The sequence below is a fragment of the Sphingomonas sp. Leaf30 genome, from assembly GCF_001422525.1.
Taxonomy (GTDB): Bacteria; Pseudomonadota; Alphaproteobacteria; order Sphingomonadales; family Sphingomonadaceae; genus Sphingomonas; species Sphingomonas aerolata.
This window is the reverse complement of the sequence record NZ_LMKZ01000018.1, coordinates 709,464-822,223: the sequence shown is the minus strand read 5'-3', so window position 1 is coordinate 822,223 and position 112,760 is coordinate 709,464. Positions and strand designations below refer to the sequence as shown.

Annotated in this window: 115 protein-coding genes, 1 tRNA gene and 1 pseudogene (1 of these 117 only partly in view); 28 read left to right on the top strand and 89 right to left on the bottom strand. The window is 67.4% G+C overall.

From position 1 onward, the window contains the following. The 5 genes from ASE89_RS17555 to leuA all read left to right on the top strand — a co-directional run. Positions 1-43: the 3' end of an acetolactate synthase 3 large subunit gene (locus tag ASE89_RS17555; protein WP_056680259.1), read on the top strand. 1,706 nt of this gene lie to the left of the window's left edge; the window shows 43 of its 1,749 coding nt (coding positions 1,707-1,749); its start codon lies off the left edge, out of view; its stop codon occupies positions 41-43. Continuing rightward, positions 43-558 (top strand): acetolactate synthase small subunit, encoded by a 516-nt coding sequence (ilvN, locus tag ASE89_RS17550; protein WP_031395186.1) that lies wholly within the window; start codon positions 43-45, stop codon positions 556-558. The genes ASE89_RS17555 and ilvN overlap by 1 nt, the downstream gene beginning before the upstream one ends. 107 nt (positions 559-665) lie before the next feature. Continuing rightward, positions 666-1,685: a ketol-acid reductoisomerase gene (gene ilvC, locus ASE89_RS17545; protein ID WP_056405453.1), complete on the top strand. Its 1,020-nt coding sequence runs from the start codon at positions 666-668 to the stop codon at positions 1,683-1,685. 498 nt (positions 1,686-2,183) lie between these two features. Further along, positions 2,184-2,789 (top strand): YceI family protein, encoded by a 606-nt coding sequence (locus ASE89_RS17540; RefSeq protein ID WP_056680256.1) that lies wholly within the window; start codon positions 2,184-2,186, stop codon positions 2,787-2,789. A 193-nt stretch (positions 2,790-2,982) separates the two neighbouring features. Next, on the top strand, positions 2,983-4,641 hold the full coding sequence (gene leuA, locus ASE89_RS17535) for a 2-isopropylmalate synthase (protein ID WP_056680253.1): 1,659 nt from the start codon (positions 2,983-2,985) through the stop codon (positions 4,639-4,641). 42 nt (positions 4,642-4,683) lie between these two features. Here the strand turns inward: leuA and ASE89_RS17530 are convergent, their stop codons facing one another. The 7 genes from ASE89_RS17530 to ASE89_RS17500 all read right to left on the bottom strand — a co-directional run bounded on the left by ASE89_RS17530 (position 4,684) and on the right by ASE89_RS17500 (position 9,725). Next, positions 4,684-5,361, bottom strand: a complete 678-nt coding sequence (locus tag ASE89_RS17530) for a type 1 glutamine amidotransferase domain-containing protein (protein ID WP_056680873.1) — start codon at positions 5,359-5,361, stop codon at positions 4,684-4,686. A gap of 105 nt (positions 5,362-5,466) precedes the next feature. Continuing rightward, positions 5,467-5,823 carry a dihydroneopterin aldolase gene (locus tag ASE89_RS17525; protein ID WP_056680249.1) on the bottom strand — a complete coding sequence of 119 codons (357 nt, stop codon included), beginning with the start codon at positions 5,821-5,823 and terminating at the stop codon, positions 5,467-5,469. Then, on the bottom strand, positions 5,816-6,589 hold the full coding sequence (locus ASE89_RS17520; RefSeq protein ID WP_056680246.1) for an SDR family NAD(P)-dependent oxidoreductase: 774 nt from the start codon (positions 6,587-6,589) through the stop codon (positions 5,816-5,818). The genes ASE89_RS17525 and ASE89_RS17520 overlap by 8 nt, the downstream gene beginning before the upstream one ends. Then, positions 6,586-7,212 (bottom strand): GTP cyclohydrolase I FolE, encoded by a 627-nt coding sequence (gene folE / locus ASE89_RS17515; protein ID WP_081877669.1) that lies wholly within the window; start codon positions 7,210-7,212, stop codon positions 6,586-6,588. The genes ASE89_RS17520 and folE overlap by 4 nt, the downstream gene beginning before the upstream one ends. A 173-nt stretch (positions 7,213-7,385) precedes the next feature. After that, on the bottom strand, positions 7,386-8,225 hold the full coding sequence (gene fghA / locus ASE89_RS17510) for an S-formylglutathione hydrolase (protein WP_056680243.1): 840 nt from the start codon (positions 8,223-8,225) through the stop codon (positions 7,386-7,388). Further along, entirely contained in the window at positions 8,225-8,608 is a 384-nt protein-coding gene (locus ASE89_RS17505) for a VOC family protein (RefSeq protein WP_056680240.1), read from the bottom strand. The genes fghA and ASE89_RS17505 overlap by 1 nt, the downstream gene beginning before the upstream one ends. A 10-nt stretch (positions 8,609-8,618) precedes the next feature. Next, positions 8,619-9,725, bottom strand: coding sequence for an S-(hydroxymethyl)glutathione dehydrogenase/class III alcohol dehydrogenase (locus ASE89_RS17500; protein ID WP_031439099.1), 1,107 nt, complete (start codon positions 9,723-9,725; stop codon positions 8,619-8,621). Between the two features lie 118 nt (positions 9,726-9,843). Between ASE89_RS17500 and ASE89_RS17495 the strand changes: the two genes are divergently transcribed. Both ASE89_RS17495 and ASE89_RS17490 read left to right on the top strand, forming a co-directional pair. Then, positions 9,844-10,047, top strand: coding sequence for a DUF2945 domain-containing protein (locus tag ASE89_RS17495; RefSeq protein ID WP_031394798.1), 204 nt, complete (start codon positions 9,844-9,846; stop codon positions 10,045-10,047). Positions 10,048-10,095: 48 nt separating this feature from the next. Beyond that, positions 10,096-10,356, top strand: coding sequence for an SWIB/MDM2 domain-containing protein (locus ASE89_RS17490; RefSeq protein WP_031394799.1), 261 nt, complete (start codon positions 10,096-10,098; stop codon positions 10,354-10,356). A gap of 181 nt (positions 10,357-10,537) precedes the next feature. Here the strand turns inward: ASE89_RS17490 and ASE89_RS17485 are convergent. The 5 genes from ASE89_RS17485 to ASE89_RS17465 form a co-directional block, all read right to left on the bottom strand. Then, positions 10,538-10,614: transfer RNA gene (locus tag ASE89_RS17485), tRNA-Arg, on the bottom strand. A gap of 179 nt (positions 10,615-10,793) precedes the next feature. Then, entirely contained in the window at positions 10,794-11,225 is a 432-nt protein-coding gene (locus tag ASE89_RS17480) for a DUF1178 family protein (protein WP_056680237.1), read from the bottom strand. Continuing rightward, positions 11,222-12,049: a carbon-nitrogen hydrolase family protein gene (locus ASE89_RS17475; RefSeq protein ID WP_056680234.1), complete on the bottom strand. Its 828-nt coding sequence runs from the start codon at positions 12,047-12,049 to the stop codon at positions 11,222-11,224. Before ASE89_RS17475 ends, ASE89_RS17480 begins: the two co-directional genes overlap by 4 nt. Then, a complete protein-coding gene (gene grxC / locus ASE89_RS17470; protein ID WP_031396302.1) occupies positions 12,049-12,303 on the bottom strand; it encodes a glutaredoxin 3 in 255 nt (84 codons plus the stop codon). The genes ASE89_RS17475 and grxC overlap by 1 nt, the downstream gene beginning before the upstream one ends. Positions 12,304-12,334: 31 nt before the next feature. Beyond that, entirely contained in the window at positions 12,335-13,063 is a 729-nt protein-coding gene (locus ASE89_RS17465) for a ComF family protein (protein ID WP_056680231.1), read from the bottom strand. A 41-nt stretch (positions 13,064-13,104) separates the two neighbouring features. On the opposite strand from ASE89_RS17465, the gene ASE89_RS17460 reads away from it, so the two are divergent. Beyond that, a complete protein-coding gene (locus tag ASE89_RS17460) occupies positions 13,105-13,977 on the top strand; it encodes a class I SAM-dependent methyltransferase (protein WP_056680228.1) in 873 nt (290 codons plus the stop codon). Between the two features lie 2 nt (positions 13,978-13,979). On the opposite strand, the gene ASE89_RS17455 is transcribed toward ASE89_RS17460, so the two are convergent. The 7 genes from ASE89_RS17455 to ASE89_RS17425 all read right to left on the bottom strand — a co-directional run bounded on the left by ASE89_RS17455 (position 13,980) and on the right by ASE89_RS17425 (position 20,955). After that, positions 13,980-14,318: a hypothetical protein gene (locus ASE89_RS17455; RefSeq protein WP_056680225.1), complete on the bottom strand. Its 339-nt coding sequence runs from the start codon at positions 14,316-14,318 to the stop codon at positions 13,980-13,982. Next, on the bottom strand, positions 14,319-15,140 hold the full coding sequence (locus ASE89_RS17450) for a transporter (protein WP_082451669.1): 822 nt from the start codon (positions 15,138-15,140) through the stop codon (positions 14,319-14,321). Beyond that, the gene (gene xth / locus ASE89_RS17445) at positions 15,137-15,907 is read right to left on the bottom strand and encodes an exodeoxyribonuclease III (RefSeq protein WP_056680222.1); all 771 of its coding nucleotides are present in this window, start codon (positions 15,905-15,907) and stop codon (positions 15,137-15,139) included. Before xth ends, ASE89_RS17450 begins: the two co-directional genes overlap by 4 nt. Positions 15,908-15,913: 6 nt before the next feature. Further along, the gene (erpA, locus tag ASE89_RS17440) at positions 15,914-16,252 is read right to left on the bottom strand and encodes an iron-sulfur cluster insertion protein ErpA (protein WP_056680219.1); all 339 of its coding nucleotides are present in this window, start codon (positions 16,250-16,252) and stop codon (positions 15,914-15,916) included. Between the two features lie 88 nt (positions 16,253-16,340). Further along, positions 16,341-17,564 carry a M23 family metallopeptidase gene (locus tag ASE89_RS17435; protein ID WP_056680217.1) on the bottom strand — a complete coding sequence of 408 codons (1,224 nt, stop codon included), beginning with the start codon at positions 17,562-17,564 and terminating at the stop codon, positions 16,341-16,343. A 249-nt stretch (positions 17,565-17,813) separates the two neighbouring features. Further along, the gene (locus ASE89_RS17430; protein WP_056680214.1) at positions 17,814-18,278 is read right to left on the bottom strand and encodes a peroxiredoxin; all 465 of its coding nucleotides are present in this window, start codon (positions 18,276-18,278) and stop codon (positions 17,814-17,816) included. Then, entirely contained in the window at positions 18,271-20,955 is a 2,685-nt protein-coding gene (locus ASE89_RS17425; protein ID WP_056680211.1) for a bifunctional [glutamine synthetase] adenylyltransferase/[glutamine synthetase]-adenylyl-L-tyrosine phosphorylase, read from the bottom strand. The genes ASE89_RS17430 and ASE89_RS17425 overlap by 8 nt, the downstream gene beginning before the upstream one ends. Before the next feature lie 73 nt (positions 20,956-21,028). Here ASE89_RS17425 and ASE89_RS17420 point away from each other — a divergent pair, with 73 nt between their 5' ends. Beyond that, positions 21,029-21,211: a hypothetical protein gene (locus ASE89_RS17420; RefSeq protein WP_031439349.1), complete on the top strand. Its 183-nt coding sequence runs from the start codon at positions 21,029-21,031 to the stop codon at positions 21,209-21,211. Between the two features lie 30 nt (positions 21,212-21,241). Here the strand turns inward: ASE89_RS17420 and ASE89_RS17415 are convergent, their stop codons facing one another. Beyond that, positions 21,242-21,895 (bottom strand): sigma-70 family RNA polymerase sigma factor, encoded by a 654-nt coding sequence (locus ASE89_RS17415; protein WP_031439350.1) that lies wholly within the window; start codon positions 21,893-21,895, stop codon positions 21,242-21,244. A gap of 344 nt (positions 21,896-22,239) precedes the next feature. Then, positions 22,240-23,043, bottom strand: coding sequence for a response regulator (locus ASE89_RS17405; RefSeq protein WP_031439351.1), 804 nt, complete (start codon positions 23,041-23,043; stop codon positions 22,240-22,242). 274 nt (positions 23,044-23,317) lie between these two features. Here ASE89_RS17405 and ASE89_RS21325 point away from each other — a divergent pair, with 274 nt between their 5' ends. From ASE89_RS21325 to ASE89_RS17390, 3 genes are all read left to right on the top strand, one after another. After that, positions 23,318-23,497 (top strand): NepR family anti-sigma factor, encoded by a 180-nt coding sequence (locus tag ASE89_RS21325; protein ID WP_037529649.1) that lies wholly within the window; start codon positions 23,318-23,320, stop codon positions 23,495-23,497. Positions 23,498-23,508: 11 nt separating this feature from the next. Beyond that, on the top strand, positions 23,509-25,179 hold the full coding sequence (locus tag ASE89_RS17395; RefSeq protein ID WP_082451667.1) for a sensor histidine kinase: 1,671 nt from the start codon (positions 23,509-23,511) through the stop codon (positions 25,177-25,179). 271 nt (positions 25,180-25,450) lie between these two features. Continuing rightward, the gene (locus ASE89_RS17390; protein WP_031394885.1) at positions 25,451-25,585 is read left to right on the top strand and encodes an entericidin A/B family lipoprotein; all 135 of its coding nucleotides are present in this window, start codon (positions 25,451-25,453) and stop codon (positions 25,583-25,585) included. A 77-nt stretch (positions 25,586-25,662) separates the two neighbouring features. Here ASE89_RS17390 and tatC read toward each other — a convergent pair whose 3' ends face one another. From tatC to ASE89_RS17340, 10 genes are all read right to left on the bottom strand, one after another. Further along, complete coding sequence (gene tatC, locus ASE89_RS17385; RefSeq protein ID WP_031394886.1) at positions 25,663-26,454, bottom strand: twin-arginine translocase subunit TatC; 792 nt, start codon at positions 26,452-26,454, stop codon at positions 25,663-25,665. 31 nt (positions 26,455-26,485) lie between these two features. Next, positions 26,486-26,998 (bottom strand): Sec-independent protein translocase protein TatB, encoded by a 513-nt coding sequence (tatB, locus tag ASE89_RS20045; RefSeq protein WP_082451665.1) that lies wholly within the window; start codon positions 26,996-26,998, stop codon positions 26,486-26,488. A 49-nt stretch (positions 26,999-27,047) separates the two neighbouring features. After that, positions 27,048-27,287 carry a twin-arginine translocase TatA/TatE family subunit gene (locus ASE89_RS17375; protein WP_031394888.1) on the bottom strand — a complete coding sequence of 80 codons (240 nt, stop codon included), beginning with the start codon at positions 27,285-27,287 and terminating at the stop codon, positions 27,048-27,050. A gap of 28 nt (positions 27,288-27,315) precedes the next feature. After that, positions 27,316-27,927 carry an SMC-Scp complex subunit ScpB gene (gene scpB / locus ASE89_RS17370; protein WP_056680208.1) on the bottom strand — a complete coding sequence of 204 codons (612 nt, stop codon included), beginning with the start codon at positions 27,925-27,927 and terminating at the stop codon, positions 27,316-27,318. Continuing rightward, the gene (locus ASE89_RS17365; protein WP_236701851.1) at positions 27,924-28,682 is read right to left on the bottom strand and encodes a segregation and condensation protein A; all 759 of its coding nucleotides are present in this window, start codon (positions 28,680-28,682) and stop codon (positions 27,924-27,926) included. Before ASE89_RS17365 ends, scpB begins: the two co-directional genes overlap by 4 nt. Before the next feature lie 33 nt (positions 28,683-28,715). After that, positions 28,716-29,738: a glycoside hydrolase family 3 N-terminal domain-containing protein gene (locus ASE89_RS17360; RefSeq protein ID WP_056680203.1), complete on the bottom strand. Its 1,023-nt coding sequence runs from the start codon at positions 29,736-29,738 to the stop codon at positions 28,716-28,718. Positions 29,739-29,797: 59 nt separating this feature from the next. Beyond that, positions 29,798-30,523, bottom strand: a complete 726-nt coding sequence (locus ASE89_RS17355; RefSeq protein ID WP_056680200.1) for an SPOR domain-containing protein — start codon at positions 30,521-30,523, stop codon at positions 29,798-29,800. Further along, positions 30,523-32,247, bottom strand: coding sequence for an arginine--tRNA ligase (gene argS, locus ASE89_RS17350; protein ID WP_056680197.1), 1,725 nt, complete (start codon positions 32,245-32,247; stop codon positions 30,523-30,525). The genes ASE89_RS17355 and argS overlap by 1 nt, the downstream gene beginning before the upstream one ends. A gap of 78 nt (positions 32,248-32,325) precedes the next feature. After that, complete coding sequence (locus ASE89_RS17345) at positions 32,326-33,480, bottom strand: DUF1501 domain-containing protein (RefSeq protein WP_056680194.1); 1,155 nt, start codon at positions 33,478-33,480, stop codon at positions 32,326-32,328. A gap of 3 nt (positions 33,481-33,483) precedes the next feature. Continuing rightward, the gene (locus ASE89_RS17340; protein WP_192003099.1) at positions 33,484-34,914 is read right to left on the bottom strand and encodes a DUF1800 domain-containing protein; all 1,431 of its coding nucleotides are present in this window, start codon (positions 34,912-34,914) and stop codon (positions 33,484-33,486) included. Between the two features lie 206 nt (positions 34,915-35,120). On the opposite strand from ASE89_RS17340, the gene ASE89_RS17335 reads away from it, so the two are divergent. Beyond that, complete coding sequence (locus ASE89_RS17335; RefSeq protein ID WP_037531548.1) at positions 35,121-35,414, top strand: hypothetical protein; 294 nt, start codon at positions 35,121-35,123, stop codon at positions 35,412-35,414. Between the two features lie 58 nt (positions 35,415-35,472). Here the strand turns inward: ASE89_RS17335 and ASE89_RS17330 are convergent, their stop codons facing one another. From ASE89_RS17330 to ASE89_RS20605, 21 genes are all read right to left on the bottom strand, one after another. Next, on the bottom strand, positions 35,473-36,639 hold the full coding sequence (locus ASE89_RS17330) for a deoxyguanosinetriphosphate triphosphohydrolase (protein ID WP_056680191.1): 1,167 nt from the start codon (positions 36,637-36,639) through the stop codon (positions 35,473-35,475). Further along, positions 36,636-38,828, bottom strand: a complete 2,193-nt coding sequence (locus ASE89_RS17325) for a tetratricopeptide repeat protein (protein ID WP_056680188.1) — start codon at positions 38,826-38,828, stop codon at positions 36,636-36,638. Before ASE89_RS17325 ends, ASE89_RS17330 begins: the two co-directional genes overlap by 4 nt. Before the next feature lie 112 nt (positions 38,829-38,940). Continuing rightward, entirely contained in the window at positions 38,941-40,539 is a 1,599-nt protein-coding gene (gene ftsZ, locus ASE89_RS17320; RefSeq protein ID WP_056680185.1) for a cell division protein FtsZ, read from the bottom strand. A 114-nt stretch (positions 40,540-40,653) separates the two neighbouring features. Next, positions 40,654-41,916, bottom strand: coding sequence for a cell division protein FtsA (gene ftsA, locus ASE89_RS17315; protein WP_031393123.1), 1,263 nt, complete (start codon positions 41,914-41,916; stop codon positions 40,654-40,656). A gap of 1 nt (position 41,917) precedes the next feature. After that, positions 41,918-42,865 carry a cell division protein FtsQ/DivIB gene (locus tag ASE89_RS17310; RefSeq protein ID WP_056405396.1) on the bottom strand — a complete coding sequence of 316 codons (948 nt, stop codon included), beginning with the start codon at positions 42,863-42,865 and terminating at the stop codon, positions 41,918-41,920. Then, the gene (locus ASE89_RS17305; RefSeq protein ID WP_056680182.1) at positions 42,862-43,815 is read right to left on the bottom strand and encodes a D-alanine--D-alanine ligase; all 954 of its coding nucleotides are present in this window, start codon (positions 43,813-43,815) and stop codon (positions 42,862-42,864) included. Before ASE89_RS17305 ends, ASE89_RS17310 begins: the two co-directional genes overlap by 4 nt. After that, on the bottom strand, positions 43,812-44,669 hold the full coding sequence (gene murB, locus ASE89_RS17300; RefSeq protein ID WP_236701850.1) for a UDP-N-acetylmuramate dehydrogenase: 858 nt from the start codon (positions 44,667-44,669) through the stop codon (positions 43,812-43,814). The genes ASE89_RS17305 and murB overlap by 4 nt, the downstream gene beginning before the upstream one ends. Positions 44,670-44,749: 80 nt before the next feature. Next, entirely contained in the window at positions 44,750-46,180 is a 1,431-nt protein-coding gene (gene murC, locus ASE89_RS17295; protein WP_056680180.1) for a UDP-N-acetylmuramate--L-alanine ligase, read from the bottom strand. Continuing rightward, on the bottom strand, positions 46,177-47,334 hold the full coding sequence (gene murG, locus ASE89_RS17290) for an undecaprenyldiphospho-muramoylpentapeptide beta-N-acetylglucosaminyltransferase (RefSeq protein ID WP_031395403.1): 1,158 nt from the start codon (positions 47,332-47,334) through the stop codon (positions 46,177-46,179). Before murG ends, murC begins: the two co-directional genes overlap by 4 nt. Then, positions 47,331-48,563, bottom strand: coding sequence for an FtsW/RodA/SpoVE family cell cycle protein (locus tag ASE89_RS17285; protein WP_234387761.1), 1,233 nt, complete (start codon positions 48,561-48,563; stop codon positions 47,331-47,333). Before ASE89_RS17285 ends, murG begins: the two co-directional genes overlap by 4 nt. Positions 48,564-48,568: 5 nt before the next feature. Further along, positions 48,569-49,882 (bottom strand): UDP-N-acetylmuramoyl-L-alanine--D-glutamate ligase, encoded by a 1,314-nt coding sequence (gene murD / locus ASE89_RS17280; RefSeq protein ID WP_056680177.1) that lies wholly within the window; start codon positions 49,880-49,882, stop codon positions 48,569-48,571. Then, positions 49,879-50,949, bottom strand: coding sequence for a phospho-N-acetylmuramoyl-pentapeptide-transferase (mraY, locus tag ASE89_RS17275; RefSeq protein WP_031395401.1), 1,071 nt, complete (start codon positions 50,947-50,949; stop codon positions 49,879-49,881). The genes murD and mraY overlap by 4 nt, the downstream gene beginning before the upstream one ends. Then, positions 50,950-52,320 (bottom strand): UDP-N-acetylmuramoyl-tripeptide--D-alanyl-D-alanine ligase, encoded by a 1,371-nt coding sequence (locus ASE89_RS17270; protein ID WP_443024356.1) that lies wholly within the window; start codon positions 52,318-52,320, stop codon positions 50,950-50,952. Positions 52,321-52,328: 8 nt separating this feature from the next. After that, the gene (locus ASE89_RS17265; protein WP_082451661.1) at positions 52,329-53,795 is read right to left on the bottom strand and encodes a UDP-N-acetylmuramoyl-L-alanyl-D-glutamate--2,6-diaminopimelate ligase; all 1,467 of its coding nucleotides are present in this window, start codon (positions 53,793-53,795) and stop codon (positions 52,329-52,331) included. Between the two features lie 24 nt (positions 53,796-53,819). Beyond that, on the bottom strand, positions 53,820-55,559 hold the full coding sequence (locus ASE89_RS17260; RefSeq protein WP_037528403.1) for a peptidoglycan D,D-transpeptidase FtsI family protein: 1,740 nt from the start codon (positions 55,557-55,559) through the stop codon (positions 53,820-53,822). Continuing rightward, positions 55,556-56,188 (bottom strand): hypothetical protein, encoded by a 633-nt coding sequence (locus ASE89_RS17255; protein ID WP_056405388.1) that lies wholly within the window; start codon positions 56,186-56,188, stop codon positions 55,556-55,558. Before ASE89_RS17255 ends, ASE89_RS17260 begins: the two co-directional genes overlap by 4 nt. Then, positions 56,185-57,141, bottom strand: a complete 957-nt coding sequence (gene rsmH / locus ASE89_RS17250; protein ID WP_031440796.1) for a 16S rRNA (cytosine(1402)-N(4))-methyltransferase RsmH — start codon at positions 57,139-57,141, stop codon at positions 56,185-56,187. The genes ASE89_RS17255 and rsmH overlap by 4 nt, the downstream gene beginning before the upstream one ends. Then, positions 57,138-57,548 (bottom strand): MraZ C-terminal domain-containing protein, encoded by a 411-nt coding sequence (locus ASE89_RS17245; RefSeq protein ID WP_320481608.1) that lies wholly within the window; start codon positions 57,546-57,548, stop codon positions 57,138-57,140. The genes rsmH and ASE89_RS17245 overlap by 4 nt, the downstream gene beginning before the upstream one ends. 413 nt (positions 57,549-57,961) lie before the next feature. After that, positions 57,962-58,318, bottom strand: coding sequence for a hypothetical protein (locus ASE89_RS17240; protein WP_236701849.1), 357 nt, complete (start codon positions 58,316-58,318; stop codon positions 57,962-57,964). Beyond that, a complete protein-coding gene (locus tag ASE89_RS17235; protein ID WP_056680852.1) occupies positions 58,315-59,295 on the bottom strand; it encodes a cysteine synthase A in 981 nt (326 codons plus the stop codon). The genes ASE89_RS17240 and ASE89_RS17235 overlap by 4 nt, the downstream gene beginning before the upstream one ends. Before the next feature lie 100 nt (positions 59,296-59,395). Then, on the bottom strand, positions 59,396-59,566 hold the full coding sequence (locus tag ASE89_RS20605) for a hypothetical protein (protein ID WP_156363533.1): 171 nt from the start codon (positions 59,564-59,566) through the stop codon (positions 59,396-59,398). 233 nt (positions 59,567-59,799) lie between these two features. Between ASE89_RS20605 and ASE89_RS17230 the strand changes: the two genes are divergently transcribed. From ASE89_RS17230 to aat, 3 genes are all read left to right on the top strand, one after another. Next, positions 59,800-60,186, top strand: a complete 387-nt coding sequence (locus ASE89_RS17230; RefSeq protein WP_031395590.1) for a hypothetical protein — start codon at positions 59,800-59,802, stop codon at positions 60,184-60,186. A 118-nt stretch (positions 60,187-60,304) separates the two neighbouring features. Continuing rightward, positions 60,305-61,030 carry a ParA family protein gene (locus ASE89_RS17225; RefSeq protein ID WP_031440793.1) on the top strand — a complete coding sequence of 242 codons (726 nt, stop codon included), beginning with the start codon at positions 60,305-60,307 and terminating at the stop codon, positions 61,028-61,030. A gap of 10 nt (positions 61,031-61,040) precedes the next feature. Next, entirely contained in the window at positions 61,041-61,775 is a 735-nt protein-coding gene (gene aat, locus ASE89_RS17220; protein ID WP_056680169.1) for a leucyl/phenylalanyl-tRNA--protein transferase, read from the top strand. 35 nt (positions 61,776-61,810) lie between these two features. Here the strand turns inward: aat and ASE89_RS21635 are convergent. The 5 genes and pseudogenes from ASE89_RS21635 to ASE89_RS17200 all read right to left on the bottom strand — a co-directional run. Further along, positions 61,811-61,981: pseudogene (locus ASE89_RS21635) on the bottom strand (DUF2155 domain-containing protein); the annotation flags it as partial. 263 nt (positions 61,982-62,244) lie between these two features. Then, a complete protein-coding gene (locus tag ASE89_RS17215; RefSeq protein ID WP_031395586.1) occupies positions 62,245-62,634 on the bottom strand; it encodes an NADH:ubiquinone oxidoreductase subunit NDUFA12 in 390 nt (129 codons plus the stop codon). A 92-nt stretch (positions 62,635-62,726) separates the two neighbouring features. Continuing rightward, positions 62,727-63,272 (bottom strand): DUF192 domain-containing protein, encoded by a 546-nt coding sequence (locus ASE89_RS17210; RefSeq protein WP_082451659.1) that lies wholly within the window; start codon positions 63,270-63,272, stop codon positions 62,727-62,729. A gap of 29 nt (positions 63,273-63,301) precedes the next feature. Next, complete coding sequence (locus ASE89_RS17205; protein WP_082451729.1) at positions 63,302-63,970, bottom strand: cold shock domain-containing protein; 669 nt, start codon at positions 63,968-63,970, stop codon at positions 63,302-63,304. Between the two features lie 64 nt (positions 63,971-64,034). After that, positions 64,035-64,556: a regulatory protein RecX gene (locus ASE89_RS17200; RefSeq protein ID WP_236701848.1), complete on the bottom strand. Its 522-nt coding sequence runs from the start codon at positions 64,554-64,556 to the stop codon at positions 64,035-64,037. Positions 64,557-64,827: 271 nt separating this feature from the next. Between ASE89_RS17200 and ASE89_RS17195 the strand changes: the two genes are divergently transcribed. Further along, positions 64,828-66,558, top strand: coding sequence for a fatty acyl-AMP ligase (locus ASE89_RS17195; RefSeq protein ID WP_037528158.1), 1,731 nt, complete (start codon positions 64,828-64,830; stop codon positions 66,556-66,558). 209 nt (positions 66,559-66,767) lie between these two features. Beyond that, on the top strand, positions 66,768-69,092 hold the full coding sequence (locus ASE89_RS17190; RefSeq protein WP_236701847.1) for a putative bifunctional diguanylate cyclase/phosphodiesterase: 2,325 nt from the start codon (positions 66,768-66,770) through the stop codon (positions 69,090-69,092). Positions 69,093-69,234: 142 nt separating this feature from the next. Here ASE89_RS17190 and ASE89_RS17185 read toward each other — a convergent pair whose 3' ends face one another. Both ASE89_RS17185 and ASE89_RS17180 read right to left on the bottom strand, forming a co-directional pair. After that, positions 69,235-70,698: a CYTH and CHAD domain-containing protein gene (locus ASE89_RS17185; protein WP_056680163.1), complete on the bottom strand. Its 1,464-nt coding sequence runs from the start codon at positions 70,696-70,698 to the stop codon at positions 69,235-69,237. Positions 70,699-70,774: 76 nt separating this feature from the next. Next, the gene (locus ASE89_RS17180; RefSeq protein ID WP_168427711.1) at positions 70,775-71,581 is read right to left on the bottom strand and encodes a helix-turn-helix domain-containing protein; all 807 of its coding nucleotides are present in this window, start codon (positions 71,579-71,581) and stop codon (positions 70,775-70,777) included. A gap of 485 nt (positions 71,582-72,066) precedes the next feature. Here ASE89_RS17180 and ASE89_RS17175 point away from each other — a divergent pair, with 485 nt between their 5' ends. The 5 genes from ASE89_RS17175 (at position 72,067) to ASE89_RS17155 (ending at position 77,271) form a co-directional block, all read left to right on the top strand. Beyond that, positions 72,067-73,065, top strand: a complete 999-nt coding sequence (locus tag ASE89_RS17175; RefSeq protein WP_037528139.1) for an NAD-dependent epimerase/dehydratase family protein — start codon at positions 72,067-72,069, stop codon at positions 73,063-73,065. Positions 73,066-73,123: 58 nt separating this feature from the next. Continuing rightward, on the top strand, positions 73,124-73,999 hold the full coding sequence (yghU, locus tag ASE89_RS17170) for a glutathione-dependent disulfide-bond oxidoreductase (RefSeq protein ID WP_056680160.1): 876 nt from the start codon (positions 73,124-73,126) through the stop codon (positions 73,997-73,999). Positions 74,000-74,205: 206 nt separating this feature from the next. Then, entirely contained in the window at positions 74,206-75,225 is a 1,020-nt protein-coding gene (locus tag ASE89_RS17165) for a ferritin-like domain-containing protein (protein WP_056680157.1), read from the top strand. A gap of 51 nt (positions 75,226-75,276) precedes the next feature. Continuing rightward, entirely contained in the window at positions 75,277-76,320 is a 1,044-nt protein-coding gene (locus ASE89_RS17160; RefSeq protein WP_056680154.1) for a ferritin-like domain-containing protein, read from the top strand. Between the two features lie 81 nt (positions 76,321-76,401). Further along, positions 76,402-77,271 (top strand): outer membrane protein, encoded by an 870-nt coding sequence (locus ASE89_RS17155; RefSeq protein ID WP_056680151.1) that lies wholly within the window; start codon positions 76,402-76,404, stop codon positions 77,269-77,271. Between the two features lie 54 nt (positions 77,272-77,325). Here the strand turns inward: ASE89_RS17155 and ASE89_RS17150 are convergent, their stop codons facing one another. After that, positions 77,326-78,699, bottom strand: a complete 1,374-nt coding sequence (locus tag ASE89_RS17150) for an FAD/NAD(P)-binding protein (protein WP_056680148.1) — start codon at positions 78,697-78,699, stop codon at positions 77,326-77,328. A 179-nt stretch (positions 78,700-78,878) separates the two neighbouring features. On the opposite strand from ASE89_RS17150, the gene ASE89_RS17145 reads away from it, so the two are divergent. Then, entirely contained in the window at positions 78,879-80,999 is a 2,121-nt protein-coding gene (locus ASE89_RS17145) for a M13 family metallopeptidase (RefSeq protein WP_056680145.1), read from the top strand. Between the two features lie 146 nt (positions 81,000-81,145). Here the strand turns inward: ASE89_RS17145 and ASE89_RS17140 are convergent, their stop codons facing one another. The 6 genes from ASE89_RS17140 to ASE89_RS17115 all read right to left on the bottom strand — a co-directional run bounded on the left by ASE89_RS17140 (position 81,146) and on the right by ASE89_RS17115 (position 85,256). Beyond that, positions 81,146-82,021, bottom strand: a complete 876-nt coding sequence (locus ASE89_RS17140; protein ID WP_056680142.1) for an alpha/beta hydrolase — start codon at positions 82,019-82,021, stop codon at positions 81,146-81,148. After that, on the bottom strand, positions 82,021-82,704 hold the full coding sequence (locus ASE89_RS17135; RefSeq protein WP_056680139.1) for a glutathione S-transferase family protein: 684 nt from the start codon (positions 82,702-82,704) through the stop codon (positions 82,021-82,023). The genes ASE89_RS17140 and ASE89_RS17135 overlap by 1 nt, the downstream gene beginning before the upstream one ends. After that, complete coding sequence (locus ASE89_RS17130) at positions 82,704-83,339, bottom strand: 3-oxoacid CoA-transferase subunit B (protein WP_056680136.1); 636 nt, start codon at positions 83,337-83,339, stop codon at positions 82,704-82,706. Before ASE89_RS17130 ends, ASE89_RS17135 begins: the two co-directional genes overlap by 1 nt. Further along, positions 83,339-83,650, bottom strand: a complete 312-nt coding sequence (locus tag ASE89_RS17125) for a DUF5076 domain-containing protein (RefSeq protein ID WP_042467134.1) — start codon at positions 83,648-83,650, stop codon at positions 83,339-83,341. Before ASE89_RS17125 ends, ASE89_RS17130 begins: the two co-directional genes overlap by 1 nt. Then, a complete protein-coding gene (locus ASE89_RS17120) occupies positions 83,650-84,456 on the bottom strand; it encodes an HAD family acid phosphatase (protein ID WP_434556512.1) in 807 nt (268 codons plus the stop codon). The genes ASE89_RS17125 and ASE89_RS17120 overlap by 1 nt, the downstream gene beginning before the upstream one ends. Positions 84,457-84,545: 89 nt before the next feature. Next, a complete protein-coding gene (locus ASE89_RS17115; RefSeq protein WP_031440773.1) occupies positions 84,546-85,256 on the bottom strand; it encodes a CoA transferase subunit A in 711 nt (236 codons plus the stop codon). A gap of 116 nt (positions 85,257-85,372) precedes the next feature. Between ASE89_RS17115 and ASE89_RS17110 the strand changes: the two genes are divergently transcribed. Beyond that, the gene (locus ASE89_RS17110; protein ID WP_056680130.1) at positions 85,373-87,016 is read left to right on the top strand and encodes a thiamine pyrophosphate-binding protein; all 1,644 of its coding nucleotides are present in this window, start codon (positions 85,373-85,375) and stop codon (positions 87,014-87,016) included. A gap of 272 nt (positions 87,017-87,288) precedes the next feature. Here ASE89_RS17110 and alaS read toward each other — a convergent pair whose 3' ends face one another. The 20 genes from alaS to ASE89_RS17015 all read right to left on the bottom strand — a co-directional run bounded on the left by alaS (position 87,289) and on the right by ASE89_RS17015 (position 107,287). Beyond that, on the bottom strand, positions 87,289-89,931 hold the full coding sequence (alaS, locus tag ASE89_RS17105) for an alanine--tRNA ligase (RefSeq protein WP_056680129.1): 2,643 nt from the start codon (positions 89,929-89,931) through the stop codon (positions 87,289-87,291). A gap of 44 nt (positions 89,932-89,975) precedes the next feature. After that, positions 89,976-90,539: a GNAT family N-acetyltransferase gene (locus tag ASE89_RS17100; protein WP_183935213.1), complete on the bottom strand. Its 564-nt coding sequence runs from the start codon at positions 90,537-90,539 to the stop codon at positions 89,976-89,978. Then, positions 90,536-91,342, bottom strand: coding sequence for a LysR family transcriptional regulator (locus ASE89_RS17095; protein ID WP_056680126.1), 807 nt, complete (start codon positions 91,340-91,342; stop codon positions 90,536-90,538). Before ASE89_RS17095 ends, ASE89_RS17100 begins: the two co-directional genes overlap by 4 nt. Further along, entirely contained in the window at positions 91,339-91,737 is a 399-nt protein-coding gene (apaG, locus tag ASE89_RS17090; protein WP_031393907.1) for a Co2+/Mg2+ efflux protein ApaG, read from the bottom strand. Before apaG ends, ASE89_RS17095 begins: the two co-directional genes overlap by 4 nt. Beyond that, complete coding sequence (locus tag ASE89_RS17085; protein WP_056680123.1) at positions 91,734-92,939, bottom strand: trans-sulfuration enzyme family protein; 1,206 nt, start codon at positions 92,937-92,939, stop codon at positions 91,734-91,736. The genes apaG and ASE89_RS17085 overlap by 4 nt, the downstream gene beginning before the upstream one ends. 57 nt (positions 92,940-92,996) lie before the next feature. After that, the gene (locus tag ASE89_RS17080; RefSeq protein ID WP_236701846.1) at positions 92,997-94,130 is read right to left on the bottom strand and encodes a glycosyltransferase family 2 protein; all 1,134 of its coding nucleotides are present in this window, start codon (positions 94,128-94,130) and stop codon (positions 92,997-92,999) included. Next, the gene (leuB, locus tag ASE89_RS17075; RefSeq protein ID WP_056680842.1) at positions 94,127-95,173 is read right to left on the bottom strand and encodes a 3-isopropylmalate dehydrogenase; all 1,047 of its coding nucleotides are present in this window, start codon (positions 95,171-95,173) and stop codon (positions 94,127-94,129) included. Before leuB ends, ASE89_RS17080 begins: the two co-directional genes overlap by 4 nt. A 40-nt stretch (positions 95,174-95,213) precedes the next feature. After that, the gene (recO, locus tag ASE89_RS17070; protein ID WP_056680120.1) at positions 95,214-95,945 is read right to left on the bottom strand and encodes a DNA repair protein RecO; all 732 of its coding nucleotides are present in this window, start codon (positions 95,943-95,945) and stop codon (positions 95,214-95,216) included. Between the two features lie 79 nt (positions 95,946-96,024). Then, positions 96,025-96,927 carry a GNAT family N-acetyltransferase gene (locus ASE89_RS17065; RefSeq protein WP_082451655.1) on the bottom strand — a complete coding sequence of 301 codons (903 nt, stop codon included), beginning with the start codon at positions 96,925-96,927 and terminating at the stop codon, positions 96,025-96,027. Beyond that, positions 96,927-97,880 carry a polysaccharide deacetylase gene (locus ASE89_RS17060; protein WP_056680118.1) on the bottom strand — a complete coding sequence of 318 codons (954 nt, stop codon included), beginning with the start codon at positions 97,878-97,880 and terminating at the stop codon, positions 96,927-96,929. Before ASE89_RS17060 ends, ASE89_RS17065 begins: the two co-directional genes overlap by 1 nt. A 116-nt stretch (positions 97,881-97,996) precedes the next feature. Then, positions 97,997-99,922 (bottom strand): excinuclease ABC subunit UvrC, encoded by a 1,926-nt coding sequence (gene uvrC, locus ASE89_RS17055; protein ID WP_056680115.1) that lies wholly within the window; start codon positions 99,920-99,922, stop codon positions 97,997-97,999. 273 nt (positions 99,923-100,195) lie between these two features. Continuing rightward, complete coding sequence (locus tag ASE89_RS17050; RefSeq protein WP_056680112.1) at positions 100,196-100,516, bottom strand: DMT family transporter; 321 nt, start codon at positions 100,514-100,516, stop codon at positions 100,196-100,198. A 182-nt stretch (positions 100,517-100,698) separates the two neighbouring features. Next, positions 100,699-101,331: a F0F1 ATP synthase subunit B family protein gene (locus ASE89_RS17045; RefSeq protein ID WP_037529993.1), complete on the bottom strand. Its 633-nt coding sequence runs from the start codon at positions 101,329-101,331 to the stop codon at positions 100,699-100,701. Beyond that, positions 101,324-101,818: a F0F1 ATP synthase subunit B family protein gene (locus tag ASE89_RS17040; RefSeq protein ID WP_056680109.1), complete on the bottom strand. Its 495-nt coding sequence runs from the start codon at positions 101,816-101,818 to the stop codon at positions 101,324-101,326. Before ASE89_RS17040 ends, ASE89_RS17045 begins: the two co-directional genes overlap by 8 nt. A gap of 55 nt (positions 101,819-101,873) precedes the next feature. Next, complete coding sequence (locus ASE89_RS17035) at positions 101,874-102,101, bottom strand: F0F1 ATP synthase subunit C (RefSeq protein ID WP_031394300.1); 228 nt, start codon at positions 102,099-102,101, stop codon at positions 101,874-101,876. A 43-nt stretch (positions 102,102-102,144) separates the two neighbouring features. Continuing rightward, on the bottom strand, positions 102,145-102,903 hold the full coding sequence (locus ASE89_RS17030) for a F0F1 ATP synthase subunit A (RefSeq protein ID WP_037529996.1): 759 nt from the start codon (positions 102,901-102,903) through the stop codon (positions 102,145-102,147). Between the two features lie 70 nt (positions 102,904-102,973). Further along, a complete protein-coding gene (locus tag ASE89_RS17025) occupies positions 102,974-103,294 on the bottom strand; it encodes an AtpZ/AtpI family protein (protein ID WP_031394298.1) in 321 nt (106 codons plus the stop codon). 264 nt (positions 103,295-103,558) lie between these two features. Next, positions 103,559-103,939, bottom strand: coding sequence for a YdbL family protein (locus ASE89_RS17020; RefSeq protein ID WP_031439562.1), 381 nt, complete (start codon positions 103,937-103,939; stop codon positions 103,559-103,561). A gap of 1 nt (position 103,940) precedes the next feature. Then, a complete protein-coding gene (locus ASE89_RS20035; protein WP_081874129.1) occupies positions 103,941-104,117 on the bottom strand; it encodes a YnbE family lipoprotein in 177 nt (58 codons plus the stop codon). A 47-nt stretch (positions 104,118-104,164) separates the two neighbouring features. Continuing rightward, positions 104,165-107,287 carry a YdbH domain-containing protein gene (locus ASE89_RS17015; RefSeq protein ID WP_236701845.1) on the bottom strand — a complete coding sequence of 1,041 codons (3,123 nt, stop codon included), beginning with the start codon at positions 107,285-107,287 and terminating at the stop codon, positions 104,165-104,167. Between the two features lie 173 nt (positions 107,288-107,460). Here ASE89_RS17015 and radC point away from each other — a divergent pair, with 173 nt between their 5' ends. Next, positions 107,461-108,153 (top strand): RadC family protein, encoded by a 693-nt coding sequence (gene radC, locus ASE89_RS17010; RefSeq protein ID WP_056680102.1) that lies wholly within the window; start codon positions 107,461-107,463, stop codon positions 108,151-108,153. 76 nt (positions 108,154-108,229) lie between these two features. On the opposite strand, the gene ASE89_RS17005 is transcribed toward radC, so the two are convergent. Then, entirely contained in the window at positions 108,230-108,667 is a 438-nt protein-coding gene (locus tag ASE89_RS17005) for an EF-hand domain-containing protein (RefSeq protein WP_156363529.1), read from the bottom strand. A 234-nt stretch (positions 108,668-108,901) separates the two neighbouring features. Here ASE89_RS17005 and purB point away from each other — a divergent pair, with 234 nt between their 5' ends. Both purB and ASE89_RS16995 read left to right on the top strand, forming a co-directional pair. Beyond that, positions 108,902-110,200 (top strand): adenylosuccinate lyase, encoded by a 1,299-nt coding sequence (purB, locus tag ASE89_RS17000; protein WP_031441496.1) that lies wholly within the window; start codon positions 108,902-108,904, stop codon positions 110,198-110,200. Positions 110,201-110,756: 556 nt separating this feature from the next. Continuing rightward, the gene (locus ASE89_RS16995; protein WP_056680096.1) at positions 110,757-111,023 is read left to right on the top strand and encodes a hypothetical protein; all 267 of its coding nucleotides are present in this window, start codon (positions 110,757-110,759) and stop codon (positions 111,021-111,023) included. 55 nt (positions 111,024-111,078) lie between these two features. On the opposite strand, the gene ASE89_RS16990 is transcribed toward ASE89_RS16995, so the two are convergent. Together ASE89_RS16990 and dnaJ are read right to left on the bottom strand one after the other, a co-directional pair. Continuing rightward, positions 111,079-111,546 (bottom strand): TM2 domain-containing protein, encoded by a 468-nt coding sequence (locus ASE89_RS16990; protein WP_056680093.1) that lies wholly within the window; start codon positions 111,544-111,546, stop codon positions 111,079-111,081. Between the two features lie 60 nt (positions 111,547-111,606). Beyond that, positions 111,607-112,743 (bottom strand): molecular chaperone DnaJ, encoded by a 1,137-nt coding sequence (gene dnaJ / locus ASE89_RS16985; RefSeq protein ID WP_056680090.1) that lies wholly within the window; start codon positions 112,741-112,743, stop codon positions 111,607-111,609. Positions 112,744-112,760: the final 17 nt, after the last annotated feature.

Genomic DNA, 112,760 nt, shown 5'->3' with positions numbered 1-112,760 from the left:
AGTGTCGGGCACGATGGACGACGAAGCGAAGGCGCTGGTTTGATGCATATTTCCCAGGAAAAGGCCGAGCGGCATACGCTCGCCGTGATCGTCGACAACGAGCCGGGCATCCTCGCCCGGATCGCCGGCCTGTTCACCGCGCGCGGCTATAATATCGAGAGCCTGACCGTGTCGGAGATCACCGCCGACAAGGCGGTCAGCCGCATCACGATCGTCACCAGCGCGTCGCCCGCGACGATGGAGCAGATCCTCGCGCAGCTCGACCGGCTCGTCCCCGTCCACAAGGTCACCGACCTGACCGCGCAGGGCGCGCATGTCGAGCGCGAGCTGGCGCTGGTCAAGGTGCGCGGCACCGGCGACCACCGGATCGAGGCGCTCCGCCTCGCCGACGTCTACCGCGCGCGCGTGGTTGACGCGACGACGTCGAGCTTCGTGTTCGAGGTGACCGGCGGGATCGACAAGATCGACAAGTTCGTCGAACTCATGGGCGAAGTCGGCCTGATCGAAGTCGCCCGCACCGGCATCGTCGCGATCGCCCGCGGCAAAGAGCCGGCGTAAGTTTACCCCGTCATCCCGACGCAAGTCGAGACACAGAACCACGAACGGCGCCGCCTGGAACCCTGGGTTCCGGCGTTCGCCGGAATGACGAGAGAAGGAAGAATATAATGCGTGTCTATTACGATCGCGACGCCGACCTGAACCTGATCACCGACAAGAAGATCGCGATCGTCGGTTACGGCTCGCAGGGCCATGCGCACGCGCAGAACCTGCGCGATTCGGGCGTCAAGGACGTCGCGATCGCGCTGCGCGAGGGCTCGCCGACCGCCAAGAAGGCGATCGAGGCGGGTTTCGCGGTCAAGTCGAACGCCGAGGCGGCGGCCTGGGCCGACATCGTCATGATCCTCGCGCCCGACGAGCATCAGGCCGCGATCTACGCGACCGACCTGCACGACAATCTGAAGCAGGGTGCGACTATTGCTTTTGCTCATGGCCTCAACGTCCATTTCGGCCTGATCGAGCCGCGCGCCGATCTTGACGTCATCATGATCGCGCCCAAGGGCCCCGGCCACACCGTGCGCAGCGAATATGTCCGCGGCGGCGGCGTCCCTTGCCTGATCGCGATCGACCAGGACAAGTCGGGCAACGCGCACGACATCGCGCTCGCCTATGCATCGGGCGTCGGCGGCGGCCGCTCGGGCATCATCGAAACCAATTTCCGCGAGGAATGCGAGACCGATCTGTTCGGCGAGCAGGCGGTGCTCTGCGGCGGCATCACCCACCTGATCCAGGCCGGGTTCGAGACGCTGACCGAAGCCGGCTACGCGCCCGAAATGGCCTATTTCGAGTGCCTGCACGAGACGAAGCTGATCGTCGACCTGCTCTATGAGGGCGGCATCGCCAACATGCGCTATTCGATCTCGAACACCGCCGAATATGGCGACATCACCACGGGTCCGCGGATCATCACCTCGGAGACCAAAGCCGAGATGAAGCGCGTGCTGGCCGACATCCAGTCGGGCCGTTTCGTGAAGAACTTCATCCTCGACAACCGCGCCGGTCAGCCCGAGCTGAAGGCGGCGCGCAAGCAGGCGCTCGCGCATCCGATCGAGAAGATCGGTAGCGAGCTGCGCGGCATGATGCCGTGGATCGGGAAGAATGCGCTGGTGGATCGCGAGCGCAACTAAGCGCGAGCGCGGCCGGCACGACGGAGCCCGCCCATAGGGCGCGGCTTCGCCGTGGCCGACGGGCGGGCGTGGGGATTGCGCGTCGCTCGCCCAGCACTATGCGACGCCACCCCGGCGAAGGCCGGGGCCCAGTTGGGAAGGCCGGAGTAACGGAGCACTGTCTTCCGTCAGCACCGTCCCCCAACTGGGCCCCGGCCTTCGCCGGGGTGGTGGCGTTTTGGGGTGAGTGCTCTTCTCCCCCGCCACTCCCTTTCCTACCCTACTCCCGTTCCCCGCTACTCTCGTTCCTGAAAGCCACTTCCCCCGCCCACTGCCGTTCCCCCGCGAAGGCGGGGGTCCAGGGTCTCGGGCGGTGATCGTGGTTCAGCTGGGCCCCCGCATCCGCGGGGGAACACGCGCGCCCCCACCGACCCAAATCCGAAACACAGCGTTGGCATAACATCATTTGACGCGCTCCCTCCGCTCGGCCAGCATCGCGCGTTCAACAGGAGACCCCGCATGCGCCTAGCCCTAGCCACCATCCTCGCCCTCACCGCCGCTCCCGTATTGGCGCAGACCGCCGCCGTCCCCGGCGCCCCCGTCAAGGCGCGCGTCGCCGCCGGTACCTATGCGGTCGATGCAAACCACACGCAGGTGACGTGGCAGCTCAACCATATGGGCTTCTCGATGCTCGAGGGGCAGCTCGGCGCGTCGGGTGGCAGCATCACGATCGATCCGGCCAAGCCGAACGCGACCAAGGTCGAGGTCAATTTCGCGATCGACCAGCTGTCGGTCACGTCCGCGCCGTTCGCGGGTCATCTGAAGTCGAAGGACTTCTTCGACGCCGCGACCTACCCGACCGCCAAGTTCGTCTCGACCAAGGTCGTCGCGACCGGCGATAAGGCCGTGATCACAGGTGATCTCACGCTCAAGGGCGTTACCAAGCCGGTCGTGCTGCAGGCGACGTTCGTCGGCGCGGGCGCGAACCCGATGAACAAGAAGCTGAACTTCGGCTTCCGCGCGACGACCTCGATCAAGCGCAGCGACTTCAACATCGGCGCCTATGCCCCCGTCGTGTCGGACAAGGTCGACCTGACGATCAACGCGGCGTTTGCTGCGCAATAATACGTACGCCGACCCTATCGCGCTGGACATTTACCGTGTCCGCGCGATAGGGAAGACGCAATGTCTCACGGTCGCCTCCTGCTGCTTCGACTTACGCGCCCTTAGGCGCGCCGATCGTTTGCGTGGTGGCCAGCCCCCGCGCCTCGCGCCTAAGGGCTGACCCGAACGCTCCCGATCACGAGAGACACGAGCCATGCTGCGCGACCCATCGACCAAGTACCGACCCTTCCCGCAAATCGACCTGCCCGACCGCCAATGGCCGTCGAAGACGATCGTCAAGCCGCCGCGCTGGCTGTCGACCGATCTTCGCGACGGCAACCAGGCGCTGATCGACCCGATGGATGCCGAGAAGAAGACGCGCTTCTTCGACCTGCTCTGCAAGGTCGGGCTGAAGGAGATCGAGGTCGGCTTTCCGAGCGCGGGCGCGACCGAATTCGATTTCATATCCGGCCTGGTCAAGACCGGCCGCATTCCCGACGACGTGTCGATCCAGGTACTGACGCAGTCGCGCCGCGACCTGATCGAGACGAGCTTTGCCAGCCTCGTCGGCGCGAAGACCGCGATCGTCCACCTCTACAACGCGGTGTCGCCGGCATGGCGCAAGATCGTGTTCGGGATGGACCGCGCGCAGGTGAAGCAGATCGCGATCGACGGCGCCAAGGTACTGCGCGACGAGGCCGCCAAGCAACCGAACGTCCGCTGGCAGTTCGAATATTCCCCTGAGACCTTCTCGACCGCCGAGCTCGAGTTCAGCCTAGAGGTCTGCGAGGCGGTGATGGACGTCCTGATGCCGACGCCCGATAATCCGATCATCTTCAACCTGCCCGCCACCGTCGAGTGCGCGACGCCGAACATCTATGCCGACCAGATCGAATGGTTCGGCCGCAATATCCGCAACCGTGACTCGGTGGCGATCTCGCTGCACACCCACAACGACCGCGGCACCGGCGTCGCCGCCGCCGAACTCGGCATGATGGCGGGCGCGGACCGGGTCGAGGGCTGCCTGCTCGGCAATGGCGAGCGCACCGGCAATTGCGATCTCGTGACCGTCGCGCTCAACATGTACACGCAAGGGGTGGATCCGAAGCTCGACCTGTCGGACATCGACGCGGTCGTGAACACGGTCAACTACTGCACCAACATCCCCGTCCATCCGCGCACGCCCTACGCGGGCGACCTCGTCTTCACCGCGTTTTCGGGGTCGCACCAGGACGCGATCAAGAAGGGATTCGCCGCGCAGGAGGCGAAGAACGAGACGTTGTGGGAGGTGCCGTACCTGCCGATCGACCCCGCCGATCTCGGCCGCAGCTACGAGGCGGTGATCCGCGTCAACTCGCAGTCAGGCAAGGGCGGCGTCGCCTGGGTGATCGAGCAGGACAAGGGGCTGAAGCTGCCCAAGCGGTTGCAGGCGGACTTCAGTCGTCACGTGCAGGCCTATGCCGACGAGACGAGCCGCGAACTGAATGCGGCGGATATCTGGAGCCTCTTCGAGCGGACCTACCTGCCGCACGCCGACGATCGCGTGGAGCTGCGCGACTATGAGGAAAGCGGTACAGCGGGGCAGCGCGTTTTCATCGGCCGCGTCGCGATCGATGGCGAGGAACGGTCGATCTCGGGGCGCGGTAACGGGCTGATCTCGGGCGTGATCGCGGCGATCGCGGAGTCGACCGGGCCGACGCTCGATGTGGTGGATTATAACGAGCATGCGATCGGCCATGGTGCGGACGCGCAGGCGGCCGCCTATGTCGAATGCCGGACCGCGGCGGGCAAGACGGTGTTCGGTGTCGGCATGGACACCGACATCGCCACCGCATCGGTCCGTGCCGTCCTCAGCGCCGCCAATCGCGCCTGAGGACCAGAAGGGCGGCCACCGGTCAAGCCGGTGGCCGTTCTCTCAGGCGAGCTTCGCCAGCAGCGTCTGTGCCGCCTTTTCCGACGATGCGGGGTTCTGCCCGGTGATCAGCAGGCCGTCCTCGACGACATGCACGCCCCAGTCGGCGGTCTTCGAATAATTTCCGCCCTGCTGCGCGAGCATGTCCTCGACAAGGAACGGCACGATATCGCTGAGCCCGACCGCTGCCTCTTCGCTGTTGGTGAAGCCGGTGACCGTCTTCCCCTTCACCAGTGGCGAGCCATCGACCGCCTTCACGTCGCGCAGCACGCCGGGCGCATGACAGACCAGCGCGACCGGCTTGCCCGCGCCGATGGTCGTCTCGATCAGCGCGATCGACGCCGGGTCGTTGGCCAGATCCCAGAGCGGACCGTGACCGCCTGGATAGAACACCGCGTCGAAATCGGCGATCTTCATCTCGGACAGTTTCCGCGTGTCGGCGAGCGCGGCGCTGGCCTCCGCATCGCCCTCGAACCGGCGCGTCGCATCGGTCTGCGCGTCGGGCTTCGCGCTGCTCGGATCGAGCGGCGGCTGGCCACCGGCCGGCGAGGCGAGCGTGATGGACGCGCCGGCATCCTTGAACACATAATAGGGTGCGGCAAGCTCTTCGAGCCAGAAGCCGGTCTTGCGGCCGGTATCGCCGAGATCGGCATGCGAGGTAAGGACGACGAGAATGTTCACCATAAGTCTCCGGATGAGGGGGTTATGGGCAGGGAACGAGCCGGCGCCGGGATCGGCGCCGCTCATGGGCACCAAATGCGCCCGGTCGTGGGACTATTGCCTCCACTAGATCGCACGCTCCCGCACGATCCGGCACCCGATCGCGGCATCGGGGTAGATGTTGGTCTTCATCGTCTCGACCTCGACCCGCCTCACCCGCGCGTCACCCAGGCACAGCGCCGCAATCGCCTCGCACACCGTCTCCTGCAACGCGAACGGACGCTCCGCCGCCATCGCCAGTATCCCGGCGCGGACGAAGTCGTAATCGAGCACCTCGCCGATCGCGTCCTCGCCAAGCGGCCCCGGATATACGACCGTCATCTCGACCGAGACGACGACGCGCTGCGGTGCCACCTCGTGCGGATAAATGCCCAGCCGCATCATCACCTCGAGCCCGTCGAGGATCGTCGTAAACTCAGCCATTGCGCTCCCCATGATGCCGGTCGAACATCACGTCGCCGTCGCGCGCCAGAAACCGCTGCCCGCAATCGACGAACAGGTTCTGTCCGGTCACGCCCTTCGCACCCAGCAACCACGCGACCGCATCGGCGACCGCCTTCGCCCCGACCGGGCGCTGGAGCAGATTGTCGCTCGCCACTGCCTCGAATTCCGCGTTGGTCTGGTCGCCGCTCGGCAGCGTCAGCCCCGGCGACACCGCGTTGACGCTGATCCGGGGCCCCAGCGCCTGCGCCAGCATCACCGTCGCCCCCTCCAGCGCGATCTTGCCGCAGCTGTAGGAGAAGAAGTCGGGATTGAGGTTCGCAACCTTCTGGTCGAGCAGATTGACGATCGCGCCGTCACGGACATCCTCCTGCGACGCGAGCGCCGAGGCGAGCAGCACCGGCGCGCCGCAGTTGATCGCAGCGAGCTCGGCGAACAGCACCGGGTCGACCGCGGGCGGCCGATCGAACGCGAACTTCGACGCGCAATTGACCAGCCCGTCGATCGGACCGCCGATCGCGCCCCGCGCCGCCGCGAACAGATCGCCGACCCCGTGCAGATCGCTCAGATCGCCCTCGACCGCCGCCGCGCGGCCGCCGATAGCGACGATCTCGTCGACCAGCGCATCGGCTTCCTCGGGCGAATGCCCCTGATGCACGACCACCGCATGCCCGTCCGCCGCCAGCCGCCGGACGATCGCGGCGCCCAAGCGCTTCGCCCCGCCGGTGACCAGCACGGTTCGGATCATGCGCGCGCGCCCATCAGCGACAGCACCTCCTTGCGGCTGCGCTCATCCTCGCGGAACACGCCCATCATCCGGCTGGTGACCATCGTCACCCCCGGCGTCCGCACGCCGCGCGCGGCCATGCAGGCATGCGTCGCCTCGATCACGACCGCGACACCCTGCGGCTTCAGCTGCTCCCAGATGCAGTCGGCCACCTCCGCGGTCAGCCGCTCCTGCACCTGCAACCGGCGGGCAAAGCCGTGCAGCACGCGCGCCAGCTTCGAGATGCCGACGACATGGTTGCGCGGCAGATAGGCGATGTGCGCCTTGCCGATGATCGGTGCCATGTGATGCTCACAGTGCGACTGGAACGGGATATCCTTCAGCAACACGATCTCGTCATAGCCGCCGACCTCCTCGAACACACGTTCGAGATGCCGCGCCGGATCGTCGCCATAGCCCGCGCAATATTCCTTCCACGCGCGCGCGACCCGGCGCGGGGTGTCGACCAGCCCTTCGCGCGCCGGATCGTCGCCGGTCCAGCGGATCAGTGTCCGGATCGCCGCCTCGACCTCCTGCGGAACGATCAGCTTGCCATCCGGGCCGACGGCTGGCTCGGCATCGGCAAAAGGCGTTTCGGCGATCATCACAGCGCTCCATCATTCCGCCGCAGGCCGGCGTGCAAGGTCCTCGGTACGAAAGCCCGACCGAGGTATCATAATATCGACAATATCGCAGCGGACTCCCGCCCGCCGCGCGCCATGCGGCCGTCCGCGGCCCGAACACAAGGGCCGCATCAGTTCGCTTGCGCGACGGCGTGTCAGGCGCGCCGCAGCCGTTCCGCATGCCAGGCGACATGATCCGGCATGAAGGTCGATATGAAATTATAGCTATGGTCGTACCCCGGCTGCATCCGCACCGTCAGTTCGATCCCCGCCGCCGCGCACGCGTCCGCCAGCAGCGCCGGCTTCAGCTGTTCGTCGAGGAAGCCGTCGGCCTCCCCCTGATCGACCAGGATGTCGGCGACCCGCGCGCCATCGGCGATCAGCGCACAGGCGTCGTACGCACGCCAGTCGGCACGGTCGGGCCCCAGATACCCCGTCAGCGCCTTTTGACCCCAGGGGCAGTGCAGCGGCGCGACGATCGGTGCGAAGGCCGACACGCTGCGGAACCGGTCGGGATTGCGCAGCGCGATCGTCAGCGCGCCATGCCCGCCCATCGAATGCCCGGTGATCCCCTGCCGCGTCATGTCCGCCATCGGAAACTCCGCGGCGATCAGCGCGGGGAGTTCGTCCTCGACATAGCGCTTCATGTTGAAGTTCGCGGCCCAGGGCTGCTCGGTCGCATCGACGTAGAAGCCCGCGCCCTGGCCGAAATCATAGGCGTCGTCGTCGGGAACCTCCTCTCCGCGCGGACTCGTGTCGGGCGCGATCAGGATCACGCCGTGCTCTGCGCAGGCGCGGCGATACTCGCCCTTGTCCATGACATTGGCATGCGTGCAGGTCAGCCCCGACAGGAACCACAGCACCGGCAAGCGCGCATCCGGCGCGTGCGGCGGCACATAGACCGCAAAGGTCATGTCGGTGCCGGTCGCGGTCGACGCGTGGCGATACACGCCCTGCGTGCCGCCAAACGCCGTGCTGGTCGATAGCGTCTCCATCACGCGACCCGGTGAGCGGCGCAGAGCTTGTTGCCCGACGGGTCGCGCAGATACGCCAGATACAGGGTGCGACCCGCGGTGCCGTGCCGCACGCCCGGCGGATCCTCGCAGGCGGTGCCGCCATGCGCGAGCCCCGCGGCATGCCAGGCGTCCGCCGCCTCGGGCGAGGCCGCGACGAACCCCATCGTGCTGCCATTGCCGTGGGTGGCCGGCTGCCCGTCGATCGGCTTGGTCAGCAGGAAGCGGCCGCCAGCGTGCGCATAGACGAGCCGGCCCCACTCATCGACGACGCCCTCGGGCACGCCAAGGGCACCCAGGCTCGCGTCGTAAAACGCTTTCGATGCCGCGATATCGTCGGCGCCGAGCATGACATGGCTAAACATGGCGTATTCCTCAGTAGATCACGACGGAGCGGATGCTCTCGCCGGCGTGCATCAGGTCGAACCCCTTGTTGATCTCGTCGAGCGTCAGGCGGTGCGTGATCATCGGGTCGATCTCGATCTTGCCGTCCATATACCAGTCGACGATCTTGGGCGTGTCCGTACGTCCACGCGCACCGCCGAAAGCGGTCCCGCGCCAGTTGCGCCCGGTGACGAGCTGGAACGGCCGCGTGCTGATCTCCTTGCCCGCCTCGGCCACGCCGATCACGATCGAGGTGCCCCAGCCGCGATGACAGGCCTCGAGCGCCTGGCGCATGACGGTCGTGTTGCCCGTCGCATCGAACGTATAATCCGCGCCGCCGTCGGTCAGGGCGACAATATGCTGGACGATGTCGCCCACATCCTTCGGGTTGGCGAAATGCGTCATGCCGAAGCGGCGACCCCATTCCTCGCGGTCGGGATTGATGTCGACGCCGACGATCATCCCTGCGCCCGCCAGTCGCGCGCCCTGGATCACGTTCAGCCCGATCCCGCCGAGCCCGAACACCACGACGGTATCGCCGGGCTGGACCTTCGCGGTGTGGACGACCGCGCCGACACCCGTCGTCACGCCGCAACCGACATAGCAGGAGGTGTCGAACGGCGCGTCGGGGCGGATCTTGGCCAGTGCGATCTCGGGCAGCACGGTGAAGTTCGAAAAGGTCGAGCAGCCCATGTAATGGAAGATCGGCTGGCCCTTGTAGCTGAACCGCGTCGTGCCGTCGGGCATCAGCCCTTTCCCCTGCGTCGCGCGGATCGCGGTGCACAGATTGGTCTTCTGGCTCAGGCACGACTTACACTGGCGGCATTCGGGGGTGTAGAGCGGGATGACGTGATCGCCGACCGCGACGCTGGTGACGCCCGCGCCGATCTCGCGGACGATGCCCGCCCCTTCATGCCCCAGCACGCTCGGGAAAAGGCCTTCCGAATCAAGTCCGTCGAGCGTGTAGGCATCGGTGTGACAGATGCCCGTGGCCATGATTTCGACCAGAACTTCGCCGGATTTGGGTCCCTCGAGGTCGAGCTCGACGATCTCGAGCGGTTTTTTCGCCTCGAAGGCTACGGCGGCGCGGGTCTTCATGCATGGGTCTCCTTGGTGGCGCATCAGATGAACCGCAGCCCCTGGGTCTGCAACCGCGGATCATGCAACAAAACCCGCACCTCTGCGCTTGATCGTTGAATATCAAGGAGATGGTGTGATGAAGGATCCGAAAAAGGGCGACGAGGTAACCTGGAAATCCCCCGGCGGCACCGCGCACGGCACGGTCGAAAAGAAGCAGACCAGCGACACGACGATCAAGGGTCACACCGTCCGCGCGTCCAAGGACGAGCCGCAATTCATCGTAAAGAGTGACAATGGCGGCAAGGCAGCGCACAAGGCGGGCGCGCTCAACAAGGCGTGACCACGCGTGCAGTGCCTAACGCACGCATGCGAACAGGAAGGAATGCTTATGGCTACAGCTCCCAAGACCGGCGGCATCCACGCCCCCGTCCAGCCCTCTCCCGAGCTCGGCGAGATCGTCGGTAACGACAAGCTCCCGCGCAGCGAAGTGATCAGCAAGGTCTGGGTCTATATCAAGGCCCACAATCTGCAGAACCCTGAGAACAAGCGCGAGATCCTCGCCGACGAGAAGCTGAAGAAGGTCTTCGGCCGTGACAAGTGCACCATGTTCGAGATGAACAAGTACATCTCGCAGCACGTCAAGGCCTAAGCCTGACCGGGACGCCAGGCGACGTTGCCACCTCCGCGGAGGGGTCAACGTCGCCTGATTGCTCCCCAACGCTGCGACCGGGCCGCGCCAGACGGCACCCCCCTGTCGCCAGCCAAGCTACATCCCTGACGCGTGTCGCGATGCCCGCAGGCGGCGGATCGCTTGATAATGTCGGTGGTGGTGGTGACCCCGAGTGGATTTGAACCACTGGCCCCCAGATTAGGAATCTGGTGCTCTATCCGGCTGAGCTACGGGGCCACGCACGTGACGTCCATACTAGCCCCATTCCCGTCGGTCCAGAGTGACCATGATCGCATAGCCGCGTCACAGAGCAAAGCGGAATAGACCAGCCCCCGAGGGAGTGTCTCGAATCCCCGTCGCTGACTCAGCGGCGTTGCCTCACGCCTGTGAATGGTTGGGCCGCAGCGACCCCATCCTTAGTTGATCGTATCCGGTGGCGTGACCGGGAGCGGCAGCGGCAGCACGGCGACACCGTCGTCGACCAGCGCCCTGGCCTCGGCGAGGCTGGCCTGGCCGTGGATCGGTGCGGGGGCCTCGTCGCCCACATGCATCGCGCGCGCGCGATCCGCGAAGGCGCCGCCGACCCACCGGGATGACGCGAGCAGTTCGGCCTGTTTCGATGCCAGCATCGTCATCATCGCCTTCATCCGCGCAGGCGTCGGCCCCTCGGGCACGCGGTTGCCCTTGCCCGAGACGGCCGGCGCCATCACCGCCTTCGCCACCTCTGCATCGCCGCAGAGCGGGCATTCGACCTGTCGGGCTGCGCGCTGTGCCTCATAGGCCGCGCTCGAGCCGAACCACGCCTCGAACACATGCCCGGTGCCGCATTTCAGGTCGAAGACGATCACCGGATCACGGCCACGGAAGGGATCGGCCGCCGATGATCGAGCGCCGGGATCCGCGTGCGGACGTCCGCCACGCTGTCGGGGCTGATATCGGCATAGCCAAGACCCGCCGCCTCACCCATGTCGAGCACGACCGTGCCCCAGGGATCGATCACCAGCGAATGGCCATAGGTCGCGCGACCATCGGCGTGGACGCCGGTCTGCGCTGCGGCGACGACGTAGGACGCCGATTCGATCGCCCGGGCGCGGAGCAGGACATGCCAATGCGCTGCCCCTGTGGGTCTGGTGAACGCCGCCGGGACCGAAAGCACCGTCGCGCCGGCATCGCTCATTGCGCGGTACAGGTCGGGAAAGCGCAGGTCATAACAGATCGATGCGCCCAGCATGCCGATCGGCGTCTGCATAACGATCGCCGCGTCACCCGCCGCATAGGCGGCAGATTCACGCCAGCTTTCTCCCGTCGGCAGGTCGACATCGAAGAGATGGAGCTTGTCGTAGCGCGCGCGGATACTGCCCGCCAGATCGATCACGAACCCGCGATTGGCAAACCGCCCGTCTGCCCGGCGGACGGCGAGCGAGCCGAGATGCACCCAGATCCCCGCATCGGCCGCGGCCGCACAGACGCGCGCGAGCACTGGGTCGTCGGCCTCGGCCACGATCAACGCGGCAGCCCGCGTACGATCGCGGTCGATCAGACCCGACATTTCCGGGGTGAACAGCATCACCGCGCCCTGCCCTGCCGCCGACCGGATCGCAGAGACCAGCGTGGCGGCATTGACCGCGGGATCGATCCCGCTGGTCATCTGCAGAAGCGCGATGCGGGCCATCAGGCCAGGAGCGGGTCGAGCCCACCCCGGGCATCAAGCGCGGCAAGGTCGTCCGACCCGCCGATATGCTTCCCGTCGATGAACACCTGCGGCATGGTCATGCGACCACCCGAGCGCTCGACCATCTCCTTCTTCTTCGGCCCGCCCATCGTCACGTCGAACGTTTCCGGTTCGACGCCCTTGGCGGCAAGGAGCTTCATCGCCCGCGTGCAATAGGGGCAGAATTGCTTGATGTAGATTTCAACTTTAGCCATTATTTTCAGGTGTGGTCTGACCGCGCGCTTGTCAATAATCGGTGTCGTCTAGAACACGTGCCCAACACAGGATCGTCACCGATTCCGCCCCCGCCGCGAGCAGCGCGCCGGTGCACGCCGCGCTCGTCGCCCCACTCGCATAGATGTCGTCGATCAGCACGACCGCCCTGCCGCGCAGCCGGTCGCGCCCGCCCGCCGCGACGGCGAAGGCGCCCGCCACCGCCCTGCCGCGCTGACGCCTGCCGAGCCCGCGCAGCACCGTCGTCTGCCGCGTCCGGACGAGGACATTCAAGTCGGCGGGCACGGTCGACAGGTTCGCGAGCGTCGTCGCGATGAGCGCCGCCTGGTTGAACCCGCGCGACCAGAGCCGCCAGCGGTGCAGCGGCACGGGCACGATCAGCGCCGCCTGCTCGGGCATCAGCCGGTGCATGGCGCGCGCCATCGTCGCGGCGAACGCGGTTCGGCCGCCATATTTCAGCCGCAGCGCCAGGCCGCGCGCAACCGGTCCATAGGCGACCGCGGCGCGGACGCCTGCGTGACGCGGCGGCTGGGTGAGACACACGGCGCACAATGCGCCGTCGCCGCGATCATGCGCGAAGGGCCGGTTGCACGCGGCACACCAGGGCGGACCGAGAAAGTGCAGGCCGTTCCAGCAGCTTGCGCAGAACCGATGGTCCGCCGCCACCGGACTGCCGCAGCCGGGGCAGCGCGGCGGCAGCGCCAGCCGGATCACCGCACCAATCGGATCGAGCAACCGCATCCGCCCTTGTCGTCAAAGCATGCAGACGGCACAAGCGCGGCGTGCAGATCCCAGACCCCAGCCAAGGCAGCGCCCCGGAAATCTTCGACCGGGTCGCCCGCCGCCAGCGCCGCGACCGCGCGCGTGCCGCCTATGCCGACGCGGATTTCGTGCGCGCGACGATGCTCGACGGGATCGCCGAGCGGCTCGATGCGGTGACGCGGGACTTTGCCGACATTCTCGATCTCGGCTGTTTCGACGGCGCGTTCGTCGCGCCCCCGGGCGCGCGGGTCGTACGCTGCGATGCGGGCCATGGCTTTGCCGCGCAAGCGGGCGGCATCCAGGCCGACGAGGACCGGCTGCCCTTTGCTGACGCATCGTTCGACCTCGTCGTCAGCGCGGGCGTGCTCGACCAGGTCAACGACCTGCCCGGCGCGCTGTCGCTGATCCGCCGCGTGCTGCGCCCGGATGGACTGTTCCTCGGCGCGTTCGTCGGGGCGGGGAGTCTGCCGGCACTCCGCCAGGCGTTGCGGGTGGCGGAGGCGGAGCGCCCCGCCGCGCGGCTGCATCCGCAGATCGACGTCCGCTCGGCGGGCGATCTGCTGATGCGCGCGGGGTTCGCGCTGCCGGTAGCGGACATCGAGACGCTGAACGTCGGCTACCGCGATGTAGGGCGCCTGCTCGGCGATCTTCGCGGGATGGCGGCGACGAACGTGCTCGCGGGGCGTAGCGCACTCGGCCGGCAGGCGCTGGCGGGGCTCGCACAGGCCTTTGCCGAGCTCGCCGACGCGGACGGACGGACCGCCGAACGATTCGAGATCATCTTCCTCACCGGCTGGTCGCCTGCCCCGTCACAGCCCAAGCCGGCGCGACGCGGCAGCGGCACCGCCTCGCTCAGCGATGCGCTGCGGACCCGGCCACGCGACCCGGCCTGAGCCTAACGGGCGGGGTCGGCCGCTCGGCGACCCGGACCGAACGGGATGCGCAGCGTGACGACCGCCCCGGATCCGGTCGCCCCCGGCAGCGTGCTCTGGACCGCGTGGACCTTGCCCGTCCCGCCGCCCGGCAGACGGAACGTCATCGGCGCATCGGGTGCGTTGACCGGCGGCGTGGGAAGCCGTGCAAGACGCTGGTCGGTCGGCCGGCCACAGACGACGATCTCGCCACCGGGCGGCGTTACGGGACAGGGGGTCGCCGCCCGAGCGACCGGGGGGCGAAGTTCGCGCGGGAGCGGGGGGCCGGCGACGGCCTGCAGTCCGATCAGCACCGCGATCATCTAGAACCTCCGCGCCACCCCCGCATAAAGCCGCGCGTCGGGGGTATCATGGGTCAAGCCTGCCGCCCCGAAAATGTCAAACTGAAGATCGTCACGGACCATCCAGGCGAGCGACAGCGCAGCCAGTGCCTGGGTGCTGCGGCCGGCCGGGTCATCGTCGCGCAGCGCCTGCAGCTCGGCGTTCAGCGTCACCGCCTTGTCGAGCGTGAAGGCGAGGCCGACCGCGCTGCTATAGGCCAGGTGCCGGCCATGACCGTCATCGTCGACCGCGGCATCGACTTCGGGTGTCAGGTCGAGCGACACCGTGTCGGACATTTCGAATGTCACCGGCAGCAGCAACCCGCTGCCCCAGTCGCCATCACCGACCGGCGACCGGCCAACGGGCAGCGTCACGAACGGCAGGACGGCGATCGACAGGCCCTTGCCGTCGGGATGGCTCAGGCTGGCCTTCATGCTCAGCGACACGTCGCCAATGCGGTCCGCGACGTCGATCCCCGTTTCGTCGCGCGTCCGGTCATGGCCGAACGGCGTCCATCCCACCCGTGCCTCGACCGTGTCGCTGACCCCGACCCGGACCAGCGTATCGGCGATCAGGACACTGTCCTCACGCGAGCCTGCCCCGTCGTCGCGCGTCCAGTCGGCGAGCGCGGTTTCGACCGAGACACGGCCTTTTTCCATGGTGCAGGCGGGCGTATCGATCCCCGGGCGTTCAGGGCAATAGTCGCGCTCCTGCGCACAAACCTGAGTCGAACAGGCCAATAGCAGCGTCGCCAGCACACCCGCGGCAAGCCGTGTCGCAGGCCGCCCCGCCGATGCGTTCATCGCAGGCGGACCCAGGTCGGGGCATGATCGCTCGCCTTTTCGCGGCCGCGATAGGCCTTGTCGACACCGGCATCGATCATCCGGTCGGCCGCCTGCGGGCTGAGCAGCAGATGATCGATCCGGAAGCCCGCGTCGCGCTGCCACGCGCCCGCCTGATAATCCCAGAAGGTCCACACGCCTCCCTTGGGGAATTGCGTTCGAAGGGCATCGGTCCAGCCCTGCCCGAGCAGCGCACGATAGGCGCTCCGGCTTTCGGGCTGCATCAACGCATCGTCCTGCATCCGCGACACCGAAAACGTGTCGTCGTCATTCGCGATCACGTTGTAATCGCCCGCGAGGATGGCGGGTACCTCCTCGGCCAGCAGCACGCGCGCGCGCGCCGCAAGCCGCGTCATCCAGCGCAGCTTATAGTCGAATTTCGGGCCGGGCTGCGGATTGCCATTGGGCAGATACAGCGCGGCGATCGTCAGCCCGTCGACCTCGGCCTCGATATAGCGGCTGTGCTCGTCCTCGGGCTCGCCTTCGAGGCCGCGCTGCCGGAGTCTGGGGGTCTGGCCCTTGGCGAGGATCGCCACGCCGTTCCAGGCCTTTTGCCCATGCCAGACAACACCGTACCCCGCCGCCTCGATCTCCGCGGTCGGAAAGGTTTCGTCGCTGGTCTTGAGTTCCTGCAGACAGACGATCTCGGGCTGCTCTTCGGCAAGATATTCGAGCAGCCGCGGGAGACGGGCCTTGATCCCGTTGATATTGTACGTGACGATCTTCACCGGGCGTCAGACCGAAAAGCTCGAGCCGCAACCGCAGCCCGAGGCTGCATTGGGATTCTCCACGCGGAACGCCGCGCCGGCGAGCGATTCGACATAGTCGACCGCGCAACCGCGGACGAGGTCGATGCTGATGCTGTCGACGACCAGCCGGACGCCGTCGCGTTCGGCGACCACGTCATCAGCCTCGGCCGCATCGGCGAACCCGAACTTGTACTGAAAACCCGAACAGCCGCCGCCATCGACCGAAAGGCGCAGGATCGCGGGCTTGCCCTGTCGGGCAGCAATTGCGGCGACGCGCGCCGCGGCGGAGGGGGTCAGGATGATGTCGGGAGCCAGGGTTGCCATGGTCCCGAGATAGGCGGTCCCGCTATCCGCGGCAACCTCGCCCTGCCGCGGAGAACCACGGACAGGGCTTGATAGAAAAGCGTGCGCCTCAGTCCTGCGCCGCCGGACCGTCGGTCGAGACCGGGATCGCACCGACCGAGCGATCCTGCGCGGCGAGAAGGTAGTCGGCGGTCGTGAGGAACGGGATCGGGTTCACGGCATGACCATCGATCCGGACTTCATAATGAAGATGCGGGCCGGTCGAGCGACCGGTCGAGCCCATCAGCGCGATCAGCTGGCCGCGCGTCACCCGGGCATTGTCGCCGACGAGGATCTTCGAGAGATGGCCGTACCGGGTCGCGATGCCCTTGCCATGATTGAGCTCGACGAGATTGCCATAGCCGCCCTGACGACCGGCATGCGAGACGATGCCGTCAGCCGTGGCGTAGATCGGCGTGCCGACCGGACCCGGAATGTCGACGCCGGCATGCATCGCAGCGGTTCCGCGGAACGGATCCGAGCGGATGCCGAAATTGCTGGTGAACGACAGCAGATGGACCGGCTGGACCGAAGGGATCGCGATCACCCCCTGCTGCAGCGTGTCGAGCTTCTTCCAGGTCTGGAACAGCGTGCGGAACTGGGCGTCGGCGCGGACATCGGCCAGCGCCTCGGGGCTGTCGGCGGCGACCAGCGGTCCGCCCATGGCGGCCTGCTTGCTCGCCTGGGTGCGCTTGGCCGCGGCAGCGACGCGTTCGGGGCGCAGGCCGAGCTTGCGCACGGTGTCCGTGGTGTCGGCATAACGCTGATCAAGGATGGTCTGGGCAGCGTCAGCGAGAACGCGCTGGCGGCCCTCGACCTTGACCAGCGGCTTGACGACATCGGCGGCCAGCGCATCGGGCGCGGGGTCGATCGCCAGCGTGGCCAGCGCCATCGCCTTGGCGTCGCCCTTGCCGGTCAGGGCGGCGGTGATCAGCTGCTGGCGCTGTTCGACCCGCGCGGCGTGTGCTGCGGCGGTCTCGCGAATGGTCGCGACGCGCGCCTGCATCTGACCGATGCGGCGCTCCATCTGCGCGACCTGGAGTTCGGAATCGGGTGCGGCGACCACGCCGGTCGCGGCTGCGGCGCCATAGGCTGCCTGCGCGGCACCATAGCCGGAAAAGCCGAGCGTCACGGCGCTGAGTGCCGCCATCGCGGCCTGCTTGCGGCTGCCCAGGCGAACCCGGCGGACCGAGTGGCCGTCGTGAACCGTCAGGTCCCGCGCGGCGAAGAGCGTCTTGATACGAAAGGCTGCGCGGTTGGCTAAGGCTGCAGCGGAAACGGTGATATCGACCATTGGTCCCCGACAAAAAACAGGAGCCGGATCGCAAACGGGCCCGGCGCCAAGACTCTGTCCTGAACCGCAGCCCCTCCGCGTCCCAGACAAGTCAGGATGTGTGCCGATTTGACCCACTTCGGCAAGAGCCGCGCCGCTAACTTGGGGTGGACCGGGACGCGCGTGCGTCGAGCCGTTGAAACCAAATGGTACCGGTAAAAAGGAATCGCCCCACCAAGCGACTCCGCGCCCTGCCCCGTGGAACGGTCTTTATCGCGCGGTCAGCGCCTTGGCGGCAGCAAGAACGGCCTCGGCATGGCCGGGGACCCGGACCTTGCGCCACGATGTCGCCAGTCGGCCGTCCGCGTCGAACAGGAAGGTCGCGCGCTCGATTCCCATATATTTGCGGCCGTACATCGCCTTCTCGACCCAGACCCCGAAGCCCTCGCAGACCGTGCCATCGACGTCGGTCGCCAGCGAGACGGTCAGTCCGTGCTTGGTGCTGAACTTGGCATGTGCGGCGGGCGTGTCCTTCGACACGCCGAGCACGCCGACCCCGATCTCCGCGAAGGCCGACTCGAGCGCGGAAAAGTCCTGCGCCTCGCGCGTGCAGCCGGCGGTATCATCCTTGGGATAGAAATAGACGACCAGCGGCCGCGCCAGCGTCGTGAGCGCAACGGCCGTGCCATCGGGCATCGTCACCGCGACGTCCGGGATCATCGCACCGTCATCCATCCTGCTCTCCTGTCAGTTCGTGCCAGAACGCGGTCACCTGTTGCCGGACCTCGGCGAGGCCCGCAAGAACCGCAGGCCAGTCATGCAGCCCGAGCGCGCGCGCTATCAACGCCTGGGTCGGCGGGCCGGGCGGCGCCGCGTCGGGCGCGACGAGCCGCAGCGTCACGAGCAGGCGGGTCAGCATATCATGCGCGGCGAGCATCGTCGCGGGCATCCGCCCTTCGGCGACGAGCTGCCCGATCGCACGCCCCAGATTGGCATCGAAGCCGCTGCGCTCAACGAGTTGTACGACATGCGTCGCAAATTCCAGATCGACCAGACCACCCGGCAGAAGCTTCGCGTCGAGCGGCCCCTTGGCGGGCTTGTGCGCGGCCATGTCGGCGCGCATCCGCGTCGCATCGCCGACCACGTCGCGCTCGGTCCGTGCGCCGGTCAGGACATCGGCGATCACCGCGGACAGCGCCGCCCGGGCGGGCGCGGATCCGAAGACCGGCCGCGCCCTGGTCAGCGCCATATGCTCCCACGTCCAGGCTTCCTCATGCTGATAGCGTGCGAAGCTGTCGAGCGTCACGACCAGCGGCCCCTGCGCCCCCGATGGCCGCAGCCGCGTATCAATCTGATAGAGCGGCCCGGCCGCGGTCGCGACCGACAAGGCCGCAGTCACCCGCTGCGCCAGCCGGTTGTAGTAGAGCGTCGCGCCAAGCGGTTTGGCGCCATCCGACTCGGCGGTGAAATCGCCGGTGAACAGATAGACGAGGTCGAGATCGGACGCATGCGTCAGCATCGCCCCGCCCATCCGGCCAAGCGCGAGGATCACGAGTTCGCTACCCGGCACCTGGCCATGGACGTCGGCAAAGCTGCGAATCGTCGCCTCCGCCAGCACCGCGATCGCCGCCTCCGCCACGCGCGCATAGCCCGCCGCGACGTCGAGCGGATCCGACGTCCCCGCAACGATCTGCGCACCCAGCGCAAAGCGCAGTTCGCCGACCACGCGCCGGACGTGATCGAGCCGCCCCTGATAATCGAGCCCCGCCTCGCCCGCGCGCATCCGGTCGATCAGCGCGTCGACCGCCGCGACCGGGGCGAGCGCCGTCGCATCGATCAACCCGTCGAGCAGCGCGGGGCGCCGCGCCAGTTCCTCCGCCAGCGTCGGCGCGTGGCTCAGGATCGCCGCGAGCAGCGTGGCGAGCGCCGGTCGTGCTTCGAGCAGTCGGAATACGTTGATCGCGCTCGGCAGACGCTCGAGCATCGAATCGAGTCTCAGCATCGCGGCCTGCGGCTCGGGCGCGGCGGCGAGCGCCGGGACCAGCGTCGGCAGGACCGCCTCGAGCGCCGCCTGCGCGGCACTGCTGCGCAGTGCGGGATAGGCCCCTGCCCGCCACGCGGCGATCCGCTGGCGCGCGGGTTCGGGTTCGGCAAACCCCGCCTCTGCCAGCTCGGCGTCGAGCCGCGTCGGATCATGCGAAAGCCCGGATGCCGCGCCATCGTCGAGCGCGTCGTAGATCCGCCCGGTCGCCGCCACATGCGGGGCGAGCAGCGCCAGCAGCGCCGCGCTGCCGTCGAGCCCGTGCAGCCACGCCACCCGCTCGAGCGCATCGCCGGTCGGCAAGGCATGCGTCTGCCGGTCGTCAATCATCTGCACCCGGTGCTCGATCGTCCGCAGCAGCGTATAGCTGTCGATCAGCGCGCGCGCCTCGTCACCGCCGATCCACCCCGCCTCCGCCAGCCGCGCAAGCGCGACGCGCGTGGCCGGCGCGCGGAGTAGGGGATCGCGACCGCCATGGATCAACTGATGGATTTGCGCGAAGAATTCGGCTTCGCGAATCCCGCCGCGGCCGCGCTTCAGATCGTAACCCGGCCCGAAGGCCTGACCCTGCGCATGATGATCGCGGATCCGTCGCGAGATGCCGCGAATCTCGCCGATCGCGCCGAAATCGAGCGCGCGCCGCCAGACGAACGGGCGGACCGTGTCGAGGAACTGCCTGCCGAGTGCGATGTCGCCCGCTGCGGCGCGCGCGCGGATGAAGGCGGCACGCTCCCAGGGGAGCGCCTGCGCCTCGTAATAGCTGATCGCCGCATCGATCGGCAGCGCGATCGGCGTGATCTCGGGAGACGGCCGCAGGCGGAGGTCGACGCGCAGCACATAGCCGTCGCCGTCACGTGCCTGGAGCAGTTCGACGACGCGCTTGCCGATCCGCACGGCGGCGGCTTCGGGTTCCTCGCGCGGGCGGAGCGGCAGGGTGTCCGGATCGTAGATCAGGATCGGATCGATATCCGACGAATAATTGAGTTCGCCACTCCCCTGTTTACCGAGCGCGATCGCGGCGAACCCGCGCGCTTCGGCGCCGGGCGTGCGTTCTTCGATCGCGGTGCGGATCGCCGTGTCGAGCGCGTGGTCGGCAAACCCGGTGAGCCGCTGCGTCACGGCGCTGAGGTCGAACACGCCGGCCAGGTCACCGATCGCGACCCTCAGCGCGAGCGCACGCCGTTCGAGGCGGAGGCGTCGTGCGACCGGCATGTCGAGGTCGAGCGAAGCCGGGATCGGATCCAGCCGCCCCTCTGCCAGCTGCGTGGCAAGCACAGGCTCGCGGTCGAGGAGCATGGCGAGGAAGGGGGACCAGCGTCGCGCGCGCTGCGTTGCGGCGATGATGTCCGACGCCCGATGCGCGTTATCCATGCCACACCCCACAATTCTTTTATAAAGTCAAGCCAGGGTAGCAACAAAAGCTCTTGAGGCTCGTTGACCCTGCATGACCCATCTGCACCCGACTATTCGCCGTGACCAGACCGATCATCTGGTCGTTCGCGCGCCTCGCAAGACGGATGCGATCGGACAGTCGCTGCGCGGTGCGTTCGATCGCGACTCCGGAATGCCCGACGAGTTCATGTCTTTGTTGCGTGAACTCGACACCATGTCGCCACGACCGCACTGATCCAAACGCCAGCCGCGGCAGACGTCTATTTCAACGCCCGCGGCTCAGTTCCTCGACATCACCCATGATCGAATCGAGTGCTGTCTTGGTCGTATCGGTTTCATGATCACGGCGCGACGGCAGCGATCCATCCGTCAGAATGGTTTCGAGCGCGACACGGCCACGCGCGACACGGCTCTTGATCGTGCCGACCGCCACGTTGCAGATCTCCGCTGCCTCTTCATACGCGAACCCGCCCGCGCCGACGAGGATCAACGCCTCGCGTTGCGGCTGCGGCAGATGCATCAATGCGCGCTGCATATCGCCCAGCTCGACATGCCGGTCCTGGCTCGCGGGTGCCGCAAGGATACGATCCGCCACCAGATCGTCCCACTCACCCTTGAAGCGAGCGCGGCGCATCTGTGACAGATAGAGGTTGCGCAGGATGATGAACGTCCAGGCGCGCATGTTCGTACCGGCCTGGAAGCGCAGCCGTGCGGCCCACGCCTTCAGCAGCGTCTCCTGCACCAGGTCGTCCGCAAGGTCGCGGCTGCCAGACAGCGAACGCCCGAACGCACGGAGGTGCGGAATCACCTGGGCAAGCTGGACCTTGAACTCGGCATCGGAAAGCGAGACGTGCTCAACGGGCGCGACCTGAGGCTCGGCGCCGTCGACTTCGTCGTCACGCTGGGCGGGCTGTACCATGAAATTCCGATCGTTCCCGAATGACGACCGCCGCCCAGAGGACGGCGATCTTGAGCATACGGATCGGCATCAACCGGTCCGCCACGCCACGCATATGCTATCGAATGACGAGAAATGCAAAAATGGCGATAACCAGGACCAGTGATATCACAAGGATATAGCGGGTCATATGCGGTGTTGCGCCGGCGCGGGCGTCTTCGCCGGCGACGTGGATCTGCTCTTTTGGGTCAACCATAAGACTGAAACCCCCGAACGCCGTTTTGGGTCCGTAACTATCAAAAACTTGATGCCGGGGTTGCTGACGATATCGTCGACGGCAACCCCGGCCCAAGTCTAGCGGCGCATCAGGCGCCCGGAACGGTCGTCTGATCGAAGAACAGTGCCTGGCTGATTGCCGCCTTCACTGTCGAACGCTGGAACGGCTTGGTGATCAGGAAGGTCGGCTCGGGACGCTCACCGGTCAGGAGACGTTCGGGGAACGCGGTGATGAAGATCACGGGAACCTCGAATTCGGCAAGGATGTCCTTGACCGCGTCGATACCCGAACTGTCGTCAGCCAGCTGAATATCGGCGAGCACGAGACCCGGACGCTCTTCCATCGCGAGGGCCACGGCCTCGTCGCGGGTCACCGCAACACCGGTCACGTCGTGACCCAGGTCGCGCACGATCGTCTCGATATCCATCGCGATGATCGGCTCGTCCTCGATGATAAGGACGCGCGCGCGGGTCTGACCTTCGATTTCCGCCAGTGCCGCGGCGACGAGCTCGTCGACCTCGTTCGCATCGACGTCGATCAGATAGGCCGCGTCTTCGGGCGTGAAACCCTCCATCGCGGTCAGCAACAGCGCCTGACGCGACAGCGGCGTCATCCGCGACATACGTGCGCGAGCAACTGCGGCGTGGCCGTCGGTGTCGCCGACACCCTCATCGCCCATCTCGTCATAATTCGCCGACGACCAGATCGCCTGGAACATCCGATAAAGACCGAGACGCGGATCGACGTCCTTCGGGAATTCATCGGGCGCCGCGACGATCGCCTCGAGCGTCGCGCGAACATATTTGTCGCCATGACTCTGGCTGCCGGTCAGGGCCCGGCCGTAGCGCCGCAGAAAGGGAAGATGCGGTGCGAGTTGCTGTCCAAGCGACATGGGTATTGGTAACTCCCTGATCGTTACGCCGGCCCGGTGAGGACGGCGATACTAGAATATGACGCGACCGACCGATTGCCAGACCCTCGGAACCTTTTGGCCCGACGCCCACGACAATATCGATTTTTCGCTCGAACAGGGAACTAACGAGAGGCTATTTGGTTTCACGGACAATCACCGCGAGTGTATGACGCAGGTCTAGCTGTGTCATGTGCCGCCCGCGGCCTATGGTAAACATCATCTTACGTGCGTCGTGCAGGGGGAAATTTTGAGTTTGGGCCACGACACGCAGAACGAAACTCCCGCCGGCACTCCCGCCGGCAAGGGCACAGGCAAGCCGCGCGACACGGCCCGCGATCGGCAGATGGGAACGGCATTGCGGTCGGTCTATCAGCAGACCGTCGAGGAAGCCGTTCCTGACGAGTTTCTGGCGCTGCTCGGCAAGCTGGACTGAGGGCGGGCCGCATGGCCTCGCCAACCGGTTCCGTGAGCAAATCCGGCACCCCGTCACCTGCCGCCCCGGGCTCCACGGAGACCCCGATCGACACCAGCTCTGTTGACGCCAATGCGACGGCGGCTCGTCCACCGTCGCCGATCGCCACCGCGATCGGGCGGCTCCCCACCGGTGCCAAGCTTTTCCTCATCCTCAGTGCAGCGCTTCTGCCGCTCGCGCTGATCGCGATCTTCGCGACCCTGCAAACGACGCGTGTCGCCGATGCGGAAGCCCGTGCACGGTTGCGGGTCGCTGCGGCAGAAAGCGCACGATCGATCGCCATCGAACTGATCGGCGACATGACCGCGTTGCGCGTCGCGGTGAACGCGCTGGGCTTCGACCCGGCCGATGCGCCGAGCTGCGCCCGCGCACAGGGCGTGTTCGCGCAGCAGGCCTCCTCGGGTACGCGATTTGTCATCACCGACCGCGCCGGCCGCGTGTTGTGCGGGCGCGCGCTGCCCGAAGCCGTCACGCTGGATTCGACCAGCAATCCCGTTGCCGCCGCGATCGTCCCGAACCGCGGCCTGGTCCTCGCGATCACCGGCCCCGGCGGCGAGACGTCGGCACGCGCCTATTTCCCACAACCCTTCATCGAACGGATCGGCCGGCCGTCCAACCAGACCCTGGAATTCAACAGTGCGCTGATGCTCGGACAGGACGCGCTGCTCCTCGAATCGATCGACGACGAGGCACCGCTCGACCGGCTGGAGACGATGCGTACGGACCTTGGCGTCGCGGGCCTTGCGCTGCGCACCAGCATCCGCAGCGCACCAATTACCTCGTCGCTGATCATCGCGCTGCTGCTGCCGCTGCTGATGTGGGCGGCGGCAGCGGGGATCGGGTGGTTCGTCGTCGACCGCCTGCTGATCCGTCCCTTGCGGCAATTGCGCGCCGCGGTCGCTGCGTTCACGCCGGGCGAGGTCATTGATACCGGCACCGTCCGCACCATACCCGCGCAGGAGATCCGCGAGCTCGGCGATACGTTCCAGGTCATCAGCCGGACCGTGGCGGCGCACGAAGCGGGCCTGGCGGCCGGGCTCGTGCGACAGACCAAGCTGACGCGCGAAGTGCATCACCGGGTGAAGAACAACCTGCAGGTGATCTCCAGCCTGATCAACTTCCACGCCCGCAGTGCACGCAGCGCCGACGCGACCGAGGCCTATTCATCAATCCAGCGCCGGGTCGACGCGCTGGCGGTCGTTCACCGCAATCACTTCGCCGAGCTCGAGGAAAATCGCGGGCTCAACATGCGCACGATGCTCGGCGAGCTGTCCGCCAACATCCGCGCCACTGCCCCCGATCGCTCGCACGGTCTGGGCATCACGCTCGACGTCGCTCCGTTCCTCGTCAATCAGGACGTCGCCGTCGCGGTCGCGTTCCTTGCGACCGAGACGATCGAGCTGGCGATGACCTGCGATCCCTCGGCACAGATCCGCGTGTCGATCCAGCCCGGTGCCACGCCCGATCGCGCTGTGCTCCGTGTCGTCTCGCGGGCGCTGATCGAGAGCGACGCGTTGCGCGAGGCAGCAACGCGCTATGGCCGTGTAATGGAAGGCCTTTCGCGCCAGTTGCGCTCGGCGCTCCATCATGACCCGCTGGTCGGCGCGTATGAGATCGCCTTTGCCGTCATCGGGCGCGATTGAGCACGACAAAACACCTCGTCGAAAAAAACTTGAAAACGGCAGGAACCACCTTTCCCGATCGCCGTTCTATAGTTCGGATAGCGACTTTATGCCCCCCCGCTCTCGCTATCCAAGTGACAGGCCCGGAAGCATCACCCTCCCCCCCCCGGTGACGCTTCCGGGCCTTTATCATTCCAAATCAGACGCGTGCCTGGTTGCACCAACGGAACGAAACCCGCGCCCGTACATTTCTCCCCTCGGTGGCATTCAAGCCCTTCTAGGAGGAAGTATTATGCGTAAGTTGGTTGGATTGGCCGTTGTGGCCAGCGCGCTCATCGTGTCGGCATGCAACACCGTCGAAGGCGCCGGCAAGGACGTGAGCTCGGCCGGCCGCACCGTGGCGAAGACCGCGAGCGACGCCAAGTAAGCCTTTGCGCTTGAGATACGAAAACGGGGCCCGGTGCAGCTGCACCGGGCCCCGTTTTTACGTCTGGCGCCGTTCGCTCAGTGCGTTTCGGCGATATCGGTGGAGTCCGACGTCTCATCCTGCGCCTTGGCCTTTGCCCGGCTGCGCTCGGTGAACCAGATGCCGATCAGCGCGAATTCGTAAAGGATCGTCAGCGGGATCGCGAGCAGCAGCTGCGACCCGATATCCGGGGGCGTCAGGACCGCAGCAATCGCAAACGCCGCAACGATGGCGTAGCGCCGCGCGCCGACGAGCTGCTTGCGCGTGACGATCCCGGCGCGCTCGAGCAGCATCAGCAGCACGGGCAGCAGGAAAGCGATCCCGAAGCCGAACAGGAACTGCATCGTGAACGACAGGTAGTTGCCGATCGCCGGCAGCGCCTCTCGCTTCACGCCGCCGACCACGCCGTCGAATCCCAGCAGGAAGTGGAGCGCCATCGGGATCGCGACATAATAGGCCATGGCCGCGCCTGTGAGGAACAGGACGGGGGTGGCGAGAATGAACGGCAGGAGCGCGTTCTTCTCCTTCTTGTACAGGCCGGGGGCGACGAACTGCCACAGCTGGTTGGCGATGACCGGGAAGGACAGCATCATCGCCGCGAAGAACGCGACCTTCACCTGGACGAAGAACGCCTCGAACACTTCGGTGTAGATCACCGTGTCCTGCCCCGCCGCGAGCAGCGGGTGGACGAGAAAGCCGAAGATATCCTCGGCAAAATACATCGCCACGGCGAACGTCACGACCAGCGCGGCGATGCAGTAGAGCAGCCGCCGCCGCAACTCGATCAGATGGTCGAGCAAGGGGGCCCGGCTCTCGTCGATCTCACTCATGACGCTATGCTCTCGGCAGTCTGGAAATCGGTCACGACGACGCTACGTCGGACTTGCCCGTCCGCGCGTCGGACGGCGTGGCAGCCGGTACGGCGTGTTCGTGTCGATCCTGCCCGGGTGTCGCGTCGACGCTGTCCCGGTGATCCGGGGCCGGCGCTTCGATATCGAGGCCGGCCGGCGCCGGCTTATCACCCGAGGACCCGGATGCCGGGAGCACGACGGGCTTCTCGACCATCACGGGTTCGGACGACGGCAGATCGTGATGGATGTCGGGTTCGGGCGAATGGACGATCTGCGCGGTGTCGGTCGGCGGGTGCTCCCGCATGATCCGCTCATTCTCCGACGCCCAGCGCTTTTCCATTTCCTCGAGCTCCGCCTCGCGGACCATCGAGTCGAAGCCCGACCGGAATTGGCGCGCGACGCCGCGCGCCTTGCCGACCCAATAGCCGACGACGCGCATCGCCTTGGGGAGGTCCTTCGGACCGATCACAACGAGCGCGACGAACGCCACGAGCAGGAATTCGGACGGAGCGATATCGAACATTCAGGCGCGCCTATCTGGACCCGTCGAGTCTGGGAACGTCAAGCGCGGCTCAGCGGTCTTCGCGGACGCGATTGCCGTCGCGATCGAAGGCCGGATCGGCGGTCTTCTGAGCTTCGATACGCGCGGATGGCTTGGCCGGCGTCTCGTCGTCAGGCTCGGCCATGCCCTTCTTAAAGTTCTTAACGCCCTTGGCAACGTCGCCCATCAGGCTGGAAAACCGACCGCCGCCCAGAAGGAGGATCGCGACGACCGCAAGAACGAGCAGATGGATCGGGCTGAATCCGCCCATGACAATTCTCCTGAAAACCTACCTCTATCTAGGCGTCATCGTCACGCTTTGCCACAGTGCTTTCGTGGCTGCCGCGATCTGTACGGTCCTCGACGTCGACATCGACCGGATCGAGCAGCCCCGCAGCGCGGAGATCGTCGATCCCCGGCAGGTCGCGACGGGTCTTCAGCCCGAAATGCACCAGGAACGCGGCCGTCGTGGCATAGAGCAAGGGTCGCCCCGGGACCTCGCGCCGCCCCGCGGGCCGGACCCAGTCCGCCTCCATCAGCACGTCGAGCACGCCCTTGGAGATCTGGACGCCGCGGATCGCCTCGATCTCGGCGCGGGTGACGGGCTCGTGATAGGCGATGATCGCCAGCGTCTCGATCCCCGCCCGGCTCAACCGCCGCGGCTCTTCGGATTCGCGACGCAGCACATGGGCAAGGTCGGGCGCGGTCTGGAACTGCCAGCGATCGCCGCGCCGGACGATATTGAAGCCGCGCCCCGCATAGTCCTCGACCAGCACCTCGATCGCGGCGCGGACGTCGCGCGCCGTCGCGATCGCCCCGACATGCGCGCGGATCGCGTCGAGCGTGAGCGGGGCGTCGGCGGCGAACAGCACCGCCTCGACCGCGCGGACGAGCGCATCGGGCCGCGTCATGCCGGCGTGGCGCGCAGATAGAGCGGGGCAAAGGGCGCCGCCTGTCGCAGCTCGACACGCCCCTGCCGCGCCAATTCGAGTGCCGCGACGAAACTCGACGCCAGGGCCGACCGACGAAACCGCTCCGCGCCGGGCGCGACCGCGGACGCAGGCAGGAACGCCTCAATCCTGCTCCAGTCGAGCCGCTCGCCGACCATTATCGACACGCGCTCGAGCGCCGCCTCCAGCGTCATGACCGCGCGGTCCACCACCACGTGCATCACCGGCCGGGTGCGCCCCGATACACGCCCATAGGCCGCGATCAGGTCGAAGATCTCCGCCGTCCAGACCGCCTTGCGGACCGTCCGCAGCCCCTCGGGCGCGCCGCGAACGAACACGTCGCGCCCCGTCCTGTCGCATGCCATCAACCGCGCCCCCGCCTCGCGCATCGCATCGAGCCGCTCGAGCCGGTGCTGGAGCCGCCGCGCGAGGTCGTCCGGATCGGGCTCGACCGACGGATCGCGGGGCAGTAGCAGCGCCGACTTCAGATAGGCCAGCCACGCCGCCATCACGAGATAATCCGCGGCGAGTTCCAGTTTCAGCGTGTGCGCATCATCGACATAAGCGAGATACTGCTCGACCAGCGACAGGATCGAGATCGTCCGCAGATCGACCCGCTGCGCCCGCGCAAGCGACAGCAGCAGGTCGAGCGGTCCCTCCCATCCATCCAGATCCAGCGTCAGCTGTGCATCGTCCATCCGCGCTGCGTACAGCATCCGCGCATCCGTCGCAGCCCGCTCGTGAAGCGATCAGGCTCCGGCAGGGTCCTGCATGGCCCGATCGAGCAGCGCATCGCGGGTCGCGATCAGATCGTCGAACCGTCCCTGTGCGGGGCCCACCGACGCCATCGCGCGATCGAGACGGGCGCGCGCCACCGCGGAGATCGGACCCAGCCGGCCGGCAATCTCGACCATCTCGTCCATGCGCGCCCAGCAGTCGAGTACCAGGTCACATCCTGCCGCGATCGCGCCCGCCGCCTTGTCGCCCGCGGTGCCCGACAGCGCCTTCATGTCGATGTCGTCGGTCATCAGCAGCCCGTCGAACCCGATGCGGTCGCGGATGATCCGATCGATCACGACCGGTGACAGTGTCGCCGGGCGATCCGCGTCCCACGCGTCGAAGACGATATGCGACGTCATGCCCATCGGCGCCTGGTTGAGCGTGCGGAAGGGCTCAAGATCGACCTCCAGCTCGGCATCGGTGGCGGTGACGGTGGGCAGGTGATGATGCGTATCGACGCGCGCGCGGCCATGGCCGGGCATGTGCTTGACGACCCCGACGACCCCGCCCGCGGCCAGCCCCTCCAGCGTGGCGCGTCCAAGCGCTGCGACGCGCATCGGATCGGACCCGAATGCGCGCGAGGCGACCGCCTCGGTCGTGTCGGGTTGCGCGACGTCGAGCAGCGGCAGGCAGTCGACCGTGATCCCCACCTCGCTCAGCATCACCCCGAGCGCCTGGGCATTCGCCCGGGCCGCCTGGATCGCGGTCATCGGCGCGCGGTCATAGGCCGCGTCGAATACGGGTCCGGCGGGAAAGCTCGGCCATTCAGGCGGCCCCATCCGGGCGACGCGCCCGCCCTCCTGATCGATCAGGATCGCCAGATCGTCGCGCCCCGCCAGCGCGCGCAGCGACTCCGTCAGCGCGCGCAGCTGGGCACGATCGACGACGTTACGTTTGAACAGGATATATCCCGCCGGCACGCACTCGGCAAAGAATGCGCGTTCCTGCGGGGTGAGCACGGGGCCGGACAGGCCGAAGATGACGGGCTTCATGCGCCTCGCCTAGCGAACCGCCCCCGTGTCGTCACGTTCAACCTGCCGCAGCGCGACGATCAGCTGGCGACGAAGCAGGTTTCGCCGGCGACACGCAACCGTCCGCAGATATCGGCGGCCTGGTTCGCGCTGCCCGCATCGACGCGCAACCGGTACAGCGTGTTGCCACCGCGTGCGACCGGCTCAACGAACTTGTTCAGCGGCGCGAGATAGCTGAACCGCTTGGCGAAGTTGGTCCACGCCGAATTGGCCACCGCAGTACTCGGAAAGGCACCGAGCTGGACGAGCGATCCACTCGCGACGGGGCCCGCCGCTGCCGGCCGCGCCTGAAGCGGGGGTGCCGCGACCAACCGGCCGCCCGATGCGGGCACCTGCGCCACCGCATTGCGGCCGGCGGGATCGTCCGCCCCCGTCGACGTCGCTACTGCACGGCGACCGGCAACCGGCGCCTCGGGCACGCCCGTCAGGTCGATCGCACCATTGCCGGCGCCCTTGCCCGCGCTGGTCGCGATCGCGCTATCGCCCTCGCCATTGACCTTCAGGCCGCCGACCGCATCCGGCTTCACCTTGTACGGCGTCGCCGGCGCGGCGATCAGCTGGCCGTCGCCGGCCGGGACCCGGTTCTGCAGCGTGTAGACCCCGAAGATGATCGCCGCGAGCAGACCCAGCCCCAGCACGACCAGCGCGACGACACGCGCGATCGGCGGGCCGTCACGATCGTCCGACTCGATCGTCTCCAGCCAGGGCAGTCGATCTTCCTCGCGCAGGTTCATCTCGTCGGCCATCAGTTCAACTCCGAAACCGCCTCGACGCCCATGATGGCAAGGCCGTTGCGGATGATCTGCCCGATTGCGTCCGCCAAGAAAAGCCGTGCCGCCGTGGCGCCGGGATCCTCGACCACCAGGAAGCGCCGCTCGGGCCGATCGTTGCCGACATTCCACAGCGCATGGAACGCTGCGGCCAAGTCGTAGAGATAGAACGCGATCCGGTGCGGCTCGCGCGCCGTGGCGGCAGTTTCGACGATTCGCGGAAACTGGCTGGCGAGCTTCATCAGCGCGAGCTCGTCCGTATCAAGCCGGGACAGGTCCGCCTCGATCGCGGCGATTCCCGCCTCGTCCGCGCGCCGGTGCAGCGACGCGATCCGCGCATGCGCATATTGGACGTAGAAGACCGGATTGTCCTTCGATGCCTCGACCACCTTGGCGAAGTCGAAATCCATCTGCGCGTCAGACCGCCGCGTCAGCATCGTGAAGCGCACGACATCCTTGCCGACCTCGTTCACGACATCGGCGAGCGTGACGAAATTGCCCGACCGCTTCGACATCTTCACCGGCTCGCCATTGCGCAGCAGCCGGACCATCTGGACCAGCTTCACGTCGAACCGCGTCTTGCCGCCGGTCAGCGCGGCCACACCCGCGACGATCCGCTTGACCGTACCGCCGTGATCCGCACCCCAGATGTCGATCAGCTGGTCGGCGGTCTGGCTCTTCTGGAAATGATAGGCGAGATCGGCACCGAAATAGGTCCAGGACCCGTTCGACTTCTTGATCGGCCGATCCTGGTCGTCGCCGAACTGCGTCGAGCGGAACAGCGGCAGCTCGACCGGTTCCCAGTCGTCCGCCATCTCGCCCTTGGGCGCCTCGAGCACGCCGTCATAGACCAGATCACGCGACCGCAGCTCGGCCTCCGCCGCCTCGGGCTTGCCGAGCGCCTGCAGCTCCGCCTCCGAGGAGAATACCTCATGCTCGATCCCGAGCAGCGCGAGATCGGCGCGGATCATCACCATCATCGCCGCGACCGCACGCGTCCGGAACGTCGCCAGCCAGTCGCTTTCGGGCGCGCCGACGAACCGGTCGCCATATTCGCTCGCCAGCGCCTGCCCGATCGGCACGAGGTAATCGCCGGGATACAGGCCCTCGGGGATCGTCACCGTCTCGCCCAGCGCCTCGCGGTACCGCAGGTGCACCGACCGCGCGAGCACGTCGACCTGGCCGCCGGCATCGTTGACATAATATTCGCGGATCACCCGGTGCCCGGCAAATTCGAGCAGGCTGGCCAGCGCGTCGCCGACCACTGCGCCCCGGCAATGCCCCATGTGCATCGGGCCGGTCGGGTTCGCCGACACATATTCGATGTTGACGGTGATCCCGTCGCCCAGCGTCGAGCGCCCGTAATCGGCGCCCGCGACCGGCACCGCGGCCAGCTCGCCGCGCCAGGCATCGTCGGTCAGCTTCATGTTGATGAAGCCCGGTCCCGCCACGCTCGCGCTGTCGACGGACTCGATCTTGCCGAGTTCGACGACCAGCGCATCCGCCAGCACGCGCGGGTTGGTCTTGGCGGGCTTGGCCAGCACCATCGCCGCGTTGGTCGCGAGATCGCCGTGGCTTGCATCGCGCGGCGGCTCGACCGTCACGTTTTTGCGGTCGAGCCCGGCCGGCAACAGTCCCGCCTCGGTCAGCGTGTCGAGCGCCGCATCGATATGCGCGGCGAAGCGGGTATAGAGCGTCATGACAATTCCGGTATCGTAAGGAAGCGGGGGCTCTAGCCCAAAGCAGGGCCGGGCTCAATTCATCCCGCACCGGCCCGGTCAGGTGCGGACCAGCCCCTCGATCGCCAGGGTCCGGGCGCTGGCCGGGAACAGCGTCGCCATCGCGCGGCCGGGCTCGACGCCGAAATGCGCGGCGACCGCACCGCCGATGAACGCGTCGAGCGCCATGGTCGGTTTGAGGTCGCGCCCGTCGTAGAGCGCCCCTGCCCCCAGCCCCGGCCAGTCGGCGATCACGCGCCCGCCCGCGACCCCGCCGCCCAGCACCATCGCCGATGCGCCCGTCCCGTGATCGGTGCCGCCGGTCCCGTTGACCGCGACGGTCCGCCCGAACTCGGTCGCGACCAGCACCATCGTCTCGGCCCAGACCGGCCCGAGCCCCGTCTGCAACGCGCCGATCATCGCATCGAGACCCTTCAATTGAGCCGCGAGACGTCCGCGCTGGCCGGCATGCGTGTCCCAGCCGCCGGTCTCGATCATCGCGATCCGTGCGCCGTTCGCCGGCGCGATCAACCGTGCGGCGAGCGTGCCCGTCGCTGCCGCGTTCTGGCCGTTCGCCGCGGCGAGGTCGCTGGTCAGGGTTCGCGTCGCCATCGCCTCGCTCCACAGGCCATGAAGCTGCGCGTCGCCCTGATACAGCATCGCGACGCGCTGTAGCAGATCGTCGGACGCATCGGGCAGGTTCGACGGCGCATAAGAAGCAACCTCCCGACGACCGCGCAGCGCCATCGGCACGGTCGCGGCGACCGCGATGCCGCGCGCGGAGTCCGCGGGCAGCAGGTCGAGCAGGCGATTGAGCCACCCGTCCTTGACCTGATAGGCCGTGGCGCCGCCCGTCTCGAGGACGTTCTGGCCATCGAAATGCGATCGGTCGCGATAGGGGGACGCGATCGCATGCGCGAACACCGCCTCCTTGCGCGCATAGAGGCCAGCGGTCGTCGCAAGCGCGGGATGCAACGCGAACAGGCCGTCGAGCCTGGTGCCGGACGCGAAGTCCGCGGCGAGATCGCCGCGGGCGCCCGCGAAGGCCGGGTCGCCGACCGCACCGATCGTCCCCAACCCGTCGGCCGCACCACGCTGGATGATGAAGACGAACCGCTTGGCGGTGGCGGCGCGGGCAAAGGCCATGCGCGGAGCAAAGGCGCTGGCGAGGCCACCGAGCAGGGCGGAGGTGATGACGTGACGACGGTCGAGCATGGCTTATCTCCGCATCGATTCGGGTGCGACGAGCAGCAGCGCGAGCGCCTGTCCGGGGCTTTCGGCGCGCGCCAGCGCCGCGGTCGTGGCGGCGCTCACTGATCCGGGGAACAGCGTCGCCGCCAGTCTGCGGGCATCGATCGCCCCGCCCGCGCGCGAGGCGAACCGCTCCGCCGCCTCGACCCGGCGCATTATCGCATCGGGCCCCGCCCAGCTCGCGGCGATATCGTCATAGCCGGCCGGCTGTCCGGGCTTCCACACCGGCTGGCCAAGCTGCGTCAGCAGGCCGGCGATCGCACCCGGCTGAACGCTGGTCATGCCCAGCGCCCGCATCGCCGCGATCGACCATTCCCAGGGCGTCTTGAATTTCACCGGCGTCTCGATCCAGGCCTCGGGCGATGCAATCAGCGCGCGGTACACGCTCGGCAGGTCGCCGCCCGTCTCGAGGAAGACGGTCCGCAAGCGCGCGACCATTGCCGGCGGCGGCACGTCACCGGCGAAGTGCCGGGCGAGCTTGGTCGCGACATGCGTCGCAGTCGCCGGGTTCACCGCGAGGTCGCGCAAGACAGCCCGCGCCTGGTCCTCGCCATCCTCCCCATAGCGTTTGCCAAGCACGGTTCGCACGCCGGGTTCGTGGACCGCCGCCGCGAACCGGAACCGCCCCGCCGGGCCCTGATCCCGCCCGCCGCCACGTCCCAGGCCCGCCACCGTCCACCCCGTCATCGCCCGCGCGAGTTCGGTAACGTCGTCCTGACCATAGCCGGTGCGCACGCCCAGTGTGTGCAGCTCGAGGATCTCGCGCGCGAGGTTCTCGTTCAGCCCGACCTTGCGCCCGCCCCGCGCCGCGACCCGCATGCCGAGTGCGCTGTCCGGTCCGACTGACACCGCCTGGTCGAGATAGAGGAGCATCGCCGGGTGCCGTTCGACCGCGGCCAGCATGTCGCCGAACCGACCCAGCACGTGCGGCCGGATCGCCTCGAACTCGAGCGTCCCCGCCAGCCCGACCACCGTCAGCCGGTCGGCCGACACCGCAAAGTGATTCGCCCAGAAATGCACGAGCCGCTCGACGAACGGAGTCTGCGTGGTGAGCGCGGCGATCGCCCGGGCGGCGACCGCAGCGCCGTAATCGTCCCGCGCCTGCTTCCCCATCGCCTGTCGTGCAGCCCGCACCGCGTCGCTCCGCACCGGCTTTGTCGCGGCCGCGGTGCGGCTGCCAGCCGGCGGCGGTGCTGCCGCGCGAGCCGCGCGCTGCGCCCGCTGATAGCTGGCAAGATCGGCGGCGGCGCGCGCGCTGTCAGGGGCGGCGGCAATCGCCGGCGGGCGGATCGCGAACGCCGGCATCTGCGCCGATAGCCAGTCCCTGCCGTTACCGACCACGTCATCGGGTCGCGCACCAATTCCGAACCGGTTCAATGCGATGCTCGCCTGCGTCATCCGTCATCTCCTGCAGTCTCGTCCTAGCACGGGAGTGTCGCAGGATTATGCCAATCGCGGCGCCAGTGGTTGCCGTGCGCGCCGTGCAAGTGCGACGGACTCCTTTGCAATTGCTGCTTATGCTGCACCGCAATATCTTCCGGGCATCAAAGCTGGGTGACCACCCGATTGCGCCCGGTACGATCTTTCACTGCGGAGCACATATCATGCGCAAGACCGTATACGTCCTCGCCGCCGCGGCGGCCGCCCTCACCTCGACGATCGGCATGGCCAAGGAAGCCAAGCAGTCCTTCGAGTATGAAGGCAGCACCTATGTCTACACCAGCAGCGTCGAGAACGGCCGCCAGGTCATCAACGGCCGCCGATTCCCGTCCGGCCAGGCGTTTCACCTGATCGTGCGCGGCGACCGCGTGTCGGGTACGGCAGGCGGCGTGCCGGTCGCCTTCGCGACGACCGAAGCATCGGGCGCGGCCGGCGGTATCGCCGCCGTCGCACGCTAAGGCACTGGCGGCTCGGCCAATTTCGCGCGGACATTGATCCCGCGAAATCGGCCGGGCTTCAGAACCCCTCGGGCAGATCGATCGGCCCGACCAACTCGCGGTAGCGCGAGATGGCATAGCGATCGGTCATGCCGGCGATGAAGTCGGCGATGTGCCGGCTGCGATCCGGGTCCGCCTCGGGCAGGCGATCGCGCCATTCCTCGGGGATCGTGCCGGGATCGTCGCGATAGATCGCAAACAGCCCGGTCACGATTACGTGTGCGGCATCGGCCGCCGCGATCTGGCGCGGATGATGATACAGGTTCGCGTACATGAACCGCTTCAGATCGCGCTCTTCCTCGCGCATCGAGTTGGAGAACCCCACCAGGCATTCGCCCGCGTCGCGCACGTCCTCGACGCTGGTGACACCGCTCGCCGCGATCCGGCGACGCGTTTCGGCGATCAGGTCGTTGGCCATCGTGCCGATCTGCGAGCGCACCAGTTCCCCCATCAGCCGCTTGGGCTCGACATCGGGGAAGCGCGCGCAGGTATCGTCCCAGCCGCGCGCGATCAGCGGGACCGCCATCAACTGATCGAGCGTCAGCAATCCTGCGCGCAGCCCGTCGTCAATGTCATGATTGTCATAGGCGATGTCGTCGGCGATCGCCGCGACCTGCGCCTCGAGCGACGAGAAGCTCGTGAGCGCAAGATCGAAGGCCGAATCCGCGGTGCGCAGCGCCCAGCCGGGATGCCGCACCGGACCGTTATGCTTGGCCAGTCCTTCGAGCGTTTCCCAGGTCAGGTTCAGCCCATTCCAGCGCGGATAGGGGCGCTCGATCTCGGTGAGCGTGCGCAGTGTGTGGCCATTATGGTCGAACCCGCCCTGCCCGGTCAGCGCGATCTTGAGCGCATCCTCGCCGGCATGACCGAAGGGCGGATGGCCGATGTCATGCGCCAGGCACAGCGCCTCCGTCAGATCCTCGTTGAGCGCGAGCGTGCGCGCGACCGCACGGCCGATCTGCGCGACCTCGAGACTATGGGTCAGCCTGACGCGAAAATGATCGCCGTCGGGCGCCATGAAGACCTGTGTCTTGTGGCGCAGCCGGCGGAAGCTGATCGAGTGGATGATCCGGTCGCGATCACGCTGGAATGCGTCACGCGGGCCGCGGACGGTCCCGTTCTGTTCCTCGTGAAGCCGACCTTTGCTCCGCGCCGGGTCCGAAGCCCAGGGCGCACGCGCGCTCACTTGGCGGGCAACTTCGTGACGACCTGACCGGCATCGCTGGTGAAGGAGAAGGTCGAGACGCCCTCCTTGGCGAGCGCATTGACGAAGGTCCGCGCCTCCGCGGCGGTCTTGAACGGCCCCGCCAGCACGCGGTTCGTCGCGCCCCACGGCGCCGTCCAGCCGCCACGCGTTCCGACGACGGTCGGCGCCTTCGCCTTCACGCCCTTCCACGCCTTGGGCAGGTCACCCTCGGTCGCGCCGGTCGACACCTGGACCCAGATGCGCTCGGGGTTGGCGCGCGCGATCCGCTTCTCTTCTGCCGCGGCCTTGTCGGCGATCGCCTTCTTATCGGCGGCGGCCTTCTTCTCGGCGGCGAGCTTCCTGTCGGCTATCGCCTTGCGATCGGCGATCTTCTTGTCCGCCGCCAGCTTCGCGCGCGCCGCCTTCGCATCGGCAAGCCGGGTCGCCGCAAGCGCGTCCGCCTCGGCTGCGGTATCGCGCTCCGCCTTGGCCTTGGCGTCGGCGAGTGCCCGTGCGCCAGCGTCGTCGCCCGCACCGACCCCGGCGGTCGTTGTCGGCACCACGGGTGCAGCCCGAGCGATCGGCGCGACGCCGAGTTCGGATGCCGGGATCGACAGCCCGGCAATGATCCGTGCGAGGATCGAATCCTCGCTGACGGGGATGGTCCGCCCGGTCGGAGCAGGCGCGGCGGCGACCGCGACCTGCGTCGGGGTCGACCCGATGCCGGGCGCGACGGCGGCGGGCGTCGCCGGGACCGTTGTAGCGGCGACACCCGCCGCCGCTGGCGTGGTCGGGACAGACGACGACACCGTGACCGGGGCCGTCGTGGTCCGCGGCATCACCGGCGGCGTCGTTCCGGCGGTCGTCGCCGAAGCTGTCGGCAACGCCGCCATCTGCGCGACGATCGCAGAGGGCAGCGCACCGGGCGTATCGGGCGCGCGGGTCGGAGTAGACGCCGCCACGCTTGCCTGCGAGACCCGATTCGCGTCCGCCGCCGCACCCGACGTCGTCCGGGCCGGCAAGGGCTGGACGAAGGTCGATGTAGGCGCGGACGGTGCGGGCGTCGTGGCGGCTGCAGGACCGGTCGGCCGCTGGACCGCCTGCGTCGATGCCAGCACCACCGGGGGCTTGGGCAGCGGCTGGACCATGACCATCGGCGCAGACGCCTGCACGGTTGCAGTCGGGCGGACGGGCGAAGGCGTTGGGGCCGGAGTCGGCGCAGGGGTCGGCGTCGGCGTCACAGCGGCGACTTCGACGCGACCCGACCGTGCGGTCTTGTCGCGGCGGGTGGCCGATCGATCGGCGGCCGCCTTGGCACGGCCCGTCGGCTGGGGTGCGAGCTGCGGCTCGGCCGCCGCGAGCATCACCGGCGCGGTCGGATCGGCACCCAGTTGCGGCAGGACGGGCGTCATCCGCGCATCGGCGATCCGCTGCGGAGTCGCATGCACTTCGCCGAAATGCACCGCAAAGGCGCGGTCTGCCGGGGCAAGCAATGGCAGACGCTGGAAGAAGGGCTGCAGACCGCGGGCCGCAGCCCCGGGCATCATCGTCGTGACGATCGTCTCTGCGCCGCGCACGTCATTGTTCATCGCCAGGATGAACGCACGCGCGCGCCACGCCCCGCGGTCCTTCTTGAGGACCAGCGGGTCGAGCTGCTGCAGCGCCAGATCACGCTTGCCGGATATGCCGAGTGACAGCGCATAACGCCGGACAGTCTCGTCATCGGGGGCATCGCGCAACGCGACACGATAGTCGCGCTGCGCCCGGTCCTGTTCGCCGATCAGGTCATAGGCCAGCCCGCGATCCGCGGCATAATAGCGCGGCTGGAGCCCGAACGCCTCGGCCTGCGCAAAATAGCGGAGCGCCTCGCCCGGTCGCTCGGAGCGGACCAGGATCGAGGCCATGCCGGCCTTCACCCGGCCGTTGCGCGGATCGACCTTCTCGGCGCGCGCGAACAGTGCCGCGGCACCGCTCAGATCACCGAGCCCGATCGACAGATCCCCCGCGCGGACCAGTGCATCGACGTTGCGGGGGTTTGACGCGAGCTGCCGCATCGTGTCGCCGAGACGATCCGCGTCGGTCGTTCCGGGCAAGGGCTGGACGACTTCCTGCGCCCGCGCGCCGCTTGGTACGGTGACCAGGACCAGCGCGAGCGCGGCGGTCAGAAGATGATGGGTCGGGAAGATCATGGGTGCCCGTAGCTAGACCCGAGCGCGCGAGAACGGGCAACATGTCGCGGCGCGCTACGCGCCAGGACGGGGCGCGCCGGCGACGAACCGGCGCGCCCCTTTGTGCAGGCCGTTACTGGTTGTTCTGGCGGTGCAGGAAGCGCGGAATGTCGAGCGGATCGGTCGGGGCCGCCTCGCCGTCTTCCTTGGCCGCGCCGCGCGCCGCATTCGACATGCGCTCGAACAGCGTACCGCCGAGTTTGACGCGCGGCGTCGCCGGTGTGGCGGCCTCGGGCGCAGCTTCCGCACCCGGAGCGAGCCAGCGACGGCGTGCACCACCCTCGTCCGCAGCCGGCATCGGCGCCGGGGCCGCGGGCGTGGGAGCGGCATAACGATCGTCCGCGTAGGAGCGCGGCGGAGCCTGATAGGCAGGCGCCTGGGGCGTACGCGCGGTCGGCTGCGGCGCAGGCTGAGCCTGGACCGGCGGCTGCACCGGGGCGGGTACAGGTGCCGCCTGGGTCGGCGCAGGGGCATAGGACTGCGGTGCGGCCGGTGCGGCGGGGACCATCTTGTCCTGACCCAGAACAAGTTCCTCGTCGGTGGTGCCGGACTGTACCGCGTCCGCGCTCGACAGGTCGAGCGGCTCGTCGCCCGTGCCGGTCGGTGCCGCGGGCTCGCTCGGACGGAACGACGTCGATTCGTCGTTCTTGCGGCCCATGCCGAAGCTGAACGAGCGCGTCGGTTCGGGCGCGACGGCGGGCTTGGCGTCCGCATCGATCCCGGTCGCGACGACCGAGACGCGGATCTTGCCCTCGAGCTCCTGGTTGAACGCCGAACCCCAGATGATGTTGGCATCGGGATCGACCAGATCGCGAATGTGATTCGCGGCTTCGTCGACCTCGAGCAGGCGCATGTCGTCGCCACCGGTGATCGAGATGATCACGCCCTTGGCACCCTGCATGCTGACGCCGTCGAGCAGCGGGTTCGAGATCGCCTTCTGCGCTGCCTCGAGCGCGCGGTTGTCGCCGCTCGCCTCGCCGGTGCCCATCATCGCCTTGCCCATTTCCTGCATCACCGAGCGGACGTCGGCAAAGTCGAGGTTGATGAGGCCGGGCATGACCATCAGGTCGGTGATGCTGCGGACGCCCTGCTGGAGGACCTCGTCCGCCATCGAGAACGCTTCCTTGAAGGTCGTGTTCGCGTTGGCGATGAGGAACAGGTTCTGGTTCGGAATGACGATCAGCGTATCGACGTACTTCTGCAGTTCCTCGATGCCGCCATCCGCCGACTTGGCGCGCCGATTGCCCTCAAACGCGAACGGCTTGGTGACCACGCCGACGGTCAGGATGCCCATGTCACGCGCCGCCTTGGCGATGACCGGGGCGGCACCCGTGCCGGTGCCGCCGCCCATGCCGGCGGTGATGAAGCACATGTGCGCGCCTTCGAGCATCTTGGCGAGCTGGTCGATCGTCTCCTCGGCGGCCGCGCGGCCGATCTCGGGACGCGAGCCGGCACCGAGGCCCTGCGTGATCTTGGTGCCCAGCTGGATCCGCTGCGGCGCGGTCGACTGCTTGAGCGCCTGCGCGTCGGTGTTGGCGACGAGGAAGTCGACGCCCTGGACGTCGGCCCTCATCATGTTCGCGATCGCGTTACCGCCCGCGCCACCGACCCCGATCACCGCGATGCGGGGGGCCAGCTCGTCCACTTCGGGACTCAGAAATTCGATGCTCATCGCCTGCTTCTCCGCCCATCCCGGTGATACGCTACGGCCGGGCCCCTGATTAACCTGTGTGCACCAACGCTACCGGCTGTTCCAGCCGAAATAGCGTCAGCCGTTTCGAAACTCTCAATAATTCGCGCGTGCCGCCTGAATCAACTTGCGGACCATGCCGATTCCCTTCGGCCGGTGAACGATCGTCCGCTGCGGTGCAATACCGCGCAGGTCGATCGGATCGGTCGCCGCATAGAAGGCCAACCCCGCTAGCGTCGCAAATGCCGGTCCGCCATGCGCCTCGGGCAGAGCGGTCAATCCGCGCGGTCGGCCGATCCGGACCGACCGCCCCAGCGCCTGTTGCGCATAATCGGCAATGCCCTTCAGTTCCGCGCCGCCGCCGGTCAGCACGACCTGGCGCCCCACCGGCCCCTCGAACTTGAGCGTGCTCAGCGCATTGCGCACCTCGCCCATCTGATGTTCGAGCCGCTGGCGGATGACGCTGATCAGCTGCGCCTTGGTGATCTGCGCGCCCTCGCCCGCACCATCCTCGGCCGAGATCGGCATGACCGGGATCATGTCGTGATTGTCGCGGGGGGAGGCATTGGCGGATCCGTGGAAACACTTCATCCGCTCGGCATTCTGCCGCCGCGTGCCGAACGCGCTGGCGATGTCGTCGGTGATGTCCTGCGCACCGATCGGGATCGAGGTCAGCCCGACGAGCATGCCGCCCGCGAACAGCGAGACATTGGTGATCCCCGCCCCCATCTCGACCAATGCGACGCCCAGCTCGCGCTCCTCGTCGCTGAGGCACGCGAGCCCGGTCGCCACCGGCGAGGCGATGATCGATTTCACCTCGAGATGCGCCGAACGCACGCACAGATCGAGATTGCGCACCGGCGACCCGTCCGCGGCGACGACATGGATATGCACGCCAAGCCGGTCGGCATGCAGCCCGAGTGGCGTCTTGACCCCCGTCAGCCCGTCGAGCGTGTAGAGCGCAGGCTGCGCGTGCAGCACCATCCGCCCCTGCGGATCAATCGAGTTGCGGCCCGCCGCGAGCAGCGCGTCGATATCCTGCTGCTCGACGCGGTGGCCGCCCAGTTCGAACTCGACCTCGGCGACGTCGGACACCAGCCCGCCGGCCGAGAAACCGACCCAGACATTCTCGATGTTGATCCCGGCGATCCGCTCGGCCTGCTCAACCGCCTCGCGTACCGCCGCCTCGGTCGTCGCCATGTCGGCGATATAGCCGCGCTTGACGCCGCGGCTCTCGCGCTGGCCGGTGCCCAGCACGATCAGCTCGCCGCCATCCCCCTTTTGCGCGATCATCGCCGAAACCTTCGACGACCCGATATCGAGCGCCGTGATCAGCCCTTCCGGTGCCACCTTCGCCATGTCATCCCTCCCCGCCCGTTACGTTCGCGTCCGCCGTCTGCGACGGTATAGTCGTCTGTGGCTCGCTGGATACCGGCGCGGGCACGTCGACGCTGTGCGCCAGGCTCGCGCCCGGCTTGCGCGCGACCAGCTTGGTCGGATCGCGCATGTCGAAGCGGATCCAGCCGCGGCCGAGCAGCGGCCGTGCGCCATCGAGCTCGGCAAACTTCACCAGCGCCCGCGGCGCCCCGTCCTCGGGCAATGCCAGCGTCTCGCCGCTCTCGAAGGTCAGGTCCCAGCGCCGGTTGCCGACCCAGGTCGCCGCCTTCACGCGCGGCTTGAGCGCGGGGGCGGCGGCGAGCAGCGCCTGGTAGGACGCTTCCTGCCGGTCCGCGCCGGGCCCGATCACCAGCGGCAGGTTCGGGATCGCATCGGGCTGCACCGGTTCGAGCAGCACGCCCGACGCATCGATCAGCGTCAGATTGCCATTGTCCTGCCACACCGCCGCGGGGGTCCGCTCGACGATGTCGACCAGCAAAGTATCGGGCAGCCGCCGCGACACATGCGCGTCCGCGATCCAGCCATAGCGCAGCAATTTCTGGCGCACCGCCTCGAGATCGACGAGCGGCATCGCGCGGCTCTGCTGATCGAGCGCGACCGCATAGACCGACATCCGGTCCATCCGCTTCAGGCCGGTGACCTCGATCTGGTCGACCTTGAACCCCGCGCGCCCGGCGCCTTCGGCCATCGCGCCGCCGATCATGCCGGGGATGCCGATCCAGGTCGCCGCCGCGATCACGACCGCGCCGCCCGCGCCGAGGATCGACCAGGTCGCGATCTTCTTCAGCGTCTCCTCGCTGACCGGGAGCATCCCGACCAGCCGGTCGAGCACCGACACCTTCTTGACCGCGACCTTGCGCCGCGGGGCGGGCCGCTTGGGTGGCGGGCCGCGCTTGATCGTCCGGCTCATGGCGCCCCGCCCGGCGCGAGCGGGTGATCCGACAGCGCCTCGTCGACGATCGCCTGGACGAGCTCGGCATAGCTCATGCCGATATGCCGCGCCTGTTCAGGCACGAGGCTGAGCGGGGTCATGCCCGGCTGCGTGTTGACCTCGAGCAGGAACAGCCCGTCGACCCCGCGCTCGTCGTCCCAGCGGAAGTCGGATCGCGATGCGCCGTTGCAGCCGAGCAGCCGGTGCGCCTCGAGCGCGAGGCTCTTGCAGGCGTCGGCGATCTCGTCGGGAATGTCCGCCGGGCAGACATGCTCGGTCATTCCGTCGGTATATTTCGCGTCGTAATCATACCAGCCGCTCTTGGGCTTGAGTTCGGTGACGCCGAGCGCGCGACCGCCGAGCACCGCGGTCGTCAGCTCGCGACCGCGGATATACGGCTCGGCAAGCAGCTCGTCGAAGTCGATCCACGGCCCGACCGCGTCGCGTGCGATCGGATTGCCGTAATTGCCGCTGTCGGTGACGATCGCCACGCCGACCGACGACCCCTCGTTGACGGGCTTGAGCACATAGGGACGTGCCATCGGATCCCCCTCGAACAGGTCGACCGAGCGGACGATCCGCCCGCCCGGCATCGGCACACCGGCCGGGACGAGCAGCAGCTTGGTCAGCACCTTGTCGATCGCGATCACCGAGGTCGCAAGCCCCGAATGCGTATAGCGCAGACCCATCAGATCGAGCAGCCCCTGCACCGAGCCATCCTCGCCGGGGGTCCCGTGCAGCGCGTTGAACACGAGATCGGGACTGGCTTCCGCGAGCCGGGCGGCGACGTCGCGCCCCATGTCGATCCGCGTGACGCGGTGGCCAAGCGATTCGAGCGCATCGGCGCAGCCATTGCCCGACATCAGCGAGACCTCACGCTCCGCCGACCAGCCGCCCATCAGCACGGCGATGTGAAGAGGACCGCTCATTTCGCCACCCCGACCCGCTGGATTTCCCATTCCAACGTCACCCCAGAATGCGCCTTCACCTTGGTCCGTACCTCTTCACCCAGCGACTCGATCTCCGCGCTCGACGCGGACCCGAGGTTCAGCAGGAAATTGCAATGCTTATCGCTGACCTGTGCGTCGCCGCGAGTCAGCCCGCGGCACCCGGCGGCGTCGATCAGCGCCCAGGCCTTGTGACCCTCGGGATTCTTGAAGGTCGATCCGCCGGTGCGCGACCGCAGCGGCTGCGACGCCTCGCGCTCCGCGGCGATCCGGTCCATCTCGGCTCCGATGACCGCCGGCTTGCCGGGCGTGCCCGAGAACACGGCCTCGACCACGACCGCCCCCGCCGGCAGGTCGGAATGCCGATACACATAGCCGAACCGCGCCGCCGGCCATGTCTCGACCGCGCCGTCGCGCGTGACGACGGTCGCCTCGATCAGGATATCGCTGACGTCGCGCCCGTAGGCACCCGCGTTCATCCGCACCGCACCGCCCACCGTCCCCGGAATCCCGCGCAGGAACTCCAGCCCGGCGATCCCCGCATCACGCGCCGCGCTGGCGACGGTAATCCCCATCGCCCCCGCCCCTGCGCGAACGCGACCGTCCTGGACCGACACCTTCGCCATTGCCTTGGGCAGCCGCACCACGACCCCCGGCACACCCCCGTCGCGGACGATCAGGTTGGAGCCGACGCCGACCGGCAGGACCGGCGTCGACGGATCGAGAGTCTTCAACAACCCGGCCAGATCCTCGACATCCGCAGGTCGCACCAGCCACTCGGCAGGCCCGCCGGTCCGAAACCAGATGAAGTTCGCGAGCGAACCCCCGGCCTCCACGCTCCCCCTGATGGTCTCCCGCGAAGGCGGGAGCCCAGTCCGGGTCGCCGCCTTCGCGGGGACACAAGGGGTTGCAGAGCTCACGCCGGCACCTTCGCGCGCTCGACCGCGATCGCATCGGCGAGCCCGGCCGCCCACTTGGTAATGTCACCCGCACCAAGGCAGACGACCATGTCATCCGCCTCGATCGTCGCCGCCAGCTCGGCCGCCAGCGCATCCGCATCCGCGACCACGCCTGCAAACCGGTGGCCGCGCCGCTTCAGTCCCTCGACCAGAGCCGCCGCGTCGACGCCCTCGACCGGTGCCTCGCCCGCCGCATAGACCGGCGTCACCAGCACCCGATCCGCGTCGTTGAATGCGGTCTGGAAATCTTCCATCAGATTGCCGAGCCGCGAATAGCGATGCGGCTGCACCACCGCGATCACGCGCCCCTTCGCGCCCTCGCGCGCGGCGGCCAGCACCGCACGGATCTCGACCGGGTGATGCCCGTAATCGTCGATGATCGCCACGCCGCCACCCTCGACCGGAACCTCGCCCACCTTGGTGAAGCGCCGCTTCACGCCGCCGAACTTGGCAAAGCCCTGCTGGATCGTCGCATCCTCGATCCCCAGCTCGAGCGCGACGCCGATCGCGGCCAGCGCGTTCTGGACATTGTGCCGCCCGGGCATCGGCATCTCGATTCCCGCAATCGTCCGCGTCGCGCCATCACGCGTCCGCACCACGCAATCGAAGCGATTGCCGCCCGGGATCGGCGTAACCTCGACACCGCGGACATCCGCCTGCGCCGAGAAGCCATAGGTCACGATCCGCCGATCGCGCACGCGCGGCAAGATCCCCTGCACCTCGGGATGATCGAGGCACAGCAACGCCGCGCCGTAAAAGGGCACGTTCTCGACGAACTCGACGAACGCATCCTTCACCGCGTCGAACGATCCATAATGATCGAGATGCTCGGGATCGATGTTGGTGACGACCGCGATCGTCCCGTCCAATCGCAGGAAGCTGCCGTCGCTCTCGTCCGCCTCGACCACCATCCAGTCGCTCGCGCCCAATCGCGCATTCGATCCGTAGGAGTTGATGATCCCGCCATTGATCACGGTCGGGTCGACACCGCCCGCATCGAGCAGCGCGGCGACCATCGACGTCGTCGTCGTCTTGCCGTGCGTGCCTGCAACCGCGACGGTCGACTTCAGCCGCATCAGTTCGGCCAGCATCTCCGCGCGCCGCACCACGGGCACGCGCGCGTTGAGCGCCGCCTCGACCTCGGGATTCGAGCGAACGATTGCAGTCGAGACGACCACGACCGCAGCGTCACCAATATTCTCCGCGGCATGGCCGATCGCGACCGGAATGCCCTTGTCGCGCAGGCCCTGCACGACATAGCCCTCGGCCACGTCAGACCCCTGCACACGGTAGCCGAGATTCTTCATCACCTCGGCGATGCCCGACATGCCGATCCCGCCGATGCCGACGAAATGGATCGTGCCGATATCGGTCGCTACACCCTTCATGCAAATTGTACCTTTGGCTTGGATGGGCGCCCGACCGGCAGTCGCGACACCGGCGCATCGAGGCTTTCGACAAGGTCGGCCAGATCGCTCGCGGCATTGGGCCTGCCGCAACTGCGCGCGCGTCCCGCGGCATTCTGCAATGCGGCCGGGTCGAGCCCGAGCTTCTGCATCTGCTTGGCGAGTTCGACCGCGGTGAAATCGCCCTGCCGGATCGTCCGCGCGCCGCCGGCGCGGGTGATCTCGCGCGCGTTGACCGTCTGGTGATCGTCGGTCGCGCCCGGCAGCGGCACCAGGATCGCCGGCCGCCCCGCCGCGGTCAGCTCCGCGATCGTCGAGGCGCCCGCGCGCGCGATCACCAGATGCGCCCAGGCGAGCTGTTCGGGCATGTCGGGCAGATAGGTGGCGAGTTCGGCCGGGATGTGGTGCTCGGCATATTGCGCGCGCACCGCATCGATATCCTCGATCCGCGCCTGGTGCGTGACCTGCAGCCGCCGCCGGAACGTCACCGGCAGCATCGCCAGCCCATCGGGGACGACCTGAGACAGGATGCTCGCGCCCTGGCTGCCACCGGTCACGAGCACGCGGAAGATGCCGTCCTCTTCAAGCAGCGGATAGGGCCTTGCGCGCAGTGCGAGCACCGCCTCGCGGACCGGATTGCCGACGAGATGCGTCTTGGCAAGGAGCCCGGACGCGAGCCGTTCGGTCGGTTCGGACGAGGTTGCAATCGCGTCGACGCGGCGCGCCACGAGCCGGTTCACCCGCCCCAGCACCGCATTCTGCTCGTGCACCGCGGTCGGGATCCGATTCGCAAACGCCGCCAGCAGCGCGGGCAGCGCGGGATAGCCGCCAAAGCCGATCACCGCCGCCGGCTTAAACGTGCGATAGAGTTCGCGCGCCATCATCCGCCCGCGCCACATCGATCGCGTCGCCTTGGCCCAGCCCAGCGGTCCGCCGGTGAAGCGCCCGGCGGGAAGGACATGCGTCTGGATTCCCTCGAACAATCCAGGGAAGCGCACGCCGCGCTCGTCGCTGACCAGCGCGACGCGGTGGCCACGCCTCGTCAGCTCAGCGGCAAGCGCCGCCGCCGGCACCATGTGACCGCCGGTCCCGCCTGCCGCGAGCACGAAATGCCGGGGACGTTGATTCACAGTCATTCACCACTCCAGCGGACGACATAGGGGCTCCGCGTGAGAAACGGATTGCGCCGGGTAAACGCCAGCAGCAACCCCATGCCGACCGACAAGGCGATCATCGACGACCCGCCATAGCTGATGAACGGCAGCGTCATGCCCTTTGACGGTGCGAGGCCGGTGTTCACCGCCATGCTGACCAGTGCCTGTGCGCCGAACTGCGTCGCCAGCCCCGCCGAGGCCAGCAGCTTGAATTCATCCTGTTCGTCCAGCAGCTTGACGAACACGCGCACGACGATCGCAAGGAAGATCACCGCGATCACCGAACAGGCGATCAGCCCGAATTCCTCGCCGATCACCGAGAAGATGTAATCGGTATGCGCCTCGGGCAGCCCGAACTTGGCGATGCCGCCGCCGGGCCCCGTGCCGGTCCAGCCGCCCGCGGTCAGCGTGTTGTGCGCGGCATTGGTCTGGAAGTGATCCGATGCGCCCTCACCCTCGATTCCCGGGAACAGGAACGCGTCGATCCGCGACCGCGCCGTGCCGTAGAACATATAGGCAGCGACCAACCCGACCGGCACGCAGCCGACGAGGCCTGCCATCACGCGCATCGGCGTTCCCGCGATCATCAGCAACGCCATCCACACGGTGCAGTAGATGATCGTCTGGCCGAAATCGGGTTGCAGCATCAGCATGACTGCGATCGTGCCGGTCAGCCCACCTGTGATGAGAACGGTCGGCAGTTCGGGATCCTTCGCGCGCAGCGACAGGAGCCAGGCGACGGTGACGATGAAGACCGGCTTCAGGAACTCGGACGGCTGGAACTGCGCGAAGCCATAGCCAATCCAGCGGCGCGCACCGTTGACCTCGGATCCGACGAACGGCGTCACCGCCAGGATCAGCAGCAGCACCGCCGCCGCGGTCAGCGCCATGCGCCGGGCCATCGCGACGGGCATCATCGACACCCCGAACAGCACCGGCATCGAGACGCCGACCCACATCAGCTGACGCCAGAAATAATAGAGCGGCGTCAGCTTGTGATGCTCGCCCGAATAGCGCACCGCGGTCGCCGGCGACGCCGCGGCCACCGCGATCAGCCCGATCGCGATCAGGAACAACGTCAGCAGCAGCAGCATCCGGTCGATATCCCAGAACCACGTGCCAAGCGGCGACTGATCGCCACGCCCGCCGCGCCGCTTCATCTTCGCGACGATCCCGGTCTTCTGCCCTGCGCTCATCATCGGTGTCCGCATATCGCTCATGCCAGCGACTCGACCGCAGCGCGGAAGGCCGCGCCGCGCGCTTCGTAATCGGCGAACTGGTCGAAGCTCGCACAGGCGGGCGACAACAGGATCGTGTCGCCGGGCCGGGCATTGGCCGCCGCGCGGCGGACGGCCGCGTCGAGCGTGCCGACATGGTCGACCGGCATCGACCCGGCCAGGATCTCGGCGAACCGCGGCCCGGCCTCGCCGATCGTATAGGCGTGAACGACATGGCCAAAGCCGGGCCTGCACGCATCGAGGTCATCCCCCTTGGCGCGCCCGCCGACGATCCAGTGGACCCGCTCGAACGCCGCCAGCGCGGGCGCCGCGCTCTCTGGATTGGTCGCCTTGCTGTCGTCGACATAAGCGACGCCGTCATAGGAGGCGATCTGCTGCATGCGATGCGGCAGGCCGGTAAAGCTGACCAGGCTGCGATCGATATCGACCTCGCTCAAACCGAGCGCGCGCGCGACCCCCACAGCGGCACGCGCGTTCAGCGCATTGTGCGGCCCCTGCAGCGACGGCCAGCCGGCCTGGTCGCCGATGTCGATATGGTCGATGAACTCGACCGGAAGGTCAGCGGGCGCATCACCCAGAAGACGATGCTCCGCCTCTACGCCGTGGTCGACGATCGCGAGATGCGGCGCCGTCTGCATCGCGAACAGCCGCGCCTTCGACGCCGCATAGCCGGCAAAGCCGTCATAGCGATCGAGATGGTCGGGGGTGATGTTGAGCAGCACCGCGACGTCGCAGTCGAGCGTCTGTGTCAGGTCGATCTGATAGCTCGACAGCTCGAGCACATAGACGCCGCCCTCGGGCAGCGGATCCTGCCCCAGAATCGGCAGCCCGATATTGCCGCCCATCAGCGTCGGCACGCCCGCGGTCCGCAGGATATGATGCACGAGCGCGGTGGTGGTCGACTTGCCGTTCGTGCCCGTGATCCCGACGACCTTGTGCGGCGGCAGGTCGGCGCGGGCTTGCGCAAAGAGCTCGATGTCGCCGATGACGGGAACGCCCGCCGCACGCGCGGCCGCGGCGAGCGGATGCGTGTTGAGCGGCACCCCTGGCGACACGATCAGTGCGTCGAACCCCGCCAGATCGTCCAACGGATCAAACCGAAGATCGACGTCATCGAGGGTGACCGACAGGTCTTGAATGCTCTCGGCCAGAGCCGCGCGCTTCGTTTCGTCGTCGTCCCACGCGACCACGCCCGCGCCGCCAGTGACTAGCGCCTGGACGGTCGCCGCACCCGATCGCGCCAGCCCCAGCACCGCAAAGCGTTTTCCGCGCCAGGCCTCAGCGACGATCACCGCAGCTTCAACGTCGACAGGCCGACCAGCGCCAGGACCAGCGCGATGATCCAGAAGCGGATCACGACGGTCGGCTCGCTCCAGCCGAGCTGTTCGAAATGATGGTGGATCGGCGCCATCCGGAACACCCGCTTGCCGGTCCGCTTGTAGAAGAACACCTGGATGATCACGCTCATCGCCTCGGCGACGAACAGCCCGCCGATGATCCCGAGCACGATCTCGTGATGCGCGACGACGGCGATGGTGCCGAGCGCGCCGCCGAGCGCGAGGCTGCCGGTGTCGCCCATGAACACCGCCGCGGGCGGCGCGTTGAACCACAGGAACGCCAGACCGCCCCCGACGACCGCGCCGCAGAAGATGGCGAGCTCGCCCGCGCCGGGCACGTGCGGGATGCCGAGATAGTCGGCGAACTTCACATTGCCCGCGAGATAAACGATCACCATGAACGCGACGCTCGCGATGATCACCGGCATCGTCGCCAGCCCGTCGAGCCCGTCCGTCAGGTTCACGGCGTTGCCGAATGACACGATGGTGAAGGCGGCGAAGACGGGGAAGAACCAGCCGAGATCGATATACATGCGCGACGTAAACGGCAGGTAGAGATGCGGCCCATTCTGCGACATGATGATCGTCGCGGCGATCCCGGCAATCGCGAATTCGAGCAGCAGCCGTGTGCGTCCCGAAATGCCCGCGGTGCTCGCCTTCCGCACCTTGTCATAGTCATCCATGAACCCGATCGTGCCGAAGCCCAGCGTCACGAACAGGCACGACCAGACATAGGGGTTGCTGAGGTCCATCCAGAGCAGGATCGCCAGCGTCATGCTGGTCAGGATCATCAGCCCACCCATCGTCGGCGTGCCGCGCTTGGCGAGATGCGTCTGCGGGCCGTCGGCGCGGATCGGCTGGCCCTTGCCCTGACGTACGCGCAGCCAGCCGATGAAGCGCGGCCCGATGATCAGGCCGATGATCAGCGCAGTCGCGACCGCCCCGCCCGTCCGCGTCGACTGATAGCGGAGCAGGTTCAATATTCCCGGGAAACCCAGATGTGCGGCGATCCAGTACAGCATTTACGTCTTCCCGCCCCCGAGACTCGTCACGACCCGCGCGAGCCCTACACCGTTCGATCCCTTGATGAGAACCGCATCGCCCGGCGCCAGGATCGTCCGTAACGACGTCAGCGCGGCCGCAGCGTCGCCCACATGGACGGTTTCGACTTTACCCTCAAGCGCTTGCGCAAGCGGCGCCATCGCTTCACCGACCAGCAGCGCCATTTCGACGTTTGCCGCGAGGATCGGCTCGGCAAGCCCGGCATGATAGTCGGCCGACGCCTCGCCCAGCTCGCGCATCTCGCCGAGCAGCGCGACATGCCGCCCCGGCTCCTTGGCCAGCACGGCCAGCGTCGCACGCATCGACGCGGGGTTCGCATTATAGCTTTCGTCGATCACGAGCGCCTGCCCGTCCGCGAGCGGCGTCATGAACCGCGCACCGCGTCCCTGCAGCCCGCCGAGTTCGGCGAGCGCCAGTCCCGCCAGCCCGAGATCCGCGCCCGCCGCCTCGACGCACGCGACCACCGCCAGCGCGTTCGAAACCCAGTGCATCCCCGGCTGCGCCATCGTGAAGCTCAGCTCACGGCCGTCCTGCTGGACCGTGACGAACGTCGCGCCGGTCGCCAGCCGAACCGTCTCGATCGCGCGGACATCGGCACCCTTCGCGATGCCGAAGGTCACGATCCGCGCCGCATGCGGCGCCGCCGCCGCGGTCAGCCGGTCGCGATGCGGGCTGTCGAAGGGGATGATCGCAACGCCGTCCGGCTCGAGCCCGGCGAAGATCTCGCCCTTGGCGTCGGCGATCGCGCTTTCGTCGCGGAAGAATTCGGTATGCGCCGGCGCGATCGCGGTCACCACGGCGATATGCGGACGGACGATCTGCGTCAGCTCGGCCAGCTCACCCGCATGGTTCATCCCCATCTCGAAGACGCCGAAACGCGCGTCGCGCGGCATCCGCGCGAGGCTCAACGGGACGCCGGTATGGTTGTTGTAGCTCTTGACCGAACGATGCACCGCCCCCGGCGCGCCGCGATCGAGCGCCGCGAACAGCGCCTCCTTCGCGCTCGTCTTGCCGACCGATCCGGTGACGCCGATGATCGTCGCGCCGCTGCGCACCCGGCTTGCGCGCCCGAGCATCTGCAACGCGGTGAAGCTGTCGGCGACCAGCACATGCGGATGCGCGCAGGGTTCGGAGACGATCGCCCCAGCGGCGCCCTGCGCGAACGCCTGGTCGAGATACAGATGGCCGTCGCTCGCCTCGCCCTTCATCGCGACGAACAGGTCGCCCGGACCGACCTCGCGCGAGTCAAACGCGACGCCCGTCACGGCAAATTCGGCCGACGCGATCCCGCCGGTCGCCGCAGCAATCTCGGCAGACGTCCACAGGGGCACCGCACCGTTCATGCCGCACACTCGCGCGCGACGCCGACGTCGTCGAACGGCAGCACCATGTCGCCGACGATCTGGCCCTGTTCGTGGCCCTTGCCGGCGATCAGCACGATGTCGTCGCTGCCCGCCTCGTCGATCGCCGCCTGGATCGCCGCGCGCCGGTCGCCGATCTCGATCGCGCCGGGCGCGCCCTTCAGCACGTCGCGGCGGATCGCGGCGGGATCTTCGGTGCGCGGATTGTCGTCGGTGACGATCACGCGGTCGGCGTAGTGCATCGCGACCTGCCCCATCGTCTCGCGCTTGCCGGTATCGCGGTCGCCGCCCGCGCCGAACACGACGATCAGCCGGCCGCCCGCATGCGGCTTGAGCGCGGCGATCGCCGCCTCCAGCGCGTCGGGGGTATGCGCATAATCGACATAGACCGGCGCGCCCGAGCGCGCGATCACCGCACGCTCGAGCCGCCCGCGCACGGGCTGCAACCGTGCCAGATTGGCGATGGTCACCGCGATATCGCCCCCGGTCGCGATCACCAGCCCCGCCGACACCAGCGCATTGGCGGCCTGATATCCGCCGATCAGCGGCAGCGTCACGCGGTAGGTCTGGCCCCCCGCCTCGATCGTCAGCCCCTGCCCCAGCAATGTCGGATCGCGATCGACCAGCCGCAGCGTATCGCCGCGCGTGCCGACGGTCACGAGCCGGTTACCCCGCTCCCGCGCAAGGTCGATGACGCGCGCCGCCTGCGGATCGTCGGCCCACACCACCGCCGCCCCATCCGGGCGCAGTACTTCCGAAAACAGCCGGATCTTGGCGGTGAAATAGGCCGCCATGTCGCCGTGATAATCGAGATGATCACGGCTGAGATTGGTGAAGGCGGCCGCCGATACGGGCAGTCCCTCGGTGCGATACTGGGTCAGCCCGTGGCTCGACGCCTCGAAGGCGAGATGCGTCACGCCCTCGCGCTCGAGCCCGGCGACATTCGACAGGAAGGTGACGACGTCTGGCGTCGTGAGGCCGGTGGTGACGCGCTCGTCGGCGGTCGTGACGCCCAGCGTCCCGATCGATGCGGCGTGATGGCCGGCCATCCGCCACAATTGGCGGGTCATCTCGACACAGCTCGTCTTGCCGTTGGTGCCCGTAATCGCGACCGTCGTCGCGGGAAAGGGTGCAAAGAACGCCGCCGCAAGCTGCGCGAACCGTTCGCGTGGGGTCTCGTCGGCGATGTACGCTGCACCCTCGACCGCGAGGCCCGGCCGCGCGACGATGCCGATCGCGCCCGCGCGGATCGCGTCGGCGATATAGTCCTCGCCATTGACGCGGGCGCCCTCGAACGCCCCGAAGATCGTCCCCGGTGCGACCTTGCGATGGTCGATCGCGAAGCCCGTGACGTTGCCGTCATACGCCTCGCGCGGTGCAGATCCGTGCACTGATGCCCCGCCATCGCTGACGGGGCCCTTACCGATCAGCGTTGCCAGTTTCATGCACCGATCCTCATGTATCGCCCCTCATTCCGCACCGGACGTCGGCTTTGCGCCAAAGGCCGGCGTGCCCGGCGCATGCCACAACAGCGGCAACAAGTCGCTTTCGTCAATGTCGCGGTTCGCGTCAGGAATGACGCCGAGCATCGATCCGGTCCGGCTGATCACGCGCGATACCACCGGCGCCGCGGTCCAAGCTGCGGTGGTGAAGCCATAGGATTCCTTATTACCCTTTGCGGAATCAAGGGTAACCACAACGACGTAGCGCGGCGCGTCCATCGGAAACGCGGCGGCAAAGGTCGAGACGTTGGTGTGCTTGTTATAGCCCCCCGCCTGCGCGATCTCGGCCGTACCGGTCTTGCCGCCGACGCGGTAGCCGGGCGCCTCGCCCTTGCGGCCCGTGCCATATTGCACGACCAGCCGGAGCAGCTGCCGCATCCGGGCGCTCGTCGTCGTGCTGATCACGCGTCGCCCGGCGGGAATATGCGCCGGATCGATCTTCAGCAGCGTCGTCGGGCGCCAGATGCCGCCATTCACCAGTGTCGCATAGGCGTTGGCGAGGTGCAGCGGCGTTACCGCGATCCCGTGCCCATAGGCCGACGTCATCAAGGTCGTGCGGGCCCAGAAGGTCGGCCAGATCGGCCGGCCCTTCTCGCGCAGTTCGATATCGGGCTTGGTGTCGAAGCCCAACTTTCGGAACATGTTCTGCATCCCGGCCGCACCGATCTGATCGGCGATCCGCGCGGTCGCGATGTTCGACGAATAGATCAGCGTCTCGGGAATGTTCAGCCAGCGCTTCTCTTCATCGCCCGGATCGTCGTGGATCGTGTAGCCGCCGACGCGCAGCGGGACGGTCGCGTCGAAGCGCCGCGCCATCGAGGTGACGGTGCCCGAATCGATCGCCGCCGCCATCGCGATCGGCTTGAACACCGACCCCAGCTCGTACACGCTCTGCGTGCCCATGTTGCGCAGTTGCTCGGTGCCCGCCATGCCGACCCGGTTGGGGTTAAAGACCGGCATCGACGTCATCGCGATCACTTCGCCGGTGTCGACGTCGAGGACGATGCCCGCCGCGCTCTTGGCTTGGAACGACGCGACCGCACGCGCAAGTTCGCTTTCCATCGCCGCCTGGACGCGCGTGTCGATCGACAGCGCGACCGGCGCGCCGTTCAGCGCGGGGTTGGTCAGCCGCTCGTCGAGCACGCGCTCCATCCCCGACATGCCGTGGCCGTCGGTCGACAGGAACCCCAGCGCATGCGCCGCCATGGTCGATTGCGGATACAGACGCTGCGTCTCGCGCGCGAACACGATCGCAGGTTCGCCGATCGCGTTGACCTGCTCGACCAGAGCGGGCGACGCGCGGCGTTGCAGGTAGCTGAAATTCACATCCTTGGTCAGCAGACCGTAGAAGAAGGCCTGGTTGCCGCGATCTGGCATCAGCGCCGCCAGCCGCGCGGCGATCTCGGTCGGATCGCCGATCATCTTCTTGGGATGCACCGCGATCGTCCAAGCGTCGATCGTCCTGGCCAGCGGCGCGCCGTTGCGATCGACGATATCGCCGCGCGCCGCGATCGCCGCGGCGCGGGCGCCGGGATCGCTCAGCGACGACTGGATCGCGAGCACGCCGAGCCGGCCGATCACGACCAGCACCGCGGCCCCGAACAGGAACATCAACATCATCAGGCGCGTGTGCGCGGTCGCGACCAGCGCGTGGCGCTGCGTTGCGGTACGCCGCTCGGAAACCGGCCGGGCGACGAGGGTGGTCAACGCAGACGCCCTGCCTCGGCCCGCGCGCCGCTCAGGATCGAACCCAGCGTGTTGTCGGACAGCAGCTTGCGGTCGAGCATCGCGACTGCCTGCGGACGGACCTTGGCGACCGCGGCGAGGCGCTCGGGGGCGGCTGCGCGGACGATCGCCGTGTCGGTGGCCCGGGCGGTCTGGACGGTGGCGCGGACGGTGACGGGCTTGAGCGGCGCTGCGGCAGCGACGGCCTGCACGGCGACGTCGACCGCCTGCGGTGCCGCGGCGGCGGCAGCAACCGGCAGCGACGGCACGAGCAGCTGCGCGGTCTGGACGGCGGCGCCCGCGGGCCCGCCGATCTGATTCACGTCGAGGCTGGCGAGGGCCGATTCGCTTGCGACGAACTGCCCCGCAGTCGGCGCGGACAGCGCCAGCGTATCGCCGTTCCAGCGCTCGAGCTGTGCGAGGTTCGCACGCGTGTCGAACTCGGTCTCGAGCGCGCGGATATCGCGTTCGGCCGACCGGATCTGGCCGTTGACGGTCTCAAGCTTCTTGCGCTCGGCGGCCACCTGCAGCGAAACGAGGTAAAAGCCGAGCACGACGGCAACGCAGCCACCGAACCAGCCCACACCCTTCAACCGATACGCCGCCGTCATGTCGTCACCTCTTCCGTCCAAGGTTGCGCGGAGGTCCGCCGCGCCGTTCGTAAAGTCGCAGAGCGTGCTCGCGGATTGCGCGCCAGCTCGTCCTCGCCGGCGCGCACGGGGCGGCCGACATCGGTAAAACTCGGTTCTACCACGGTTTTTGCCTGTGGAAGATGACGGGAACCTGAAGGCGCACTGCCCGACCGCGTGCGCAGGAACCGTTTCACCATGCGATCCTCCAGGCTGTGGAAGGTCACGATGGCGAGCCGTCCGCCGGGCTTGAGCGCACGCTCGGCCGCCAGCAGGCCATCGGCGAGCTCGCCGAGTTCGCGGTTGATATGGATCCGGATCGCCTGGAACGCGCGCGTCGCGGGGTCCTTCTTGTCGTGCGCCTTATACCCCAGCGCGCGACGGACGACATGCGCGAGCTCGCCGGTACGCGTCATCGGTCGTGCGGCAACGATCGCCCGCGCGACGCGACGCGACTTGGGCTCGTCGCCAAAATGATAGAGGACGTCGGCGATCTCGTCCTCGTCGGCCTCGTTGACGAAATCGGCGGCGGTCATGCCGGCCTGCGCCATCCGCATGTCGAGCGGTCCGTCCGACTGGAACGAAAAGCCGCGCTCGGCCTGGTCGAGCTGCATCGACGAGACGCCGATGTCGAGCGTGATGCCGTCGACGGGCAACGCGTCGCGTGCCTCGAGTTCGGCGACCATCGCGGAAAAGTCGGCGGCGACCAGCGTCAGCCGCTCCTCGCCATCGGCCCAGTCCTGTCCGGCCGCGATCGCATCGGGGTCACGATCGAAGGCGATGACGCAGGCGCCGCGCGACAGCAGCGCACGCGTATAGCCGCCCGCACCGAACGTCCCGTCGACGATCGTCTCGCCGGGCGCGGGGGCCAGCGCGGCGATCACCTCGTCGAGCAGGACCGGAATGTGCGGGGCGGCGGGGATCGTCTCGCTCACAGCGAAATCCCCTTTTCGGCCATGTAGAAGCGCGCCATTTCCTTGACGACGGGGGGCATGTCGTCGGTCGCGACCAGCGCGGCGGGGTCCCAGATCTCGATATAGTCGAGGACACCGTAGAAGAATGCGTGCCCCTTGATCCCGGCATAGAAGCGCGGGAAGGCGGGCATGATGAAGCGCCCCGAGCCATCGAACGGCACGGCCTCGCCCGACGCCGCGCGACGCTTGATATTATAGTCATATTCGCCGTCTTCACGGGTATTCTCGGCCTCGCGGCGGTCGAGCTTTTCGGCGAGCAGCGCGACATAACCCGGATCATAGGCGACCAGGCAGCGGTTCTTCTGGTGTGCGCCGATGATGATGGTTCCGCCGTCCTTGCCGTTCGCCTTGGGGGCATTTGCCGACAAGATCGTCCGAAGGGCGGAAGGGATGGCTACCCGACCCTTGTCGTCGACAAGGCCGATGCCATCTCCTTGATATCGCCCTCTTTCCGACACGCCAATATCCCGCGAATGGCGCGCACGTCTTCCCGCCTCGAACCGCAGCCTTCGCCGCGGCCCGGCCGCGCAATCGCGAACGGTGAACGTGCCCCTGTGTTAATCTCCGTCTATCACAGCGGAACGGGGACGCAACGGGATATTTGGGGATTTCCGGGAATCAAGCGCTGTATTGCCCTTGATCCGGGACCATGTGCCCTGCCGGGACGACGCGGCGCGCACATTGATCCACAGCAAGGTCGAGTCGCGCCTGGCATGCGGACGCGCTGCACGTCAGCGTGGTCCCGTGATTTCCCCGGCGCGGCAGCGGCGGGAAGCCCGGATCAGTTCGGAGTAGCGGGTGCCTGTACATTGACGCTGGGCGCCAGGCCCATTTCCGCCAGCGGTTCGTCGGCGCCGTCGGCGGCAGCGGTCGTATTCGACACGGCCATGTTCGCGACGACATCGGCCTGCGCAGAGCCGGCGGCGACCACGGGTCGTTCGCGCGTCGCCGACCCGATAATCGCACTGGCGAGCCCGATGAAGATCACCACTGCGGCAAGCCCGATCATGCCGACCTTGATCCGCTGCATGGTTTGCGAAGGTGCGCGTTGCGTCTGCATCTTGTCGCGCGCATCTACCCGATCATCGCGCACTTGTCGAATTTCACCATCCCGCGGCGCGCCGCCGCCCTCGCTCACACCAAGCCCTTGGCCGCGCGCCACTCGGGATTGTACAGCGTCGAGAGGTAGCGGAACCCCGTATCGCACAGGATCGTCGCGATCCGCTTGCCCGGCCCGAGCTGCCGCGCCAGCGCGACCGCGCCCGCGACGTTGATCCCCGACGACAGGCCGAGGCACAGCCCCTCCTCGTCGAGCAACTGCCGGGTCCAGGCATAGCCTTCCGCGTCCGAGATCCGGAACTGCGTGTCGATCGGCGCGCCATCGAGATTGGCGGTGATCCGCCCCTGCCCGATGCCTTCCGCAACCGAGGACCCTTCGGACTTCAGCTCGCCATGCGCGTAATAGTTATAGAGCGCAGCACCATGCGGATCGGTCAGCGCGATGCAGATCGCCTCGTCCTTGGCCTTCAGACCCAGGCCGACGCCGGCGATCGTCCCGCCCGTCCCCGCCGCGCAGGTGAAGCCGTCGATCCGCTCCTCCATCTGCCGCCACAGCTCTTCGGCGGTGCCGATGATGTGCGCGTGGCGATTGGCGGTGTTGTCGAACTGGTTCGCCCAGATCGCGCCCGGCGTCTCCTCGGCGATGCGCCGCGACGTGTGCACGAAATGGCACGGGTTGGAAAAGGCGGCGGCGGGCACCAGCACGAGTTCGGCACCCAGCGCGCGCAACGTGTCCATCTTCTCGCGGCTCTGCGTTTCGGGCATCACGATGATCGTCTTGTAGCCCTTGGCATTGGCAACCAGCGCCAGCCCGATCCCGGTATTGCCCGCGGTCCCCTCGACGATCGTCCCGCCCGGCTGGAGCAGGCCGCGCGCCTCGGCGTCCTCGACGATGAACAGCGCGGCGCGATCCTTGATCGACGCGCCCGGATTGGTGAATTCGCACTTGCCGAAGATATCGCACCCCGTCGCGTCGCTCGGGCCCTTCAGTCGCACCAGCGGCGTATTCCCGATCAGGGCAAGCGTATCGGGGGCGGTCAGCGTATCGGATCTCATCTGCATCGCCTGTAGATGGCGCCACTCCCGGTCCGCCACAAGCGCGCTAAAACTTTCCACCGGACAAGCCGGCGCACCAAGCCCCGTCAGGCCGCCCCTTTCACGCCGCGTCGCTCCTCACCGTTTCGATGCGGGCCTGGACGCAATCCAGTGCGTCGGACAATTTGGCGCCGAGCAGCAATTCGCCCCCCTCGTCGGCCAGGCAGAGCGCCTGGGTGATGAGCGTCGATATCGCCGACAGGCGCTCGGCGGCAGGAATTTGGCCCGGCATGCAACGTCCTCTTACAACGGTTCCGTGAAATATAGTGGCAGATGCGTGACATCGGACGACCCCGGTGCCTTTATTCCCCCGCCGCTACCGGTCGAATGTGGTGGCCCAACACTGCCGGACGCCATCGCCAATGCGACGAAGCGGCGCATCCCGGGGATGACCCGTCCCGCCGCGCGCGCATCGCGGCCGCTACGGCTTGACGCGATTTGCTGCATGCGCGAAGCCCCGACGATATGAAGAAGACGCTCCCCCTCACCGCCGTGGCTGCGCTGCTCGCGCTGGCTGCCTGCAACTCCAAACCGGCTGCACCCGAGGTGGTCGACAGCAATCCCGATCCGATGGCGAACCAGCTCGCCAATGCGGCGCCGGTCGAGCTGCCGCCGTCGATCAAGTCGGAGCAGACGATGCGCTGCAAGGACAACAGCCTGGCCTATGTCACCTTCTTCCAGGGGGGCAAGCAGGCCGTGGTTCGTCTCAAGGAAGGCGGTCCGGCCACGACGCTCAAGGCGCCTGCCGAGGGTGAGCCACTGGTCGCCGACGGCGGCTGGTCGATGACGGGCACCGAGAAGTCGATCGAGCTGACCCAGCCCGGCAAGCCCGGCCAGACCTGCCACACGTGATCCTTCAGCCGGCTACGGCCGGATGATCCCGCGCCCCGGACGACCGCCAGCGTCGCCCGGGGCGTAGTTTTGCCGCGATGCCTTGCCATCGGCGGCGCGCACCGGCACGCTGGCCGGCATGGCAACCATCGCGATCTACAGCCTGAAGGGCGGCGTCGGTAAGACGACGCTGGCGGTCAATCTCGCCTGGTGTTCGGCAACCCGGTCGGCCCGCCGCACGATTCTCTGGGACCTCGATCCGCAGGCCGCGAGCAGTTTCCTGCTGCACGGTACCGCAGGGCGGGATCAGGCCCAGGCGATGTTCTCCCGCGATATCAGCGTCGCCAAACGCGCTCAGCCGACGCCGGTCGCGAAGCTCGACTTGATCACCGCCGACGCCTCGCTCCGCGGTCTCGACCAGCTGTTTCACACGCTCGACAAGAAAAAGAGGCTCGGCAAGCTGATCGGCGCGCTGACCGATTATGATCGCGTCCTGCTCGACTGCCCGCCGGGTCTTACCGAAACCGCCGATCAGGTGATGCGCGCCGCCGATCTGATCGTCGTCCCCGTCATCCCCTCGCCGCTGTCGCAACGCGCCTATGAGGAGGTGATCCGCCATCTCGGCGGCAAGGTGCCCGTGCTGCCCGTCCACGCGATGGTCGATCGCCGGCGGCGCCTGCATGCCGACGCGCTGGCCGCCAACCCCGACTGGCCGGTCATTCCGATGAGCAGCGTGATCGAGGCGATGACCGTACAACGCGCGGCGGTCGGGGCCTTCGCGCCACGCTCGACCGCCGCGGCGGCGTTCGATCAGCTGTGGCGGACGATCGAACACCGGCTGGCGGCGGGGTCGGCAGCGGGCTAAGGCGCGACCGATGGACATTCTCGATCCGCGCCTCGTGCTTGGCGGCTATGCGGCCGGCGTCTTCCCGATGGCCGACAGCCGCGACGCGATCGACGTCTACTGGGTCGAGCCGCGCCAGCGCGCGGTCCTGCCGCTCGACGGGTTCCGTCTCTCGCGCTCGCTGCGCAAGACCATCGTCGCGGACCGCTTCCGCGTCACCGTCGACACTGCGTTCGGCCAGATCCTCGCGCTCTGCGCCGAAAGCGTCGAGGGCCGGCCCGAGACGTGGATCAATGCGGGGATCGAGCGGGTCTTCCACACACTGCGTCTGATGGGCTTTGCGCATTCGGTCGAATGCTGGGACGGCGACCGGCTCGTCGGCGGGCTATACGGGCTGGCGCTCGGGCGGGCCTTTTTTGGCGAAAGCATGGTCAGCCGCGCGACCGACGCGTCGAAGGTCGCGCTGGCGCATCTCGTCGCGCGGCTGAAGGCCGGCGGCTTCGACCTACTCGATTGCCAGTTCCAGACCTCGCATCTCGAATCGCTCGGCGCGATCGAGATCGAGCGTGCCGATTATATCGCGTTGCTCGCCGCGGCGCTCGATGGGGTGGTCGGCTCGACCGGCTCGTCCGGTGCGGCTGCATCATTGGTCGCCACCGGGGATTTCTTCGCACTCGACCGCGCTGCCGCGGGTGCGCCGGACGATGCCGTATCCGGCCCGGTCGCGGGGAAGGTCATCGCGCAGCTTTTGGTCCAGACGTCGTAGATCGGATGCTGCACCGCGTTCAGCGCGGGGCGCTCCTTGTACAACCAGCCCGAAAATGTCCGCCGCCATTTCTTGTCGACGCCGCGGACGATCACCTGGACAAAGGCCCCCGTCAGCTGTTCGGGTTCCCAGGGGGCGGTCTGTTCGCAGGCGCGCAGGCGGAGGACGACATCGCCCATCCGGGTTGCCTGTCCTGGCTTCAGCATGACGTCGCGCGTCACGCCGTTCCGCTTGTTGAGCAGGCCGATCACCGCGACGCGCTCTGCCATCGGCGTCCCGCCATTGGCGAGCGCCGCGCCGCCCGTGTCGATCGTCTCGACCGACCCGTCACCGGCCTGATCGCCGCCCGGCAGATCCTGCTGGACCACGACGGTCGTATCGGCCTTGCGGTTCGTCCAGGCGCGATAGCCGAACCAGCCACCGAGCGCGAGAACCACGACCAGGATCGCCGCAGCGATCCGGCGCTGCATCACTCAGGCACCCACGCTTCGTAATCGCCGGTCGCCGCGGCGCGCTGACCACCCTTTTCCATCGCGCCCGTCGGGCGATAGGCGAGTGCAGTACCCGTCAGATTCGGCAGGGCGGGCTTCTGCCAGGGGCGAACCGGCGGCAGGGCACGATCGGGCACGTCGGCGACCTGATGGTGCAGCCAGCTGAACCAGGCGGGCGGTACCCGGCTGGCGTCGGTTGCACCCTGATAGATCACCCAGCGACGCGGATTGCCCGCGGTATCCTTGCCGCCTTCATAATAGACGTTGCCGAGCGCGTCCTCGCCCATCCGCGTCTTGCCGCGAAGCCCGAATTTGGTGCCGAGCGTGGCGCCGTTCCACCAGGTGAAGGTCGATGCGAGAAATCCCATAGCCGCCGCTTAGCGGGTGGACGCCGCGCCATCAACCTCGAACGCAGTGTCGGCGCCATGGCAAGACGGCGCTGTGTCGTGGATATGGCGGTTCAGCCCGGCGCGCCCGGCCATTCGACGCGGTCGCCCTCGGCGATGCCGAGTTCCCCGGCACGCCCGCCCATGATCTCGAGGACCGCGCCGACGGGTTCGCCCGACGGGATCGGCGTTTCGGAGAAGGGGATCGTGTTCTCGGCGATCCGCGCGATCGTCCGGTCGGTGCGAATATAGATGATGTCGAGCGGGCTCGGCGTGTTCTTCATCCAGAAACTCGCCTCGCGCGGCCCGCTACCGTCGGTCGGATAGGGCCAGAACAGCATGCCCCGATTCGGCTTGAGGTCGGTCCGGTACATCAGCCCGCGGGCCTGCTCCGCCTCGGTCTTGGCGCTCTCGACCGTGAACACATGCGCGCCGTTCGCGCTGTGGATCGTCACGGCCAGCGTCGCGGCAGCCTGACCCGGTGCAGCACCGGTGCCCGTGCCGGTCGCCGTGTCCGCGACGGTAGCGTCTGGGGCGGCGGCGTCGCCCGCCCGGGCGTCGCCGTTCGAACACGCGCAGAGGCCGAGCGCCAGAAGCGCGGCGAAGACGGTTTTACTCATTACATTTATCCCCGGTTGCGGCGGGCCGGTTACCACGCCGGCGCGGATCGCTCCACCGTGACGGCCAGCGGTCCCTTGCGACCGGTCACGATTCGGGCCTGCAACGGCTGATCGGGCTCGACGACGTCGATCCCCGCCCGCCGCAGCGTTTCCATATGGATGAACACGTCACTGTCGTCGCTTGCCCGTACCAGGAAGCCATAGCCCTTGAGCCGGTTGAACCACTTGACCACGACGGGTTCGAACGGGCCTGCGGCATCGATCAGCGCGACCGGATCGATCCGGTCGACCGGCGCCGCCGTGCCCGGTCGTGCCGCCGTCTCCTCTACCGCGCCGCTCAGATCGATCGACAAGACTTCGCGCGCCTGGAAGCCCCGCCCGCGCTGCACCGCGACCACGTCGACCCGCGCGCCCTCTGGCAGGCTGCGCCGGCCATGCGGCTGGAGCACCGAGAAATGGATCAGGATATCGCCGATCGCCGTATCGTCAGCGACCGCGAAGCCGAAACCGCGCGTCACATCGAACCACTTGATCACCCCGCCGAGGACGGATGCCTCCGCAACAGCCTGTGCAGTCGCTTGTACAGCGGGCTGATCGACGCCTTGATCGATGTCCGGCACTGCGCGCGGTCCGGCAGCCGCAACCGCGTCCGGTACCGTGGCCGGCCTGTCCCCGTCATATTGCGCTTCACTACGCATCGTTACGCACCCCTGCACCTTGCTAGCACGCTTCGTCGCAGCCGCAACAACCTGCAATGCGTCTTCAGTCAAAATCTGTCGTATCGATTGTTTCAGACGGGGACGCGGCAAGAATTTTGCGTGCCAGATCGAAACCGTGCCCGGCGCGCACCATCGCGCTGAGCTGCTTTTGCCGCAGCGCACGATTCTCGGCCCCGCCCCCGTCGCTATTCTCCGACCGGGCATACGGGCCCAGCCGCTTGCGCTTCGCATAGGCCAGCGCCGCATCGACGTCGCGCGCCGCGATTTCGGGGGCGAGCGCATCGGCATCGGCCTCGTCAATCCCCGCATCGCGAAACGCCCCCGCGACACGCCGCGCACCCAGGCCGCGGCGCTGCATCGCTGCCGCCCGCGCTTCGGCAAAGCCGCGATCGTCGATATAGCCGAGATCCGCCAGTTTCTGTGCCAACCCTTCGGGATCGGCGGGCGGCACCGCCGGGCCGGTTTCGGGCGCCTCGACCCAGCCGCGCTCGCGTACCTTGCGCCGCAGATAGTCGCTCAGGCGGCCGCGCGTGGTCGCGAATCGCTCGACATAGCGCAGCGCCAACCCCTCCAGTCCCGCGGCATCCAGCGGTTTTGGCGGGCGTTTCTCCTGTCTTTCTCGGCGGCGATCCTGGGTCACGCCATCATTGTGCCACACTGGGATAGGATTTTGAACGCCACGACCGTGCATGGCTGGCCTTTGCACGGTCTCAAGCGGCGGATGTCCCCGGACAGGCCGCGACGTGGAAGACAGGACGCACATGACGATCGACACCTTTCAGACGACGGCGACGAACGGGCTGGTAAAGCCTGCGGTCGCACCGTCGGCCGATCCGATGCCGGCGCAGCGCACGGCGACCCCCACCGCGGACACGCTGCCGCGCCGCTTTGCCGACTTCGCGACACTTGGCGAGGCGCTGGACTATGCGGCGACGGGGCAGCGCGGCCTCAACTTCCATGACGCGCGCGGTACGCTTAGCCAGCCCTATCCCTATGCGACGCTGCGCCGCGACGCGCTGGCGATGGCGGATCGGCTGATCGCCGCCGGCGTAGCCCCTGCCGACCGCATCGCGCTGGTCGCCGAGACCGGCCCAGAATTCGCCGCGTTGTTCTTCGGTGTCGTCTATGCAGGCGCCTGGCCAGTGCCGCTGCCCCTGCCGACGTCGTTCGGCGGCCGCGATTCCTATATCGAACAGCTCCGCGTCCAGCTTTCGAGCTGCGATCCCAAGATGCTGATCTTTCCGCCGGAGCTCGCGCAGATGGCGAGCGAGGCGGCGCGTCTGGCGGGCACGCACGGGATCGACTGGTCCGAATTCGCGACCCGCGAAGCCCCCGCCGCCACTCTGCCCGAGGCACGTCCCGACGACATCGCCTATCTGCAATATTCGAGCGGCTCGACGCGGTTCCCGCACGGCGTCGTCATCACGCACGAGGCTCTGCTCAACAATCTCGCCGCGCACAGCCACGGCATGGAAGTCTGCGACACCGACCGGTGCGTGTCCTGGCTGCCCTGGTATCATGACATGGGGCTGGTCGGCTGCTTCCTGTCGCCGATCGCCAACCAGGTCTCGACCGATTACCTCAAGACCGAGGATTTCGCGCGCCGTCCGCTCGCCTGGCTCGATCTCATCAGCCGCAACACCGGCACCACGCTCAGCTATTCGCCGACCTTCGGCTATGACATCTGCGCGCGCCGCATGTCGTCGCAGACCAAGGCGAGCGACCGGTTCGACCTGTCGCGCTGGCGCGTCGCGGGCAATGGCGCCGACATGATCCGTCCCGACGTGATGCAGTCGTTCGTCGACGCCTTTGCCGATGCCGGATTCCAGGCCTCTGCCTTCCTGCCCAGCTACGGCCTTGCCGAAGCGACGCTGGCGGTATCGCTGATGCCACCGGGCGAGGGGATCCGTGTCGAGCTGGTCGAGGAAACCCAGCTGTCGGGCGGTGCACGCGGCGAGGACCGCCCGCAGCGCTACCGGGCGATCGTCAATTGCGGCAAGCCGGTGCGCGACATGACGATCGAGATTCGCGAAGAGGACGGCACGCCCCTCCCCGAGCGCGCGATCGGCAAGGTCTGGTGCAAGGGCAAGTCGGTGATGGTCGGCTATTTCCGCGACGACGCCGCCACCGCGGCGTGCATGTCCGACGGCTGGCTCGATACCGGCGACATGGGCTATATGTCGGATGGCTATATCTACATCGTCGGCCGGGCGAAGGACATGATCATCGTCAACGGCAAGAACCACTGGCCGCAGGACATCGAATGGGCGGTCGAGCAGCTGCCCGGGTTCAAGGCGGGCGACATCGCCGCATTCGCGATCACGACCCCGGGGGGCGAGGAAACCCCCGCCGTCCTCGTCCAGTGCCGCAGCTCCGACGAGGGCGAACGCCTGCGCCTGCGCGACGAGATCCGCGAACGCGTGCGCTCGGTAACGGGCATGAACTGCGTGATCGAACTGATCCCTCCCCGCACGCTGCCGCGCACCTCGTCGGGCAAGCTCAGCCGCGCCAAGGCGCGCAACCTGTATCTGAGCGGCGACATCAAGCCCTATGACATCGCCGCCTGACGTTGCCTGCCCCGCCGCACCGTCCCGCCAGTGCGGCGGGACGGTCGCGGCCCCTGCCCCCAACCCGGTTATTTTTCACAACGCGGGGGATGGGAACGTTGCGATAACCAACGTGCATTAAGCCCGGCGGTGTGAACAGCCAGTCGCCTTCCGGATCCGATACGCCCCCGCCGACCATGCCGGCGCGTACACGAATGTCGACGCATCACATGCCCATCGACATGCGCGCGCTGCTCGCGCTGTCGGAAGGGTGCGATCCCAGGGAATGGGGCCGGCTTCGCGCGGCGCAGCTCGACGCCGGCCGGCAACTCGCCTGGTTCGCCCTCGCCGCCAACCTGCTCGCGACCGCCATCTGTGCCGCATTGCTCTATCCCCGGATGCCGTTCTGGCAGGTCGCGTCATGGTCGACGCTCCTGATCGCCGGCACCGTGTGGGTGACCATCCGCCGCCGCCTCGCTCCCTCGCGCGCTGCCGGGCATGGCGGCAGGACGGATATCCGGGCAACCTTGTGGGAGGGGGGCAGCCTCGCTCTGGCCTGGTCGGTCATCCCGGTTTTCTTCTGCCCGCAGGTCCCGGTCGCAACGAGCATCGGGCTCGGCCTCACGCTGATGATCGTGATGACGGGGGCAGCCTTCGCGATGGCGCCGCTGCCGCTCGCCACGCTCATGTTCATCGGCACACTCGGGTTCGTATCGTGCGTCCAGCTCATGCTGATGCACGCGAGTGGAATCGCCGGGGGGGTGCTCGCCTTCACCCTGTTGCTGATGACCGCCTGCCTCAGCCGGACGCGCGCGCTGGTCACGATCCACAATGCGCAGGCGGTGCTCGACGAACGCGACGAGACGATCAGCGTGCTCCTGCTCGAATTCGAGGAGAGCGCTGCCGAATGGCTGTGGGAGACCGACGCGACACGACGCGTGATCCGGCCCAGCGCCCGCTTCGCGCGGGCGTGCGGTCGCGCGCCGGCGGATATCGACGGCATGCCGATCCTCCAGCTGCTGGCCGGGCCGTCCTGGGACAGCGGCACGTTCGCCGCCGGGCTACGTGCTCTTGCCGAAAAGCTGCGCAACCGGGACAGCTTCGTCAACCTGAGACTGCCGATCCGCTTCACCGAACAGGAGCGCTGGTGGCAGCTGGCCGCCGCGCCGCGTTACGACGACCGCGGGATATTCTGCGGTTTTCGCGGCGTCGGTGCCGATGTCACGGATCAGCGCGCGTCCGCGGACAAGATCAACCGCATGGCGCGGTTCGACACGTTGACCGGGCTGCCCAACCGCCGGCTGATCACCGAGACGCTGTCCGACGCGATGATCGCGGCGGAGGACTGTGGCGGACGCTGCGCGTTCATGATGCTCGATCTCGACCGGTTCAAGGCGGTCAACGACACGCTCGGCCACCCGGTCGGCGACCGGCTGCTGTGCCAAGTCGCGGAACGGCTCGGCCACATGATGAGCGCGAACGAATCCTGCGGGCGGCTTGGCGGCGACGAGTTCGCGCTCGTCGTCCGCGACGCCAGCGATACCGGCGCGGTCGAGGAGCTTGCCGGACGCATCATTACCGCATTGTCGCGGCCCTACGACGTCGATCACTATACGCTGCATATCGGCGCCAGCATCGGGCTTGCCTTCGGGCCGCGCGACGGGCGCACGTCGGAAATGCTGATCCGGTCCGCAGATCTGGCGCTCTATCGCGCAAAGGATGCCGGTCGCGGCGTGTTCCGCGTCTACGAGCCCGCGCTTTACGTCCAGGCGGAGGAGCGGCGGGTGCTCGAGATCGCGCTGCGCGGCGCACTCGATCGGGGTGAGATGTCCCTCGCCTATCAGCCGATCATCGACACGCAGGGCGGCATGCTGCGCGGCTTCGAGGCGCTGCTGCGCTGGGAAAGCCCGGAGTTCGGCACGGTCCCGCCGTCGCGCTTCATCCCGCTCGCCGAAGACGCACGGATCATCGCGCAGATCGGCGCCTGGGTTCTGCGCACCGCCTGCGTCGAGGCCGCGAGCTGGCCGGAGGGTCTGCGCATCGCCGTCAACGTGTCGCCGGTCCAGCTGCAGAATGACGGTTTCGTCACGACCGTCGCGACCGTGCTTGCCGACAGCGGACTGTCCGCCGACCGGCTCGAGCTCGAAGTTACCGAGGGCGTCTTCCTGCGCGAGGATCGTGGCGCGACGACGACCCTCGCGCGTATCCTCGACCTCGGCGTACGCCTGAGCCTCGACGATTTCGGCATTGGCCACTCGTCGCTGGGCTATCTCAGCCGCACCCGCTTCTCCTCGATCAAGATCGACGGCAGCTTCGTCCGTGCCGCAGCGCGCGGCGGCCGCGAGGCGCTGGCGATCATCCGCGCGGTGGTCGCGCTGGCGCAAAGCCTCGACATCGCGACCATCGCCGAAGGGGTGGAGACGCAGGACGAGCGTCAGCTTGTCGCGGCGCTTGGCTGTACGCACGCGCAAGGCGATCTGTTCGGCCGCGCCCTCCCCGTCACCGAAACCCGCACGCTGGCAGAGCGCGACTGGACTGATTCGGCCGCGGCCTGACGTTGCAATGACGCGTCAGCCGAGCATCCCGGCATAGCTTTGCAGCGGCGGCGGCAGGTTCACCCGGGCCAGACCACCCCCGACGACGACGACCAGCGCGCACAGGCTGATCTGCATGGACCTGCGCCGGTCGTCCACCCGATCAGCGCCAGAACGCTTTCCGGTCGAGCAGCGCCGAGTGCGCCGCGGCAGCGCGGTCGAGCCGCTTGGCGTGTTTGCGATCGTCGACCAGTGCCGCTTCACTGTCCTCAATCCCCAGCCGGGCAAGGATCGTGGGCACCGTTGCCGCGTCGTTCAGCGTGCCGAGCCGGTCCTGCAGCGTTTCGAGCGTCGAGACGAACTTGGCCTGCCGCTTTTGCTGCACCGCATCGGCGAACAGGTCCGCGAAGAATTCCGTCGCATAGCGCAGCGTCTTGGCGTCCTTGCGGATCGCATGGCGTTCGTCGTCCGTCAGCAGCCTGAGCGAGGGCGCGTCGATCTTGAGCGCCTTGCGTCGCTTGCGGAGCGCCGCCGCTGCAAATTCGCGGGCGGGCGCCTCGCGCACCTCCCGCGTCGCGTCCCCCGTCGACCAGTCGCCGACCGCGAGCCACTGCGTCAGATCGAGCATCACCGCCCGCACGCGCGACGACTCCAGCGCCACATCGACCTCGTCATAGGCCAGACCGCGCGCCGCCTCGATCCGGTCAAAGACGTCGCCCGCGCCCAGCTTCGCCGCCGCCGTGTCCGCCAATACGTCGAGATCGCGCGCCTGCCCCAGCGTCTGCGCCAGCCAGCGCAGCTCGGACCGGAAATGCGCCGTCTGCTCGCGTCCCAGCACGCGCTTGAACAGCCCGAGCGCGGCGCGTGTCCGCCGCAATGCAACTCGCGCCTGGTGCAGCGCCTCCGGCGCGCGCGTCTCCAGCAGGATCGTCTCGTTTAGCCGATAATGCCGCAGGCAGACGCCAACAACCGTCCGGAGCGCCTCGATCGTCGTCGCGTCGACATCGAGCGACACCGGCTCGGCCTTGAAGGCGCGACGCACCGGCCCGGTCAGGCCGTAACCGCGCTCGGACTTGGTCACGACGCCGAGCCGCAGCGGCACCATATCGGCGATCCGGCGGGCCAGCGTGAACAGCGCGATCGGGTCGCCGCGCTTGAGTTCAATCTCGACTTCGCAGACCGGCGACTGCCGCTCGCCGACCCGGACCATCCCGCGGTCCAGCACGAGTTCGATCTCCGCCCCGTTCTCGCTGATCTCCCAGCTGCGTCGTTCGACCGACACGGTGAAGGCCGGCGCGAGCCGTTCGGTGGTCCCGTCGAGCAGCGCGAAGACCGGCGTGGTGTCGTCGAGACGCGGACGATCGTCCGTGACCGGCCGTTCCCATTCGGGGCGCGAGAACAACCCCGCGCCCTTTGCCGGGTCGATCTTGATCGTCTGGATCCGCCTATCGCCCGCGCGCCGGATCCGCAGCGACGCGCCGTGCTCCCGCAACGTTTGCACGGGCGTATCGAAATAGATCGCCTCGAGCATCGTGGTACGGGTCGCGTCATCCGACGGCAGTTCGCGCGCGACCTGGTCCGCGGCGTCCGCCGTCAGGACGAGCTTCAATTCAACTTCCTGCATCATCCGCGTGTCCGATCTGCGTCACCCTCGACATAACGCATATCGGCGACCGAAGGGCCAACCGGATGTGCCGCTGCGGCTAGCTTGTCAGCTCGTCGCGGCGGCCACGGCCGTCATGTACGGTGCGGATGATGCTGCTGACACTGACCGGGGGCGTCGGGATGTGCAGCGCCTGCGTCGGCGTACCGATCACCGCCGCGCGAGCACGCAGGCTGGATTTCAGGAACAGCGTCTCCGATGCGAGGAAACGCCGCGGCGTCGTGCCGAGGAACGTCGTCGCGTCGCGCAGGAAATGCGACGCGTCGAAATAGCTGCTGTCGATCGCTGAATAATCGACATGGCCATCGGGCCGGATCAGCCGGATGAACGACCGCAGGAAGCGCGCACGCCGCAGCAGCATCTTGGGCAGCATGCCGAAATGGCGGGTGGCAAGCCGCCTGAGCGCATGCGTCTCGATCCCCAGTCGGTCGGCGACATCCTGCATCTCGATCACCCCGTCGGTCACCGTCAGCGCGGCAAACGCACGGATCAGTTCCTCCTGCGGGTGCCGGCGCTGAAACAGCGGTTCCAGCACGTCGTCGAGGAACGGCTTGATCATCGCATCGTCGGACAGCGCGTCGAGCCCCGTCGTCAGCCGGCGCGACACTTCCGGACCGAGCAGCGTCTCGAGCGGCACGATGCGGTTGCGGAAGTCACCCGCCAGCCGCGACGTCATCCGGGACCAGCCGATCGCGCTGATTCCGATCCCAACGGCGACGCCGCCATGTGTGACGGTGCGAAACGCGCGGCTGGTCGGGCCGTAGAGACTGGCACGCTCGAGCGGCCCGAACCGGTGATTGCCGATCGCGACGGTGATCGGCCCCGCATCCGCCAGAATAGAAATCATAACTGGTGCAGGTAGATACCAGTTGACGAGCGGATTGCGATCACTGGCCGAATAGATTGCATATCCGGTCAGGCATTCGGCAAGGCTTGCCTGAGGCAAGTCATACCGCATCCGCATTCCCGGTGGCATCGCAAATTTTTCCGGCGATACACCCGGAGAGTGTGTTCCACCAAAAACTTGATCTACGTTCATACCATCCACTCGCTTCTGTACGGAAGTATCCGCGCGCTTGCGGCCTATGGCTATACTGCTTTGCAGCGAAATGCTAGTTGTCCTATAATCTCTCCCAGTATTGGTTGGATTCAATACTTTGCCCTTTCTTTGCCGGGTCTCGACATTGAAGACCGGCCACCGCCGCCGTCCCGATGATGGACGTCGCGCTCGCGCCACCTCGCGCGGCACAGCAGGGATGCAGAATTGATGGGGTTGACACTGGTACCGACATCGCTTCTCGGTGCCGCCGAACCCATCAGGAAAGAACAGCGATGACAGTGATCGTAACCGGCGCCGCCGGCTTCATCGGCATGCATGTCGCGGACGCGTTGCTGGCACGTGGCGAAACGGTGTTCGGCATCGACGAATGCAACGCCTATTACGACCCCGCGCTCAAGGCGGCGCGGCTCGCCTATCTGCGCGACCGGCACGGCGCGGCCTTCACCTTCGCCAAGCTCGATTTCGCGGACACGCCCGCGCTCGACGCGGCGGTGGCAGGGCTCGACATCGACCGGATCGTCCATCTCGGCGCGCAGGCCGGCGTCCGCTATTCGATCGAGAATCCGATGGCCTATGCCCGGGCCAATCTGGTCGGGCATCTCAACATCCTCGAACTCGCGCGCGCACGGCAGGTCCGGCACCTGGTCTACGCCTCGTCCTCGTCGGTCTATGGCGGCAATGACAGCGTGCCCTTCCGCGTCGAGGATCGCACCGACCGCCCGCTGTCGCTCTATGCCGCGACGAAGAAGTCGAACGAGCTCATGAGCGAGAGCTATGCGCATCTCTATCGCCTGCCGCAGACCGGGCTGCGCTTCTTCACCGTCTACGGCCCCTGGGGTCGTCCCGACATGATGATGTGGATCTTCACCAAAGCGATCCTCGCCGGCGAACCGATTCCGGTGTTCAACGCAGGCCGGATGGAGCGCGACTTCACCTATATCGACGACATCGTTGCCGGCATCGTCGCCGCGCTCGATGCCCCGCCCGCGGATGACGGCCAGGCGAAGCCCGGCGGCAGCATGGGGCCGCACCGCGTCTACAATATCGGCAACAGTCGCGCCGAACAGCTGGGCGAGGTCATCGACGTGCTCGAGCAGGCGATCGGACGCAAGGCGATCCGCCAGGACCTACCGATGCAGGCGGGCGATGTCGTGCGCACCTGCGCCGATGTCAGCGCGATCGGCAACGATCTCGGCTTCGCTCCCACCACCAGCATCACCGAGGGCGTGCCACGCTTCATCCGATGGTATCGCGACTATCACGGCGTCTAAGCGTTAGGATCGTCGAGACCGAACCCGAGCCCACCCTATCGATGCACGGAGCAGCCCGATGACCGACGCCCCGACCTATACCCCCCCGGCAATCTGGACCTGGAACCGCGACAATGGCGGCCGGTTCGCCGCGATCAATCGCCCGGTTGCCGGATCGACGCATGACAAGGAGCTACCGGTCGGGCGCCACCCGTTGCAGCTTTATTCGCTCGGCACACCGAACGGGGTGAAGGTCACGATCATGCTCGAGGAGCTGCTCGCGCTCGGCCATGCAGGCGCCGAATATGACGCCTGGCTGATCCGGATCAACGAAGGCGACCAGTTCGGCAGCGGCTTTGTCGAGATCAATCCCAATTCGAAGATCCCGGCGCTCATGGATCGCAGCGGCACGGCGCCGCTGCCGATCTTCGAATCCGGCGCGATCCTGATGCATCTCGCGGAGAAGTTCGGCGCGTTCCTGCCGACCGAACCGGCGGCGCGCGCGACCTGCCTGTCTTGGTTGTTCTGGCAGGTCGGCAGCGGCCCGTTCGTCGGCGGTGGCTTCGGCCATTTCTACGCCTATGCGCCGGTCAAGATCGAGTACGCGATCGACCGGTTCGCGATGGAGGCCAAGCGTCAGCTCGACGTGCTCGACCGCCGTCTCGCCGACAGCGCGTATCTGGCCGGCGCCGCCTATACGATCGCCGACATGGCCGCCTGGCCCTGGTACGGGGCGCTGGTGCAGGGGCAGCTCTACGACGCTGGTGAGTTTCTCCAGGTCCAGGACTATCCGAACGTGAAGCGCTGGGCGGATGCGATCGGCGCACGCCCCGCGGTCCAGCGTGGCCGCATGGTCAACCGCGTCATGGGCGATCCTGCGAGCCAACTCCACGAACGCCATGACGCCACGGATTTTGCGACCCGTACACAGGACAAGTTAAGCCCGCCATCCTGAATGGTGCTATAAATGCTGTGGTGCAGCATTACTGAAAATATTGCGCGCGATTAGTGTATTTGGAGAAGTTTGCCCAAGTATCCCATTTAGTTGCAACTTTATCTCCCAGCTCCCGTTTCTTGAACCGTTGTGCACACAGGATCGCCCGCCAGAGGCGATCGAGGCCGACCGTGTGCCGACGTGCCTGGTTCAGGGAGATGAAGCCAATGACCCAATCAACCCATCTGATCGATGCCCTCGATGCCCGTGTCGAACGGCGCAACGACCGGCGTGAGTTCTTTAAAAACGCACTTGGTGCCGCTGCGATCACGGCAGCCGGCGCAACCGCTTTATCCCTTTCGAGCGCCGCCGCAGCTCAGTCGGTGACCGACGCCGACGTCCTGAACTTCGCGCTCAACCTCGAATATCTCGAGGCGCAATTCTACTCCTATGCGGCCTATGGCACGGGGCTCGACAACGCTCTGCTAACCGGCAGCGGTACGCAGGGTGCCGTTCGTGGCGGCCGCAAGGTCGCGTTCACCGATCCCATCGTCGAGCAATATGCACGCGAGATCGCACAGGACGAAATCGCGCATGTCAGGTTCCTGCGCACTGCGCTCGGCAGCTCGACCGTGTCACAGCCGGTTATCGACGTCAGCGTCTCGCCGACCAGCGCCTTCTCGGTCGCCGCGCAGGCCGCCGGGCTCGTGCCGGCCGGCACCGCCTTCGATCCCTATGGCTCGGACGAGGCGTTCCTGCTCGGCGCGTTCATCTTCGAGGATGTCGGCGTCACCGCCTACAAGGGTGCCGCCCCCTTGCTCACGAACAAGACGTTCCTCGATGCCGCGGCCGGCCTGCTCGCGGTCGAGGCCTATCATGCCGCGATCGTCCGCACGACGCTGTACGGCAAGGGTATCGACGTGCCGTCGTTGCGGACCTCCGCCGATGCCATTTCGCGCGCGCGCGACAGCCTCGACGGCGGTGGCGCCAACACGACGATCTTCGGCGCAAACGATATCGACCAGGGCATCTCGTCCTACAGCGCGACTCCGATCAACCTGTCCGCCACCCAGGCGGCGGTGACCGTGTCGAACATCGTGCCGCTCGACGCCGACGGTGTCGCCTATAGCCGCTCGGTGAGCCAGGTGCTCAACATCGTGTACCTGAACAGTGGCGCAGTGGCCGCGGGCGGGTTCTTCCCGGCAGGCATGAACGGCAACATCAAGACGAGCACCGCAGCAGCCTGAACCGCTTCAGCTCTGCCGTAAGCTTTCTTTGCTATTCAGGGGATTAACCCAATGACCGACCTCAATACCAAGCTCGAAATATTCGACGCCATCGCCGCCCGGCGCAACGAACGCCGCGGCTTCCTGCGCTTTGCCGGTGGCAGCGCGCTTGCCGTCGGCGGTGCCTCGCTGCTCGCGGCCTGCGGCAATGACGATGCCGATCTCGCGCCGTCGCCGACGCCCACGCCGACACCCGCAACGGGATCGGCCATCACCGATGCCGACGTGCTGAACTTCGCGCTCAACCTCGAATATCTCGAGGCGCAGTTCTACGCATTCGCGACGTTCGGCGTTGGCCTCAACGCCAGCCTGCTGACCGGTACCGGGACTCAGGGCGCCGTGACGGGTGGCCGACAGGTGCCGTTCCAGGACGCGATCGTCCGTGAATATGCACGCGAAATCGCCATCGACGAAGTCGCGCACGTCGCCTTCCTGCGCCGGGCACTCGGCACTGCAGCGGTCGCACAGCCTGCACTGGACATCTCTGCCGGCACCGCGGCTGCGCCGGGCGCCTTCACCTTGGCCGCACGTGCGGCAGGGGTCGTTCCGTCCACGGGCGTGTTCGACCCGTATGCCGACGACAACAGCTTCCTGCTCGGCGCGTTCATCTTCGAGGATGTCGGCGTCTCGGCGTACAAGGGCGGCGCCACGCTGATCGGTAACAAGACCTATCTCGAGGCGGCCGCTGGCATCCTCGCGGCAGAGGCGTATCACGCTGGCCTGATCCGCACGATCCTGTACCGCAAGGGGCTACAGACGCCGTCGCTGCGTACCGCCGCAAACCAGATCAGCGACGCACGCGACAGCCTGGACGGGACCGTCACCAACGCCACGACGGGCATCATCGGCGACATCGATCAGGGCATCACCGGCACCGATCCGACCGTGTCGAACATCGTCCCGACCGACGCCAACGGCCTGGCGTTCAGCCGGTCGGTCGCACAGGTGCACAACATCGCCTATCTGACCAACACCGCAAAGATCGGCGGGGGCTTCTTCCCCAACGGCACCAACAACCGCACCGATGCACTGCGGACCAGCGGCGCCAACGCGTGATCGTCGTCACGAACTGAAACAGGACAACCTGGGCCGCGGCGCACATTGGGCGCGTCGCGGCCCCTCGTTTGGGGAACGACCATGAAGCATTACATGAAACTGACCGCGCTCGCCGGCCTCGCCGTCGCGGGCCTTTTTGCCGTTCCGGCCGCCGCGCAGGAAACCACCGAAGATCGTCCGTTCTCGGGCGTCTATATCGGCGCGGCCGGTGGGTATGACGTGCAGGGCAACGACGTCGGCTCGTCGATCCTGTTCGACCGCAACGGCGACGGCAACTTCAACGACAGCGTCAACACCATCACCGGCGCCAACGCCTTCTCGCCGGGCTTCTGCAACGGCTCGGCGCGGACCGGTGCCGCGGCTTCCGGTTGCCGTAACGACGACGATGGTTGGGCCTATTATGGTCGTGCGGGCCTCGACGTTCAGCGCGGCAACATCGTCGTCGGTGTCGTCGGCGAATTCGGCACGAGCGACATCACCGACAGCACGTCGGGCTTCTCGACCACGCCTGCGAGCTACACGATGGCGCGCAAGCTGAAGTGGGAAGCGTCCGCCCGCGGCCGTCTGGGCTATGCTGCCAACACCACGCTGTTCTACGGCACGTTCGGTGCAGGCTATGCCAAGATCGACAATCTGTTCTTCACGACGAACACGGCGAACGCGTTTTCGGCGACTGGCTCGAAGAACCAGTGGGGCATTCTCGGCGGCGGCGGCATCGAGCAGAAGCTGACCAAGAATATCTCGATCGGCATGGAATATATGTTCCACCAGTATCAGGATGACGATGCGCGCGTTCGCGTGACCGCGGGCACGGCGCTGGCCGGCAGCCCGGTTCTGCTGGCGAACAACCCGTTCCTGATCGCGCCAAACACCAGCGGCACCGATTTCCGCCGCAGCGACGAGAAGTTTCGCTGGCACAGCCTGCGCGCCACCGCGGCGTTCCGGTTCTGAGCCCATGCGCTGCCAGCATTGCATGATGCTGGCAGCGTAGAGCGTCCGGCGAGCCTAGAGCCCCTCGCCGCCTACCCATTGCGCGTTCGACAAGCGCCTCGCCAGATCCCAGCTCTGCTGACGGATATCGGGGACCGCGACGACCTCCCACAACCCCCCGCGGGTCATCGGCCCGATACAGTGAAGCCGTTTTTCGGCATGCCCGTCGCGGCCGATGGCTTGTGACTGGGCATCGACGTCGACCCCCAGGCGAAGCGGGTCGGGCCGGATCGCCCCGTCGGCGATCAGATGCCGGATCAGCGGCTCGCTCGATCGCATCAGGTCGCCCTGCGGCCCGGTGCAGTTCACGATCCGCGCCGCCCGCGTGACGACCGCCTGGTCCGAACCGCGGGGCCGCCAGCTGAGGTCGGCGGCATCACCGGCTGCCGCGGCGGACACGATCTTTCCCGCTGTGAACCGGAGCCGCCCGGTCGAGACCAGCGCATCGACCCGGTCCGCGACCTCCGGCGCCAGCCGATGCCGGTGGACGTCCCAATAGGGTCGCGCGTGCCGCAGGAACCGTGCGCGCTGCTGCGTCGGGGCGGCGGCCCAGAGCATCTGGGTCACGGGGCGAAGCTCGTCGACCGCCGCGCGCCAGCCATCCGCCTTGGCACGGTCGCGGACGTGCCGGACGATCGCCGACACATCCCCCTGCGGCTTGTCGAGGACGCGCGCGGGCGGCGCGCCATCGACATGCCGCCGCGGTGAGAGCCCGCGCCGCGACACTGCCAGGATCTGCCCCGAAAATCCGCCGGCATCGAGCAGCAGCGCGGCGTCGATCGCGGTCAACCCGGTCCCGACCAGCACGACCGTGTCGTCCGGCCCGAGCCCCTCGCCAATGTCCGACGCCCAGGGATCCGCGCTATAGCGTCCGGGCGGAAGGTCGTCGGGGTTGAGCCCCGGCGGCGTGTGCGGCGGCAGGTTGCCGAGCGCGAGCACCGCACTGTCCGCGGCAATCGCGCTGCCATCCGCCATCGTCACCGCAAGCCTGTCGGTCCCGGCGAAGTCGATCGCGCAGACCTCCCCTTGCGCAAGCACCAGCCGTCCCGCCGCCTGCGCGATCGTCGCGTCGAGCATCTCGCGCAGATACAGGCCGTAGGTCGTGCGCGGCACGAACGTCTTGCGGTCGCCGTCACCGCGCGCTTCGAGCCAGCGGACGAAATGGTCGGGATCGTCGGGGAGCGCGCTCATGTTGCCCGCGCGCACGTTGAGCAGGTGGCTCGGATGCGCTGCACTATAGGCGACGCCGCGTGCGAGCTGGCGCTGGCGTCGCTCGACCAAAGTCGCGCGCGGCCCGCCGTGCCGCATCAGGTTGATCGCCAGCAACGTGCCCGAAAATCCGCCCCCGACGATGACGACATGATCGTCCGGTCCCGCGATACGTGTCATCCTGCCCCCATTTGCCGCAAAATCATCGTGCCCGCTCGATAGGCGCAAAGCAGCCCGGCGCACAGCCGGCACGCGCAACGCACGGGGAACATAGAAGGATTGCACAAACGACAGCGCTGTTGCACTTTCTCGTCCATGGCCTGCCGGTCCCGGTCTGGCCCTCCCCCGGAGATCGCCTTGTGAAATCGAAGTTCGCCGTTCTTGTCTCGCTGATCGCCATTGCCGCCGCCACGCCCGCCACCGCGCAGGACCTTCACGCCTGTATCGACGAAGCGTGCACGCTCGAATCGATCCTGCCGCAGGACGCGGCATCGGGCACGCCCGCAGCCGATGCGGCCGCCGCGACGCGCTATGGCCGCTGGGGCTTCGACCTTGCCGGCATGGACAAGAGCGTAAAGCCCGGCAACGACTGGTTCGACTATGTGAACGGCAGCTGGGTCAAGACAACGCAGATCCCCGCGGACCGCTCGTCCTATGGCGCGTTCGCGGTGCTGCGCGACCTGTCCGAGGCACGCATGCGCACGCTGGTCGAGGGCTATAAGCCCGGCGACGCCGCCAACCCCGATCGCGCCAAGGTCGCGACGCTCTACCAGGGCTTCATGGACGAAGCCGCGATCGAGCGTGCCGACGCCGCACCGCTGTTGGAGCGGCTCGCCCCGGTAAAGGCCGCGACGACGAAGGACGATGTCGCGGTGCTGATGGGCAAGTCGATGGGCGGGTTCGGCGCCAGCTTCTTCGGGCCTGGCGTCAATGACGACGCCAAGCAGCCCGATATCTACGCGCTGTATCTGCGCCAGTCGGGCCTCGGGCTCGGCGATCGCGACCTCTATCTCGATCCGAAATTCGCTCCGCAGGTCGTACGCTACCAGGCCTATGTCGCGCAGATGCTCGGCATGGCGAACTGGCCGAATGCGCAGGCCGCCGCGGCAAAGATCGTCGCGATGGAGACGCGGATCGCGCAGGCACACTGGACCCGCGCGCAGAGTCGCGACCGCGACAAGACCTACAATCCGATGACGCTCGCGCAGCTTCAGGCGCAGGCGCCCGGCTTCCCCTGGGCCAAATTCTGGACCGCCGCGGGCATCGACAAGGCCAACCGCGCGATCGTCGCGCAGAACACGGCTTTCCCGAAGATCGCCGAGGTCTTCGCCACCACCGATCTCGACACGCTGAAGGCGTGGCAGGCGTTCCGCACCGCCGACGACATCGCGCCCCTGCTGTCGAAGCGGTTCGTCGACGCGAATTTCGACTTCCGTTCGAAATTCCTCAACGGCCAGCCGCAACAGCGCGATCGCTGGAAGCGCGGGATCAACGTCACCGAACGCGCGCTGGGCGAGGCGATCGGCCGCGATTACGTCGCGCTCTATTTCCCGCCGGCATCGAAAACCAAGATGGACGAGCTCGTCGGAAACTTGCGGATCGCGCTGCGCGGGCGGATCGACGGCCTGCCCTGGATGGGTGCCGCGACCAAGCAGGAAGCGCAGGCCAAGCTCGCCAATTTCAGCGTGAAGGTCGGCTATCCTGACAAATGGCGTGACTATAGCGCGCTGCAGATCACCCCGGGCGACCTGATCGGCAATGTCGAGCGCGCCGGGCGGTTCGAATGGGACTATCGCCGCAACCGCATGGGCGGTCCGGTCGACAAGGCCGAATGGGGCATGACCCCGCAGACCGTGAACGCCTATTACAACTCGGTGAAGAACGAGATCGTCTTCCCCGCCGCGATCCTCCAGCCGCCGTTCTTCGATCCCGATGCAGATCCGGCGGTCAATTATGGCGGCATCGGCGGCGTGATAGGGCATGAGATCAGCCACGGGTTCGACGATCAGGGTCGCAAGTCCGACGGCAAGGGCGTGCTGCGCGACTGGTGGACCGCGCAGGATGCCGCCAAGTTCGAGGCACAGGCAGTCAAGCTCGGCGCGCAGTACGAGGCCTATACGTTCGAGGGTCTGCCCGGCGTGAAGATCAACGGCCGCGCCTCGATGGGCGAGAATATCGGCGATCTCGGTGGCGTGCTGATCTCGCTCGACGCCTATCACACGTCGCTCGGCGGCAAGCCTGCTCCCGTGCTCGACGGCTATAGCGGCGACCAGCGCTTCTTCCTCGGCTGGGGTCAGGTCTGGCGTACGCTGTTCCGCACCGAGGCGCTGCGCCAGCAGCTCGTCAGCGATCCGCATTCGCCGGGGCAGATCCGTGCGATCAACCCGCTGCGCAACGTCGACGCCTGGTACAAGGCGTTCGACGTGAAGCCCGGGGACGCGCAATATCTGGCGCCCGCGAACCGCGTCCGAATCTGGTAAGGCCGCAAGCCCGCCGCCGGACACAAAAAAGTCCGGCGGCAGGTCAAGGTCGGGGCGGCAGGGCTCCGTCCTGTCAACGAGGGTGGCGGTGTTCTTGCTCGTCCGTCGTCATCCTCGCCCCCCGTAGCTCGGACAATCGGATGCGGTCAGCGCATCGTCCGGTTCAGGAATGCCACGCTGTCCGCCAGCACTGGCGCCTTGCCGCGGAACGGCTTGGACAGCGCCATCGCCACATCCTCATGGCTGAGCCCCGGATAGTCGACATGCCGCACCGGTGCACCGAGCGCGGTCAGCTTGGCCGTCAGGTTGTCGGCATTGTGCGCCTTCACCTGCGTGTCGTCGCCCGCCGACACGAGCAGCATCGGCGGCGCATCGCGTCGCGCGAAGTGGATCGGCTGGGTCATCACGGGATCCGCCGCCCCCTGCATCGCGTCGATCGCGCGCCTGGCGGTGAACGGGTAGAAGTCATAGGGCCCGCACAAGCCGACCGCGGCCTTGATGATCCGCGGATCGACACCTTCCGCACGCAACCAGCGCGGGTCGAGCGTCAGCATCGCGACCGTGTACGCCCCTGCGGAGTGACCGGCGACTGCGATCCGGTTCGGGTCGCCGCCCGACGCCTCGATATGATCGCGCGTCCACTTCACCGCCTCGGCGCCATCCTGCAGGAAGGCGGGGAAGCGGACGTCTGGCACCTTGCGGTAATCGGGCATGACGACGACGTAGCCCGCCTTCGCATAGGCCCGCGCGGCAAACGCATAGGCGCTGCGCGACCCGTGCACCCAGCCGCCGCCATACCAGAAGATCAGCACCGGCAGCCCCGTCTTCACGCCGCCCGATGGCCGCCACACGTCGAGTTTCTGGCCATGCGTGCCGAACGGAACGCCCTCCCGCACCCGCGCAGTGCCGCGGCCGCCGCCCATCACGCCATCTAGGAGGCTGAGCGTGCCGGGCCCCGCAGTGAACGCCGTGCCCGCAATCAGGATCACGACCAGCGCGATGACAATGGCAACGCGGCGCATCAGCGGCGAAAATCTGCGGTAATCGATCCGCTCGCTGCCAGTTCGGCCTCGTGCCCTGCCTCGCGCCACGTCTCGCCGAGCGCGGCGTCTTCCCATTCGCGCATCGCCGGATGCGCGATGATCCGCTCGACCCACGCAAGGCCCTGCGGACCGACATCGATCCCGTAGGTGCGGACGCGAAACGCGACAGGCGCAAAGAAGGCGTCGACGGCGGTGAAGTCGGCGCCTGCGAGCCAGGGCCCGCCGAACCGATCGAGACCTTCCGCCCAGAGTTCGGTGATGCGCGCGACGTTGCGGTCGAGCGCGTCACTGCCGCGGACCGGATCGACGCGGACGCCGACGTTCATCGTCCGCTCGTTGCGCAACGCCGCGAACCCGCCATGCATCTCTGCCGCCGCGCAGACCGCCCATGCGCGCGCGTCGTGATCGGACGGCCAGACGCCATCGTGCCGCTCGGCGAGGTAGAGCGCGATCCCCAGCGAATCCCACACCGTCCGCTCGCCATCGATCAGCACCGGCACCTGCCCGGTCGGCGAGAACATCCGGAACGCGTCGTAATTTTCGGGCGCGAGAAAGGGTTCGATCCGATCCTCGAACGCGATCCCCAGCGCCCGCATCAACACCCACGGACGGAGCGACCAGCTAGAATAATTCCGGTTCGCGGTGACAAGCGTATAGCCCATCAGGCGGTATAGCGCGCGGTGGTCTTGGCCGCGACCTCGTCCGCGGTCACGCCGGGCGCGAGTTCGACCAGCCTGAATGGCGAATCATGGTCGCTACGCTGGAACACCGCCAGGTCGGTGACGATCATGTCGACCACGTTCTTGCCGGTCAGCGGCAGTGAGCAGGACGGGATGAACTTCGGCGTCCCGTCCTTGGCGGTGTGATCCATGACGACAATGATCTGCTTGACGCCCGCGACCAGATCCATCGCGCCGCCCATGCCCTTGATCATCTTGCCAGGGATCATCCAGTTGGCGATATCGCCGTCTTCGCTGACCTCCATCGCGCCGAGCACCGTCAGGTCGATATGCCCGCCGCGGATCATCGCGAAGCTGTCGGACGAGCTGAAATAGACCGACGACGGCAGTTCGCTGATCGTCTGCTTGCCCGCGTTGATCAGGTCGGCATCCTCTTCGCCCGCATAGGGGAACGGCCCGATCCCGAGCATCCCGTTCTCCGACTGGAGCGTGACGGTCATGCCGTCGGGAATGTTGTTCGCGACGAGCGTCGGGATGCCGATGCCGAGATTGACGTAATAGCCGTCTTTCAGTTCCTGTGCGGCCCGCGCCGCCATCTGGTTGCGATCCCACGGCATCAGTTGAGCGTTCCTTCCTGGATGGTGGTGATGGTCGTGACCTGGTCGCGCAGTTCGGCGCTGACGCCGTCGACGATCGCCTGCAGCGCGGCATCCTCGGCGATGCCCCAGGTGCCCGCATAGGCGCGGGCGGCGTGACGGATCGTGTCGGCGAGGAGGTAGCCGAACACGGTCGGATCTTCGAGGATGCCCGCGTCGATCAGTACGTTGCTGCCTGCATTGTTGGTGATCCAGATCCGCGCGACCTCGACCGATTCGTCCGTCAGCGCGGCGCCGGGATCGAGTTTGATCGCGTTGGGGTGGTCGGTCATCAGTGGATTCCCTGTGTCGGCGCCCAGTGGATCGCGGGTGGAAAGACCTCGTCACGGCTGCCTTTCAGCGCGGTGCCGTAGACGGGGTTGGGCAGCACGAACCACCCTGCCCCCCATTTCGCGGTGATCGCGGGCGACTGCACCACCGCACGCCGCGCGGCGGGGGTTTGCCCTGCGTTGAATAGGTCGCTGAAATCGCCGAGCTGGTCGCCGCCCATCGCGACGACGCAATATCGGGCGGCGATCGTCGCGCGGCGGCCGTCCTTCTTTGATCCGGTCGCGTCGTCGCCGGCTAGGAACAAGGTCTCGCCGTGGCGGGCGGGGCCAAGCCCTGCAGCTTCGATCGCCGCCTGGGTCTGCGCGGCATTGGCGGCGGCGCGGTTGGAGTTGAAGACCACCGTCACGCCCATCGCGCGCAACTGCGTCAGTGCGGCGAGCGCGCCAGGAACGGGCGCGACCTGCTTGATGCCGGTGCGCTCCCACTCCTGCCAGCGCGGTTCGGACCAGGGCCGCCCCGTCGACGCATCATATTCGAAGCCGAGATTGAGCAGCACGGTTTCGTCGACGTCGAACACCGCGGCCTTCGCCTTGCTGCCGCATGCGGTCCAGCGCGGCGCGGCGAGCGTCGCGCCGGGCGCTAGGACGACCGATGTCGGCGTGCGCTGCGCCCGGACATAGCCGACGAGCGCGTTCCATGCCTGGATGCTGGCAGCGGCGGCCTCGCCCGAGGCGTAGAGATACTGCATGCCCGCCGGGACGCCGTCGACGGTCACCGGTGCGGAGACGATCGCGGTCGGCGAGGTCACGCTGACGCACCCTTGCAGAACCAGTGATCCTGCGAGCGCAGCGGTCCAGGGAAAATGGCCGCGCTTGCGGCGCACTATCGGGTTTGGTTTCACGCGGAGACCCGCTCGCGAACGGTGCGAAATTCGATCTTCTTGTCGTAGGGTGCGCCGACGATCATCCGCTTCACATAGATCCCCGGCAGGTGGATCGTATCGGGATCGAGGCTGCCAACGGGGACGATTTCCTCGACCTCGGCGACGCAGATCTTGCCCGCGGTCGCCATCGGCTGGTTGAAGTTGCGCGCGGTCTTGCGGAAGATCAGGTTGCCGCTCTCGTCCGCCTTCCAGCCCTTGATGATGCTCAGGTCCGCACGGATGCCGCGTTCGAGGATATAATCCTGCCCGTCGAAGCTCTTCACCTCCTTGCCCTCGGCCACCAAAGTGCCGACGCCGGTCTTGGTGTAGAAGCCCGGGATGCCCGCGCCGCCCGCGCGGCAACGCTCGGCAAGCGTCCCCTGCGGACAGAACTCGACCTCGAGTTCGCCGCTCAGATATTGCCGCTCGAATTCCTTGTTCTCGCCGACATAGGACGAGATCATCTTTTTCACCTGGCGCGAACGGAGCAGCTTGCCGAGACCCTGCCCGTCGATCCCGGCATTGTTGCTCGCGATCGTCAGGTCCTTGACGCCCGACGCCTCGATCGCGTCGATCAGCCGCTCGGGGATGCCGCACAGCCCGAACCCGCCCGCGCAGATCGTCATCCCGTCGAACAGCACACCCTCGAGTGCCGCCGCCGCGTCGGTGTAGCGCTTGTTCGCCATGCATCCTCCTATCGTCTTTACCGCGGCATAATGCGCCGGGCAGTGGACGGCAATGTCGGGCGGGCGTTCTCGACTTGGTGACGATTGCCGGGCTACGGTGGCGGCAGGAGATTGTCATGACCCAGCGTACCGGCGGCCAAATTCTCGTCGACCAACTCGTCGCGCAAGGCTGCGACCGTATTTTCACCGTGCCCGGCGAAAGCTTCCTCGCGGTGCTCGACGCGCTTCACGACACGCCCGCCATCGAGACGGTGGTGTGCCGGCAGGAAGGCGGCGTGGCGTTCATGGCGTGCGCGGACGGCACACTGACGCACCGCCCCGGCATCGCCTTCGTCACGCGCGGGCCCGGCGCGACCAACGCGTCGATCGGCGTGCATGTCGCGATGCAGGATTCGCAGCCGATGATCCTGTTCGTCGGCGATATCGACCGCGGCACGCGTGACCGCGAGGCGTTCCAGGAAATTGATTTCCAGGCGATGTTCGCGCCCATCGCCAAATGGGCGGCGCGGATCGACGATGCCCGGCGGATCCCCGAATATGTCGCGCGCGCCTATGCGACCGCGATGTCGGGACGACCGGGGCCGGTGGTGCTCGCACTCCCCGAAGACATGCTGCTCGACCTGGTCGAGGCGGTCGATCGGCCGCGGGTCGAGCGCGTCGCGCAGGCGTGCGACGCGGACATAATGGACCTGCTCGCGGATCTGTTGACGACCGCCGAACGGCCCGTGGCGATCGTCGGCGGCGCGGGCTGGGATGCGGCGGCGTCGGGGGCGTTCTCGACCTGGGCGGATCGCAACGGGATTCCCGTCGCCGCGGCGTTCCGGCGGCAGGATGCGATCCCTAACGCCTGCCCGGTCTGGGCGGGCAATCTCGGCTATGGACCCAATCCGAAGCTGGTCGAGCGGGTAAAGACGGCGGATCTGCTGCTCGTCGTCGGCCCACGGCTCGGCGAGGCGACGACCGATGGCTATGCGCTGGTGACGCCCGATCATCCGGGGCAGCGGATCGTCCATGTCCATCCCGATCCGGAAGAGCTGAACCGCAGCTATCACGCCGACGTCGCGGTGTGTGCGGGGATGGCCGAATTCGCAGAGGCGCTGCTCGCGGTCGACCTGCCGCCGCGGACCGCGGGTCAGGAGGCGCATGCTGAGTGGCGCGCCTGGTCGACGCCCGCGCCGCGCGATCTGGTCATGGACCTGGGGCCGTGCGTCGCGGCGATGCGCGAGCGGCTACCCGCGGATGCGATCATCTGCAACGGCGCGGGGAATTATTCGGGCTGGTGGCATCGCTACTGGGCCTATGCCGGGCCGGGAACGCAGCTCGCGCCGACCGCCGGAGCGATGGGTTACGGCGTACCCGCCGCGGTCGCCGCGTCGCTGCGGCATCCCGAACGAACCGTGGTCGCGCTGGCGGGCGACGGCTGCTTCCTGATGAACGGGCAGGAACTGGCCACCGCGGTCGCGCAGCGTGCGGACATGCTGGTGCTGGTCGTCGACAATGGCGGCTACGGCACGATCCGGATGCATCAGGAGCGCGAATATCCGGGGCGGGTGTCGGGAACCGCGCTGCGCAATCCCGACTTCGCCGCGCTTGGCCGGGCCTATGGGTGCTGGGCGGAGACGGTCACCAAGACCGAGGATTTCGCCGCGGCGCTGGACCGGGCGATGTCGCGCGGCGGGGTGCGGTTGCTGCACCTGGTCACGGATATCGAGGCGATCACCGCCGGGACGACGCTGGCGGCAGTGCGCGGGGCGGCGTGATCCTTATCGGGTGAGGACGCCACCAGCCCACCTCATACCCCACCCCGGCGAAGGCCGGGGCCCAGTTGGGGGACAGCAGTAACTACGGACGGTCCTATGTTACCTCGGCCTTCCCAACTGGGCCCCGGCCTTCGCCGGGGTGGTGTGGGGGCATTTGACAACTCTCTACTCACTGTTCCCCCCGCGAAGGCGGGGGGCCCAAGGTAGCGGGCGCTGCCGGTACTTAGCTGGGCCCCCGCGTCCGCGGGGGAACGGCCCAGAACAAAAGCCCCTCAGCCCGCCAGCTTCGCCCGCACCGCCGCGACCGCATCCGCCGCCTTGTCCCCATCCGGCCCGCCGCCCTGCGCCATATCAGGACGGCCACCGCCACCCTGCCCGCCAAGCGCGGCTACCGCGATCTTCAGCAGGTCGACCGCATTATGGCTCGCGACCAGATCCGCGGTCACGCCGACCGCGACCGAGGCGCGGCCGTCGTTGATCGCGACGAGCATCGCGATCCCCGACCCCAGCCGCTGCTTGGCCTCGTCGACCGCGCCGCGCAGGCCCTTCGCCTCGAAATCATTGAGCACCTGTCCGATAAAGGCCACGCCGCCGACCTGCTCGGGTCCCGCCGCCTCACCGGAACCACCGCCGCCGAGCGCCAGCGCCTTCTTCGCATCGGCCAGCTCACGCTCGAGACGCCGGCGATCCTCGATCAGCGCCGCGACGCGCGCAGGCACCTCGTCGGGGGTCGATTTCAACGCCGCTGCCGCCTCACGCAGGCGATCGTCGCGCCCGGTCAGATAGGCACGCGCGGCCTCGCCGGTCAGCGCCTCGACGCGACGCACGCCGCTCGACACCGCGCCTTCGCCGACGACCTTGAACAACCCGATATCGCCGAGCGCGGTTACGTGCGTGCCGCCACACAGTTCGATCGAATAGGTGCCCTCGTCGGTCGAGCCCATCGACACGACGCGGACCTCGTCGCCATATTTCTCGCCGAACAGCGCCATCGCACCCATCGCGATCGCGTCGTCGGGGGTCATCAGCAGCGTCGTCACCGCGCCATTGCCGCGGACCTGCGCGTTCACATCGGCCTCGACCTGAGCGATGTCGGCGGGCGTCATCGCGACCGGCTGTGAGAAGTCGAAGCGCAGGCGATCGGGCGCGACCAGGCTCCCCTTCTGCGCGACATGCTTGCCGAGCCGTTCGCGCAGCGCTTCATGCAGCAGATGCGTTGCGGAGTGGTTGGCACGGATCTCCGCACGACGCGCGACGTCGATCTGCAGCTTGACCGTATCGCCGACCTTGATCCCGCCCGACTCGATCATCGCATGATGGACGAACACGCGGCCGAGCTGCTTCGACGTCTCGGTGACGTTTGCGCGCAGCCCGGTGTCGGTCGAGATGTGCCCGGCATCGCCGACCTGCCCGCCGCTCTCGCCGTAGAAGGGCGTCTGGTTGACGACGATCGACACCGTATCACCCGTCGTCGCATGGTCGACGCGCGCGCCGTCCTTGACCAAGGCGACGACCTCGCCCTCGCCGGTGTCCGAGGCATAGCCGAGGAACTCGGTGCCGCCGCTCTGCTCGACGATATCGAACCAGATATCGTCCGAGGCCTTGGCGCCCGACCCCTTCCACGCAGCACGCGCGGCGCGCTTCTGCTCGGCCATCGCGGTGTCGAAGCCTTCGCGGTCAACCGCGAGCCCGCGTTCGCGCAGCGCGTCCTCAGTCAGGTCGTAGGGGAAGCCATAGGTGTCGTAGAGCTTGAACGCGACGTCACCCGCGAGCGTCCCCTCGGTCATGTCCGCGGTCGCCTCGTCGAGCAGCTTCAGCCCCTTGTCCAGCGTCTGGCGGAACCGCGTCTCCTCCTGCTGCAGCGTCGCCTCGATCAGCGGCTGCGCCCGGAACAGCTCGGGATAGGCCGCGCCCATCTCGGTGACGAGCGACGGCACCAGCCGGTGCATCAACGGCTCCTTCGCGCCCAGGATATGCGCGTGGCGCATCGCGCGGCGCATGATCCGGCGCAGCACATAGCCGCGGCCTTCATTCGCAGGCAGCACGCCGTCCGCGACCAGGAAGCCTGCGGTGCGCAGGTGATCCGCGATCACGCGGTGGCTGGCTGTGTTCGCGCCGTCGGTCGCGGTATGCGTCAGCGCGCCGGAGGCTGCGATCAGCGCCTTGAACGTGTCGGTATCGTAATTGTCGGTGACGCCCTGCATGACCGCGGCGATCCGCTCGAGCCCCATGCCGGTGTCGATCGAGGGCTTGGGCAAATTGCCGACGATCTCGGCATTTTCCTGCTCATATTGCATGAACACGAGGTTCCAGATCTCGACGAAGCGATCGCCGTCCTCGTCGGGGCTGCCGGGAGGGCCACCGGGGATGTGATCGCCGTGATCGTAGAAGATCTCCGAGCATGGCCCGCACGGCCCGTTGTCGCCCATCGACCAGAAATTGTCCTTGGTCGGGATGCGGATGATGCGGTGCTCAGGCAGCCCGGCGATCTTCTTCCAGAGATCGAACGCCTCGTCGTCGGTGTGATAGACGGTCGCGGTCAGCTTGTCCGGCGACAGGCCCCAGTCCTTGGTCAGCAGCGTCCACGCATGCGTGATCGCCTGTTCCTTGAAATAATCGCCGAACGAGAAATTGCCGAGCATTTCGAAGAAGGTGTGATGCCGCGCGGTGTAGCCGACATTGTCGAGATCATTGTGCTTGCCGCCCGCGCGGACGCACTTCTGGCTGGACGTCGCGGTCGTATAGGGGCGCGATTCGAGGCCGGTGAAGACGTTCTTGAACGGCACCATCCCCGCATTGACGAACATCAGCGTCGGGTCGTTCTGCGGCACGAGCGGCGCAGAGGGCACGATCTGGTGTCCCTGCGAACCAAAATAGTCGAGGAAGCCGCGGCGGATGTCGTTCGTCGATGTCATGCCGCCGACTTAGGCGAGCAACCGGGTTCGCTCAAGTGACCGCGTTACGCGGATTGTGGCAGGGCCGCCGCCAGCCAGTCATCGGCGTGAAGCCCGTAGATCAGGCTGTCGCGCAGCCCCATATGCGTCTCCCATTCGCCGCGCAGCAGCCGTTCGCGCCGGAACCCCAGCCGTTCGAGCAACAGGATCGACGCGCGGTTCTCGCTGTCGGCATCGGCGAACACGCGGTGCTGCCCCTCGGCAAACAGCTGATCGAGCACCGCCGATACCGCCTCGCTAGCCAGGCCGCGGCCCCAGTGCGCGCGCGCGAGGATGAAGCCGATCTCGGTCACCCCCTGCCCGCGCATCCGCCCGCCCGACACCCAGCCGATCGCCCGGTCGTCGCCGTGCCGGGTGATCGCCCAGGCGCGCCAGTTCACGTCGGCGGCATCCTCGACCAGATAGAGCCGCGTCGCCTCGATCGACGTCAGCGGACCATCCGCGGAATAGGTCATCAGGTCCGCGTCGGCGAGCGTCGGGTGCAACGCGACCGCGTCCGCCTGAACGAGCCGACGCAACCGGAGCCGCGGCGTCACCAGCACCGGATGGGGCAGCGCGCGACGCCTCAAGCGATCAGCGCATCGACGAGCGCGCGCACTTTCTTCTGACGCCACTGCGGCAGCGGCGCGACGAGCCAATAGCCGCCACGCGACGGCTGCGCGTCGCCGATGATCCGGACCAGCCCCGCATCGAGCCCGCGCCGCGCCAGCAGTTCGGGCACGGTTGCCCGCCCGAGCCCCGCCGCCGCCGCATCGATCGCAAGCCCTGCATCACCGACGCGGACGAGTGCCGTGGCATCCCCCGCCGCCGGGTCGAGCGCGGGCGCGCCGGGCCAGGCGATGATCGCCTCGGACGCGCTGCCGGTCGCGGCGATCGTGACGAGCCCTTCGGATTCGAGCGCCTCGCCCTCATTCTCGCCAGGACCATCGCCCCAGCGGATCGCGAGGTCGAGATTGGCCTCGGTAAAGTCGACCGTCTCGTCCGCGGTGATCAGGACGAAGCGCAGGTCGGGATCCGCCGCAGCAATCTCGGCGAGCCGCGGCATCAGCCATTTCTCGGTCAGGTCGCGCGGTGCGGCGATCGTCAGCGACTTGGACGTCTGCCCCGCCTGCATCGCACGGACCGCCTCCTCGAACTGGAGGAAGCCGTTGCGCAACGGACCGAGCCCCGCCTCGGCCTCGGGCGTCAGCTCGAGCCCGCGCGTGGTCCGCCTAAACAGCACGACGCCCAGCGTGTCCTCGAGCGCGCGGATCTGCTGCCCGACCGCGGCGGGGGTGACCGCGAGCTCATCGGCGGCGCGCGTGAACGACAGGTGGCGCGCCGCCGCATCGAGCACGCGCAGCCCGTTCAGCGGCAGGTGCGTACGCTTCACGAAATCACCGCCGGGGCGCTGAGCGAGAAATGCGGGATCGCCACCTCGAACACCGCACCGGTATCATCGACCATCCGGTAGGATCCACGCATTGCACCCGTCGGCGTCGCCAGCGGGCAGCCCGAGACATAGTCGAAGCTCGCACCCTGCTCGATCAGCGGCTGTTCGCCGACCACGCCCTCGCCCTCGACGGTGTGGCGCGCGCCATGCCCGTCGGTGATGATCCAGTGTCGCGTCAGAAGCTGGACCGCGCCGGGCCCGTCATTTTCCAGCCGGATATGATAGGCCCAGAACCAGCGCCCGCGCTGCGGCTCGGACTGTTCGGGCAGATAGCTGACCGAGACGCGCACCGTCACCCCGCGCGTCGTCGCCGCACTGGGGAACAGCGCCTTCACAGCCCGACCTTGCCCAATGCCCGGTCGAGATCGTCGATCACGTCGCGCACGTCCTCAAGCCCGACATTGAGCCGCAACAGCCCCTCGGTCACGCCCATCTCAGCCTGCTTGTCGGGCGAGACGCTGGCGTGCGTGGTCGAGGCAGGATGCGTCATCAGCGACCGCGAATCGCCGATATTGTTTGAGATATCGACCAGCTCCAGCGCATCGAGCAGGCCATGCGCCTGTTCACGCCCTTCGACCTCGAACGCGAAGATCGGGCCGCACGCGTCCATCTGACGCATCGCGAGCTCGTGCTGCGGATGGCTGGCGAGGCCGGGGTGCAGCATCCGCGGTACGCGCGTCTCCAAAAACGCGCCGACCTTCTGCGCATTCTCAGACTGGCGGCGGATACGCAGGTCGAGCGTCTCGAGCCCCTTGAGCACGACCCACGCATTGAACGGCGACAGCGTCGGCCCGGTGTTGCGCGTGAAGGGCAGCAGCGTGTTGGTGATGAAATCCTCTGTCCCGCACACCGCACCCGCGAGCACGCGGCCCTGCCCGTCCATCATCTTGGTCGCGCTGTACGCGATGACGTCCGCGCCGAACTCCATCGGCCGCTGCAACGCCGGTGTCGCGAACGCATTGTCGACGACCGTCGTGATCCCGCGCTCGCGCGCGATGTCGCACACCGCCTTCAGGTCGACGATGTCCATCGTCGGATTGGCAGGCGTCTCGAAGAAGAAGACCTTGGTTTCGGGCCGCACCGCGTCGAGAAACGCCTGCGGGTCGCGCGCATCGACGATCGTCGTGGCGATCCCGAACTTGGGTAGCAGCGTATCGGTCAGCCAGCGGCACGATCCGAATGCCGCGCGGCCGCCGACCAGGTGATCGCCGCTCTGCAACTGGCACAGCAGCGCCGCGGTCATCGCCGCCATGCCCGTCGCCATCGACCGGCATGCCTCGGCCCCCTCGAGCAGCGCGATCCGCTCCTCGAGCATCTGCACCGTCGGATTCTGGAGCCGGGAGTAGGTCATCCCGTCCTGCTCGCCGGCAAAGCGCGCCGCGGCGTCACCGGCCTTGTCGTAGCAATAGCCCGAGGTAAGGAAGAGGGCTTCGGACGTTTCGCCATATTCGCTGCGGGCGGTGCCGCCGCGGATGGCCTGCGTCTGCGGACGCCAGTTCTGGGTGATCGAACGATCTTGGCCGGTCTTGCGCTTCATGGCGACGCTTTGCCGGGGGCGGGCGGTGATGACAACCCCCGCGGAGGGTCGCGTGCGCTAGTAGCGCCCCCAGGTAAACCTGGATGACAGCGCATAATTCCACACCGCGCCGACCAACACGCCGATCATCGCCGACACCGCCCAGGCGTCGTTGCGCACGTCGTGCATGAACGCTGCAATCCCGACATTGGCGATCGCGCCGACCGAACAGATCAGCGCGAACGATACCCAGCCATCGGCGAGCTGCCGCCACCCCTTCAGCCGCCGGTCGCGATAGGTCAGCGCGTTGTTGAGGAAGAAGTTCATCGTCAGCGCGGCCAGCGTCGCGCCGATCTGCCCGATCAGGAACGACGTCCCGATCCCGAGGAACAGCGCGCTGAGCACCGCCATATGCACGCCGATGCCGAGCACGCCGATCGCCGAGAACATCGCGAACCGCACCGGCACGAACCGCCCGAACATCCGGTCGTACAGCGCGATCAGATATTCCAGCGCGACGACGTGATCGAGCTTGCTCTCCCCTTCGGTCCGGCAGCGGAAGGTATAGGGCAGCTCGGCGAACCGCAGCGGCTCGGGCGCGGCGGTCAGGAGGTCGAGCAGGATCTTGAACCCGATCGCCGAGAGTCTGGGCGCAAGCGCGCGCGCGACGTCGGTACGGATCGCGAAGAAGCCGCTCATCGGATCGCTCAGATCCGCCTTGAGCACGCGCCGCGACAGCCGCGTGGCGAGCGCGGACTTGGCGACGCGGTCGCGATCCCAGTCGCCGGTCCCGCCGCCGCTGACGAAGCGCGATCCGATCACGACGTCGTGATCGCCCGCCTGAAGGAGGTCGAGCATCTTTGGCAACAGCGTCTCGTCATGCTGCAGATCGCCGTCGATCACCGCGACGACGGGCGCGGCGGTCGCGCACAGCCCCTCGATACAGGCCGAGGACAGCCCGCGCCGGCCGATCCGCTGGATCACGCGGACGCGCATGTCGCTCCGCCCGAGCACGCGCGCAGCCTCGGCGGTGCCGTCCGGGCTGTCGTCGTCGACGAAGATCGCCTCCCAGCGCCGCCCCGCCAGCGCCTGGTCGAGCTTGGCGATCAGCGCCGCGACGTTCGCCTTTTCGTTGAACGTCGGGATGACGACCGCGATCTCGAGCGTGTCCGCCCCCGCGCCCTTCACCGGGTCCAGCTCGACCGGACTCACCCGAGCGATGCGATCACCGCGTCGCCCATCGCGCGCGTCGTCAGCGTGCCGCCGAGATCGGGGGTCCGCGCGCCGGCCAGGATCGCCGCTGCCACCGCCGCCTCGATCCGGTCGGCCGCCTCGGCCTTGTCGAGCGAATGCCGCAGCATCATCGCCGCGGACAGGATCGCGGCACAGGGGTTCGCCTTGCCCTGCCCGGCAATGTCGGGCGCGCTGCCATGGATCGGTTCGTATAGACCGTGACCCCGTCCATCGAGTGCGGCGGACGGCAGCATGCCGATCGATCCCGCACACATCGATGCCTGGTCGGATAGGATGTCGCCGAACAGATTGCCGGTGACGACCACGTCGAACTGGCCGGGATCGCGCACGAGCTGCATCGCCGCGTTGTCGACATACATGTGGCTGAGCGCGACGTCGGGATAATCGGCCGACACCTCGATCACGACGTCGCGCCACAGCTGCGACGTCTCCAAGACGTTGGCCTTGTCGACCGACAGAAGCTTGCTCTTGCGGGTGCGCGCGGTCTCGAACCCGACGCGCGCGATCCGGGCGATCTCCGCCTCGTCATAGCGCATCTCGTCATGGCCTTCGCGCAGGCCCTCGGCGGTCGTCCGGATGCCCTTGGCGCCGAAATACACGTCGCCGGTCAGCTCGCGGACGATCACCATGTCGATGGTCCGCGCGATTTCGGGGCGCAACGACGACGCATCCTCCAGCCCCGCGAACAACTTGGCCGGACGCAGGTTGGCGAACAGCCCCAGTTCCTTGCGCAGGCCCAGGATCGCCTGTTCTGGTCGCAAATGCCGTTCGAGCCGATCGCAATCGGGGTCGCCGACCGCACCGAACAGCACGGCGTCCGCGCGCCGCGCGAGCGCCAGAGTCTCGGGCGGCAGCGGATGCCCCGCCGCCTTGTACGCCGCACCACCGACCAGCGCCTCGTCGAAGCTCAGATCGAGGTCGAGCCGGTCGAGCACGCGGCGCGCCTCGGCAGTCACTTCGGGTCCGATGCCGTCGCCGGCCAGTATCGCGATCAAGGGCATGTGCGTTCCTCCGCCGCCGCCCTTGCCGGGCAAGCCGCGCTCACGCAACCGCCCTTTTGAGCCGATCGACGAGGCGAGCCCGCGCTGCGAGCGGTTCGGCGCGGCGTTCGACCAGGACATCGCGCGTCAAAAAATGCTCGGTCAGGCGCAGCCCGTCGAAGATGTCCGGCCACCCCGCCTCGCCGCCAGCGGTGAGAAACGCGGGCAGCGGCAACAGCTTGGCTTCATAGCCCTGCGCCGCGCCGCGCGACACCGCCGCGCCGGTGCGCGGGCTGACGAATGCGAGGTCGTCGACCGCACCACTCGCGACGCACTGGTCGAGATCGAGACCGAATCCCAGTTCCGCGAGCAGCAGCAATTCGTACCGCACCAACGCCGCCGCCCAGCCTCGGGCCGAAGGCGCCGCCTCGATCGCGCCGAGGACGCCGTCGAGCGCATCGTGGATATGCGGATAGGGCTGCGCCTCCGGCAGCGCGACCGCGGCCAGCGCCGTCGCCCATTCGAGCGCACCCGCCGCGAGCGGCTCGCCGTGCAGCGTCGCGCGGCTGTGGATCAGCTCGGCGGTCAGCGCGGCGAGCTGGTCACCGGTCCGCGCGCGCCATTCGCCCTGGATCACGTTCGCCGCGAGCAGCACCGGCCGCATCGCCCGCGACCGCCCGCCGCGCACATAACCCGGCTGCACGCCGTCCTCGCGCGTCAATGCCCGCACGATCGCGCCATGCTCGCCATGCTGGCGAACGGCGACGACGATGGCGGACGCGCGGAGATGCATCGCCCGTTCTTACGCGCGCGTCGTGACGAACGGGAGCCTCGAAAACCGTCGCTGATCCAGATCCGCCTGTCAGGCGCGCTCAGCGCCGGATCCCGCGCATCATGCGTGCGAGCCGCGGATGCGACAGCGTCCGCTTCGCCCAGCCCGCCGCGCCATCGAACGCCCCCAGCGCGGCCACCGTCGCGCGGTTCGCCAGCGTCGGCCGCAACAGCAGCAGATCGACGCACGCCGTCCCCGTCGTCGCGAACTGCCGCTTGTGCTGCCCCTCCCCCTCGGTGAAATCGAACCAGGCGAAGCGGTCGTCGAACAGCTGCCGCATCGCCTCGACCTGTAACACCGCACCCGGCGACAGAGCGTTCTCGGCGGGGTCATGCCCGACATGGTCATAGCGCAGCGTCCCGCCTTGCGCGGTACAGCAGAGATAGGCGATCGGCCGGCGCTCGATGAACAGCAGCCAGGCCCGCACCCGGTCCGCCGCGGCGAGCGTCTCGAAACCCTGCAGCGCCGCCTCACCGTCAGGGAGCCCCGATTCCAGCAGCCGCTCCTGATAGGTCGTCGCCGACACCGTCCGCGCCAGCGGGTGAAACACCGCGATCTCGGCAGGGGTCCGATAGCCGCGGATGTCGAGCGTACCGCCCGACAGCGTCGCCAGCCGCTTCGTCTTGCGCCTCAGCCCCGACCGCGCACTGCCCGACAGCGTCGCGAGCCATGCCGCCTCGCCGATCCGCAGGTCGGCGTGATACCGGACATAACGCTGCCGGACGACGGTCAGCAGACCACGCGTCTCGAGCGCGTCCATCCGGTCTGCGGGCAACGAGGTGATCACATAGCCATCGGCCTGTGTCGGCAGCGCGGGCAGGATCGGCACGCCGCCCGCCAGCACATCGTCGAGCGACAGCGCGACGCGCACCAGCCGGCGCGGGATCGTCGCCAGCGTGCGCGCGCCGAGCTGGAACTTCAGGCGGACGCTGACCGCGGTCATCAGGCGCGTTCTTCGACCCAGTTCGACCAGAGCTGCTCGGCCTGGCGCAGTCCCCGCCGGATCGGATCGCGCGCCAGCGGCCGGTCGTACTGGCCAAGGGCCAGCGGCGGGCGATCGCGGAAATGCCGGGTCGGCAAGTCGGTGCGCAGCTCCGCCAGCGTCGCGCACAGCGCCTCGAACCGGCGGACATGGACGGCGTTCGCGCGCGTGCCCTGCCGATTCGCCAACTCGAAACCATGGCTGACGATCGTCGCGGCGACATGCCCCCGGGCCGCGGCGTGCTCGAGCGCATCGCGGCTCTCGTTCGCGGACAGGGCGCAGAGCTGCAGCGTGCGCAACTGACCCGGCCGATCCTCGATCACGGTCACCGGGATCTCGATCAGGCCGTGCGCGGCGATTGGCGCGATCTGACGCGGCGACAGCGAGATCCTGCTCGCATCGCACGCCGCCGCACCGTTATGGCTGCTGTCATAGGCGAAACCCAGCGCGGCGAGCGCGGCGAGCGTATCGTCGTTCGCGGCATAGCTGCCCGCGCGAAACGCGATCGGATCGGGCGCACCCGCGTCGATCAGCAGTTCAGTGGCGCGCAGGATCAGCGCGTATTGTTCGGCCAGCGGATAGTCGGACAGGTCGAATTTTGCGTGATTCGCGCCGCGGTCCCGCGCGATCGCGGCGGTCCAGGCGGGATGGAGATGCAGCTGAACCTCCTGCCCCGCGTCGAGGATCGTCGCCACCATCCGCCGTACCGGCTCGATCCCGAAGGTCAGCGCGGGCATCGGGTCGACGAAGAAACACGCCTTCAGCCCGTACCGCCCCAGCTTGGCGAGCTGATAGCTGACACCGACGCCCGCAGGCTCGACCGACCGGTGGTAGATCGCATCGCTGCCAAGACCCGCGCGGTGGTGCCGCCAGGCAAATTCGGTGTCGATCGTCAGGAAAACTGCCGTAGTCACGTCACTGGCCTAGTGTCCCGTGGTGAAGATAAGGTTTCCGCCTACGAGACAGGCGTGACCCGACCTCCGCAATCTATCGGCCTCAGCCGAAGATTGATCAACATTATTAAACTGAATTATCTTGAATGGTAAAAGTCGTACACCTGCTGTGCGACCGCTGCGGACACGCCCGGCGCCTGCTGCAGATCCTGCAGGCTGGCGTTGCGGACCGCGCGGCCGGTGCCAAAATGCATCAGCAGCGCCTTCTTGCGCGCCGGGCCGATGCCGGGGACCTCGTCGAGCGGGCTCGCGCCGATCGCCTTGCTGCGCTTGTCGCGGTGGACGCCGATCGCGAAGCGGTGGACCTCGTCACGTAAGCGCTGGAGGTAGAACAGCACCGGCGCGTTGACGGGCAGCTGGAATTCGCGGCCGTCGAGCATGTGGAATACCTCGCGCCCGTCACGGCCATGCTGCGGCCCCTTCGCGATCCCGACGAGGCACACGTCCTCGACGCCTAGCTCCTCGAGCGCGGCCTTCACCGTATTGAGCTGCCCCTTGCCGCCGTCGATCAGCACCAGGTCAGGCCATTCGCCCGAGTCGCGATCGGGATCCTCGGCCTGCGCGCGCGCGAACCGCCGGGTGAAGACCTCACGCATCATCCCGAAATCGTCGCCCGGGATGGTCTCCTTGTTCTTGATGTTGAACTTGCGATACTGGCCCTTGCGGAAGCCTTCGGGGCCGGCGACCACCATCGCGCCGGTCGCGGCAGTGCCCTGGATATGGCTGTTGTCGTAGATCTCGATGCGCTGCGGCGGCTCGGCCAGGTCGAACAGGTCGGCGACCTCGCGCAGCAGCTTGGCCTGCGTCGTCGACTCGGCCTGACGTCGCTCGATCGCCTCGACCGCATTGCGCTTGGCCTGGTCCATCAGGCGACGGCGATCGCCGCGCTGCGGCACCTGCACCGCAACCTTGTAGCCCGCGCGCTCGCCCAGCGCCTCGACCAGCAGCGCGCCTTCGGGAAGCTCGCGGTCGAGCAGGATCTGGCGTGCGGGAGGCACGTCCTCGTAGAACTGGCCGAGGAAGCTGGTCAGCACCTCGTCCTCGGGCACGTCGTTGGTGTGCTGCGGGAAGAAGCTGCGATGCCCCCAATTCTGGCCGCCGCGGATGAAGAAGGCCTGGATGCCGATCAGCCCGTCCTTGCACGCCATCGCGAAGATGTCGGCGTCGCCCACCCCTTCCGCGTTGATCGCCTGCGTGCCCTGGATGAACGTCAGCGCCTTCAGCCGGTCGCGCAGCAGCGCGGCGAGTTCGAAGTCCATGTTTTCGGCGGCAGCCTGCATCTGCGCGCCGAGCTTGGCCTGCACGCCGGTCGACTTGCCCGCGAGGAAGCTCTTCGCGTCCTCGACCAGTTCCTTGTACGCGCCCTCGTCGATCCGGCCGACGCACGGCGCGGAGCAGCGCTTGATCTGGTAGAGCAGGCACGGCCGGTCGCGGGTCTTGAAGAAGCTGTCGGTGCAGCTGCGCAACAGGAACAGCTTCTGGAGCGCGTTGAGCGTGTTGTTGACCGATCCGGCGCTGGCAAACGGGCCGTAGTAATTGCCCTTCGCGCGCCGGGCGCCGCGGTGTTTCTGGACGCGCGGGAACTCATGGTCGTCGCGCAGCAGGATGAAAGGGAAGCTCTTATCGTCGCGCAGCAGCACGTTGTACGCGGGGCGATAGCGCTTGATGAGCTGCGATTCGAGCAGCAGCGCCTCGGCCTCGTTGTTGGTCGTGACGATCGTCATCGACCGGGTCTGCGACACCATCCGCTGGAGGCGCTTGGTGAGCCGTTCGACCTGGACATAGTTGGCGACACGGTTCCTGAGCGCCCGCGCCTTGCCGACATAGAGCACGTCGCCGCGCGCATCCTGCATCCGGTAGACGCCGGGGCGGATCGGCAGCGTGTCGAGCACGTTGCGGATCGCCGCGACACCCGCCGCAAGATCGGGCGCCTCGCCGCCGCCGCGGACGGCGAAGGTGGATTTGTCTTCGTTGAAACGGTCTGGGGAATTGGGGGAGGACATCGCTGGGGAATCTAGGGAGTCGGAGGGGGTTATGCCAGCCGAGGACAGTGATGTTCACGCGGAGACGCGGAGGCGCGGAGAGAAGATTGGGGGAGAGCGGCGCCCGTTCTCAAATCGCCGAAGGCTTAAACTCACCCGGCACTGGCCAAGACGCCAGCCCGGCATGCAGCACCTCCGCGTCTCCGCGTCTCCGCGTGAACCATCCTTCTCTTCGCGCCATAGCGCCTTCGCGTGAACGAACCTTCTGAACGCCCTGCGGGCAAAGGCAGAAGCTCAGGTCTGTGCGAACACCTTGGTGCCGACGATACCGACTACGGTCAGTGCCATGAAACACGCCTGGACCCCGCTGACCTTGTCGCCGAAAAGAATCACGCCACCGATGATCACGCCGATCGCCCCAGCGCCGGTCCAGATCGCATACGCCGTACCCGCCGGCAGCCCGCGCATAGCGAGCGCGAGCAGGCCCATGTTGACGAAGCTCAACACGATCGGAACCGAAGACGCCTGCCACGTGGCAACGGTCGCTGCCCATTTGAGGCTGAGCGCCCAGGTGATTTCGGTGATCACGGCAACGCCGAGGATGAGCCAGGACATAAGGGTATCTCCAACGGGCTCAGATTGGAGACGCAGCCGCCGGAAACCCGGGAAGAGACGGCCGCCTGTGAAAAACGAAAAAGGCGCCGAGCGAACGACCGTTCCCCCGTCGAAGCGGGGGTCCAGAGTTGCGGGCGCCGTGTCGTGGGAACCTGCCCCCGCTTTCGCGGGGGAACAGGCGATTAGTTCAGGCGGCCAAGCCCCGAGATCGACCGATCGACCATCGCGCGGTCGGCGGCGGCATCGTGATGCTCGGCGATCAGGATACCGGCGGCCTTGGCAGCGGCGTCAGCGGCCCGCGCACGGACCTCGGCGATCGCGGCGCGCTCTGCGGCGGCAATCTTGTCCTCCGCCATTTTGGCGCGACGCGTCATCAAATCCTCGGCACCCGCCTTGGCCTTGGCGATGATCGCCGCGGCTTCGGTATGCGCATGCGCCTTCATCGCTTCGGCTTCGAGATGCGCGGTCTTGGCCTTGGCCTCATACTCCGCACGGATCGCCTCGGCTTCGGCGCGCAGCGCCTTGGCCTCGTCGAGCTGCGTGCGGATCCCGGCGATCTTGGCGTCGAGCGACCGCCCGATCATGCCGGGGACCTTCTTCCACACCATCAGCGCCAGGACGATGATCATCGCGATCGCGACCCAGCCGGTCGAGTTGACGCCGAGCGCGGTCGGGTCGACGACATGCTCGACGGTCCCAGGCGCGACGGTGTGACCCTGCAACCCCTGATTGTCGATCGAGCCTTCGGGCGCCATGCCCTCGGCCGAGATCACCTTGGCCGGTGCGTCCGGGTTGGCGGCGGGGGTATTAGCCATGAGCCATCGTCCTGCGTACCGCATCGCTCGCCGAGTCCAGGCTCACCTGAAGTCCGGCGACCTTGTCGGCCAGTTGCTGTGCCGCTTCGGCTGCGACATTCTGAAGATTGGCGAGGGCCTGCGCCTTCGCATTCGCCACGGCGAGATCGTGATGACCCAGACGCTCGGCGATGTCGGCATCGGCCGCATGGACCTGCTGCTCGAAGGCCATTGCCGCTCGCTTGGCCGCGGCCGCGGTCTCGGCCTGCGCCGCAACGCGGGCCGCATCCATTTCGGCCTGCCAGGTCGCCTGGACCGTATCGGCCTGCGCCCGTGCAGCGACTGCCGCTGCCAGATCGCCCGCGATTCGGCCTTCACGCGCGTCCACGGTCGACACGATCTTAGGCACCATCCCCTTGCCGATCCCGAAATACAGGATCCCGAAGGTGAGGAGCAGCCAGAAGATCTGTGAAGCGTAGGTGGCGGCTATCTGGGCAATCTGGGGCATGGCAGTCCTTCGTGATACGGCCGGACGGGATATCGCCCGGCCAGATCAGCGCATGTTAGGCGACGAACACCAGGATGATCATCGTGACGAATGCGAGCAGACCGAGAAGCTCGGCAGCCGCGAAGCCGATGAACAGACGGCCCTGCTGGCTGTCTGCAGCGCCCGGGTTGCGCAGCGCGCCAGCGAGGAACTGAGCGAAGACGTTACCCACGCCGAGTGCGGCGAGGCCCATGCCGATCGCTGCGAGGCCGGCACCGATCATCTTTGCTGCGTTGACGTCCATGTTAAAACTCCCTTGGAAAATCAGTAGTGGTTCGAAAGAAAACTTAGTGAAGGTTCACGGCGTCGTTCAGATAGACCGACGTCAGCAGCGCGAACACATAGGCCTGGATCGCGGCGACCAGCAGCTCGAGCAGCGTGATGCCGATCATCAGCAGCATGCTCGGCGCGGTCACCAGACCGATATAGACGCCGCCCAGGTTGATGCCGTTGATCACGAAAGCCGCCAGCACCTTCAGCAGGATATGCCCCGCGGTCATCGCCACGAACAGTCGCAGACCCAGCGAGAACGGACGCACCAGGAACGACATCAGCTCAACGACGAAGATCAACGGGATCATCAGCGCGGGCGTGCCGCTCGGCACGAACAGCGAGAAGAAGTGGAAGCCGTGCTTGCCGAAGCCGACGATCAGGACGATCGCAAAGCTGATCAGCGCCAGCACGCCGGTGACGGTCATGTGGCTGGTCACGGTGAACGGGTGAACGCCCGGCACGATACCGAACGGCAGCAGGCCGATGATGTTCGCGAACAGGATGAACATGAACAGCGAGAAGACGTAAGGAATGAAGCGCTTGCCGCCGGGCCCGACATTCTGCTCGAGCATGCCCGAGATGAAGCCCGTAAAGCCCTCGACCGCGGCCTGCCAGCGACCGGGAACGAGCTCGCGCTTCATCCCGCCGATCATGAAGGCCCAAAGTGCGACCAAAGTCACCACCATCCACATCGCGGAATTGGTGAAGGACAGGTCGTAACCACCTACGATCCAGTGCGAGCCGAACGCCGGCTCGATCAGGAACTGGTGCATCGGATCGATCTTGCCGCCCTGTTCTGCCGCCACGTGGAATCCCTGCCGTCTTGAAACGACAAACGCCCGGCTACTCCGGGCGTTCGCCTGAAATTCGAATGATTTGCCTGAACGCAACCGCAATTCCGAGGAACAGCAACACGATCAGACCCCAAGGCCCAGTGCCGACCCAATGGTCTATCAACCATCCGATCAGCGCACTGCCGACGAGACTCCCGATCAGGGCGGAGATGACCCGATTGCCCTGCGAGTAACCCCGCTCGGCATCCGGCCCTCCCTGCCCCTTTTTCAGCGTCTCCCGAGCCTTGACCTCCCTCAATCGCTCATCGAGCGCGGAAAGTCGCGGATCTTCAACACCGTAGGGGTCCTGTCCGGGTTCGATCTCCGCCACGACATGCTCTCCACCTGATACGACACCGGGGAGATATACGCAGCGACGAGCGATCCCGCCAAGGCGCGGTCCGTTTAGAAAAGGGGGGGGGCCAAGTCAACCGGTGTGACAGTATCGTCATCAATGTGGTGACTGCGGGGCGCGTTACGCCCTGTCCCATCCGTCATCCTGACGAAAGTCAGGATCCAGAGCTGCAGGCGGACCGTGTACAGCTCTGGATCCTAGGTCGAGCCCAGGATGACGGAGGGCATCAGGACGGCATGCTCAGACGCAGCGCGAATCACGCTCCGGCGCGGCGGCGGTGCGCGTCTTCCACACACCACCCGGCGTCTTGTACTTCTCGCCCGGATTGGTCCCCGCGATCAGGTTGCAACCGCTGGTGAACGCCAGCTGCTCGACCGTCGCGCCGCTCGCCTGCGCCTTGGCGGTATAGGCCGACTTGCGCTGGATGTTGATGCTGTTGACCAGCGCGCGCAAATCGCCGCTCGCCGCGCCGACCAGCCCGAGATAGCCGTCGGGCTGCTCGCCGACCTCGCCGCCCGCGCGCGCCGCGGCATAGGCGGGGTCACGCTGCGCCGACGCGGCAACCGACAGGCCGCCAAGCACAGCCACCGCCGCGATCATCGTCAAAGCCTTGATCTTCATCTCAGAATATCCCCGGATTCTGCTGGATCAGCGATTTCGCCTCGCCATCGAGACGATAGACCACTTCCTGCGTCACATTGATGTTGAGGTTGATCTCGATCGGCTTGTCCGGCGCCGACACGTTGATGCAGCCCGGCAGGGCGGCGGCGGTCGTGACCAGAAAGACGATCGTCCTCATCCTGTGCAAGATCGGTCTTTGCTCCAGCTTGTTCAATCCTGTTTCGGTCATGGCACGATCCTGCTTTCGGCGGGCTGAATGGATGGGGCTGCGGGAACGGCAGGCCCGGGGGATGGCGGCGCGGACTGCTGCTGGATCAGCGCGGGCAGGTTGCGTTCGATCAGCCGCTTCGGATCATAGAAGCTCTGCGCCGAATCGAGCAGCCCGCGAAACGGCGCCTTGATCCGGATGTTGAACACGAAGGGCAGCTTCTGCAGCCGGCGGACGATGAAGTTCGACTTCGCCCCCTCGCCCTGGCTGATCCCGGCAAAGCGCACGTCGGTCACCATCTCGCCCGCGAGCGGCCCGTTCATGCCCACGCGGAGCGACTGATAGCGCAGCGACTTGAGCGCCTGGAAGGCGATGTTCGCCCAGATGCCGAGATCCTTCTGGCTGAGATCGCCGACATAGGCGAGCGTCCCTCCGCCCGGCCGGACGCGCAGGTCGCCGCCCTCGATCCGACCGCCCGTCTCGTCGAAGATCATCGGCAGCACGCCGTCGAATATGCCGGTCGCGTCGAGATTCTTGAAATCGAACTGCTGCAGGAACTGGTCGGCGGCCATGTTGGCGATGTGGAACGTCATCCGCCGCTCGCTCTGCGCGGAGAAATCGAGCAGCGTCTGGTCGAGCGTCAGCGATCCGCCCGCAAACGGCCACGCCCCGCCCTCGACCCGCACACGCGCGCCCGGCAGGGTCTGATAACGGACCGTCCCGTCGCTGACCGGAATGCCGGGGTTGAGCGTCCGGATCGTCGCGACCTGCCCCGGTGCGCTTTGCAGATTGAGCAGGTCGGTGAAGCGGATCTCGGTCGCGATCCCGGTCACCGGGCCGAACGCGGCGGCAAGGTCGGTGCCCGCGGTTCGGAACACCCCGGTGCTCGTTACGCCGTCAGGGGTCCACGCGATGTGCCCGTCGCCGCTGACCGAACCGTTGACGTCGGCGATCACGCCGAACGTCAATGGCGTCAGCGCCTCGGGTTGCAGCGCGTCCTTGGCGAACACGATCCCCGGTACCAGCAGGTCGGCGCGGCCGATGCCCGTGCTCAGTGCATGGACCAGCGTGACGTCGGCGACCTTGGTGCTGCTGACCGGTTCGTACAGCGTCCCCGCCGCGGTGATCGTGCCGCCGACCAGCGACAGCGTCACGCCGCGCGCCGCGACCGGCTTGAACCGCGCGGTGGCGGCGGCGTCGCTGACACCCATCGTGCCGTCGAGCGCCAGCGCACCGCCGATCAGCGTCCAGTCGCCCGCCGCCTCGTTCAGCAGCAGCGGCACATTGCCGATCTGCCCTGCCCCGCCGGTGAACGCGCCGGCGATTCCCTGCGTCGTCATCCGCCCGGTGATCGTCGCGAAGTCCAGCCGCGTGACCCGCTCGGGCGCGCCGATCCGGGTCTGCACGCCGTCGATCGCAAAGCCCCGGTCGGCCAGCCGCAGCGTCGCGCCGCTCGCGTTCAGCGTCAGCGGCGTCCGCCCCAGCCGGCCCGACAGCGCTGCCGCCGCAATCCGCGCACCACCGCGCAGACGTCCGCGATCGATCTGCACCAGCGCTCCGTCGATCGGACACAGCGACAGCCGCGCGGGGTCGAGCACCAGTCCCGACACCGCCAGCCGCTGCACCGCAAGCGGCGTGCAGCCAGTGTTCACGACGAGCCGCGTTTTCCCGTCCCAGCGGGCATCGATCGGCATCGACAGGCCTTCGACCCGGTCCTTGCCGCTGCTGCCGATCGGACCGTCGAGTGTCACCTGCGTCGTGATCGCGGTCGCCCCGCCGGGCGTCGCGCTGAACCGCACCGGGGTCACCGCCAGCCGCGCGCCGTCCACGACATAAGGCGCGACCGTCGCGACGCCACGGACGGGCGCACCCGGCCGGGCCTGGGCGAGCGCGATGCGCGCCTGCGGCAACCCGCCACCCCGCGTCGCAAGAGTCGTATCAAGCGTGACGCCTCCGCCAGACGCACCGCGTCCAGGCCATGCGAACCGGAGCCCCTCCCCGCCATCAAGCAAAATCCTCGCGCCGCTCGCCGAAGCGAGCGCGAGGCGTGACAGCACGGCCTCGCCGCGCCCGCCGCGCTGCTGAACGGCGATCACCGCATCGGCGGCAAAGCCCTTTGCGGCCCGCGTTACGGCCTGCACCGCTGCGTCCATGAGGGGCGCGACCGGCGACCCTGCTGCCGATCCCTGCAACGCCTCCACCCCGGCAAGCCGGCGTGGGGCCACCGCGGCACCCGCCGCGCGAACGCGGCCCTCGAACGCGATCGTCTCGCCGAACCGGTAGGATCCTGTGATCGCCACGCGGCGTGCGCGGCCCTCGGCCGTCCGCACGGTATCCGCTGCGATATCCGCCATGCCCGAGGTTCCCGCGGCAGTGCCCGCGAAGTCGACGTCGCCCTTGGCCGCGGCGAACGTCGCTCCGGGCAGGACGGCCGACCCGGTCGCCAGCGCGGCCCGCCCCTGCCAGCGATCGAGCGCCGCACCGAGCGTCAGGTCGAGCGTCGCGGCGACGCTGTCCGCGCGCGGATCGCCGCACGTCAGCTGCCCTAGCCGCACCGGGCCCTTCAGGATCGGTTTCGCCGCATCGATCCGCACGCGGACCGTCGCGGCAAGGCGATCGCCCGTACAGCCGCCGACGCTCAGCCGGTCGCTGACCGCAACAAGCGAGCCCCTGAAACCGTCATCGAGCTTCCCCGTCCCGGTGAGTTTCAACCCGACCAGCCCGTAAGGCGTCTCCAGCCGCATCCGCGCATCGTCGACGGTCGCGTCGAGCGCGGGCAGCGCGAACGGCTTGCCCGAGGGGGCGGGCAGAAGGCGGTCGATCGCCCCCAGCGACAACCGCCCGTCGACCAGCCGCCCGCGCAGCCGCACCCGCCCTGCGCGCACCGCCTCCAGATACGGTCCCGACAGCCCGATCCCGGTCCGCGTCTCGACCCAGTCTGCGACCAGATCGGGATCTGCCGGATCGCCGAGCACGACATTGGTCAGCCTTTGCCCGCCAAGCGCCAGGTCGGCGATCTCGTAGCGCGCAGGCACCTCGGCCCGCGCGAGTTCGCGGTCGATGAAGCCCGTAGCGATCTGCTTGCGGAGTACCCAGACTCCGATGAGCAGGGCGAGCAGGACGAGTGCTACGACCAGCACGATTCGCTGAATCCGCGCAAGTCCGCCGCGACGGCGGGCCGGCGCGTGACGGCGAGGGTCGGGCCCTGTCTCGCTCGTCTCCGTCAACCGCTTACTCCGTCACGCTTTCCCGGCCTGCATAGGCGGTAGCGGGGGCGTCATGCAATTGCGGCTGGATGTGCTAGCATCCGGCCATGGCGGGGGCAGACGATATAGCCGACGAGCGCAAGGGGCACCGGGCGCGGCTGCGCAAGCGGCTGTTCGAGGGTGGCGGAGAGGCGCTGCTTGATCACGAGCTGATCGAATATCTCCTCGCCGTCGCGATTCCCCGTGCCGACACCAAGGCGCTCGCCAAGGCGCTGATGCGCGAATTCGGCGGGATCGGCGGCGTGCTGACCGCCGATCCGGCGGCGCTGGCGCGCGTCGATGGCATGGGCGAGATTTCGACCGCCGCAGTCAAGATCGCGCACGCCGCCGCGCTTCGTCTGTTACAGGCGCGTGTCGGCGAGCGGCCGGTGCTCGCCAACTGGCAGGCGCTGCTCGACTATCTGCGCGCGGACATGGCGCACCACGTCATCGAACGGTTCCGCGTGCTGCATCTCAACACGCGTAACATGCTGATCCGCGACGAGGTGATGAGCGAGGGTTCGATCGACCAGGCCGCGGTCTATGTCCGCGAGGTGATCCGCCGCGCGATCGATCTCGGCTCGGCCTCGATCATCCTCGTCCACAACCATCCCAGCGGCGACCCCTCCCCCAGTCGCGCGGACATCGAGATCACCCGCACGATCGCGGAGGCGGGCAAACGGCTGGGGGTCGCCGTGCACGACCACATCATTATCGGCACTGCCGGCCACGTAAGCCTCCGCGCGCAGGGACTGATCTGACGGACGCATGACACGAAAAGGCCGCCGGGGTCAGCCGGCGGCCTTGAGGTCGCGAGGGTCCTCCCGCGCGTTTGGTTCAGCCGGCCTGGGTCAGGAATTTGGTCAGCTCGGCCTTGGTCAGCATCTTGTTCTTGTCGGCATCCGCCTGCGCGAACGCTCCATCGACCCATTTGCGCGTCTCGGGCGCGGCCGCGACCGTGGTCGGGTCCGACTGCGTCTTCAAGGCGACCATCCAGGCGCCGAATTCGGATGTGCTCAGCAGATTGTCGCCATTCTTGTCATATCCCGGAAATTCCGCATCGACGACCTGCGCCACCTGCGCCCCCGTCACCGGCTGCTGCGCAGTCGCTCCCGCAGGATTGCCCTGCATCGTCGAAGGTGACGGCGACTGCGGCGAAGATTCCGTCTGCGCCATGGGCTGCGTCGATGAGTTGGGCGCCCCGCCGGGCATGGTCTGCGCGGATGTCGGCGTCGCAAGCGCGATCGCACCGATAAGTAGAGTAAATTTCAGCATGTCTTCTCTCCTGCTGCGACCTAGGTGGCGACTTTCCAGTCGCGAAGGTCGTTCGGTCGGATAGTAGGCGACACCAATGCATGACTGCCGCGCAGGGTTCCGTCGGCGTCGCCCGATCCCCCCGGGGTTGGGTTTGAACCTTGCCGTCCGGCCTGCTACCGCGCGACCGATTGCCGCCGTGGGTCCCGCCGGGGCGCGCGTCGCGCCTCCTTTCCCTAGCCACAGGAAATCCCGATGGTCCCCCGCTATTCCCGCCCCGACATGGTCGCGATCTGGACGCCCGAAGCGCGCTTCAAGATCTGGTTCGAAATCGAGGCGCACGCCACCGACGCGCTCGCCGAACTCGGCGTCGTGCCGAAAGAGGCCGCGGCCGCGATCTGGGAAAAGGGAGCGTTCGAAGTCGACCGGATCGACGAGATCGAGCGCGAGACCAAGCATGACGTCATCGCCTTCCTGACCAACGTCGCCGAGCATGTCGGCCCCGAGGCGCGCTTCATGCATCAGGGCATGACCTCGTCCGACGTGCTCGACACCTGCCTCGCGGTCCAGCTGGCCAAGGCGAGCGACATCCTGATCGCCGACCTCGACGCGCTGCTGGTCGTGCTCGAACGCCGCGCGCGCGAGCACAAGATGACGCCGACGATCGGCCGCAGCCACGGCATCCACGCCGAGCCCGTCACCTTCGGCCTGAAGATGGCGCAGGCGCATGCCGAGTTCGCGCGCAACCGCGCCCGACTGGTGGCGGCGCGCGCCGACGTCGCGACCTGCGCGATCTCTGGCGCGGTGGGCACGTTCGCCAACATCGACCCGTTCGTCGAGGACTATGTCGCGGGCAAGCTCGGCCTGTCGGTCGAGCCCGTCTCGACCCAGGTCATCCCGCGCGATCGCCATGCGATGTTCTTCGCGACATTGGGCGTGATCGCCAGCTCGATCGAGCGGCTCGCAACCGAGATCCGCCATCTCCAGCGCACGGAAGTGCTCGAGGCGGAGGAATATTTCTCGCCCGGCCAGAAGGGCTCGTCGGCGATGCCGCACAAGCGCAACCCGGTGCTGACCGAGAATTTGACCGGCCTCGCGCGCATGGTCCGTGGCTATGTCACCCCCGCGCTCGAGAATGTCGCGCTATGGCATGAGCGCGACATCTCGCACTCGTCGGTCGAGCGCTATATCGGCCCCGACGCGACGATCACGCTCGACTTCGCGCTCGCGCGGCTGACCGGGGTGATGGACAAGCTCGTCGTCTATCCGGCGCGGATGGAGAAGAATCTCAACAAGATGGGCGGGCTCGTCCATTCGCAGCGCGTCCTCCTCGCGCTGACGCAGGCCGGGGTGAGCCGCGAGGACGCCTATCGCCTCGTCCAGCGCAACGCGATGAAGGTGTGGGATTCGGACGGCGCACTCTCGCTGCTCGACCTGCTCAAGGCCGATCCCGAAGTGACGCTGAGCGATGCCGAGCTCGAGGACAAGTTCGACCTTGGCTATCACCTCAAGCACGTCGACACGATCTTCGCCCGGGTGTTCGGCGCGGCCTGACGGCGGGAGTTAGACTAACCCCCTCGTCATCCTGACGAAAGTCAGGATCCAGAGCCAAGCAGCGCCGCACCGCGTTACTCTGGATCCTGACTTTCGTCAGGATGACGGGTGGGGGGAGAGGCTAAGCACACCAAAGTGCACGAAACGCAATTACGATTTCATGTTACAAAGTTGCGACAGCTCGCAACTATCGCCATATCACCGATGCCGGATATTACTCCGGCATCGGAGACCTACCCATGCGCATGTTCGAAACCGTGACCAGCTCGATGCTGGCAATCGCGGCTCAAGCGCTGGTGGTCGGGGTGGTCATTTCCACCCTCTGATCCATCGGCCCGCCCGCCCCTCCAAGGAGGGGCGCGGCTAGGGCGGACGCTTCCAAAGCGTACAGCGTATTCTGCACCAGATTTCCGGATTTCTCACCTACTACCGGGATAATTGCACAGGATCCGAAAACAGCAATAGCACGGCGATCCAAGGCTTTAGGTGTTTGGCATCATTAATGCACTGACACACTCGTCATGCCAACCGGCATGGGTTTCGTGAAAGGCCAGACATGCTCGCTTCCACCAAGATCCGCCCCGCCCTCGCTCTCGCCAGCGTCGGCGCCGCCACCTTTCTGTTTACTGCCGTTTCCGCGCAGGCCGCCGGCGCCAAGCCGATCAGCGTCACCCTGCCCGCCAGCGTCTTCAAGGACGATACGAGCCGCGTCTGCATGCCGCGCACTGTCCTTGGCCGGAAGGTCGACAAGACGCTGCCCGAGACGATCTGCGAGACACGGTCGCAATGGAGCGCCCGCGGCGTCACCATCATCACCAAATGACGCTAGTGGAGACGGCCCGGACGGCAGCGCGTCCGTCCGGACCATCCCACAAGGACTAAACGCGCGGATAACGCGCGGCGAATTCCTCATCCGACATCATCAGATATCGGACCATGTCGATAAAGGCCCAAGGGAAAGTGACCGCCAGCCCGATCAGCGTGATGCTGAGGACCAGCATCACGATGCCCGATCCCGTCCGCCCGAGATAGAAGCGGTGAATGCCCAGCGTTCCGATCAGGAACGAAATGAATGCGGCAACATATTTGTTGCGATCGCTGGCCGCGGTAGCACGCGCCGACGGCACGGCCGGCCCGGCGCGCCTGGGACCGGGCGCCACCGCCGACGGCAGTGGAAAGACGCTGAGCGCCCGGTCGTCAGCGGTTTCGAAATCGACCCCCTCCCCGATCACAGGCTCGCCGCGGTGCGCCCAGTCCTCGGACGTGAAACGATACCTTTGGCCATCCTGCCCCGCCACAAGGCCTTCGCCCGTGCGGACGTCGACACCCAATACCTGCCCGCGCATCTCGTCCCCCAACTTATGGTTCTTATCCAAGCACCGACTGGAACGGGTGCCTGCCGCGGCCTATTCCGCGGCGAAGACGCCCTTCAGCTTGGCGAAGAACCCCTGACTGTCGGGGCATTCGTCGCCGGTCTCGGTTTCGCGGAACATCTCGAGCAGTTCCTTCTGCCGGTTCGACAGGCGGGTCGGGGTCTCGACGTCGATCTGCACGACCAGATCGCCATGACCACGCCCCTGCAACACCGGCATGCCGGCACCGCGCTGACGCAGCTGCTTGCCCGACTGGATACCTGCCGGGATCTTCACCTCATGCGTGCGCCCGTCGAGGCCGGGGATCGACAGCGATCCGCCGAGTGCCGCGACCGTGAAGCTGATCGGTGCGCGCGCGAACAGCGTCGTGCCTTCGCGCTCGAACAGATTATGCTTGGTGACGTGGAGGAAGATATAGAGGTCGCCCGCCGGTGCACCGCGCGCGCCGGCTTCGCCCTCGCCCGTCATCCGGATCCGCGTGCCTTCATCGACACCGGGTGGCACGTTGATGCTGAGCGTCTTGGTCTTCTCGACCCGGCCTTCGCCGCGGCAATCGGGGCATGGATCGGCGATCACCTGACCCGCGCCGTTGCAGACCGGGCAGGCGCGCTCGACCACGAAGAAGCCCTGCTGCGCGCGGACCTTGCCGTGACCGCCGCAATGCTGGCAGGTCTTGGCACGCGTACCGGCCTTCGCGCCCGACCCGTCGCACGTGTCGCACACGGCCGAGACGTCGACGGTGATCTCGGTCGCCTTGCCGTGGAACGCCTCTTCCAAGCTGACTTCCATGTCGTAGCGCAGGTCGGCGCCGCGACGTGCCGACGATCGGCCACCACCGCCGCGCTGCGCGCCGCCCATAAATTCGCCGAAGACGCTTTCGAAAATGTCGCTGAAGCCGCTGAAATCCTGCGCGCCGCCGCCATGACCGCCGCCCCCGCCATTCTGGAACGCGGCATGGCCGAAGCGATCATAGGCCGCGCGCTTCTGGGGATCCTTGAGGCAGTCATAGGCCTCGCTGACCGCCTTGAACTGGGCCTCCGAATCCTTGCAACCGGCATTCTTGTCCGGGTGATATTTCATCGCGAGCTTGCGGTAGGACGACTTGATCGTCCCCGCATCCGCGGTCCGCTCGATCTCGAGCAGTTCGTAATAGTCTGTCTGGGTACTCATAGCGGCCCTCTTAGCCC

Bases quoted from the DNA above. Each gene is read 5' to 3' on its own strand.
- ilvN (WP_031395186.1), top strand. From the start codon at position 43: ATGCATATTTCCCAGGAAAAGGCCGAGCGGCATACGCTCGCCGTGATC.
- ilvC (WP_056405453.1), top strand. From the start codon at position 666: ATGCGTGTCTATTACGATCGCGACGCCGACCTGAACCTGATCACCGAC.
- ASE89_RS17540 (WP_056680256.1), top strand. From the start codon at position 2,184: ATGCGCCTAGCCCTAGCCACCATCCTCGCCCTCACCGCCGCTCCCGTA.
- leuA (WP_056680253.1), top strand. From the start codon at position 2,983: ATGCTGCGCGACCCATCGACCAAGTACCGACCCTTCCCGCAAATCGAC.
- ASE89_RS17525 (WP_056680249.1), bottom strand. From the start codon at position 5,823: ATGGCTGAGTTTACGACGATCCTCGACGGGCTCGAGGTGATGATGCGG.
- ASE89_RS17520 (WP_056680246.1), bottom strand. From the start codon at position 6,589: ATGATCCGAACCGTGCTGGTCACCGGCGGGGCGAAGCGCTTGGGCGCC.
- folE (WP_081877669.1), bottom strand. From the start codon at position 7,212: ATGATCGCCGAAACGCCTTTTGCCGATGCCGAGCCAGCCGTCGGCCCG.
- fghA (WP_056680243.1), bottom strand. From the start codon at position 8,225: ATGGAGACGCTATCGACCAGCACGGCGTTTGGCGGCACGCAGGGCGTG.
- ASE89_RS17505 (WP_056680240.1), bottom strand. From the start codon at position 8,608: ATGTTTAGCCATGTCATGCTCGGCGCCGACGATATCGCGGCATCGAAA.
- ASE89_RS17500 (WP_031439099.1), bottom strand. From the start codon at position 9,725: ATGAAGACCCGCGCCGCCGTAGCCTTCGAGGCGAAAAAACCGCTCGAG.
- ASE89_RS17495 (WP_031394798.1), top strand. From the start codon at position 9,844: ATGAAGGATCCGAAAAAGGGCGACGAGGTAACCTGGAAATCCCCCGGC.
- ASE89_RS17490 (WP_031394799.1), top strand. From the start codon at position 10,096: ATGGCTACAGCTCCCAAGACCGGCGGCATCCACGCCCCCGTCCAGCCC.
- ASE89_RS17475 (WP_056680234.1), bottom strand. From the start codon at position 12,049: ATGGCCCGCATCGCGCTTCTGCAGATGACCAGCGGGATCGATCCCGCG.
- grxC (WP_031396302.1), bottom strand. From the start codon at position 12,303: ATGGCTAAAGTTGAAATCTACATCAAGCAATTCTGCCCCTATTGCACG.
- ASE89_RS17465 (WP_056680231.1), bottom strand. From the start codon at position 13,063: ATGCGGTTGCTCGATCCGATTGGTGCGGTGATCCGGCTGGCGCTGCCG.
- ASE89_RS17455 (WP_056680225.1), bottom strand. From the start codon at position 14,318: ATGATCGCGGTGCTGATCGGACTGCAGGCCGTCGCCGGCCCCCCGCTC.
- ASE89_RS17450 (WP_082451669.1), bottom strand. From the start codon at position 15,140: ATGAACGCATCGGCGGGGCGGCCTGCGACACGGCTTGCCGCGGGTGTG.
- erpA (WP_056680219.1), bottom strand. From the start codon at position 16,252: ATGGCAACCCTGGCTCCCGACATCATCCTGACCCCCTCCGCCGCGGCG.
- ASE89_RS17435 (WP_056680217.1), bottom strand. From the start codon at position 17,564: ATGGTCGATATCACCGTTTCCGCTGCAGCCTTAGCCAACCGCGCAGCC.
- ASE89_RS17430 (WP_056680214.1), bottom strand. From the start codon at position 18,278: ATGGATGACGGTGCGATGATCCCGGACGTCGCGGTGACGATGCCCGAT.
- ASE89_RS17425 (WP_056680211.1), bottom strand. From the start codon at position 20,955: ATGGATAACGCGCATCGGGCGTCGGACATCATCGCCGCAACGCAGCGC.
- ASE89_RS17420 (WP_031439349.1), top strand. From the start codon at position 21,029: ATGACCCATCTGCACCCGACTATTCGCCGTGACCAGACCGATCATCTG.
- ASE89_RS17415 (WP_031439350.1), bottom strand. From the start codon at position 21,895: ATGGTACAGCCCGCCCAGCGTGACGACGAAGTCGACGGCGCCGAGCCT.
- ASE89_RS17405 (WP_031439351.1), bottom strand. From the start codon at position 23,043: ATGTCGCTTGGACAGCAACTCGCACCGCATCTTCCCTTTCTGCGGCGC.
- ASE89_RS17395 (WP_082451667.1), top strand. From the start codon at position 23,509: ATGGCCTCGCCAACCGGTTCCGTGAGCAAATCCGGCACCCCGTCACCT.
- ASE89_RS17390 (WP_031394885.1), top strand. From the start codon at position 25,451: ATGCGTAAGTTGGTTGGATTGGCCGTTGTGGCCAGCGCGCTCATCGTG.
- tatC (WP_031394886.1), bottom strand. From the start codon at position 26,454: ATGAGTGAGATCGACGAGAGCCGGGCCCCCTTGCTCGACCATCTGATC.
- tatB (WP_082451665.1), bottom strand. From the start codon at position 26,998: ATGTTCGATATCGCTCCGTCCGAATTCCTGCTCGTGGCGTTCGTCGCG.
- ASE89_RS17375 (WP_031394888.1), bottom strand. From the start codon at position 27,287: ATGGGCGGATTCAGCCCGATCCATCTGCTCGTTCTTGCGGTCGTCGCG.
- scpB (WP_056680208.1), bottom strand. From the start codon at position 27,927: ATGACGCGGCCCGATGCGCTCGTCCGCGCGGTCGAGGCGGTGCTGTTC.
- ASE89_RS17365 (WP_236701851.1), bottom strand. From the start codon at position 28,682: ATGCTGTACGCAGCGCGGATGGACGATGCACAGCTGACGCTGGATCTG.
- ASE89_RS17360 (WP_056680203.1), bottom strand. From the start codon at position 29,738: ATGAAGCCCGTCATCTTCGGCCTGTCCGGCCCCGTGCTCACCCCGCAG.
- ASE89_RS17355 (WP_056680200.1), bottom strand. From the start codon at position 30,523: ATGGCCGACGAGATGAACCTGCGCGAGGAAGATCGACTGCCCTGGCTG.
- argS (WP_056680197.1), bottom strand. From the start codon at position 32,247: ATGACGCTCTATACCCGCTTCGCCGCGCATATCGATGCGGCGCTCGAC.
- ASE89_RS17345 (WP_056680194.1), bottom strand. From the start codon at position 33,480: ATGCTCGACCGTCGTCACGTCATCACCTCCGCCCTGCTCGGTGGCCTC.
- ASE89_RS17340 (WP_192003099.1), bottom strand. From the start codon at position 34,914: ATGACGCAGGCGAGCATCGCATTGAACCGGTTCGGAATTGGTGCGCGA.
- ASE89_RS17335 (WP_037531548.1), top strand. From the start codon at position 35,121: ATGCGCAAGACCGTATACGTCCTCGCCGCCGCGGCGGCCGCCCTCACC.
- ASE89_RS17325 (WP_056680188.1), bottom strand. From the start codon at position 38,828: ATGATCTTCCCGACCCATCATCTTCTGACCGCCGCGCTCGCGCTGGTC.
- ftsZ (WP_056680185.1), bottom strand. From the start codon at position 40,539: ATGAGCATCGAATTTCTGAGTCCCGAAGTGGACGAGCTGGCCCCCCGC.
- ftsA (WP_031393123.1), bottom strand. From the start codon at position 41,916: ATGGCGAAGGTGGCACCGGAAGGGCTGATCACGGCGCTCGATATCGGG.
- ASE89_RS17310 (WP_056405396.1), bottom strand. From the start codon at position 42,865: ATGAGCCGGACGATCAAGCGCGGCCCGCCACCCAAGCGGCCCGCCCCG.
- ASE89_RS17305 (WP_056680182.1), bottom strand. From the start codon at position 43,815: ATGAGCGGTCCTCTTCACATCGCCGTGCTGATGGGCGGCTGGTCGGCG.
- murC (WP_056680180.1), bottom strand. From the start codon at position 46,180: ATGAAGGGTGTAGCGACCGATATCGGCACGATCCATTTCGTCGGCATC.
- murG (WP_031395403.1), bottom strand. From the start codon at position 47,334: ATGACTGTGAATCAACGTCCCCGGCATTTCGTGCTCGCGGCAGGCGGG.
- ASE89_RS17285 (WP_234387761.1), bottom strand. From the start codon at position 48,563: ATGCGGACACCGATGATGAGCGCAGGGCAGAAGACCGGGATCGTCGCG.
- mraY (WP_031395401.1), bottom strand. From the start codon at position 50,949: ATGCTGTACTGGATCGCCGCACATCTGGGTTTCCCGGGAATATTGAAC.
- ASE89_RS17265 (WP_082451661.1), bottom strand. From the start codon at position 53,795: ATGAAACTGGCAACGCTGATCGGTAAGGGCCCCGTCAGCGATGGCGGG.
- ASE89_RS17255 (WP_056405388.1), bottom strand. From the start codon at position 56,188: ATGACGGCGGCGTATCGGTTGAAGGGTGTGGGCTGGTTCGGTGGCTGC.
- ASE89_RS17235 (WP_056680852.1), bottom strand. From the start codon at position 59,295: ATGAGATCCGATACGCTGACCGCCCCCGATACGCTTGCCCTGATCGGG.
- ASE89_RS20605 (WP_156363533.1), bottom strand. From the start codon at position 59,566: ATGCCGGGCCAAATTCCTGCCGCCGAGCGCCTGTCGGCGATATCGACG.
- ASE89_RS17230 (WP_031395590.1), top strand. From the start codon at position 59,800: ATGAAGAAGACGCTCCCCCTCACCGCCGTGGCTGCGCTGCTCGCGCTG.
- ASE89_RS17225 (WP_031440793.1), top strand. From the start codon at position 60,305: ATGGCAACCATCGCGATCTACAGCCTGAAGGGCGGCGTCGGTAAGACG.
- aat (WP_056680169.1), top strand. From the start codon at position 61,041: ATGGACATTCTCGATCCGCGCCTCGTGCTTGGCGGCTATGCGGCCGGC.
- ASE89_RS17215 (WP_031395586.1), bottom strand. From the start codon at position 62,634: ATGGGATTTCTCGCATCGACCTTCACCTGGTGGAACGGCGCCACGCTC.
- ASE89_RS17210 (WP_082451659.1), bottom strand. From the start codon at position 63,272: ATGAGTAAAACCGTCTTCGCCGCGCTTCTGGCGCTCGGCCTCTGCGCG.
- ASE89_RS17205 (WP_082451729.1), bottom strand. From the start codon at position 63,970: ATGCGTAGTGAAGCGCAATATGACGGGGACAGGCCGGCCACGGTACCG.
- ASE89_RS17195 (WP_037528158.1), top strand. From the start codon at position 64,828: ATGCCGGCGCAGCGCACGGCGACCCCCACCGCGGACACGCTGCCGCGC.
- ASE89_RS17190 (WP_236701847.1), top strand. From the start codon at position 66,768: ATGCCCATCGACATGCGCGCGCTGCTCGCGCTGTCGGAAGGGTGCGAT.
- ASE89_RS17185 (WP_056680163.1), bottom strand. From the start codon at position 70,698: ATGATGCAGGAAGTTGAATTGAAGCTCGTCCTGACGGCGGACGCCGCG.
- ASE89_RS17180 (WP_168427711.1), bottom strand. From the start codon at position 71,581: ATGATTTCTATTCTGGCGGATGCGGGGCCGATCACCGTCGCGATCGGC.
- ASE89_RS17175 (WP_037528139.1), top strand. From the start codon at position 72,067: ATGACAGTGATCGTAACCGGCGCCGCCGGCTTCATCGGCATGCATGTC.
- yghU (WP_056680160.1), top strand. From the start codon at position 73,124: ATGACCGACGCCCCGACCTATACCCCCCCGGCAATCTGGACCTGGAAC.
- ASE89_RS17165 (WP_056680157.1), top strand. From the start codon at position 74,206: ATGACCCAATCAACCCATCTGATCGATGCCCTCGATGCCCGTGTCGAA.
- ASE89_RS17160 (WP_056680154.1), top strand. From the start codon at position 75,277: ATGACCGACCTCAATACCAAGCTCGAAATATTCGACGCCATCGCCGCC.
- ASE89_RS17155 (WP_056680151.1), top strand. From the start codon at position 76,402: ATGAAGCATTACATGAAACTGACCGCGCTCGCCGGCCTCGCCGTCGCG.
- ASE89_RS17150 (WP_056680148.1), bottom strand. From the start codon at position 78,699: ATGACACGTATCGCGGGACCGGACGATCATGTCGTCATCGTCGGGGGC.
- ASE89_RS17140 (WP_056680142.1), bottom strand. From the start codon at position 82,021: ATGCGCCGCGTTGCCATTGTCATCGCGCTGGTCGTGATCCTGATTGCG.
- ASE89_RS17135 (WP_056680139.1), bottom strand. From the start codon at position 82,704: ATGGGCTATACGCTTGTCACCGCGAACCGGAATTATTCTAGCTGGTCG.
- ASE89_RS17130 (WP_056680136.1), bottom strand. From the start codon at position 83,339: ATGCCGTGGGATCGCAACCAGATGGCGGCGCGGGCCGCACAGGAACTG.
- ASE89_RS17125 (WP_042467134.1), bottom strand. From the start codon at position 83,650: ATGACCGACCACCCCAACGCGATCAAACTCGATCCCGGCGCCGCGCTG.
- ASE89_RS17115 (WP_031440773.1), bottom strand. From the start codon at position 85,256: ATGGCGAACAAGCGCTACACCGACGCGGCGGCGGCACTCGAGGGTGTG.
- ASE89_RS17110 (WP_056680130.1), top strand. From the start codon at position 85,373: ATGACCCAGCGTACCGGCGGCCAAATTCTCGTCGACCAACTCGTCGCG.
- alaS (WP_056680129.1), bottom strand. From the start codon at position 89,931: ATGACATCGACGAACGACATCCGCCGCGGCTTCCTCGACTATTTTGGT.
- ASE89_RS17085 (WP_056680123.1), bottom strand. From the start codon at position 92,939: ATGAAGCGCAAGACCGGCCAAGATCGTTCGATCACCCAGAACTGGCGT.
- leuB (WP_056680842.1), bottom strand. From the start codon at position 95,173: ATGCCCTTGATCGCGATACTGGCCGGCGACGGCATCGGACCCGAAGTG.
- recO (WP_056680120.1), bottom strand. From the start codon at position 95,945: ATGCATCTCCGCGCGTCCGCCATCGTCGTCGCCGTTCGCCAGCATGGC.
- ASE89_RS17065 (WP_082451655.1), bottom strand. From the start codon at position 96,927: ATGACCGCGGTCAGCGTCCGCCTGAAGTTCCAGCTCGGCGCGCGCACG.
- uvrC (WP_056680115.1), bottom strand. From the start codon at position 99,922: ATGTCCTCCCCCAATTCCCCAGACCGTTTCAACGAAGACAAATCCACC.
- ASE89_RS17050 (WP_056680112.1), bottom strand. From the start codon at position 100,516: ATGTCCTGGCTCATCCTCGGCGTTGCCGTGATCACCGAAATCACCTGG.
- ASE89_RS17045 (WP_037529993.1), bottom strand. From the start codon at position 101,331: ATGGCTAATACCCCCGCCGCCAACCCGGACGCACCGGCCAAGGTGATC.
- ASE89_RS17040 (WP_056680109.1), bottom strand. From the start codon at position 101,818: ATGCCCCAGATTGCCCAGATAGCCGCCACCTACGCTTCACAGATCTTC.
- ASE89_RS17035 (WP_031394300.1), bottom strand. From the start codon at position 102,101: ATGGACGTCAACGCAGCAAAGATGATCGGTGCCGGCCTCGCAGCGATC.
- ASE89_RS17030 (WP_037529996.1), bottom strand. From the start codon at position 102,903: ATGCACCAGTTCCTGATCGAGCCGGCGTTCGGCTCGCACTGGATCGTA.
- ASE89_RS17020 (WP_031439562.1), bottom strand. From the start codon at position 103,939: ATGAAGATCAAGGCTTTGACGATGATCGCGGCGGTGGCTGTGCTTGGC.
- ASE89_RS20035 (WP_081874129.1), bottom strand. From the start codon at position 104,117: ATGAGGACGATCGTCTTTCTGGTCACGACCGCCGCCGCCCTGCCGGGC.
- radC (WP_056680102.1), top strand. From the start codon at position 107,461: ATGGCGGGGGCAGACGATATAGCCGACGAGCGCAAGGGGCACCGGGCG.
- ASE89_RS17005 (WP_156363529.1), bottom strand. From the start codon at position 108,667: ATGCTGAAATTTACTCTACTTATCGGTGCGATCGCGCTTGCGACGCCG.
- purB (WP_031441496.1), top strand. From the start codon at position 108,902: ATGGTCCCCCGCTATTCCCGCCCCGACATGGTCGCGATCTGGACGCCC.
- ASE89_RS16995 (WP_056680096.1), top strand. From the start codon at position 110,757: ATGCTCGCTTCCACCAAGATCCGCCCCGCCCTCGCTCTCGCCAGCGTC.
- ASE89_RS16990 (WP_056680093.1), bottom strand. From the start codon at position 111,546: ATGCGCGGGCAGGTATTGGGTGTCGACGTCCGCACGGGCGAAGGCCTT.
- dnaJ (WP_056680090.1), bottom strand. From the start codon at position 112,743: ATGAGTACCCAGACAGACTATTACGAACTGCTCGAGATCGAGCGGACC.